Below are 115343 nucleotides of genomic sequence, written 5' to 3' on the forward strand. Positions count from 1 at the left end.
TAAAAAAACGGGCATGAAGCCCGTTTTTTAGTTCGTGGTATAGATTAGAACTTGAAGTTCACACCCACTTTCGCCACTGGCATCCACTCATAACGATCTTTATTGGCAATTTTAGCCTCTTCCGCACTTACAGCCTGTTCTAAAGTTTGGCTTCCTTCAGTAACAGCTGTACCCGCAGAAGTTAATTGAACTTTTGGATTACCAGTATAGTAAGCACCTACCTCACCAAATACTCCAAAGTTTCTGTATACAGGAGCATTTAAACCAAAACCTAAATATGGAGCAATGTCATTTTGATAGTCCATTTTACCATCAATTTTCACACCATTCGCACCAGCCAAGAAATCTTGATTGTTTACACGGAATGAACGAGTTGCGCCAACATCACGAGTCAATTTATAGTCATTATCTAGATAAGCAACACCTGCTGCGACATAAAGAGCACGAGCAAATGCATTCTGATTTGCGCCCCATGGATAAATCTCAGCATTTAAATAAGTGTTATTGTTATCCATGTCGATATCATATTTGGAACCGTTGACTTTAATGTCATCAGACCAAGAAATATCACCGCCGTTATAACCTAAAGTCACACCAACATATGGATTAACACGGTAAGAAATCGCACCACCGTAACCAGTAGTACCGACTTCAGCACGAACTGAAACTGGATTTAGGAACGAAGGGAATGCATAAACTGATTCTTTAACAATTTGCTCATCTGCAACTGCAGTACCTGCAATTGCTGTCAACACACCAGCTGCTAACATAACACGCAAAGTTTTCATTGAAGTCTCCTTAAAAATACTCTTATTAAATATAATTGTTTCTGTGATTGAATCATAAAGGATTGATCGCTAGCTTTTTATACAAAAACTGATTACTTTTTGTTATGTTTTGATACAAATATTGAGGAGTTATGTATTTTAAAATTATGAATAGAAAACAAACAGCTCCGCTCATGTTTCATTATTATGACTAAGTTTTCGCCCAATTTATTGTAACAACTTTTTTCAAAGATTCTTCATTCAAACTAGTGTAAAATCAACAAAATTTTTTTGGAAGAAGGAAGATCATGTCTCAGCTTTCTACAATCATTGAGCAAGCATTTGAAGACCGTGCCAACTATAGCGCAGCGGACTGCCCAACTGAAATTCGTCAAGCTGTTGAAGAAGCATTGACTGGATTAGATAACGGTACACTTCGTGTTGCTGAAAAAATCGATGGTGAGTGGGTTGTACACCAATGGCTTAAAAAAGCTGTATTACTTTCATTTAAACTCAATGACAACAAGCCTATTGAAGCTTGTGATCTTCGTTTCTATGACAAAGTAGATACTAAGTACTCAGGTTGGACTGAAGAGCAATTTAAAGCAGCGGGTGTACGTGTTGTCCCTCCTGCTGTTGCTCGTCGTGGTAGCTTCCAAGCGAAAAATGTCGTGTTGATGCCGTCTTATGTCAACATTGGTGCTTATGTTGACGAAGGTACCATGGTCGATACATGGGCAACTGTAGGCTCATGTGCGCAAATCGGTAAAAATGTTCACTTGTCTGGTGGCGTTGGTATCGGTGGTGTTTTAGAGCCATTACAAGCAAACCCAACCATCATTGAAGACAATTGCTTTATCGGTGCACGTTCAGAAATCGTTGAAGGTGTAATTGTTGAAGAAGGCTCTGTGATTTCAATGGGCGTTTTCATCGGTCAATCAACTAAAATCTTTGATCGTGAAACAGGCGAAGTGCATTATGGTCGTGTACCAGCAGGTTCTGTGGTTGTTGCGGGTAGCCTTCCATCAAAATGCGGTACTTACAGCTTATATGCTGCAATCATCGTGAAAAAAGTTGATGCGAAAACGCGTGCGAAAACCAGTTTGAATGATTTATTACGAGCAGACTAAGCTTTACTTTCTTGCGGAACTTTAAACGTTCCTCGTCTCTACAATCAGTCATGGTTGTAGAGATTTTGTTCTTTTATATGGTGTGGTTCTGAATATATGGCGTCCTTACGTTCTTCTGCAATTCCTGTCTCTGATCCTGCGGCTGGTTTACGCATTACCGAGATTTTTTATTCTTTGCAAGGCGAAGCGAATACTTTTGGTTTACCCACTGTTTTTATTCGTTTAACAGGCTGCCCATTACGTTGCAGTTATTGTGATACCACCTATTCTTTTGAAGGTGGTGAACGCTTATCACTTGAACATATTATCGAAACGGCTAGCCAATATAAAACACCTTATATTTGTGTGACTGGTGGTGAACCGCTAGCGCAACCGAATTGTCTGATTCTATTACAACGCCTTTGTGATCTGGGCTTTCAAGTCTCACTCGAAACCAGTGGTGCTTTAGATGTTGCTAAAGTTGATCCACGTGTTTCTAAAGTCCTTGATTTAAAGACACCGACATCCAATGAAGATCATCGTAACTTATTCAGCAATCTTGATTATTTAACTCAGCATGATCAAATTAAATTTGTGATCTGTAATCGTGCTGATTACGAATGGTCGAAACAACAACTTGAACAGTTCCAACTGCAAACGAAAGTAAGTACAGTTTGGTTCTCTCCAGCTTTTGCTGTCGAAAAAGGTGCTGCCACCTTACCTGCCTTTGCTCGTAATTTGGCGCAATGGATTTTAGATGACCACCTCCCAGTTCGCTTCCAACTACAGTTACATAAACTGTTATGGAATGATGAATCAGGTCGTTAAAATCTGTCTTTAGTCATACTTCTCGCCCTTTAAAAATGAGAAGCGTCATAAATTTATCTTTAGGTTGAATCATGGAAAATAATATGCGTTCACGTGCCATCGTATTATTATCTGGCGGCTTAGACTCAACAACGTGTCTTGCTTGGGCACAAGCTCGCTATGAATGTGTTGCTTTAAGTTTTATGTATGGGCAACGCTCTACCACAGAACTTGATGCAGCTAAAACACTTGCTCAAAGCGCTGGTGTAGAACATCGTGTGATCAATATTGATTTAGGTAATCTAGGCGGGTCTGCACTTACAGATCACAACATTGATATACCAGAACAATTACAAGAAGGTATTCCTGTAACTTATGTTCCAGCACGTAACACCATTTTCTTATCGTATGCCCTCGCAGCAGCTGAAGTTTTTGATGCTGAAGCCATCGTGATTGGGGTCAATGCTGTTGATTATTCAGGATATCCTGACTGTCGCCCAGAATTCATTGACGCTTTTGCCAATCTTGCTCGTCTTGCAACGAAAGCTGGCGTTGAAGGAAAACCCCTTAAGATTGAAACACCTTTGTTACATTTATCCAAAGCGAATATTATACGCTTAGGTATCGAACATGGCGTAGACTACAGTCAAACGGTATCCTGCTATCAAGCAGATGCTCAAGGACGCGCGTGTGGCAAATGCGACAGTTGCCGTTTACGTCATCAAGGTTTTATCGAGGCAGGTATTGCGGATCCTACGCGTTATACCGAACAGACGATATAGGCTAATAATTAGGTACATATATGAAGTTTTTAAAATCAAATCTTATTCTTTCTACCATGATGTCTGCTGCTGCTTTATTGGCGACAGCGACACATGCAAATACAAACCCACTTGAAGCTGCATATAAAAGTACCAATGTTAAAGCAGGATTGGTCAATGTATGTAAAGATCAAACTGCAAAAGGTGGCAAACTTACAGCGGCAGAAGTCAGTAAGTTCTGTGGCTGTCAGATTGATGCCCAAGGTAAAGTGACCGAATCGCAAAAATGGGAAATTCAAAGTGCAATCAATGCCAAGAAAAGCCCAAGTTCTTTAGCTTTCGTACAACAGCAAAATAAAGAATTACAAAACTGCTTAGGCGCACCGCTTGTCAGCAAGTTAGAAAAGCTGACTGAAGAAGCAATGAAAGCTGCTCAACAACAAGCACCGAAAAAATAAGCGTTTGTTGTTCGAAAAAAGCCTGCATTTTATGCAGGCTTTTTTATAGGTCTGTTAACATCTTCTTTGTCTTCAAATAAGTTGAACTACACTATGCAGGATCAGTGGAAAACCAATGCCTATAACAGCCAATGCATTGTCTCATTTAGTGGAGGTAAAGATAGCTCGCTTGCTTTGTATCATGCCATGCAAAAAGGTCAGGTCATTGGACTAATTGTGATGCTGGAAGAACAAGGTCAGCGCTCTCGCTCACATGCCATGCCACTTGATATTATTCAAGCACAAGCAGATGCAATTGGTTTACCTATATTCATGGCTTCATCGAGCTGGACCGACTATGAGAGCAAATTCATCGAACTCCTCAATCAAGCCAAACAACAAGGTGCTGAAGTACTGATTACAGGCGATTTAGATATGCCCCAACATGGTTGCTGGCATGATCGTGTTACCCAGCAAGTCGGCCTTAAATTAGGGATGCCACTGTGGCTACGCCCACATAAAGAAGTAGTTGAAGAGTTTATCAAGCTTGGCTTTCACAGTGTCATCGTGACGGTAAATCTAAATCTGGGTATGCAAGTTGAGGACTTGGGTAAAATCTTAACCCTCGAATACATCCAAGAATTAGAGCATCGCGGTATTGATCCTTGTGGTGAAGGCGGTGAGTTCCACACCACCGTTATTGATGGGCCAATTTTTAACAAAGCTATTCCTGTACGTCAGGGAAATATTGTTTATCATGAGGAATATGCTTTTCTAGCACTTGAACTAGACTCAATTTAGCTTTATTGAAGGATAAAAAATGTCTGAGAATATCCAATTACCGAATCAAACTTTTCCAACAACGCAAGGTGAAATTAATTTAGCTGAACTCAAAAACGGATGGTTGGTCTTATATTTCTATCCAAAAGATTCAACACCAGGCTGTACCACTCAAGCTGTCGGTTTCTCTTGCCTAAAAGACCAGTTTGATGCGTTGAACTGTCAAATTATCGGGGTATCTCGCGACTCAGTCAAAGCTCATCAGAACTTTACTGAAAAACAAGCACTAACCATTGATTTAATTAGTGATAAAGAAGAAGTGCTGTGTAAACACTTTGATGTGATTAAAGAAAAGAACATGTATGGCAAACAAGTCATGGGGATCGAACGTTCAACCTTCATCTTCCATAATCAGCAACTGATTAAAAGCTACCACAAAGTCAAAGCTGCTGGACATGCGGAACAAGTACTTGAAGATTTAAAAGCACTTCAGGCCTCAGAATAATATTGAACGATAATCGAGCGGGTTTCATCCCGCTTTTTTATTAGGACAACCATATTCAATGTCATGATCATGACGTATCATAAAAAGATCATAATAATTAAAGTAAAGGCCCTAACATGAATGACCTTAAGCTCTTTATTCAAATACCATTTTTGATTTCAATTACAGCATGTAGCAGCGCGAGCACCCCGAATATTTCCCAAGAACCTAAACAATCGGTCATACAAATCCAAAAAGCCAGTGCAAAAATTACATGCCAAGATTTACAAAATCCAGCTTATCAACAAGCAATAGTGACTGCGATTAATGAGATTCGAAGACAACCCCGCCAGTGTGGTCAACGACATTTTCCTACCGCCCCACCATTAATATGGAATAATCAGTTATATCAAAGTGCATTTGCTCACACCAAAGATATGACCGAGCATAACTTTTTAGGGCATGTCAGCAGCACTGGACTTGATCTAAAAGCAAGGTTAAAACTTTATCAATTTAAAGGACGTGGTGGTGGCGAAAATGTTGCTCACGGCCAGAAAGACCTAAATGAAGTGATCGCTTCATGGTTAACCAGCCCAGTACACTGTAGCAATATCATGCAGCCTAAATTTACGGATTACGCAATCGCTTGCGCTCCTGACCAATCCGCTCAACAAAGAAATTACTGGACACAACAATTTGGTGTTCGCTAATAAAAGGACTCATCATGCAAACTGGTTCAATCACCCCTATTCTTCGTATTTTTGATATTGATGTGGCCCAATCTTTTTATATGGATTATTTGGGTTTTCAAATCGATTGGCAGCACACCTTCGGAGATAACTTTCCTCTTTATTTACAGATATCTAAAGGTGATTGCATCATTCACTTATCTGAACATTTTGGCGATGCCAGCCCACATAGTGCCATCCGTATTTACTGGGAAAATATAAGTTTACTGCATGCTGAACTAGATGCTCAAAACTATAAATTTGCCAAACCACAAATTGAAAAAACGGATTGGGAAACACTTGAACTGACCATCACAGACCCATTTTCCAATCGGCTCGTTTTTTGGGAAGATGCTTAAGGTCTGTGAAAGATCAAAACATCCATATCATTTCAATTCGATAGAATGTGATAATGAAACACTTTGCTTATAATTTTCCAAACACCATTGTCATGTACAAAAGTTAAGGCATCATAAAAATATTTAGGTTCAATCGCACATTCAACATGCACAATTGCCGTTTTTTCACTAATGATATTGATCGAGATGATCTTATCCTGCCTTAACTGTTTTCTTGAAGCAGGTGAAATTCGCTGTTCGACGATTGGAAAATATTCATTCATCGTCAGTTTAAGTAAGGGCTGATCCGTAACACAAATATATACCGCATCTGGGTGAAAGACTTGCCTGAGTAAGCTTACATCGCTTGTATATAATCCATCAAAATAGCGTTGTAACTGCAATTGTATTGTCGCGATGTCCGCTTGGCATGGTTTACTTTGCTTAGACATTCATTTCTCCTCTCATCTATCTGCTACGCTGTCTCAACTGCTGAACGGACTCACCTGCCACGCCCCAATTCTCTGTGGCAACTTCATCGATCACCACAAAAGTCGTTGCAGGCTCTTTATTAAGCACCTTTACGACTAAATCAGTCGCACCGCGAATTAACTGCTGTTTCTGTTCTATAGTCACACCTTCGTCTGTGACCTGAATCAAAATATAAGGCATCATCACTTCCTCATCAAAAATATATACGGTTGAGGAATGCATAGATTCACCAACTGATGCTTATCGTATTCTTTACATCAGTGTGATTAAATAGCATACAAATCAAATCATTTTTTACATGGTGTAATGAATGACACAGCAACTCAAAAGAGTGATGTTAAGTAGCGTTGAGTTATTTTGTTTAGTGGCAGAACGAAAAAGTTTTAGTCAGGCAGCAATGGTTGCTGGCCTAACACCTGCTGCTGTCAGTCGATCCATCGCTCGACTTGAACAACGCTTAAACACGCAACTCTTTATCCGTAGCACTCGCCAAGTTCGTCTGACCGACAGTGGTGAGGTTTATTTTCAGCAATGTAGACAGGCTTTAAACCAAATTATTGATGCAGAGCAGCTATTAAAAAATCAGCACCAACAACTCAGCGGTAAAATTCGTATCAGTGTGCCTACTCCGTATGGACATTATCGAATATTGCCATTACTGCCTTTGTTTATGCAGCGTTATCCAGAGATTCAAATTGATATTCAACTGACCAATACAAATATCGACTTTATTAACCACGGATTTGATTTGGCGATTCGTGGGCGGCATCTCAAAGATTCAAATTTGATTGCTCGGACATTAGAACAAGCCGAGCTGGTTGTGGTTGCTTCACCCGAATATCTCGAATCTAAAATCCCCCCAAACACGATCCAAGCGCTTGATCAGCACGAATGTATTCAATTTATATTGCCGAGTACGGGTAAAAATGTGCCTTGGCTGTTTAAAGTTGATGATCGCATCATTGAATATGCCACGACTGGAAAAATACAATGTCTAGATGATATTTTGGGTACAGTGACACTGGCAAAACAGGGTGCGGGATTACTACAAACCTATCGTTTCATTGTTGAGCAAGAACTTCAGAATGGACAATTGGTTGAATTGCTCAGCCCATTTGCAGGAACAGCACGTCCATTTTCTTTACTCTATCCATCGCAAAAATATGCCTCTACCCACATCCGCACTTTTATTGATTTTTTGATGGCACATCTTAAAACAGATGCATCATGAATTTTTTATTCATCCAAATCTACGATATCTAAATTACTGCGATCGCCTGTTAAAAACTTCTGTTGCAAAGTCTTATAGGTCGATGTCTGTTGGAACTGTTCTAAAAATTGGATCGTTCCTTTTGGGAAAGCTTGGGTCTTGATCTCACCTCGATAATAATCCTCACGCATTGGCGTTGCAGACATTGAGGCTTTTAGGCTTTCTAACTCAACCATGCTCCATTCTGGGAATAATTTTAGATAATAAGAGGATTCATCTTTAAAATGACCGATTAAACCAACTTTTGAATTTGGTTGAATCACTTGATTCACCAACTCCTTGACTTGTTTAACCCACTTTTCATCATTATAAACATCAATGACATGTACAAAATGAATGCGTTGCTTATCTTCATCAACAAAATTTGACAATATCATGGCTTCCCTTTCATGAGCGAGAAAAGGATTCTTAATATTTCGTTCTGCTTGAGCCGAACCAAGTGCTAAAACAACATGGTGACTTTGTTGCAACGCAATCTCAATGGTCAACATATGTGCCAAATGAAACGGCTGGAAGCGTCCAATAAAAACAAGATAGTCAAATTTGTACATAAATAGAAATTCACTTTTTATGAACTCATCAGTTACACCAAATTGCAGTAAGATGCGACATAATGAACACTTAAAAATTAACAAGATGGTTTAAAGCAAGGATAGTACGATGACACTTAGCTGTATTCAACAACCTCATCCACATTTGCAAGCAAATTTAGAAGATGGCGTACTCACCTTAGCCATTAACCGCTCAGAAGCTAAAAATGCGCTTTATGGTGAACTTTATCTTTGGATTGCACAAGCATTTGACGAAGCAGATACTGATAAAAATGTTCGTGTTGTGATTTTCCGTGGTGCAGAAAATGATTTCTCTGCGGGTAATGACATGAAAGACTTCATGGGCTTTATGCAAAAACCACTTGAAGCTCCTGCTGGTGAAGGCCCTCCATTTGTATTATTAAAAGCCGCAGCACGTTTTTCTAAGCCACTGATTATCGCAGTAAAAGGTGTGGCAATCGGTATTGGTGTAACGATTTTACTCCATGCTGACCTCGTATATGCAGACAAGACTGCATTATTCCAAATTCCTTTTGTGAGCCTTGGTCTTTCACCAGAAGGTGCGGCAAGTCGTTTATTAGTACAACAAGCAGGCTACCATAAGGCAGCAGAATTATTATTCACAGCGAAAAAGTTTGATGCAGCAACTGCACAACAAGCCAATCTCATCAATGATGTAGTTGACGATGTCTATGCAACAGCGCAACAAACAGCGCAACAGCTCGCTGCTCTACCATTGGCTTCACTCAAGCAAAGTAAAGCATTGATGAAAAAGGATTTAGCTGAAATCATTAGCTGTATTGATGAAGAAGCTGAAATCTTTATGCAGCGCGTACGCTCACCTGAAATGATGGAAGCAGTACAAGCATTTATGCAAAAACGTAAACCTGATTTTTCACAGTTCAACTAAATTGACGCTAAAATCGCTGCATAAGACCACTTAGTTCATAGAACTAGGTGGTTTTTTTATTGAACGTCCCAATATGAATAATAAATACCTAGGAATGACCTTGTCTCATGTCAGATCAAACAAAAGCTGAAAAGAAACGTTATTACGAAGCTGCACCACAAGATATTGATGTTGCCAACTTTCGTAAAGTAGTTGAAAGCCGCCGTTCTGTACGTAAATTTACCGATAAACCTATTCCGAATGAAATTTTAGATGCGTGTTTGGATTTGGCATTGCTTGCGCCAAACTCATCAAATTTACAGCCGTGGACTTTCTATGTGGTACAACATCCCACCAAGAAGAAACAACTGGTCAAAGCATGTTTAAACCAACTTGCTGCGAAAACAGCGCCTGAATTGATCGTGTGTGTCGCTCGAACGGATCGTGTTGATGAAATGGCGAAACTGAATATCAGTGAGTTCCCTTTTCCAGAAGCTCCACCAACAGTACAAAAGTATTACCGCTTTATTCCATATAACTATAAAACAGGTTACTTCAATGCATTGGGGAATTTTAAGAAAGTCGCTTTCAAAGTCGCACGTACGCTAGACAAGCAACTTCCTGTCACAGCATTTAACCCTGCTGATGCAAAATTATGGGCAACCAAAACCACTGCTTTAGCGTGTGAAAACCTAGTATTGGCTTTACGTGCCTACGGTTTTGATAGTTGTATGATGGAAGGTTTTGATGAACCTTTAGTCCGTAAAATATTAAAACTCAATGACCAACAATACCCTGTCATGGTGATTAGCGCAGGTGAACGAGCAGAAGATGGTGTGTTCTTCCCTCAATATCGTTTTGACCGTGATTTATTTATTCAAAAAGTCTAGTTCTTATTGGATATCTAAAATTTGTATAAACTCAAAGGCAGGCTCTTCATAAGGATGGCTTGCCTTGAGTGCTTTTGCGACCGCACTGGCTTTTTCTTCTGCAACAATCGTTTCCACGCGCCATTCTTCGAGTTGTTCTAATGTATCTAACTGTCCTAAAAATGGATTTGCACCTTTAACGGGCTTAAATTGCCCTATCCCTTTCACTTGCCATGCACAGTGTTCATAATTTCCAATTCCACCTGCCCCAGCTTCAAAAATCGCTTGTTTGGTGGATTCAAGGTGAGATTCAGGCACGTAATAAATCAGCTTTAACATATTATGCACCTATTATCCCCTTTGTTTTTTCAATCCGTTGATCTAAGTAGTCGACTACATTTTTAATAACTACCTTTTGCATTGCAGAAATTACTGTACTCATATAGTCATAGTCAGGAGTATTATCTGGTTTAACAGGTAAAGAAATATATGTATTTTTGAGTTCAATTTTTGTTGCTTTAGAATTATAAGTATATTTTTGTAAAATTACTTTTTTAATAGAAGTCATAAAAAATTGAGCCGTCATCCGATTAAGATTCTCAGATTGTAATACGCTTGTTGCTCCATGCCCATCTTTTAAATAAAATGGTGTATCCAAATAAACTGTATTTTGATTATTTGAATGAATCAAAATAGTAGGTTTACTCAATTTATTATTTAAAACTTCCGCTTTTAAATGTCGATACTCAATAACTCCATTATAGACTGTTGCTTGACCATAAAAAGGATATTTTAACTCGTTAGAAATAGTTAATGAATCTAAATGTAAAGGATTGAGTTCAGAAATATTTTTCTGCCAAACCAATACGTCTTCCATCCTAAACTCTTTTAAAGTTACTTTCTCCAAAACATTTAAAGCATTTTTTTCATTTAAATCAAGCTCATAACTTGACATACCTGTAGCATTCATGTATAATTCGAGGGTAGCGAGGCGCTCTGTTTCGAGGGTAGAAACAAATTTTTCAATATAATCGAAAGCAATTTCTTGTTTACCATCTTTATTAACTGTTGGAAGCTGAATTCTTATTTCAGGAGCATCTGAAGCATAAAAATTTCTTGAGTAATCAAATTTCCCAGAAATTGCTTTTTCAATTAATGGTGCTATATATAAAAGTATATATTTTGAATATTTTTGCTCGCTACTTACTAAAACTGTAACATGATCATCTGCTCCATAATCAAAACTACGATAAAAAACTGAACCGAACATATCAATCGTTAAACTATTTGCTGGAAAAATTTCAATATCATTTCCAACATAACTTGATAAGCCTTGTTTTCCAACGCCCGCAGTAATAAAAGGTATTATTCCTGCAATTCTATCAAGTGATTTTAAGCGTTTTCCTCTTTTAATAACACTAAACAATTCTCCAATCTCATATTCCTGCCATTCAACGCCATAATCTTCATCCAACTGTTCCAGTTGTTTTTGCATTGAATGGCAATCTACTTTCCCAAGCCAGCATCACCTTTTAAAAGCTGGTCAACTTCCCAAGCAAGGTAATCAGCGACTGTCTTTCTAAAATCATCAAAGGTCGGTTTCGTATCAATTACTTTGTGTTGATCAAAATTCCAATCTGCGCCTGATTGACCAATAAAATCCTCTACAAAAATAGCATTTAAATCCCAACTTGCTTCAATTTTTGCTCTTGTTCCTGCTTTATAAATTTTCACAATATCATCATAGCGTTTGGTCGGCTCATCAATTTCTTGTAAAGCTCGACTTGTCCGCTTATAACCATCATTCCTAAAATCTATGAATTTAACAGTTTGCTCAAAATCATGTGCTTTATGCGCTTCAAAAACATAAATACTGGTTTGTACCCCTGCCATTGGCTGAAATAAATCCGTTGGCATTTTAATACTCGCAATTAAAGTATGCTTTTTAAGTATGGCTTGATTTGTTTTTATTGCTTTACCTGAACCTGCCGAATCTTGAATAATAATTGCACCTAAACCACCTTTCTCCATCTTATCTAAACCAAAAGCAATAAATGGCATACCATTTTCTTCATAACTAAATGGCGGATTAAGTAATAATTTGTCAGCTTTAAAAGCTGTATAGAGCTCTTCTGGTGTTCTAAATGTATTTCCTTTCTGAATATTAGAACTACCATCACCACGTAAAATCATATTGGTTGCGGCTAATGTATACATTTCTGCATTAAGTTCCACACCTAATAATTGCTGTTTTTTAATCTTATTTTCTTTATCTATAGCAGCAGATGTTTTTTTACCATGAGTATTCTCAGCATCTCGAATCATCATTTCCATAGCTGAAATCAAAAATCCCGCTGAACCTGTTGCTAAGTCCATTACTCTAGAGTTTTGATTCACATTTAAAATCGTTGCCATCATTTTAGTAATATATGGCGGTGTAAGTACAATTCCGATTTCCTTACCATCACCAAGAGCATATTTTAAAAATTCTGAATACATTTCTCCCATAATATCAAGATGACCAGCCATTGCATCGATAGATAAGAAAATATTATGGTAAATAAAAGAAAAAATCTGTTTATTAGTACTCGCTTCACCATTAATTAGCTTTGCAACTTCTTTATCGAGCACACTCTTCTCATCACGTTGTGCATCTTTTGAAATTTCAGAAAAGCTGGCTAACATCAATTTTTGTTTATCAAATGGAATATCTCTAGCATTTAAAAATTCTTTGATTTGATTAACAATTTGTATGCCATCACGTTTAGAATCAGTTTGAATACCCTTAAGATCTTCAGGTATCAAACCATCTTGAATTTTGTTTTCATTTTTATCTTCCACAGGTTGCATTGCTAACAGCATACCCGACACATAAAGTACACGCTGTGGCGCAGTAATATTTAAATTGTGCATCAGTTTATTTAAATTTTTTGCATATCGTTGTAATTGGGCTTGTGAACTAATTAAAATGTCATGCTTTTCTTGTTCAGTTAAAACTGCCTCATTATAGAACTCATCAAAAGTTTTCTCAGTTTCCAAAAAATCAAGTGTTGTTACATTTTCAAGCAATTTAAAAGAATGCTCCCCTGAACCATAAACATAATAGACTTTAATATTAATCGTTTCATCAGAGTCCCCAGAAATCCCAATTGCAATGACTTCATGGTACTGCGCTGAAGCAATCATACCTGTTGCATAATACAATGCACCATTTACAGCATAATTTGAGATCGATTTAGCATCAAATTTAATACCATCTTTTGACTCTGCCACTAGTTTTTTAAGCCCTAACTTATTCTCAATGACAACAGGAATTTGATATTTTGTTAAGCTAAAATCAGGTTTTCCAAAATTGGTTTTATTTTCAGTTTTTGCACGCCCTTTTAGAGCTTCTTTCAAATAATCGGGGATTGCAGATTCAGTATAATAATCCTGCTGATTTTTAAGTTTTAATTTACTAAATTTAACCTTAACCCAATCATTAATATGATCTTCAAGCGTATAGTTTTTTTGATTCTGTGCCATTTTTACTACCTAACAACTATACTGTCACTTATTTTACATTAAAATGAAATAAATAAAGGGTTTGTAGAATTTTATTTATAATTCTACAAACCCGTTTATGTTAATAAAATTTAGCCAATAAATTTACGGGCATTACGGAACATACGTAACCATGCACCATCTTCAGCCCAATCTTCAGGCTTCCAAGAATGCTGTAAAGCACGGAAGTTACGTTCAGGGTGCGGCATCATGACTGTTGCACGACCATCTTTAGAGGTCAAACCTGTAATCGCTTCAGGTGAGCCATTCGGGTTCAATGGATAGTGTTGCGTTGGATGACCCAAGCTATCCACATAACGCAAGATCACCTGATTCTCTGCATTTAAAGCTGCAAGTTGCTGTTCAGTCGCAACCAGACGACCTTCACCATGCGCAACAGCGATTGGTAAAATCGAACCTTGCATATCTTCAAGCAATACTGAAACCGATTTTTCTACACGAACATTTACTGCACGTGCTTCAAAAACTTCTGAAGTATTACGATGGAAACGTCCCCAATGTTCTGCACCTGGAATCAGTGGTGCAAGTTGAGAGATCATTTGACAGCCGTTACACACACCTAAGCTGAATGTATCTTCACGATGGAAGAACTGTTCAAACTGATCACGTAACTTTGCATTGAATAACACTGATTTAGCCCAGCCCCCACCTGCACCCATCACGTCACCGTATGAGAAGCCACCACACGCCACTAAGCCTTCAAAATCACTTAAGCTCACACGACCTGCAAGTAAGTCACTCATATGCACGTCGATGGTATTGAAGCCGACTTTATCAAAAGCAGCCGCCATTTCGACATGACCATTGACACCCTGCTCACGCAAAATGGCCATATTTGGACGACGTGTATTAATAAATGGCGCTTCCACAGGCTCATTTAAATCATAAGTTGCTTGTGCAATTAAACCTTTGTGGTTTTGATCTGCAATGAGTACAAACTCTTGATCTGCGGTTTCAACATTGTCACGTAAACGCTGGATCTGATGTGAAACTTCTGCCCATGCTTGTTGTAATTCAGCACGTTCCAAAGTTAAACCATTTACAAGCAATTGATCAGTTGTATTCACTTTACCAACCACAGCGATTGCATCTTTCAAACTTGATGCTGCAACTTCAACTTCTAATTGCGCCCAATCAGCAGCCGTGATTTGTAAAACTGCACCAATTTCTTCTGCAAATAAGCTTTCAGTTGATTGATTTTCTAATGCGACACCTAAACGTGATGCAAACATCATTTCAGCAATAGTCGCTAATAAACCACCATCACCGATGTCATGGTAAGCCTTGATCACGCCACGATTGTTCCAGTCTTGAATCAATGCAAAGAATGCTTTGAAGTCATCAAAACTATCCACATCTGGTGTGACTGAACCAATTGCTTTATACACTTGTGCAAGGATCGAACCACCTAAACGGAACTGACCTTTAGACAAATCAATACGAACTAATACCGAATCAGCTAAATTCTTCAATTCAGGTGTTAAGGTTTTACGAACATCTAATACAGGAGCAAATGCAGTGATCACACCTGTCATTGGCGAAGTCACCGCTTTGTCTTCACCATCATTCCAAGTGGTACGCATTGAAAGTGAATCTTTACCGACAGGAATTGCGATACCCAATGCAGGACACATTTCCATACCAATCGCTTTCACGCCTTCAAACAGTGCTTGGTCTTCACCTTTTTGCCCTGCTGCTGCCATCCAGTTTGCAGAAAGTTTGATATCACTGATTTGTTCAATGTTGGCACAGGCAATATTGCTAATCGCTTCTGCAACCGCTAAACGAGCAGATGCTGCTGGGTTTAACAATGCAACTGGTGGACGTTCGCCCATTGCCATTGCTTCACCAGTAAAGCCTTGTAAGCTTGTGGTGGTCACTGCTGCATCGGCAACAGGTACTTGCCAACGACCAACCATTTGATCACGTGCAACCATACCAGTAATCGAGCGGTCGCCAATGGTGATCAAGAATGATTTAGAAGCAACAGTTGGATTTTTTAAGACACGGAAAATCGCATCTTTCAAATCAACTTTGGTCACATCAAAGTCAGTGCCTGTACGTTCAATGCTTTCGTAAGCACGTTGCATACGTGGTGTACCACCCAACATTACTTGCATTGGGATATCGACCGCATTATTTTCAAACAATGGATCTTCAACCGTTAAATGACGTGCTTCAGTCGCTTCACCGAGTACTGCAAACGGACAACGTTCACGCGCACAAATCGCTTCGAATTGCTCTAAAGAATCTGGGCGAATAGCGAGCACATAACGTTCTTGTGCTTCATTTGACCAGATTTCCATTGGGCTCATGCCCGGCTCTAATGATGGAATCTTACGCAGGTTAAGGATTGCACCTAACTCGTGATCGTTCACAAGTTCAGGCATCGCATTGGATAAACCACCTGCCCCAACGTCATGTACAGACACGATTGGGTTGAAATCTTCTAAACGCCAGCACGTATCAATCACTTCTTGGCAACGGCGCTCCATTTCTGGGTTTTCACGTTGTACAGAAGCGAAGTCTAAACTTTCACCCATCGTGCCGCTATCTACAGAAGACGCTGCACCACCACCCAAACCGATCAACATTGCAGGGCCACCCAATACAATGAGTAAGTCACCCGGCTGGATCGCATCTTTTTCAACATGGTCAGGACGGATGTTACCGTAACCACCTGCGATCATGATTGGTTTATGGAAGCCTTTCACTTCACCGTTGACATTCTGTTCAAACGTACGGAAATAACCATTCAGTGCAGGACGACCAAACTCATTGTTAAATGCCGCGCCACCCAATGGACCTTCAATCATGATTTGTAATGGCGATGCCATACGTGAAGGTTTGCCGTAATTGTCTTCCCAAGGTTGTTCAAAACCCGGAATATTTAAGTTAGAAACCGTAAAGCCAGTTAAGCCCGCTTTTGGTTTACCACCACGACCTGTTGCACCTTCATCACGGATTTCACCGCCCGAACCTGTTGCAGCACCCGCAAATGGAGAAATTGCAGTTGGGTGGTTATGAGTTTCCACCTTCATCAAGATATGAGCGGCTTGGCTCTTATATTTATAAACGAAGTGACCATTTTCATCCGCTTTCGGATAAAAACGCATGGTGTCATAACCCACGATCACAGAAGCATTATCTTTATAAGCAGATAACACGTCTGTAGGCGACTCTTTATAAGTGTTTTTAATCATTTGGAACAAGGATAATGGCTGTTTCTCACCATCAATTGTCCATTCAGAACCAAAGATTTTATGACGACAGTGCTCAGAGTTTGCCTGTGCAAACATCATCAATTCGATGTCATTTGGATTACGACCGAGTTTGGTAAATGCTGCTACTAAATAATCAATTTCTTCATCAGAGAGCGCAAAGCCAAACTCATTGTTGGCCTTCACTAATGCTTCTTTTCCTTGACTCAAGATATCAATTGAGTTTAAAGGCTTCGGTGCTGTTTCAGAGAATAATGCTTTTGCATCATCAATTTGAGCAAAAACATTTTCTGTCATACGATCATGTAATGCCAATTTCAATTCGTTCGAAATCTCTTTTACACCTTTCAATGTAAATAAAAGACCACGCTCCAAACGGTGAATGGGCGTATTACAATTTTGGAAAATATCGGTTGCTTTAGATGACCACGGCGAGATTGTCCCGACACGCGGTGTGACTAAAATCTGGATTTCATCACTTGCAGCTTGGCGAAGTTCGAAAGATTGACCATCGTTTAAAAGTTGTAATGCCGATTGATGTTGCTGCTCGTTGAGCGCTTGATCAAACAAATAAACCCACTGGCTGTCAAAAGATTGAACAGAACTCATTGACGCTAAACGGTTTAAGAGTTGAGCTTTCTTGAAAGAAGAATGTGCTGATGCACCGGCCACGATAAACATGTTGACTTTGGCTCCACGGGTGGGTCTAACGAACCTACCACAATGTGACTTATGAAAGAGCGCATATTCTACTGTGAAAGGCTCATTTCAGCTAGCCATATCCATCTTAAAAACCAGAGTTTTCTGCTCCAAATCACCTAATTCTTTTTAGCTTTATGACTGTTACTGTATTCGTAACAATTCATTTAGTTTGTAAAACAGGCAATATCTTCTATTTCAGCGTCTTTTTTTTCAATAATTTCCAACGTAGAGAAGCACTTATCACGATAAGTCATATTTTCATTCACCGCTCCATTTATACCGCTTACTTATCTAAGACAACTTATGTCGCCCTACTCTAGTGCTTTGATATTTTTTTTGGCATGATGATCGTGAATTGATAGTGAATCATGATACATGGAACAAATGCGTTGGTTGGAATTGCTTTCAGCAATTCGTTTAGGTAGTAAGAAAAGCAGTTCAGAATTGGCTCGAAGCCCATTTCATAAAGATTATGACAGAATTATATTTTCCCAAAGCTTTCGTCAACTAAATAGAAAAACACAGGTTCATCCGCTTACCCAACACGATGGGATCCATACGCGTTTAACCCATTCTCTTGAAGTGTCTTGTATTGGACGCTCTTTAGGCATGCTTGCCGCAGAAAAAATTAAAGATGAATTACCTGTATGGATTTCACCTGCCGATGTGGGAGCAATCATTCAAGCAGCGTGTTTAGCGCATGATATCGGCAATCCACCTTTCGGTCATGCAGGCGAATATGCGATTCGTGAATGGTTTGATGATGCATCGCATCGTGACTTCTTGACCAAACTCACACCAGAAGAAGCCGCTGATGTCCGTCAATTTGAAGGCAATGCGCAAGGTCTTCGATTACTGAGTCGAATTGACTATCATCCTGACGATGGCGGTATGCGTCTCACTTGTGCCACGCTAGGGGCTTATCTCAAATATCCGTGGTTATCCAAAACCATTGAAGAACAAGGTGATATCCCCTCTCACCAAAGAGCAAAGTTTGGTTGCTATCAATCTGAAAAAGAAATCCTAAAGCAACTTGCTGAACAACTGGGCTTAATCCAACTCGGTGAATATCATTATTGTCGTCATCCGTTGACCTATTTATTAGAAGCCGCAGATGATATTTGTTATGCGCTGATTGATTTAGAAGATGGCATTATTTTAAACATGTTGCACTACGATGAAGTTGAGCCCATTTTCCTGAATTTAATCGCAGACTTTGGTCGCCCTGAAGAGTTGTATTTGCCCCATACCACATGGCAACAAAAAATTGCTGCCTTACGTGGTCGAGTCATGAAACGTTTAGTGGAAGAAGTCAGTTCAGCATTTGCCAAGCATCATTATGAAATCTTGACAGGTCAACTCAAAGGTAGCCTTTTACAATATTGCTCACCTGATATTGAAACAGGCATTCAAACTGCAAAAAATCTTGCCCGAGATCGGATCTTTGAACATCCTCAAAAATCAGGTCTGGAAATTATTGCACATCAAAGTTTACAAACCATTTTAGATGCTTTTGTTCCACTGACCATGCCACATAAAAGCTTAAGTTTTAAAGAGCAGCGGTTGCTTTCTATTTTGCAGCACTCAGGCGCAAAATTCCAAAGCAATCATTATCAAAATATCATGCAAGTTTTAGATATTATTAGTAAGTTCTCTGACCACCAAGCCTATAGTTTGGCACAAGAGCTGAAAGGCAATAAAGTTGGATTCTTTTAATGTCTCGATTTATTGATAAAGGTATAAGTAGCTTATCTCTTCTCAAACCTGAAATTTGGGTGCATTGTCCAGCATGTGAAAAGCTCGCAAAAATTATCGAAATAAAGGAACAAGAATCGGAAATAGTAAAGGTCTTTTGTACTCAATGTACATATCGCAAAGCATTACAGCATATTCGTGCCCAAAGTTATGACTACATGAGTTATTACTTTAATTTAAATCAAAATATGGCTGAATGGAGCGGTGCATGTGAAGTCGAAATAAATACGAAATGTACAATATGTAAGAAAGGGAAATACAACTATATTAGGCAATATGCCCGTAAATCACTTATTCCACGAGAGATAACTGTAAGCTGTAATTTCTGCCTACGAGAAAATAGTTTTAATGACTCTGCCTATACTTTAAGAAAAATAAGTTACTCAAAAATTGGCGTTGATTCTTATTATTCATATCCATTATTTTTAAATATAGCTGTTCGACAAGGCCAAATCTGTGTTTATAACCCAACTCATTTAGAAATATTGAAAAACTTTATTCAAGCCGATCTAAGAGAACGTAAATTTCCAAATAATAATCGCAGTTATTTTTCGCGACTACCTGCTTGGATAAAATCCACGCGAAATCGTAAAGAAATTCTAAAAGCCATTTTGCGTTTAGAACAAATGGCATCTACTATTCAACCATCAACAAATAAGTGAAAAAACTCAATGATCGGATGTTTAATTGGCGAAGTGTTTGCCTTAGAAGCCCCAACGGTACTCCTCAATGTCAATGGTGTTGGCTATGAAATAGACACCCCTCTTTCGACATTTTGCCAATTACAAAAGGGACAGAAAGTGACGTTATGGACGCATTTAGTAGTCCGTGAAGACGCACAGCAACTCTATGGTTTTATTGATCCCCATGAAAAAACCATTTTCCGCACCTTACTCAAGGTCAATGGCGTTGGTCCTAAAATGGCTCTAGGTATTCTTTCAACCTTGAGCGTGGATATGTTAATACATACCGTTGAAAATGGTGATGTCAAAACATTGGTAAAAGTCCCTGGTGTAGGTGCTAAGACTGCTGAACGCTTGATGATTGAATTACGTGATCGTTTCAAAGCATTTTCAAGCAGTACTGCTTCGAATAACTCAACATCAGCTCAAATACAATTCACTGGAAACTCTGCTGTTGCCGAAGCAGAAGCTGCTTTACAATCATTAGGCTATAAACCACTTGAAGCACAAAAACTGATTCAAGCCGTTAAAGCTGACTTTACTGAAGCGAGTGATATCATCCGTGCTGCGCTTAAATCATTGAATAAATAAAGATAGACCGAATCAATTATGCAAGACCGTTTAATCAGTGGTTCTGAAAAACCTGAAGATCATTTTGATCGTGCAATTCGCCCAACCTCATTAGCTGACTATATTGGTCAGCCGGTGGTTCGTGAGCAAATGGAAATCTTCATTGGGGCTGCACGTGGACGGGGTGAAGCCTTAGACCATACTTTGATTTTTGGCCCACCGGGTTTAGGTAAAACCACCTTAGCCAATATTATTGCGCGTGAAATGGGAGGCAATTTAAAGTCAACTTCTGGTCCAGTATTGGAACGTGCAGGTGATTTGGCAGCGATGCTGACCAACCTTGAAGAAGGTGATGTTTTATTTATTGATGAAATTCATCGTCTTTCACCCGTAATCGAAGAAATTCTCTATCCTGCCATGGAAGATTATCAACTCGATATTATGATTGGTGAAGGGCCAGCAGCCCGTTCAATTAAACTGGACTTACCACCTTTTACTTTGGTTGCTGCAACAACACGTGCAGGTCTACTCACCTCCCCTTTGCGTGATCGTTTCGGGATTGTGCAACGTTTAGAGTTTTATTCAGTTGAAGACCTCACCCATATCGTGACACGTTCAGCTAACCTCATGGATGTACCAATCACCAAAGAAGGCTCAACCGAAATTGCCCGTCGTGCGCGTGGCACACCACGTATTGCCAATCGCTTATTACGTCGTGTTCGTGACTATGCTCAAGTCAAAGGTAATGGTGAAGTAACACAAGACATGGCTCAACGTGCTTTGGATATGCTCAATGTCGATAAAGATGGTTTAGATACCTTAGATCGTCGCTATCTCAGTATGCTACTAGAGCGTTTTGAAGGACGACCAACTGGTGTTGAAGCTTTGGCTGCGGCAATGGCAGAAGACAGTGGTACGCTTGAAGATGTGATTGAACCGTATTTAATCCAGCAAGGCTATGTGATGCGAACTGCTCGTGGTCGTATTGCAACCAATATGGCGTATTTACAGTTTGGTTTGACACCGCCTGAATAAGATAAAAATCAATAAAATTCTTCTTATAATAAAGTGATTAATATAATATATAAACTATTTTAGACTTCTTTCATAAATCCTTTTTCTCTCGATGGGAGAAATATAAAAAGGGTATAAATAATAATGAAAGAAGTCTTTTAGTCACTTTATTAATTTGTTTAGGGTAAAAATGAAAAATAAACTTTTAACGATCTTCTGTGGTAGTACATTATTAATCACAGCATGTGGGGGTGGAAGTGATGGCTCAAATAACAGCGACTCATTTCAAAGTAAAGAAAAAATAGACTACACCAAATCAGAGTCTATTGAATCAATTTATGAGCCAATCATCAATTTATCTCAGGAACAAGACAATATCATAGTGATTGGCACTGAGTTTGCAGAAAGTCTCTATTATAGTATTCATGCTGGCCACAATTTTAAATGTTCCGAGGGGTCATATACAAAAAATAGCGATAAGAGTATTACATTTAATAAATGTGAGTTTCTAGATTTTGCTAACAATGGTAACAGCAGTCTAACCAGCTTAAGACTTATGACCATCTCTGGATCAGTAAATAGCAAAGAAACATTATCTACAGATTCAGGACTTTATGAGACTACACTAAGAAACTTCACAATCACTCCACCTAATGATGTAACACTTACTTACAACGGTAATATCGTTAGTAAATACAGCCCTACCTCTACTCAATATCAAATTAAAAAAATGTCGCTTAGTGTATTTGATGACGAAACGCAAAAAACACTACAGTTGATTATCAATAATTATCAACTTAATGTGAATAATCTTATTCTCACTGCATTAGGAAACATCGAAGGCAATCCAGAGAATAAAATATTCTCAGTAAATTTCAAAAGTGATCTTAGATTTGAAAGCGATAAGGATAAGGCAACTTTCCACCCTAATTTTGCTGAAATTATTATTGAAGATACGAACAACATGAAAAATTCAATTAAGATTTCAAATACAAGCAACTACAAAGCATTAGTTCATGCTTATGCGGAAGGTAACACTGTTAAAGGATATCCAAAAACGATTGAATGGGATGATTTGAATTAAGGTAACAATCATTCTTCGTTCTTTAAGAAGCCCTACTTGTTAGGGCTTTATTTTTTCCCCATTACCAATATGTTATTTATTACTATTTCCATCCCTTGCTCGAAACCCTATCATTCCACCATCGCCCGAAACATACTGAAATAGGTTAAAGGACATGGCAAATCATTTCGAATTCAATATCCGTGTATATATCGAAGACACTGACGCAGGCGGTATTGTTTACCATGCCAATCATATCCGTTTTATGGAACGTGCCCGTACCGAATGGTTACGTGCAGCAGGCGTAGATCACTACTGGCATCAACAAGACTACAACTTCGTCGTACATCAAATTCAGGTCAAATATGTACGTCCTATATTAATGGATGATTTGATTACCGTTACAGCACGTGTTATTTCGTGTAAAGCAGCATCTTTTGTGTTGCAACAAAATATTTATCGTGGTGAAATCTTGCTGGCTTCAGGTGAGGTTGTGTTGGCATGTCTCAACAAAGAGTTAATGCCACGTAGACTTCCTGATGAAATTCGTGATCTGATTCAAAAAGAATTAGCACAGGACGAAAAATAAACTTTTGGCACTGAACTTATGGCAACTAATTTAGACTCTTCAATGCATATTTCCGACCTTATTTTACAAGCAAGCCCTGTTGTACAACTGGTCATGCTGATCTTGTTATTTGCTTCTATTTATAGCTGGTATGTAATTGCTAAATTACATATGAGCTATAAAAAAACAGGACAAGCTGATGAACATTTTCAAAAGATGTTTTGGTCAGGTGCCGAGTTAAATACGCTTTATAACAATGCTCAACTCAACTCTAAACGTCATGGTTTAGAAGATATTTTTTATCAAGGTTTAGCTGAGTTTTTTAAACTAAAAAAACGCAAAGCAGAGACCACACAAACCATTGATGGAACCGAACGTATTCTTCGTGTTGGTTTAAGTCGTGAACAAGGTCACTTAGAGCAAAGTTTGGGTGTGCTTGCAAGTATCGGTTCTGTTGCGCCATATATTGGTTTATTTGGTACTGTTTGGGGCATCATGAATGCTTTTATTGGTCTAGCTGCCGTCGATCAAGTAACTTTAGCAACTGTAGCACCTGGTATTGCAGAAGCACTGATTGCAACAGCGATTGGTCTATTTGCTGCGATCCCTGCTGTACTCGCATTTAACCACTTTACGGCCAAAGGCGAAGCAATCTATACAGATCGTGCTCTATTTGCAGAAGAAATGGTTGCCTTGTTACAACGCCAATCTATTGGAACGACGCAGGAAGATGCATAATGGCAATTCAACGATCTGGACGTTTTGAGCGCATCAAAAAGCCACTCAAAAGTGAGATGAATGTCGTTCCTTATATTGATGTCATGTTAGTGCTGTTGGTTATTTTTATGGTCACAGCACCCATGATCACCAGTGGGATTAAGGTAGATTTACCTCAGGCAAACACGCCTCCTATTGAAACCCAAGAGCGGCCTCCTATTGTCACATTAGGTAGTAGTGGTAATATTTATTTAGAATTCCAAGATCATGATAAAAATAAAATTTTATCACTTCAGGAACTAGAAAGTATTTTAACCGAAGCTCAAATAAAAGCTGAGCAAGAAAATAAAATGCTTACCGTGTTAGTCAATGGTGACCAAACACGCCCTTATGGGGATGTCATTGCACTCATGGCAAGTTTACAAGATGCAGGTTTAACCCAAGTGGGCTTACTGACAGAGCCGTTAAAATAAGCTATGAAAAAATTTCAAAAGCCACCTTTTCAACAAAAACAAAATGCGATTGCACTGGGTTTTACACTCGGTGTTCATGTCGTGGCTATTGTTGGCTTATTGTATTTGGGTATGAGCAAACCACTTGAACAACCTAAAAAGTTGACGACTACTTTGGTGAAACCTGAGGACTTACCAAAACAAATCGACACTGAAACAACAGCCGAGAACCAAGCTGAGGAAATTCAAGGTCCTATTGTAGACGATACATTGCCACAAAATTTACCAGCCACACCATCACAACCGACTGAACAACTGCTTGCTGCTGAAAAGCAAAAAGTTGAGCAAGCACAACAAGCAAAGTTGGCAGAACAAAAACGTCAGGCTGATGAGGCAACTAAAGCTAAACAAGCAGAAGCAGATGCCAAGGCAAAAGCTGATGCTGATGCGAAACGTAAAGCCGATGCCGATGCGAAACGTAAGGCCGACGCAGATGCTAAACGCAAAGCTGACGCTGATGCGAAACGTAAAGCCGACACTGATGCTAAGGCAAAAGCCGATGCTGACGCGAAACGTAAAGCCGACGCTGATGCCAAACGCAAAGCTGATGCAGATGCTAAGGCAAAAGCCGATGCTGACGCGAAACGTAAGGCCGATGCAGATGCCAAACGCAAAGCCGATGCTGACGCGAAACGTAAGGCCGATGCAGATGCCAAACGCAAAGCCGATGCTGACGCGAAACGTAAGGCCGATGCCGATGCAAAACGCAAAGCTGACGCTGATGCTAAGGCAAAAGCTGATGCTGACGCGAAACGTAAAGCTGACGTTGATGCTAAGGCAAAAGCCGATGCTGACGCGAAACGTAAAGCTGACGCAGACGCTAAGGCAAAAGCCGATGCAGACGCGAAACGTAAAGCTGACGTAGATGTGAAGGCTAAAGCCGATGCTGACGCTAAAGCCGCAGCTGCAAAACAGGCTGAACAAGAAGCAGCACAGAAAAAAGCTGAATCTAGACGTATTGCTTCAACAGCTAAACGAGATTTCACAAATAAAATTGAACGTGCTTGGAACTTACCAACAGGCTCATCAGGACAAAAAGCCACAGCTCGTGTAACACTCAGCGATAGTGGTGCAGTTTTATCTGTAATTGTTAATGCCAGTGATCCTGACGTAAAAGCAAGTGTAGAAGCTGCCGTAAGAGCTGCTGCACCTTACCCAATGCCAGAAGATCCTGATGCACGTCGAGAAGCAAGAAGCTTTACCTCAAGTTTCACTGCAAAATAGTAATAAATAGTTAACGTTACATGCTTTTAATAGCACAAAGCATGTAACTATGTTAAATAGTCAACAGCCACAAAAAACACGAAAGTAAGTAATTTTAATATGGAAAAGACTCGTAAGCATCTCATCGCCATCGCAGTTTTCACTGCAATTAGTACCGCTATTCCTGTAACAGCTTTTGCACAACTTCACCTAGAAATTGCAAAAGCACCCGAAAAAGCACCTAAAATCGCAATCGTGCCATTTACAAATGATTCTGCGATCTACCCTATTGTTGAAAATGATTTAAATCGCTCTGGACGCTTTAGCAGTGCCTCAAAAAATCTGCCGGCAACAGCAAGTATGAATCAGATTCAGGCTGGCGATTGGCAAAATGCTGGCGTTCCATATGTCGTTGTTGGTCAAAGCAAAGCCATTAACGCCAATACCTTTGAAATTCACTATCAGCTCTATGACGTACAGAAACAACAATACTTACTCAATGAAGTTTTAACCGTGCCAGCGGGTCGTGTTCGCCAAGCAGGCCACATGATCAGTGATGCGATTTACCAAGCATTGACAGGTATTGCTGGAGATTTTAGTGGGCGCATTGCCTATGTGTTACGCAACCAAGCAACACCCGCACAACGCTACACTCTGCAAGTTGCAGATACCGATGGGGAGCAACCTAAAACGGTATTGGCATCACGTGATCCTATTCTCTCCCCAACATGGTCACCTGACGCTAAAAAAATTGCTTATGTTTCATTTGAAACCAAACGCCCTGCAATTTATCTTCAAGATTTAGCAACTGGTCAACGTGAAGTCTTGGCAAGTTTTAGAGGATTGAACGGAGCGCCAAGCTTCTCCCCAGATGGCCGATCTATGCTTTTCACTGCATCAATGCATGGCAACCCAGAAATTTACCAAATGAATCTGAATACACGCCAAGTACAACGCATGACCAACGATACTGCGATTGATACTGAAGCACGCTATGCACCAGATGGTAAATCATTTATTTTTACTTCTGATCGTGGTGGTTCTCCACAAATTTATCGTTATACTTTTGCTGATAACTCCGTTAAACGTTTGACGTTTAGAGGTGCCTTCAATGCGCGTGGTACGCTTAGTGCTGACGGTAAAAAAATTGCCTTAGTCCATCGTCCTAGCGGTAGTAATTATAAAGTTGCCCTTCAAGATATTAATACAGGCATCACCAATATTTTAACCCCAACCAGTTTAGATGAATCACCAAGCTTCTCACCTAATGGTCAAATGGTTGTTTATGCGACGCGTGAAGGTAATCGAGGCTTATTGTCGATCATGTCTACTGATGGTCGTTTCCGTATGAATTTACCAAGCGAACAAGGCGAAGTCCGTGAACCCGCTTGGGCACCAAAATAAATTTGATTTATTGGAGAATCACATGAATATGAAATATCTAACCCTTCCCCTCATTGCAGCAACGCTTGTATTTACTGGCTGTGCAAGTCGTAAACCAGCAACAGATATTACTGCTGGCAACACACCAACTGGTACGACTGTCAGTACTGAAGGCCTGAGCGAAGATGCAGCATTGAATGCTCAAAACTTAGCGGGTGCATCAGCAAAAGGCGTAACCGCTGCCAACAAAGCATTTCTTGCTAAGCGCGTAGTGCATTTTGATTATGACAGTAGTGATTTATCAAATGAAGACTATCAAACACTACAAGCGCATGCTCAATTCTTAATCGCCAATGCAAACTCTCGTGTTGCGCTTACAGGTCATACTGATGAACGCGGTACACGCGAATACAACATGGCGCTAGGCGAACGTCGTGCCAAAGCTGTCGAAAGCTTTTTGGTGACCAATGGTGTAAGCCCACAGCAACTTGAAGCAGTAAGCTACGGGAAAGAAGCACCTGTAAACGCTGGTCATAATGAAGCCGCATGGAAAGAAAACCGCCGTGTAGAAATTAACTATGAAGCAGTTCCACCATTATTGAAATAAGCTTGTTTCAATAAAAAATGCTCACATGATGTGAGCATTTTTTATGTCTGTGATTGAGTATCGTCTGTTGCTGTTGGCTGCATTGATTCAATCAAATCATGCTTATTAAATTCCTTATATTCAGGTTTTGCTTCGTAATCCTTCCAAGCATCCTTCACACTTTCTTTAGAAATTTTGTCTAAGCTGATTGCTTCACTTTCAGTCGGTGTAGCTTCAAAATTTTTGGTTGACATTTTAATCTCCAAACATCCTGTCTATTATCCGTCCAACATAGCATGTAATGGCATGCTTGTAATCATAAAAGCAACATAAATAAAGTAAGATAATTTTTATTTTTGAGCGTTCTCATCTAGAATAGCCACATTCTTTTTCATCTATTTTGACGCCGCTAAATCGGAGCTATTTAATATGTCAAACCTCAGCTTGACCCAATACCTAGAACAACAAAATGGGAATTTGACTCCAGAGTTGGCACAAGTCATCGAAACAATTGCAGCAACCTGTCAAACGATTGATCTAGCACTTCAAAAAGGCGCGTTAGCGGGAATTCTAGGCAGCGCTGAGAATGAAAATGTTCAAGGTGAAACACAAAAAAAACTAGATGTAATCTCCAATGATTATTTAATTGATGCCTTAAAAGTTCACCCACAAGTCGGCGGCTTAGCATCTGAAGAATTAGATGATTTCACCCCTGCGCAAGAAAACGGAAAATATCTTGTTTTGTTTGATCCATTAGATGGTTCAAGCAACATCGACATTAATATGTGTGTTGGTACGATTTTCTCGATCTTACCTGCTAAAAATGCAGTGACCCAATCCGCAGACTTTATGCAAGCAGGTACTGAGCAAGTTGCTGCAGGCTATGTACTCTATGGTCCATCAACCATGTTAGCGCTTACTGTTGGTGCTGGAGTCGTATTCTTTACTTTTGACCCAACGACTCAAACATTTTTACTCACGACCGAGCAAGTTCAAGTTTCAGCGGATACTCAAGAGTTTGCTATTAACGCATCAAACCAACGTCATTGGGAAAATCCTGTAAAACGTTATATTGATGAGCTTCTCGCTGGAAAAACCTCAGTCCGCGAAAAAGATTTCAACATGCGCTGGGTTGCATGCATGGTTGGCGATATCCACCGTATCTTATGTCGTGGCGGTATCTTCCTCTACCCTTACGATTTGAAAGATCCTAAAAAAGCGGGCCGTTTACGCTTAATGTATGAAGCAAACCCAATGAGTATGCTAATTGAACAAGCTGGTGGTGCATCAACAACAGGACGTGTCCGTATTATGGAAATTCAGCCAACAGAATTACACCAGCGTGTACCCGTTATTATTGGTTCTAAAAATGAAGTTGAACGTGTAACAAGTTACCATTAATTACTTTTAATTATCAGGACATTATAATCCATTTATAATGTCCTCTTGGATGTTTATTTTATGTCACTTATTTTTCTAGAATCAAAAGACAATGCAAAAATCAAACATTTACGTGGACTGATCGAACTCAATAGTGCTCGAAAAAAACACCAACAAACCGTTCTAGAAGGCATCCATCTTTGTCTTGCATGGTTGCAACAACAAAACAAGATCACGTCTTTATTTACCACTGAAAAAGCATTAGAACATCCTGATTTAGAAAAAATCATTGAACAATATTCAGGTCATGTCTTTGTCATCAGCGAAGCTTTATACAAAGATTTGAGTATTTTAGACACGACGCTGCCTTGTTTAGCCATTATTGATTTACCACAAAATTCACAAGATATTGACTTTAGCAAAGACACCCTCATTCTTGAAAATGTTCAAGATCCAGGCAACGTTGGAACACTCTTACGTTCAGCCGCAGCAGCCAATATCAAACAAATTATATGCACTCAAGGCTCAGCTTCACTTTGGTCACCACGTGTCTTGCGTGCAGGCATGGGGGCACACTTTAGTTTAAGCTGTTTTGAAAATATCCAACTCACTGACATTCTCTCACAATTTGAAATCCCAGTTTTTGTCACCAGCTCACATCGCTCTACCAGCCTATATAGCAAAGATTTAACACAAGCTTGTGTCTGGATTTTAGGTAATGAAGGACAAGGCGCGAGTGAATATGCTTTGGAACATGCGCAAGCCGTAACCATCCCCCAACCCGGTGGACAAGAATCCTTAAACGTTGCAATTGCAGGTTCAATTTGCTTTTTCGAAATGGTTCGTCAACGCCAGTAAAGTTTTAAATTACATTAAAGCCGATTTCTTTGTTGTTAAAATCAATTACACTACAAAAATAATTGCTTAAGTTGTCAACGCATCCACCATTTTCAACGTTATATGACTAATGAATTGAGAATAATGGTGGGTATCCATGACAGGATTTTCCATCTCTATGGATTTAGCACCGAAACAGGCTCGAACTGACAACGGTACTGATTGTAGTACGGTTGAACAACGTCTTCGTTTTTTTATGCAAGACGTGACAGGTCGTGCGTTAGTCATGATGGAAAGTGCGACACAAGGCCAACAAGGCATTGCCATGGATTTAGTCCAAGAAGCTTTTATCTCTTTACATAAATCCTATGCTGAAAAAAGCACCGAAGAATGGTATCCGCTGTTCTATACGATTTTAAATAACAAATTACAAGATTGGAGACGTAAAGAAGCACGTCGCGCAAATCCATTTTCTTTATTTAAAAGAATGAGTTTAGATGACGATGAGGAAGTTATTGACATTGTTGATGAGACCACGCCAAATCCATTCGAGTTTCTTCATCAAGCCGTTACGATGGAAGAGATTCAAAACGCAATTCATCAACTCCCAGTTCGTCAACAACAAGCATTCATGCTAAGAGCCTGGGAAGGTTTCGACACGACGACCACAGCCCAAATTATGGATTGCAGCGAAGGCAGTGTTAAAACGCATTACCACCGTGCGATTCAAGGACTCAAAGTTACTCTAGCGCATTTAAATCCGCATACAGGAGGATCATCAGATGAATAATAAAGATGAGTTCACCAAACAAATGACGTCCAAACTTGATCAGCTTGAGAAAGCGCAACATCACAACAAAATGTTAGTGATGAATCATGTTTTGGATAACGTTCAAAAGAAATCGACGTCTTACTATAGCATCTGGAAAATGGGTGGCTTTGCATTGGCCGCAGCCATTACAGGAATTGTGGTTTTACCGAACTCTTTGCAATTGACAGATAAGCCACAAAATCAAGTTGTTATCAATCCAAAACTTTCACCACAAATGGTAGAAGATATGGAAATGTTGATGGTCTTGGGTGAGGATAAGGTCAGACATGGCAGCTAAACGATTAGCACTTGTTGTGTGTACATTAAGCATTTTACAAACCAGTTTTGCTGGTTCAGAACGTTTTTGGCCATTTTCAAAGCCAGTCAAAACAACAACTGAAGAAGCATGGGATGACTTATCCCCTGAAGAACAAAAAGTTCTTATTAAACGTTATCAGACTTTAAAAGAAGTTCCAACCGATCAAAGTTCACAACTGCAACAACGGATGGAATGGTTTACTCAACTGCCTGATGATGAAAAACAAAAAATGCGTGATGTATGGCAAAAAATGAGTACACAAGAGCGCAGTACATTACGTCAACGTATGCAAAAAGCCAGCTTAGAAGAGCGTGTCAACATTAGAGAAGAATATTTAACCAAGTACTCTGAATATTAATGAAATAATCTCAATAAACAAAATATAAATGAACTATAAAAAATAGCGCCATCAATAGGCGCTATTTTTTGGCTTAATTTATTTTCTTAGACGGCGATAAGCAAGTAACCCCAACAAACCAAATAAAGAGAAGATACTTGTGCTGCCACCCCCACCATGACTGGCTTTACGCGAATCATCTGTGGTAGTCGCTGTACTGATGACTTTCACGGTTCCTATATTTGAAATCATTGGCTCTGGAAAATCATTATCATAAACTTGGTAGTTAAATGAGAAATTAAATGGGTTAAATGCATTCGCTTCTTTAATATAAATATTTCCACCATAACAGGTTTCTTGCTGATCTGGTGGTGGACATTTACCCTCACGATCTGCGGTAATGACCAAATTACTCGACACATTTGACAACCGAATCGGTAACTCTATGCCCTCAGCATTTACCCAAAAACTAGGCTTATTTGGCTTCAATTCAGGACCTAAACCGCTTTTACCTGTGTCACCATCATCATTCGCAAAGTTAAGTAAATTCAAAGTGGCTGTTTCACTTTGCTTATATTTCAATGTCACAGATGTATCTTTTACAACAGGTGCAATATTATTAAATGCTGCTTGCAATAAACCAGATGATGTAATCTCAGGATTAGCTATTAATGTGATGGTATATTTACAAAACGCTTTATCACCCGCTTGTGTAATCTGATCATCAATACGATAGATCATGATTTGCTCTAGATCAGCATTCCATTTACAAAAAAGGTTTTCATCCACTTCTACATCAGTAATAACACTGTTAATCTGCCCCACCCCTAAAGCCTCAACGTGTATATCATACAGTTCAGGATTAAAAAACTCTAAAGTGTTCGGTTTTCCAGCACCAGTAGACACTTCTCGAGGTAAAGGTAATCCATAGTTACGCAAATCCACATAAATCGCTCGATATTTAAGGGCATTTTTTCTTTTTTCAGCATCTGAAAAAACATCCAATATTTTTTTGTATTGTGCTGAGCGAAATTTATAATAGGTTAAAAAGTCTGCATTATTCGGTTTTTTGACTAAATCTTCAAACAAATCATAACTGCGTTGATTATTGTCTAACATATTATTAATCGATGTGTTATATAGGTCGAAGATATCACCTGCAGTTAAACGCATTAACTCCACAGAACCAATATCACAGGTATTCGCTGCATCTGGATCATAATGTAAGGCACCATCTGTAATTCGCGCTAAACCACGTTGATCCCATGGACTACACGATGTTACACCTGTATCGACTAGACTTTTGACTTTTTCATCAGCTTTAGGTTTAGGTTTATTATCGATTGGATAATATAAAGGCAGGAATGCGGTATAAGGCGAAGCTTCAATTCGTCCACTTAACAATGTTCGTATCGGAGTGGTACTAATATCAATATTTGTTTCTTTATCTTCATCTTCATTAAATACTTCATCAGGCAAGTCACAACGATTCTTACCTGACCGTGCAAATGCATTATAGTTTATAACTAAGTCGACGTTTTCTTCATCTTTTGCATCACCCAATAAATAACGGCAAGCATAGCTATTTGCATCGCTATTTGCATCACGATTATAAGCCAATATATTCAAATTTAGCCGTTTATGTCCAATCTTATCGTATAACAGGGTGGTGAATGCATTATTCTCAACAATCGTATTATTTTGTAAAGTTAAACGACTCAAACTACTTAATACGCTAGAACTATTATTTCCTATCGTCCCAGCTTCAGTGTCCCCTGTAAATTTAATCAGATTACCACTACTTAGATCTGCTTTATTTCCAGCAATTGTATTGGACTCTAATACAACAATTGGCTCTCCGACAAACTCAAGCATACCCTTGGAGGTCACTGAACCATTGTCAACTAGACTACTCGATTCAATCGTAATATTTCGTTTTGTATAACCCAAATCGTTCTTATCATGCATCGCAAGCACACTCCCTTTTGGAGCGTCATTCCCTTGAATTAAACTTTTTGAGATGGTTAAATTGCTCGTATTTCCTGCCAAATAAATTGCACCACCAGCCTTACCTGCCTGCGAGTCCAGTATTTGGGTGCTATTTAATGAGACATCGGCCCCTGCATAAATTGCACCTCCCAAATCTGCTGTACGACCACCTGTTAATATCACATTACTTAATATTAAATTCTTTTGCGAAAATGCTGTGTTAAAAATACGTGAATTTTCTGCTTTGATTGTTGTTTGTAATTTAATTTGAGCTGGGTATTGGTTTACCACATCGTTAAGCAAAATATTTTGTTCATCCCAATCAACAGGACTCGCACCCAAAATTGCCACATTAACTTGCGGTGTAAGCTCATTTTTTAAGGTATAAATACCAGCCTCAAGCTGAATTCTTTTTTGTGTACCCACTGAAGTATCTGTTACCTTACATCCACCATAAGAAGTACGCCGTTTGGCTGTTTCAAGTGCCTCACGAAGCGAACACGCCTTTGGGTTTTCACCATCCTCATCCAAAAAAGTGGTGACTTTAATTGGACCATCATCAGTTGCTGCAATCAACGGCATTGATGCCAATACCACTGTTGCCAAAAACGCTTTCTTATAATTCTTCATCTCATCATCCTTGATTATGACTTAAAACGGCGTAATCCCATTAAACCAAACAACATCAAAATTGCACCAAACCCGATACTACCACCACCAACATTTACTTTTTTACTTTGAAAATTATTTTTTGGCTCTTGTACAATATTCGTTGGAATTTCAATATAGCGACTAGAGGCATCATTAAAACGTGTAGTAGTAGTTATAATTCGCATTTTAAACATATCTGCACCGTGCCAATTACTATCTGGAACATAAGTTACATTTCCATCTTGATCCAAAGTCAAAGTTCCCTTTGATGGTGTCTGATTTTGCACAATTTCCAAGCACCCATAACGCCATTCTTGCTCATCTGAACGCTTACCTAATATTTTTTCACATGTTGCTGGATCAAGTAATTCACCATCAGCCAAGCTTTCAGAGATATTAAATTTTGCGATTTCTTTAAATAAAATATCCTGACCTGCAATTGGAATATTACTGCGATCGACGACTAATTCAATCGCACCTAAATCGCATAACTCATTATAGCCACTACGGTTAATTCCACGTTGATCTGATCTCTCACAGCCTGCTAAACTAAAGCTCGTACCATCACTATAAATTCGTCCTTTATTGACAATAAGTGAATCAGACAATTTACTATAAGAAGCCAATAGACGGGGTTTAAAAAAACCTAACATTTGATCCTTAGGTATCTTATATGGACACAATAATCCATCCGCTGGAGGTGAATCACAGATACCTTCATCGTTTTCACCTGCAATCAGTTTATTGTTTCCTATCATAAAGTTAGGTAGACGTTCTGCTGGATTCTGATCACATTCAACTGTGGTTAAATTACTCTGTACTACAGTCGTATCATTTGTTGTTGCCATACAATTTTTATTGCCATTTTCTACAATAATACTGTTTGAAACATAAGACTTAGGATATGGCGTTACCTTTTCTTCTGGTTCACCATCATCCTTGACCACTGTTGTAACTTTTTCTTTCAATGCTTGTAAATATAAACCTGCAGCATTTTTAATTATCGTCAGATTATTTAAAACCATTCCTTCACGAATATTGGCAACATATCCACCTTTATTGTGGAAAATTGTACTATTTCTTATCCCAGACTCCCCAGTGGCTGGAAAATTTCCAATGGTTTGATCACTTAAACCTGTTTGGATATATATTAATGCCCCAGTTTCACCTGACACTCCTTCATTGTCACGAATGATTGAATGTGAAATTAAATATCGTGGCATTTCACTATAAATCACAGCACCTTGTTCGGCTTTATTATTTTGGAATATACTATTCAAAATCAGCAATTTTCCTGCTGTTTTTTGCGTATCCGATAGAATACCAACATTATAAATTGCACCGCCCTTATTTGCATGCCCATTGATTAGACGTGAATATTCAATTCTTAAATCTTCACGATTTAGAATTAAACCACCATTATTATTAATCTGAGTTGATGTCCCTTGAAGATTAAGATCTTTCAAATTAACAATAATCAAAGCATCTTCTACACTACCATCATCAATATCAAATAAACGATGCTGTCCATTTGCACTAATCGTGGCATTATTCAAGCCCCTTTTTCTATCATTAAAATCCGTACTCGCTTGAGTCGAGATCGTCATTGCTGCTTTAATCGCAATCGGTGAGTTCAGTTTATATTCTTGGTCACGTTTTAAAATAATAGTTGAGCTAGAATCTTTATTGCCACAACCTTTATAGCCATTTTCAAATTCTTCATTGCTTCTATTGTTTAAAAAGAATACAGCTTCACGTAATGAGCAAACGCTATCATCCTTGTCTTCATCAACTAATGTTGTAACTTGAATATCTGCTGAATAAGCATGTCCAGTAATCGCAAATAAAGCACAGGCAAGCGTCCGTTTGAGCATACCGATCTCCGTCTATTTTCATTTTTCTTGATATTGCAAAATCCAAATTTCGCAACCACATCCTTTGTGCGTACTTTGTCATAGCTCTCGTAATTACTCAAGAAATTTTATGCTATTGGCGATATTCATCAATTAATGCGTAAATTTGCTTGATTGTAGTATTAGAGAGTTTGGTTTTTTCGCCTTTTAACATTTTTTCAAGCTGCGCGAGCGTTTGTAACAAGATCGAAGCTTGATGCGGCCCATTTTGCAGTAAGTAATCCACAATTTGTTGGTCAAAATGGATGCCTCGACGAGTCATCACAGATTGCAACAATGCTTGTCGATCTATAAATGAACTTCCGCTCGGCACTTTGACACTCACTGCCTGAGTCAATCTTGATTGTAGGTCAGGCAGTTCCAAGCGCAATTCTATCGGGGCTGATCTGGAAGAAAATACCAGTTGTCCATCATGATTATTCATCAAATGGAAAACAGCTTTTTGCCAATGGGGAACGCCACTGATTGCTTCAATATCATCTAATGCAACCAAATCATAGAACTCTAATGAGGTAATTGCTTCAATCGGTGCATCTAATAATTCTAACAAAGAAACTTTGATCGCTGGACGACCTAATTCTAAATAGGAATCACAAATTGCGGACAGTAGATGACTCTTTCCTGTACCTGCACCGCCATAAACATAAAAGCGATTGACTAAACCTGCATGTAACTGTCTCACTGCATCAACCACAGGTCCCCAACCTGGCCCCGAGAAATCACTAATCCGAGCATCTAATTGCGGTTCGATATCCAGTTGTAGTTGACGCATAGATTTAATTTGTTCCCCGCTTACTTGGAGTCATCATTCGAGTTTGGCGTCTCTGTATCTTGAGAGTTTTTAATTTCAATATCAAGATCTACTTGATCTGTTTCTACACTGATATGCTGTGCAGTACTTTCGACCACAACCATATGTTCAGGCAAGCCATAAAGCCGACTTTTTTCATAATTATCTCGTGCGTGTCTTAATAAAACAACAATGACTGCTGCCACAGGTAATGCAATCAGCATTCCAAGAAAACCCGCAAGTTGCGCCCCTGCCAAAACTGCGAATACAACAGCGACTGGAGATAAACCAATTTTATCACCCAATAGAAACGGTTGTAGTACGTATCCTTCCACCATTTGACCAAACAAGAATACGCCACCCACCAAAAGTAGATGCACCCAATCTAAACCAAATTGAAATAACGATGCAATTATGGCTGCAATAATACCAACAGCAAATCCTAAATAAGGAATAATACTGGCCAAACCCGCAATCATACCAATAATTAGACCAACCTCTAAACCAATCAGCTGTAATCCCACTGCATAAATAATCCCCAGTAACAACATAACCAAAAATTGCCCTTTCACAAAGGCGCCCAACACACTGTGGCATTCACGGATAATGGTTAAAGTTGATGCTTCATAAGGACGTGGAATCAGACGACGGAAGCTTTGCAGCATTCTGTTCCAATCAAGTAAAAAGTAGAAAGAAATGACTGGAATTAGGACAATAAGCCCGCCTAACTGAATAAAGTTCAAGCCAGATTGAGCGAGACGCAACGCAAATGTTTGAACACTATCAGAACTGTAATTAGTTTGAACATATTCCATAACGACTTTAGATATTTGGTCGGTATCGAGTTCCATTGGCACCAAATCAAAAGTTTCAGAAAGCCAAGGTAAAAAGGTTGCATTAATCCAATGAATTCCCGCAGGAATACTATCCCGCGCATACATCAATTGCTTCCAAACAAGTGGAACAAGAAACCATAATACGACCGTTAAAGTCACACCGATACCGATAAACACAACACTGATCGCAAGCCAACGCGGCAATTTAATCTTAACTAAAACATCAACCAACGGGCTAAATAGATATGCAATAAAAAAAGCAGCGACGAAAGGAATGACAATCGGTTTGAGTAAATAAATCACCCAAATCAACAATGCTAACCCAGCGAGGATAAAGATACGGCGGAGTACCAGATCTTGCATAAAATTTAACCTTTGTTCGTGTAATCGTTATAAATGGAAAAAATTTTTAATAAAGATAGCATTTTCGAGCATAAATAACATAAGAGTTTCGTATATTCAGGTTATAATCTGCCGCCAATGCGGAGACTTCATTATGAGCAACTCAACCTCTACCTTAAACACAAGCTTAAGCTACAAAGATGCAGGCGTCGATATTGAAGCGGGCGACGCATTGGTCGATCGTATCAAATCTGTCGCTAAACGCACCACTCGCCCTGAAGTCATGGGTGGTCTAGGTGGTTTTGGCGCGTTATGCAAAATTCCAAAAGGTTATGAAGAGCCTGTATTGGTTTCAGGAACAGATGGTGTTGGTACCAAATTACGTTTAGCACTGAATCTCAATCGTCACGATACGATTGGTCAAGATCTCGTTGCAATGTGCGTAAACGACTTACTCGTTTGTGGCGCTGAACCATTATTCTTCCTTGATTACTATGCAACGGGGCATTTGAATGTTGACGTTGCAGCAGATGTAGTGACTGGTATTGGTAAAGGTTGTGAACTGGCTGGTTGTGCACTGGTTGGTGGTGAAACTGCTGAAATGCCAGGAATGTATGAAGGCGAAGATTACGATCTCGCTGGTTTTGCAGTAGGTGTCGTTGAGCACAGCAAAATTATTGATGGTACTAAAGTCAAAGCTGGTGATGTGCTTATCGGTGTTGCATCAAGTGGTGCACATTCAAACGGCTACTCATTATTGCGTAAAATCTTAGATGTGAAAAACGTTGATTTAACCCAAATCGTTGATGGTCGTCCACTTGCAGATGTCGCAATGGAACCTACACGTATCTACGTTAAACCAGTACTTGAACTTTGCAAACAAGTTAACGTTCATGCAATGGCGCATATTACAGGCGGCGGTTTACCTGGTAACTTACCTCGCGTACTTCCAAATGGCGCTCAAGCCGTGATTAATGAGTCAAGCTGGGAATGGTCTGAGTTATTCCAACTGCTAGAACGTGAAGGCAATGTAGAACGCTTTGAAATGTATCGTACCTTTAACTGTGGCGTAGGTATGGTAATTGCAGTTGATGCGAGCGAAGCAGAAAAAACAATTGAGATCTTAAATGCTCAAGGCGAAAAAGCTTGGGAAATTGGTCATATCCAAGAAAATGCTGAATCAGTTGAAGGTGCAGACGAAAAAATTCGCGTGATCTTTGCATAATGAGAATTGCGGTACTTGTCTCCGGTAACGGTAGCAACCTACAAGCCCTGATTGATGCCCAAATTGGGCATCAATTTTCAGGAAAAATCATTGGTGTTCTGTCCAACAAAGTAGATGCTTATGCACTACAACGTGCGAAAGGCGCCAATATTGCAACTGCTGTCATTTCTCATAAAGACTTTCCAAACCGAGAAGGATTTGATGAAGCCATGCATCAACAACTACTTGCATGGCAGGTTGATTTGGTCATTCTTGCAGGCTTTATGCGCATTTTAACACCGAATTTTGTCAGCAAATGGCAAGGTAAGATGTTAAATATTCACCCATCTCTGCTTCCTTTTTATAAAGGAATTAACACACATCAACGTGTGTTAAACACGGGAGATCGCTTACATGGGTGTACAGTTCACTTTGTAACCGCGGAACTTGATGCTGGACAGAGCATTGCTCAATCCATTATTCAAGTCGGTTTAAATGATACAACAGAACGCTTAGCGCAACGTGTACATGAACTTGAGCATTTCATCTATCCTCAAGTCGTGCAATGGTTGTGTAATGGTCAGCTCTCTTGGGAAAACGGTCAGGCTTATTTCAATCAAAAACCTTTAAAACAGCCAATTCAATTTGCTCAGTTTTGGAACTAAAAAAACACATCTTCGGATGTGTTTTTTTATCTTTGCTCGATTTAACGTAGCCTCATAATTAAATCAAACTTTTAATCTTTTCTACAGTTTCCAATGGATGCTCCAATGGGAACATATGCCCACCTTCAAGCACAGAAAAAGGAATCCCTAATTTCTTTTTAGCCACTTGTGGGAATTTTTCTTTTAAGAATACGCTGTCACTGCCAACCACCAAGTGCACAGGAACAGGAGGTTTTGGCATAGGCAACCACCACATCGATGGTGTGGTTCTAAACAATGCCACTTCATCCGCTTTTGGAATCGTTAAAGTTACTCCACCCCGCTGAGGATCAGTGCTTAATGCGTGATCAATATAGGCTTGGAAGCAATCAGCATTAAAGTGTTGATAGAACCCTCTCGAACCTAACAACTCTGCCGCTTGCTCACGCGACTCCCAATGATCACGGCGACGTACAGACAAGCCCGCTGGTGTAATCCGATCCACCAATTTAGGCTTAAAGATTTTGGCAAGATGAAAAACGAAAGAAGCCTTACCAATAATTAATGGTGGATCCAGCATAATCACTTGTGAAAATAACTCTGGACGACGGTAAGCAGCCATCAAGGTCAGGACTGAACCTAAAGAATGCCCTAAACCAATCACTTTTCGACCTTGAGCCTGTTGCACAATGCTATCAATCACTTGATCAACCAAATGTGTCCAACCATGCGTGATTGGATAGCGCTTATCTGTTCCAATTTCAGCGACATAAATAATGTCGTATTGATCTTTCAATTGATCAAACAGCTTTTGATAAACTTTAGATGGAACACCATTGGCATGGGCAAAATGAATAATAGGTTTCATGTCAGTCTTTTAAGTTTAATAATCGATAAATTATCTTCCTCTCAAACCATATCGTAATACAAGAAGAAGAACTGAGGAGTAATTTTTATAAAATTTAGGGCTGTAAATCATTACAGCCCTGAATTTAAAGATGTTCTATAGATTGTTATTGTATTTTTGCGTTTTGGCTGGTTTGTAATTGATCTGCAAGTGAACTACTGATTCCCTCACCGATCTTCGCGCCCATACGTCCTAAAATAGACTCAAAAGGGTTACGCTGAACCGTGTAATCAACTTTTTGCTCTACTTTAAGATCACGCATCAGTGTGGTTAAACTACCACTACGATCTGCCACACCCAAAGTGATTGCTTGTTCGCCCGTCCAGAATAAGCCCGAGAAAATAGCAGGATCATTTGATTTCAAACGCTTACCACGCCCTTCTTTTACGGCATTGATAAAGTGTCCATGGACATTATCCAGCACAGATTGCACATGTTGTTTTTGTGCAGGATCAAGCGGCTTGGTCATACTCAGAATATCTTTATTACTACCCGAAGTTAGCGTACGGTCTTCGATTCCCAGTTTTTGGGTCAAACCACTCAAACCGTAATTTGGCATAATTACGCCAATCGAACCAACCAAACTTGATGGGTTAACAATAATTTCATCCGCAGCAGAGGCAATATAATAAGCACCTGAAGCCCCCATATCCCCAATGACCGCATAGACTTTCTTATCAGGATGTTGCTTTTTCAAGTAACGAATTTCCTGCCAAATTTCATCTGACTGTACTGGTGAACCACCTGGAGAGTTGATATTCAAAGCAACAGCTTTACTACCACTCGCCTCAAATGCACGCTTAAGCGCCTTATTGGTATCATCACTATTCACTGTAGATGAACCACTAGAGGAGTCAATCGTACCGATGATATCGACAACAGCCAAATGATCACTACTGATATTGGTGGTTGATTTTGTTGTGGAGGTGGTACAACTCTTACTCATTGCAATCAAGACAATTAGCAAATAAGCGAAGCCTAAACATTTAAAGAATATACTCCAACGGCGACTACGGCGTTGTTCTTCGACAGAGGCCAAAACAGCTTTTTCTAAAATCTGCCATTCTTTACCTGTCACATTGTTACTATTTGGAGAATTACTATTTGTAGATTCGTTTTGTGGTTTTGGTGGCCAATCGGACATAAGACTCCAATCCAATAATTTTAAAGTGACTTTATTATATACGCTGATTTACACAAAACTGTTTAATTAACTTGTTTTAACTTATAATTATTTTTACAGTGGGTCTGTTAATATATTCAAATATGCATTGCGTTATCGGCTAAAACGACTCAAACAAGGCTTGAAACGTAGGCAATGGCGATCCCCTTGTCAAGTTTCATAACAAAGTTTGGGGAGGTTTTAGCCATAACCCTTCGGGACAGGGATATTTTTTCCCGCTACAGCGTTATCTTGCGAAACAGTGTTTCTCATCATTTAGAATGACTAAATTTCGCAAAACATGCCTTGTATCGTTAAAAAATACCCTCTGTCGCAAGCATCTGTGAAACGTTAACAGCCCCTATACTTTATCTTGTAATTTTTGAATCTGTGATACATGACTCACCCCAAATCATCCCATTCTCGTTATCATTTGCTCAAGCTGATTAGTCGCCAACCGATTCAATTAGGGCGTTTTTTTGCACGCTTGGTGGCGATGTTGGTCAATACATTCCAACTCTCTAAGATCTCAAAAATCATACAACTGAACTTACAAATCGCGTTTCCTGAGCTACCAAACTCAGAAAGACAACAGCTCACCAAGCAAGCCATTCGGAATGAGATCACCTCTTACTTTGAATTTATCAGTATTTGGGGAGCATCTAATTCTAAAAATATTCAGCGTATTCACAACATACATGGTGAACATTATTTTCATGAGGCTTTGGCAGAAAAAAAAGGGCTGGTTTTAGTCATACCCCACTTTGGCACATGGGAAGTGATGAATTCTTGGTTATCAAAATACACTCAGATGACGATTTTATATAAGCCCGTCAAAAATCCTGATGCGGATCGTTTCGTGCGAGATGCACGAAGTCGTGAACAAGCCAACCTTGTGCCGACTGATGAAAGTGGCGTTCGACAAGTCTTTAAAGCATTAAAACAAGGCGGCACAACCGCCATTTTGCCTGATCACACCCCTGATCATGGGGGGGAAATGGTCGATTATTTTGGTATTCCCTTAGCCTCAAGTAGCCTGAGTGCCAAACTCATTCAGAAAACCAAAGCCAAAGCACTATTCATTTATGCGATGCGTAATGATCAAGATGGTTTTGATATGTATGTTGAACCCATCAACCCTCAAATTTATGAAGGCACTGCGAAAGACGGCACGCTGATCATTCATCAAACTTTAGAGCAATTGATTCGAAAATATCCAACACATTATCATTGGAGCTATAAGCGTTTTAGTGCCAATAAAGCCTTGAAAAAAATATACGATATTGATGAGACGGAAGCTTTAACACGAGTCGCTGAAGTTCGATTGCAGACACAGCAGCAACAAAATACTTAGGCTATTTTCTCTCCAACCATTTCAGTTGTTGGCGTTGCTGTTTGAGTTCTACATTTCCATTGTCAAAAATAAAACTGAGCGTTCCAGCATGTGCAGTATTAAGCAATGGAATATTTAAAGCTTGTAAACGCTTTTGCACCTCCTGACTCGGATGACCATAACGATTATTCAAACCTGCTGAAGCAATTACCAGTTTGGGTTGAATGGTCGCTAAAAAATCATAGGCTGAACTATGTTTACTGCCATGATGACCAAGCACCAAAACATCCACTTTTAAATCTGGATATTGTTGTAAGAGTTTATATTCAGTTTCCCAACCCGCATCCCCCATAATCAGAAAATTTTGATAAGGCTGCGCGTGAAGAAACTGCACATAGACCACACAGGAATATTCATTTTTCTGGTACTTCGCATAGACTAACTCCTCAGCATGAGGAGATAAAATCTCAATTTTCAGATTCGGATATGACCAAACCTGACCACGATGACATAAAGAAAAGTTCTCTTTAAAAGGAATCTTATCCCCTCGTTCATTCGCCTGAACCAAACCTATGGGAAAAGCCTTTTGAATTGAAGTAAATGCACCACTATGATCCTGATCAAGATGTGACAGAATCACTTGATCAAGTCGGCGTATGCCCTGTTGCCGTAAAAATGGAATAATCACGCGCTCGCCGAGACTAAATTTAGTTTCATCATAAGAACCACCCGTATCCACCATTAGAGTATGTTGCGGATGCTGTAAAACAATCGCTTGCCCCTGTCCGACATCCAATATATTCAACACCGTTGGTTGAACGCTCACCCCAAGTAATATTGGCAAGAAACATAAAAATCCCCAAACTTTTGGAATTGTTCCTCTTGGTAAAAATAATAAGAAAAGACCAAAGATCAAACTTACGATTGCCCATGGGGTATAACTGACACCATATAGCTCTGGGGAAATATGCTGCAAAGCATTCAATATCGACATAAATAGAGACAGAATCAAATCATTCAAGTGAAATAATAATTGTCCAAATATTGGAATGATCAGCCAAATACAAGCAGCGATAATATCTAAAGGCACAATAATGCCACTCAACAATGGGATGGCGATCAAATTACTCAGTGGCGCTAGCCATGACACTTGTTGAAAGAAAATTAACACCAAAGGTAATAACGCAACAAAGATTTTCCATTGTGATTCAATTAAAACTTTAGCAGCCATGCGCAATTGCTGTGCCCGAGTAAGGACTTGGTCTTTCGGGAATTGCACAATGGTTTGATAAATCCTGAGCAGAATAAAACAAGCACCATAAGACAGCCAAAACGCAGCCGATAGAATACTAAAAGGGTCATAAATCAATAATGAACTGGCACTGTAAACCAATATCGCAAAGGGTTGAATCGCTTGCCTGAGTAGAATAAAGCTACTCGCAATCGTCACTGTTAATAGTGTCCTCATGGCTGGTATTTCAAAACCAACGAAAGCCACATACAGTAAAACACTCGATACAAAGGGCAATAACAGCAACACCTGTCGAGGTTGTTTGAGGTATATCCTTGGACAATAACGCTGCACTACTTTCTGTAATAGCCAAGTCAACATCAAAGCAAAAATCAAAACATGCGGCCCTGAAATCGCCAATAAATGGGAAATTCCCAGTTGTTGAAACTGTTGTTTTAATGCATTCGACAAAAGACTTTCATCACCAGTCAATAAAGCCAAGAGCAAACCTTTGTGCTGTAAGTTCGAAGCTTGTAACATCTGCCGAAATGCTAAACGTTTCATTTCCACATTGAGTAAGAATTTAGCTCGAATACCTTGTTGTTGCTTAAGGTGTTGTTGGTAGCCTAAACCGTAAATTTCATCATTATTTAATAACAGAATGTGCTTCACTGAAAAAGCTGACATCACATTTTGTTGTAAGAACCATTTTTCTTGATCGAATGCCCCTGCAACAGCATAACTATGTGCAGGTCTAATTTCGCCATATACACGATAATAGTGCCCAAGTTTCAGCTCTGGCTCAGCGTTGGATAGATCTTTATTTTTCTTCAAATAAAATAACCAATCAACTGGCTGAGGATGTCGATTGAGTACTTCAGCAATTTGCTTCTGCCCATCATCACTTAGTTCATCAATCTTTTTAATATAAACAATCGCCTCAAATGACTGTTTTTCAAGTTCTCTAAACTTAAGTCGCTGTTCCAAAGCGGAATCAGCAAAATAGCAACCGGCACAAAATAATGCCCACGTCGCACTGATTAATACCAAAGCTTTGTACAGTGGACGATGAAAATAGAGGTGTTTTTTATAGAAAACTAGACTCAAAAAGCTAAGCGCGACAAGGCACCAAATCCACCATGTCGCAGTAATAAAAGGGAACGTTTTCCCCATGACTGCAATGCCAGCAATCCACCCCAATAAAATAATTTTTAACATCAATTTTTAATTAAGTTTTTGATTTTTCTAGAGGCAAAATTAAAGCCCTTTTTCAGGGCTTTAACAAGAGATTTAATAAAATAATTTACTGTTGCTCGATCCACAACCCATCTTGCATATGCAAAATAGAATCCGCAGATTGTGCCAATTGCTCATCATGGGTGACGATCAGCATTGCCATATTGAGTTCTTTTTTTAAGTCAGTCAGTAACTCAAAAACACTCAGGGCAGTTTTGCGATCTAAATTACCCGTAGGCTCATCTGCTAGCACCACAGCAGGTTTAGTGACAAGCGATCGTGCCAATGCCACACGTTGACGCTCACCACCCGATAACTCACCTGGTTGATGATCCATACGATGAGATAAACCCACTCGATCAAGTAAATATTCGGCCTGAGCTTTGGCTGATTTATATTGAACGTCTGAACGCAACATTAACGGCATTGCCACATTCTCTAAAGCAGAGAACTCTGGTAACAAATGATGGAACTGATAAACAAAACCTAAATATTGATTCCGTTTAAACCCACGTTCTGCTTCGCCCAAGTTATCAAAACGCTGTCCTTGTAAAAACACTTGACCCTGTGTCGGTTGTTCCAAACCACCTAACACATGTAACAGCGTACTTTTACCTGAACCACTTGAACCCACAATCGAGACGAACTCACCCGCCTTCACTTGTAACGACAAGCCTTTAATCACTTCGACTTTACTTTTACCATCATCAAAATGCTTATAAATATCGTTGGCTTCTAAGACAATCTTACTCATAACGTAACGCCTCAGCAGGTTGAACTTTAGCTGCACGCAATGCAGGATAAATCGTCGCCAAGAAACTCAAGACCAATGAAACAGCGACAATCACAGCCACATCTTGCCATCTGAGATAAGAAGGAAGGTAATGTACAAAATAAGCATCGAATAAGTTCAGACCGAGAACTGTATTCAACCAAGAAATGATGTCACTGATGGTCAATGCTAAAGTCACACCTAAAATCGTACCTGCAATCGTTCCAATCACACCAATCACAGTCCCTTGCACCATAAAAATTTTGGTAATCATGGAAGGTGAAGCACCTAATGTTCGCAAAATTGCAATATCTGATTTCTTATCCGTAACCACCATCACTAACGATGACACAATGTTAAATGCAGCCACCACAATAATCAGAAATAGTAATAAGCCAACCAGCGTTTTTTCCATTTGAATGGCATTAAATAAATTGCCATGGGTATAGGTCCAGTTCGATGCATAAAAATTGCTTGGTAAATCACTCACAATTTCATCGGCTACTTTTGGTGCTGCAAAAATATTATCTAACTTTAAGCGAACGCCCTGCGCCCCATCTGGCAAACGCAATAAAGTTGAAGCATCATTCAATGCGATATAACCGACCATTGAATCAACTTCTGCCCCAATACTAAAAATACCCACAATCTTAAATCGTTTAAAACGAGGTACAACTCCCGCAGGAGATGGCGTTGCTTCAGGTAAAACCAAGGTTACACTGTCATTTAAGCCTAGACCAAGCGCATCAGTCATGTCCTTACCCAGAACAATACCGAACTCACCTTTTTGTAAAGCGTTTAAATCCCCAGTGACCATATGATCTTGGATAATTGAAACCTTTTTCTCATATTCAGGTTCGATCCCCGTTACCATAATGCCTGCCACCTGCCCATGCGCAGTCAACATTCCCTGTAATTGGGTAAATGGTGCGACGCCTGTAACCTGCGGATGAGTCTCAACTTTTTTTACAAGCTCAGGCCAATCTGTTAAAATTTGAGTAGAAGAAACAGTGGCTTGTGGTACCATTCCAAGAACACGCGTTTTTAATTCGCGATCAAAACCATTCATCACAGACAATACTGTAATGAGGACAGCCACGCCTAGGGTTAAACCAATCATGGAAACCAAGGCAATAAAAGAAATAAAATGATTACTTCGCCGAGCGCGAGTGTATCTCAACCCTATATACAGCGAAATTGGCTTAAACATACCATTTAGTCCGAGGTGATTTATTATGGAAAATTCACAACATCATCTTATTGACGACAACGCAGAACGTCGCGTGATGTCTCGTATTGATGCTGTGTTGAGAATCAACTATCAAATCATTCCAGATGATGTTGCCTTGAATGACCCTTATGATTCTCATTTTGTACTGCCACGCTATTTTCTACTACTTGCTGAATTAGATCAATTTGATCATGCACTACGCTACGAATTAGAACAATTAAATGAAAAAGATCAACAAATTGCTCGCATATTATCCCTTTTTAATCAGAAATTAAATCTGATTACAGGATCTTTTTACGACAATATCGTGCAATCTCAACTTCCTGTACCTGAACAAGTAAACTTTTCTGAAAATGGCTTAAGCTTCTTTAGCTCACAAGATATTAATGAAGGTACTTATATTCATATCACCTTAAGTCATCCTGAAAACTTCTTTCATATCGCTGCAACCGCACAGGTTGCCTACAGTACAGCAGAAGAACAAGGTAAGTTTCGTATCGGCGCTTATTTTATTACCCTAAACCCACAAGATCGAGCCAAACTAAACGCTAGTATTCAACAAGCTCAATCGCTTGAAGTAAATCAAATTTAAAAACTAAAGTTTATATTTTTAAACGGTGATATGCACTTAGATCTCTAAAGAAATATAAGAATAAGCCAAATAGAATAATACTTGCGCCAGCAACCACTTGAACTGACAATTGTTCATGGTTGAGATATGCACCAATCAATATTGCTAACATCGGCGTCATCACCGTGGTCAACGATAAGGTCGTCGCCTTTAAGTTTTGGACCAATTTAAAATAGCAAAACATCGCAATTAACGATGCCACAATCACAGTATACGCCAGTGCCAATAACGATTTCGCTGAAGGAATATGCGTTGGTGCGTACTGCCAAATCCAAGGTAACAACAACAGTGCGCATAAAGTAGAAATCAGAATAGAGCCTGTTGCTTGGGCCATCGGTTGTACATCTGCATTGATCTTTTTCACCCAAAAAATTGACAATGAATAAGAAAAAACACTCAATAACATCAGCACAATACCGATCGGCTGCACATGTTGCTGATTGCCACTAAGACAAATCATGGCCAATCCAACAATCGAGATTGCCATTCCCAACCATTGCATCGCAGCGAGTTTCTGCTGAAAAGCAAATCGTCCAATTAAGCCCGCCATAATCGGAGCTAAACCAAACATCAGTGCAATCAATCCAGAACTTAAATAAGCCGTTGCAGCATAGGTAAAAATTTGTGAGCCAATCAGACTTAAAGAACCAGCGATATAACTTAATAGTGCAATTTGATGGGTCGGAAATTTAACTTTTAAAAACAATAAAACCGATACCGCCAAAGGCAATGCAATCAAAAATCGTAATAATAACGCCCACATCGGATGTAAATCAGAAACACTCCAAACAATTGCTAAAGGCGTGGATGCCCAAATGAATATCAACAAAGCATAAGTGAAGATTAAATTAAGACGTGAGGGCATATTCTGCTCAAGAAGCTGTTTTACGCTTTTGTTTGAAAATCGTTTGGTCTAATGAGCTAGAGAATTCTCTTTTATCTCTTTCCGAAATCGGTGGTGGCCCACCAGTCTGAACACCAGCACCACGCAAAGTGTCCATAAAATCACGCAAATGAAGGCGTGCTTTGACATTTGCCGTGGTATAAACCTCACCGCGAGGATGAATTGCAATCCCGCCTTTTTCAATCACTTGGGCAGCAAGCGGAATATCCTGTGTAATGACAATGTCATTCTCTTGCATGCGATCAACAATTTCTTGATCGGCACGATCTGCCCCACTCATCACTTGAATCGATTTAATTCGTATTGATGGTGTTATGCCCACATTTTGATTGGCAACAAAAATAACTTCTAATTGATAACGATCAGATGCGCGAAGAATCACTTCACGTAAAATTCGAGGTAAAGCATCCGCATCTACCCATAATTTAAATGGCAGCACGTTGGTACAAGCTCATATAAATAAAAAATATAGTGTAGCAGATTGCCACAGCAATAGAGCTAGCGGAAATAAACTTAAGCGAGATCAATAGGCCTTTCATAAATCCCCTTGCGGAACTTCAATCATTCCTCATTCTCCTGATGGGCAAAATACCAAGAGGCGAAATAATGATGAAAGAGGTCTATGGATATTTGAAAAATGAAGCTGTCATTTGCTATTTACCTCAAGAAAGTAAATTAAATTTATAGAATTACATATCCAGACTTGAAATATGACAGTTACCCTCGATTTAATAGAATAAGTTCAATCTTTTTGCATCGCGCTTTATGAAAAATCAAAACAGTCCAGAAACGATTACAATTCAAGATCAAAACTTCGGTAACCACGTTGAACACTGGAACTTGTTGACCGATACACCTGAAACCGATGTTCCCAAATGGTTAGGGCTGGCACTGGATGCACCTGTGATGCCAATGGGTCTCTGTGAAGATGAACAAGAGATGGACCAATCATTTTGGATGATTCAAGGACCAAGTGGTGAGGCGATTTCAATTAATCAAATTATTGCAGTCGAAGATCAAAAACCTCGTGCATTAAAAACAGCTTTTCCAAGTTTTGAAAGTCCATATAAATATGATGCAAAAATCGAGCGAATTATTAGTTGTGATTCTGCAACCCAAGCAGTATTGCGTTTAAGTTTAAATACAAATACCGTTATTTATGCCTTCGATAATTTATTCAGTGTAAATCACTGCAAATATGATAAGAACCAAACCTATCAAGTCCAATTTAATGCTTGGGCTTATGAATTAGAAATCGTTGCAGACGGTGAGAAAATCATTGTTGATGATCCTGCTTCAATTAAACACCACCGCGCATTAAATGCGATTTTGACAGAACATAATGGAATCGCACCAGAAAACTTACAAGAACTGATTAATGACTGGCAACCAAAAACCCCTGAAGATCAAGAACCTGTAACTGTCGACTTTTCTAAAATGGTTGCCTATTTATTCGGTGAGACATTAGGCCAAGAAGACGAAGCATGGTTCCAAGGAAATATCGTCGGTAAAACCACAATGCAGTTTATGCAAGATGAATATACTCTGTATGACGTGACTTTGGTTTTAGAAGATGACCTACCTGCAATCCTTATTCGTATTGCAACTAAAAATGTTTTGTATAAAAACTTTAACATTGGCCAATATATTCGTGGCAATCTATGGATTCAGGCCAATATTTATGCTAAAACTGCTTTTAAGTGACAAAAAATCACATAAATGGCATTTTTAGGCGTTCTAATGAAAATTATACCAGAACAAACGACCACCAGTCTTATTCATTCGAGTGATCAAGGTCTTAAACTTGATGTTGGTGCTTATTGCTTTTTTTTACTTGGTATGTTTTTAGCAGCACTCATTTTTCATCAAATTGGCTTGTTCTAATTTTTGACCATTATCATATTTATAAAATAAAAGCCCTCGTTGAGGGCTTTTATTTTATCTAGTACAGTTTAACCATGTCGTTTTACAAACTCATCCATAAAATTCACCAATGCTTGAACGCCTTCTAGCGGAACAGCATTATAAATACTGGCGCGCATGCCACCTACTGAACGATGACCAGCCAAGTTAAGCAAGTGATTTTGCTCTGCTTCTTTTAAGAAGATCTTTTCCAATGCTTCATCAGCCAGTGTAAATGGCACGTTCATCATTGAGCGATTTGGCAGTGCAATAGGGTTATTATAAAAATCGCTAGAATCAATATAACCATAGAGTAGATTGGCTTTCTCTTGGTTAATCTTATACATTGCGTCTACCCCGCCCTGCTCAAGTAACCATTCAAACACTAAGCCAGATAAATACCATGCATAAGTTGCTGGCGTATTTACCATTGAGCCATTCTTCGCTTGGTCTGCATATTTTAAAATGCTTGGGATTTCAGATTTCGCTTGATCAAGCAAATCATCACGAATAATCACAATCGTTAAACCTGCTGGCCCAATATTCTTTTGTGCGCCTGCATAGATTAAACCAAATTTAGTCACATCCAATGGTGCAGACAAAATACTTGAAGAATAATCACAAACCAACGGTGCATTTACCTCTGGAACACCTGCAAACTGTAAACCACCGATGGTTTCATTATCTGCATAATGCACATAAGCTGCATCATTCGAAAGGTTCCAAGTGCTTTGTTCAGTAATGGCATGTTTACCATCGATTAAAGTCCCCGCCTCAATGATATTAATATCACCATAGCGTTTAGCTTCTTTTAATGCTTTCTCAGACCAGATTCCAGTATGGATATAATCCGCCTTGTTATTTTGTCCTAACAAATTCAGTGGAATCGCTGAAAACTGTAAGGATGCGCCACCTTGTAAGAACAAGACTTTGTAGTTCTCAGGAATGTTCATGAGCTTTCGCAAGTCAGCTTCAGCCTTTTCTGCTACAGCAACATAGTCATTGCTACGATGACTCATTTCCATGATCGACAACCCTTTACCTTGCCAATCCAACATCTCTTGTTGAGCTTTTTCTAAAACGGCAGTAGGTAATGCAGCAGGACCAGCGCAGAAATTATAAGCACGCATGAATTTTCCCTTGTCAAAGTGAAACAAATTGAGATAGGAATTTAAGCACAGATTGACGCAGCTTGCAGCAGCTTATCCAGTAAATATTTCAATTTGACTCTGAAAATAAGAGTAATTTTTCAATCATGTATTTGTCATTACATTGATACTGAATAGCAATTTACTCGCTTATTTTTCAAACAAAAATCATGACATGAAAACTGATTTTATTTAGATTAAAAACTCTATTTTTTACAAATTAAATACACCAATCGGAGCGATATAACTATTTAATTAAAAACATAATATTTAAATTTTATAAAAACAATTTAGACTCACCTTAGGATAATATTGAATTGCGACATACTCGAATGTTGAAACAAAATGATCGACCAAGTTTTAAGGTCAAACGGCTGCAAAAACAACTCAGCTTGAGTCTTCACTTCATTGGCTGTGCTCTCTTTTCGACTTCTTTATTTGCCCAGACCTTGAGTTATAGTGAAGCCGAACAATATGTGGTCGAAAATGCGTATGCATCTCAAGCACAACAAGCCCTGCAACAAGCCTCACAACTAGAAATGGAAGCAGTCAAATATTTAGGTCTTCCTCGTATTGATTTAAATGCACGTGCCTACTCTTTTCATAGTGAAACCAGTGTTCCTTTAGAGTCGAGTAAACGCAGATTAGAAAACTCACTGACCCGTGGTTTTGATGACAAATTATCCCAATGGGAAAATGTACTCTCGCCAGAGGTAATTGATCAAATCAGTCAAGGTTTTGATCAGACGGTAAATGATGGTCTCAATCAAGTTCCCAATAATCTAGATGTCACCCTTAAAGATCACGATGTCCGAACCTCAATTTCAATGGTGATGCCATTGTATACGGGCGGAAAAATTAGCAGTGCCAAGCAAATTGCAAGCATTCAAGCCCAACGCTCAAATATCAGTGAAAAACAACAACAAGATTCTCAGCGCTTTGAAATGATTCAATCGTATTTTAATGTGCAATTACAGCAACAATTGTTGAATGCGACTTTATTCAATCTAAATGCAATGCAGGAACACTATAACAATGCGCTTAAATTAGAACAGCAAGGCTTTATTAATAAAGGTCAACGCATGCAATTTGAAGTGGCGCGGAATAATGCTGAACGCACCTATCAAAATGCACAATCGAATTTACGTGCCAGTCAATTTAGTCTACAAAATTTATTGCAGACCAAAGAAGGCTTAAAGCTAAGCACTCCACTCTTTGTAAATACTGCACAAAACCATTCACTGGATAAATTACTGGCCAGCTATGACCAAAGCTCTAGTTTGGTCAAAAAGCTGCAAATGGACACTCAACTTGCCAGTGAAAATGTCAAAGTTCAACAAGCAGCCAAAAGACCTAGCCTGTTTGCTTTTGGCGAATATGGTTTAGATGACAAAGAAAACTGGATCGTCGGTGTGATGGCAAAATACAATTTATTTTCTGGAATAGATAAAAATAAAAATGTACATGCAGCGGAACTGAAACACTACGCAGCTGAGCTCATGACAGAACGCACCAAGCAAGAAATCGAAAATGTCTTATACAAATCTTATAGCGAATTAAACGCGTCTCAGACCAGTCATCAACTCCTAACTCAAAATACCAAAGCAGCGCAAGAAAACCTACGTATTCAACAACTCTCATTTAAAGAAGGCATGGGTACTGCAACCCAAGTCATTGATGCTCAAAATGCCTTAAGCGGTTTAAGAAGTGAAATGGCACTTAATTCTTATAAATACATTTTATCTCTGGCTACTTTACTACAAAGCTATGGTTCGATTGATGAATTTAAGCTTTATGTGAACCAACCGCGTACTGACTATATCCGCTAATTGGAGAATATTATGAGCCAAAATCAATCACCATCCAATTCAGAACGCGATACAGATGACGTGAATAAAGCCACTGAAACACAAGCAACCGAAGCAACGACAGAACAGCAAGCAACCACTTCCGAAAAAGTTGATGAAACAACGTCAACTACGGAGACGACACAAGATCAGCCAACAGAAGCGCCTAAAAAAGGCAAAGCTAAAATTATTGGTCTGATGATTGTGCTCTTACTTCTTGGAATCATTGCGTTTGGTTTGTGGAAAGCCTATCAACCCCAAGCCGTTGAATTACAAGGTCGTGTAGAAGCAGAAACCGTTCATATCAGCACGAAAGTCCCGAGTCGTATCGAGGAGTTTTATGTGTCTGAAGGGCAAAACATTAAAAAAGGACAGCCTTTAATTCGTTTTGTTAGCCCTGAATTAGAAGCAAAAAGAGAACAAGCACAAGCTGCATTGCAAAGTGCAACAGCCTTTCACTCTACCGTCTATCGTGGCGCGCAACAAGAAAACATCGAAACACTGTATGCCAACTGGCAAGCGATGAAAACGCAAGCAGAATTAGCCGCGACCACGTATAAACGTGGCGAAACCCTATTCCAACAAGGCGTTATTTCTCGCCAACGCCGTGATGAAATGCTGGCCACACAAACCTCTGCTCGTGAAACAGCAGAAGCATCTTATCAGCAGTATGCACGTGCGAAACGAGGCAGTACTGAACAACAGAAATCGACTGCCGATGCACAGGTTGCTATGGCCCAAGCGGCGGTGAAAGAAGCCAATGCGTTGACTGAAGAAACCAAACTTTATTCACCCATTGATGGCACAGTATCCAAAACTTATGGCAAACCTACTGAATTGGTCGCAACAGGTGTACCCGTAGTCAGCATCATTGAAGATCATGCGTTATGGGTTAGTTTAAATGTCCGTGAAGACATGTATAACAGTATTTATAAGAACAAAACCTTAGAAGGCTTTGTTCCTGCCCTGAATCAGAAAATCACCTTTAAAGTGAAAAATATTGATGCTGAGGGTGACTTTGCAACTATTAAAACCACACGCCAAACAGGTGGTTATGATATCCGCAGCTTTAAATTTCATTTAGTTCCTGAACAGTTTATCCCTGACTTGAAAGTGGGTATGAGTGTCTTATTCAAAATTGAAGAGGCAAAATAACCGATGTTTGCTGTCATGCTGCGGGAGTTACGTTATTTAAAACGCCATAAAGTGGATGCTTTTATGGCGATTGTCATGCCACTACTGGTGATCATATTTTTTGCCAGCATGCTTTCAGCCGGCAAAGCTGAACATTTACCAATTGCCATTATTGATCAAGACCAAAGCCAGTTAAGCCAAAAAATTATCCATAACCTCAGTATTAACCCAAGCCTGAAGATTAAGACCATCAGTTCTAGCCAAGATGAGGTTGAACGGATGGTGAATAATACGCAGGTTTGGGGCTTTGTTTTTATTCCAGAAGGGGCCGAGCAACGACTGGTACAGGCAAAAAATGCTCAAATCAGTATGGCCTATAACCAATCCTTTTTTAGTATTGGTAATAGCATTGCTTCTGCGATGCAAACTAGCACCTTAAATGCGATTGGCGATTACTTAGGCAATAGCTATTTGACCAATAAGATTCCCTATGCTGAATTCCCTACGCCACATGTCAAAGTCTCCATGCTCTATAACCCCAGCATGAGTTATGAATTATTTTTAGAACCCTTTATCGTGCCAGCCGTACTGCATTTATTATTGTGTTGTTGCATTGCCTTTGCGATTGGACAGGAATTCAAACGACATACCTTTACAGAATGGGTTGGTTCAACCCATATCGTGTCCCGATTTTTTGCTAAGGTTCTGCTCTATGTCCTCATTTTCTGTTTCTGGACATGGTGCTGGATGTTCTGGCTTGCTCACATCAAAGGCTATTTTATTGCAGGCTCATTAAGTTTTCTGCTGCTTGCTCAATTTGTCTTTTATTTCGCTTATGCCATGATCAGTAGTAGCGTTATATTAGCCACTAAGGATCTGCCCAAAACCTTTGGTTTTATCGCACTGTATGGCGGTTCATCCATGAGCTTTGCGGGGGTCACTCTCCCCTTGAATAACGCACCAATATTCACACAATTCTGGTCAATGATTATTCCATTTACCCCATATGCCAAGTTACAAACCGAACAATGGGTCATTGGAAGTAATGTCATCGTTTCACTTGCACCATTCGCAATTCTATTGGTTTTTGCTGGACTATTCACACTACTCAGTATTCGCCTATTAAAGAAAAATGTTCAGGAGCTCAACTCATGAAATCATTTTTCTTCTATTACCAGCAAACTTTTAAAAACATTGTGAAAAACAATTCAGTGTTTACGACACTAATTGTCTCGATCCTCATGTACAGCTTTTTCTATCCAACCGCCTACAAAGCTCAGGTGGCGGAACATATTCCGATCGTCATTGTCGATGAAGAACAAAGTGCTTTAACATCTAAAATTATTAGTCAGGCTGCGAACAGTCCACATATTCATATTCAAGCAGTCACCAGTAATTTTCTCGAAGCTGAGCAAATGGTTAAAAACCAAAAAGCCGAAGCCATTCTATTACTCCCTGAAAATCTAAGCCAAAGTCTCATGCATGGCGAAATGGGCGGTATCGGACTCTATCTCAGTACCGCTTATTTTCTGCAAACCAAAGAGGCAGGTACAGGTCTTGCTACCTCTATTGAATATACTCTAAAAGAGTATATGGAAAAGTTTGGTGAGGCCTCACAGTTTGAAATAGAAATGCCGATTCATGATATTCCACTATTCAACACTTTATCGGGTTATGGCAGCTATATCTTTCCTGCGGTCGCCAGTTTAATCATTCATCAAACCATTTTGCTCGGCTTAGCAATGCTGATCGCCAGTTATCGTGAAAAAGGCTGGTCAGCACAACCTATCGAATTTTGGGCAATTTTTGCCACTATCCTTACGATTAGCGGCTTAGGAGGTCTCTATTTATATGGCTTCACCTTTTGGCTATATGAATATCCACATGGTGGAAACTTTTGGGGCATGTTACTTGCTGTGCCCATCTATGTGAGCTGTGTCATTGGTCTCGGTATGTTACTCGGCTCACTTGTTGATATGCCTGAACGTGTCGGGCATTTAATTGTAGTGACCTCTATTCCTCTCTTTTTACTGACAGGCGCAGCTTGGCCACACGCGGCTATGCCCGAATGGATGCAAGCATTCGCATGGGTGCTACCGTCTACGCATGGCGTACAAATGTTTGTACAACTCAATCAAATGGGTGTACCAACTGCGATTGTGGTTCCAAAATTAATTTATTTGGCGACACTGGGTGCAGTATTGCTAACGATTTCTTATTATCGTTTGGTGATGATGAAGCCTATGGAGAAAGTCGAAGTACAAGGCTAAACTAACTAGAATTTGATATAAAATCCTAGAAAAAATAGGATACTCGGAAACGTCATCCACAACCTGCGTGGTATAAAAAGGGAGATTTTTCTGCGATAAATTAATTCTTTGCAAGAAGTGAACAGGTTTTGTGGATGACAAATGGTTTTGCCTACTTTTCCCGAAAGAAAAGTAGGTCGAGCCTGAGCAAACCAAAGCGAATAAAGCTTTGGTCATGTGCAAGACGAAGTGGCTTATCCAGAAATAGGATGAGAACTCGGCAAGACTCCGTAATGATACTATTCAATCAAGTGATTGCATAAAAAAACCCAAAGACCGAAATCTTTGGGTTTTCTCATCAGATTGGACTGCTATTTAGTCTTCGGCAGTATCATCTTTTGGTTCAGCAACAACATCATCGGTTTTAACCGTTTCAGAAGTCGCTGTCTCAGTTAATTGGACTTCTTCTAAAACATCCAATTCTTCATCATCTTCTACTTCAACAGCTTCAATCGAAACAACACCAACTAAGGTTTCAACTTCACTTAAACGAATGAGGCGGACACCTTGTGCATTTCGACCTGTAGTAGCAACCTCTGAAGCACGAGTACGAACTAAAGTACCACCATCAGAAATCAACATCAGCTCTTTACTCTCGTCAATCGAAACAGCGCCAACTAACTCGCCATTACGTTCAGAGGTTTTGATCGCGATGACACCCTTACCACCACGTTTCTTGGTTGGGAAATCACCAACTGGAGTACGCTTACCATAACCGTTAGCACACGCACAGAGCACTTCACCTGTTTCAGGAACAACCACAAGTGACACAATGCGGCTGATGACATTTAATTCCGCTACGTCATCGCCATCATCTGATTCATCACTTTCAATGATGTCTGTCTCTTCGACTTCCAACACACTACTTGCAAAGCTGACACGCATACCACGTACACCTTTTGCAGTACGTCCCATCGCACGAACATCAGTTTCAGCAAAACGAATGGCCTTACCTTCGTTCGAGAACAACATGATTTGCTGCTTGCCGTCAGTGATTGCAACACCGATTAAGGTATCTTCTTCGTTGAGTTCAATCGCACGTAAACCATTTGAACGAACATTGCTAAACTGTACCAGCTCAACACGTTTTACCGTTCCTGATGCTGTTGCCATAAAGACATAATGGTTTTCAGGGAAATCTTTGAGTGGCAGAATTGCAGTCACTGTTTCATTTGCATCAAGTGGCAACAAATTCACAATTGGACGACCTTTCGCACCGCGTGATGCTTGAGGTACTTCAAAGACTCTTAAGCGATAAACTTTACCCACGTTGGTGAAACACAGTACGGTTGCATGGTTTGAAGCAACGATTAAATGTTGGATGATGTCATCATCTTTCATTGAGGTTGCTGACTTACCACGACCACCACGACGCTGCGCTTGATAATCAGAAAGCGGTTGAGTTTTCGCATAGCCTGTTTGAGAAACAGTAAGTACCACTTGTTCTTCTGGGATCAAGTCTTCACGGCAGAAATCAACACCAGACTCAATAATTTCTGTGCGACGTGCATCACCATACTGCTGTATGATTAAAGCAAGCTCTTCACGAATCAAATTCATCAATAGATTGAAGTCATTAAGAATTGCTGTTAATTCAGCAATTTGACCTAAGATTTCAGTATATTCTGCGTGTAGCTTATCTTGCTCTAAACCCGTTAAACGATGTAGGCGTAATTCTAGAATTGCAGAAACTTGTGTTGGTGATAAGCGATAGATGTCACCTGACAAACCAAATGGACGAGTAGGATCTTCACCTTCAATCTCATCTGGACGAACAGAAATTGCACCTGCTTTTTCCAATAAAGCAATGACGCCACCGCCTGCCCACTCACCAGTTTGTAAACGCTCGCGCGCTTCGGCTGGGTTCGCAGAAGTCTTAATGGTTTCAATGATCTTATCGATATTGGCTAAAGCAACCGTTAAACCTTCTAAGATATGTCCACGTTCACGTGCTTTACGCAGTTCGAACATGGTACGGCGAGTCACCACTTCTTGACGGTGACGAATAAATGCCGCAATAATCTCTTTTAGATTCATCAATTTTGGTTGACCATTATCTAGACAAACCATATTGATACTGAACGAGTTTTGAAGCTGGGTATGTAGAAATAAATTGTTTACAACAATTTCTGCATTTTCACCGCGTTTCAAATCAATCGCGATACGCATACCATCTTTATCTGACTCGTCACGAAGCTCAGAAATACCTTCTAATTTCTTTTCTTTCACCAACTCAGCAATACGTTCAATGGTTCTTGCTTTATTGACTTGATAAGGAATCTCAGTAAAGACAATAGTCGTTCGGCCTGATTTTTGATCTTCTTCGAAGTGATATTTACCACGAATATGTAAACGACCTTTACCTGTACGATAAGCATCAACAATGCCTGATTTACCGTAAATAATACCGCCTGTAGGAAAATCTGGACCCGTAATATGCTCCATCAATCCTTCTACAGAAATATTTGGATTATTTGCATAAGCCAAACAAGCATTTACCACTTCAGTCATGTTGTGAGGCGCCATATTGGTCGCCATACCCACTGCAATACCCGTGGTTCCATTAATCAAAAGATTTGGAATACGTGTTGGCATGACTTGAGGAATACGCTCAGAACCGTCGTAGTTATCTTCCCAATCGACCGTATCTTTTTCTAAATCTGCCAAAATTTCATGGGTCAACTTCTGCATACGAACTTCGGTATAACGCATTGCTGCCGCGCTATCCCCATCGACAGAACCGAAGTTACCTTGACCATCAACCAACATGTAACGCAAGCTAAAGTTCTGCGCCATACGAACAATTGTTTCGTATACTGCACTGTCACCGTGAGGGTGATATTTACCGATCACGTCCCCGACAACACGAGCAGACTTTTTGTATGCTTTGTTATAATCATTGCCCAATTCATGCATTGCAAACAACACACGACGATGAACAGGTTTAAGACCGTCTCTTACATCTGGTAACGCACGAGATACAATTACGCTCATCGCGTAATCTAGATATGAATGCTTGAGTTCGTCCTCAATGGCAATCGGTCTGATTTCCGATACGCTCATGCATACTCCTTTCTACGAGAAAAATCTCGCACTTATATGTCTCAAAACTCGCTAAAAAATCGACTCAGAAAAACCAAATCGACATCAAAAATTCAGTTGATCAGTATAACATATTAGAGACTAAATTTGTGTGTCACTTACGATCTATAACCATGATTATTTGGATTTATTTCAACCAATTCCACAAACTTCTTACATACTGATTACATAAAAAAACCTCTTAAAAAATAAGAGGTGTTTTGAGGTATTAAAGCTCGTTATGCCATCAAGTAATTCAACCGTTTAAACAAGCGTTTTCAAAGCAAATAAACCGAATAACATGCTAATAAAGTACTTGATTAACCTAATTGATTTTCTATTTCACTGGATTGATTCGCATGCTTATCCGCATACATCAAAGGGAACGTCACCAAAAATAAGCCAAAAATCACAAGAAATTCATACAACTCTTCGACCAAGTCTTGATAGCGTACATCGTGTAAAAATACACTCGCAATGATGCGATGATGTTCAACTGCATCAGAAACAATGAGACCAAATGCAGCAAGCAAGAAGCCCCAAATTGGGATAGATGCATATCGAAACTTAGCCAAGATCTCTTGCCACAATGTCTTTGAAAAGAGCATGAAAGTCACAGATCCAATCAATAACACAGATATCGCACGAAAATATGGTTTTGGCACATCTGGAAAATAGTCACGTCCCCAACTGGTGCTTCGTCCGAACAGTAGCACCCACCACAATATCGCCCATACCCAAAAAATCTTTTTACCATGCGAAAGGGTCAAAGGACGCATATAGAAATAACTAAAGATAGCAAAAAACAGCAAGAACATTGCCTGCACATTTTCAACTTGTCGAACAAAATGCTCTTGAAATATAGGCACATGAAAATCTGCCAAAAGCGGTATAAAACAAGATAGAACAAAGAGGATAACAACAGGCCACGTAAGACGAGTATCTAGCTGCAAAAACTCAACTCCAAACCAAAAATATGGGTAGTACCAAAAAGCGGCATATCATAGCACAATACAGATTTTGTATCAGTTTCTTTATCCGCTGCTTATCCATATTTTCAATGGCCCTATTTCAATCAAAATTTTGCTGAAATTTAAGGTCAAAAAAAAACGCCCCTGAGCAGAGCAGTAAAGCATCGCTTTAACTGCCTGCGCAAGAGCGCTTTTTTAGACTTTAATTCAAAAGAATTAAAGCTTAGATACCAATTCTGGTACAACAGTGTTCAAGTCACCCACTAACCAGTAGTCAGCAACGCTGTTGATTGGCGCTTCTTCGTCTTTGTTGATTGCAACAATAACTTTAGAATCTTTCATACCAGCTAAATGCTGAATCGCACCAGAGATACCGATTGCCATATAAAGATCAGGCGCAACGATTTTACCAGTTTGACCAACTTGGAAGTCATTTGGTACGAAACCAGCATCAACCGCAGCACGTGATGCACCTTGAGCAGCACCAAGCTTATCAGCCAATGGGTCAAGTACTTTGTGGTAGTTCTCACCAGAACCAACACCACGACCACCAGAAACAACGATACGTGCAGCTGTTAATTCTGGACGATCAAGTTTCACGATTTCTTCGTTTACGAACTTAGAAATACCCGCATCTTTTGCATCACTTACCGCTTCAACCGCAGCAGAACCACCTTCAGCAGCAACTGCATCAAATGCTGTACCACGAACCGTACCAACGATGATTGCTTCGTCAGATTGAACAGTTGCGATTGCATTACCTGCATAGATTGGACGCTTGAATGTATTAGCAGAATCAACAGCAATGATGTCTGTAATCATGCTTACATCAAGAAGTGCAGCAACACGTGGAAGCAAGTTCTTACCAGTCGTTGTAGAAGCAGCAAGTACGTATTTGTAACCACCTTTCGCGATGTCAGCCACTAAGCCAGCAACGTTTTCAGCCAATTGGTTTGCATACGCAGCATTGTCAGCAAGCAATACTTTGCTCACGCCAGCAACTTTAGCAGCAGCATCAGCAGCTGCTTGAGCGCCTGAACCTGCTACTAATACAGTAATATCACCACCGATTTTTTGAGCTGCCGCAACAACGTTTAAAGTTGCACCGTTAAGTGTCTGGTTGTTGTGATCAGCGATAACTAAAATACTCATGATTTTATCCTTCTGTATTAGATCACTTTCGCTTCATTTTTCAATTTTTCAACAAGCTCGTCTACAGACTTCACTTGCACGCCAGCTTTACGTTCAGCAGGTGCTTCAACTTTAATTGTTTTAAGTTTAGTGCCTGTTGCAACGCCATAGTCAGCAGGTGATTTAACATCAAGTGGCTTCTTACGAGCTTTCATAATGTTTGGAAGAGCAGCATAACGTGGCTCATTCAAACGCAAGTCAGTCGTGATGATTGCAGGAAGACCAAGCTCAACAGTTTGTAAACCACCGTCGATTTCACGCGTTACTTGAACCGTTCCACCATCAACTTTAACTTCAGATGCGAAAGTACCTTGACCTGCACCGAGTAAAGCGCCAAGCATTTGACCTACTTGGTTAGAGTCGTCATCAATGGCTTGTTTACCTAGAAGAATAAGTTCTGGTTTTTCAGCATCAACAACGCCTTTTAGAATTTTAGCAACTTCTAAAGCGCCGACTTCGTCAGCAGTTTCAACTAAAATACCGCGGTCAGCACCTAAAGCCATTGCAGAACGAATTTGTTCTTGCGCGTCTTTAGAACCCACTGAAACAACAACGATTTCTGAAACCGTTCCTTTTTCTTTTAAGCGAACCGCTTCTTCCACTGCGATTTCACAGAATGGGTTAATTGACATCTTAACGTTGGTAAGGTCAACCCCACTATTGTCCGGTTTAACACGAACTTTAACGTTGGCATCAACCACACGTTTTACAGCAACAAGAGCCTTCATGTAATCCTCGGCTGTTCTAAACAAGTAAATGTAGTAAAGAGCATTCTAACTCTTCGATCGAAACTTTTTAGGTGCCCTATCTTGCAATGTATTTGGCATTTTGGTCAAGTCACAATTTCCGCTACGACTAGAAAAAAGATGAAATGCTCAGTTCACTAATTTAAAATTCTGATTCAGCACAGACATTGGATCATTAATCAACATCAACATTAAACTTTGATTTTTCTAATAATTTAAAGAATTCAACAACCTAAAACACATGTTTTCTACCGAACAAGCATGATCTGTAAGCGATCATTACCAGTGAGTTTGACTCTCACAGCCATTTTACAAAAACTTGGCAATAAAGTAAGAACACCAATTAAACAAACTTTCACGACAAAGTTGAAAATGGTCGGTTATTAAACACTCAATTTTGCAACAGAATATATCAATATTTAGCTTTTTTGCGCTCTTGGGTGGGCTTGGTCATAAACTTTTGCCAGTTGATCAAAATCCACATGCGTATAAATTTGGGTCGTTGAAAGATTACTATGTCCTAACATCTCTTGCACAGAACGTAAATCTCCACTGGCAGAGAGCATATGGCTGGCAAAACAATGTCTTAATAAATGCGGATGCAAATCAACATCGACTCCCGCTCTTTGTGCTTGCTGCTTCACCCTATTTTCGATTTGTCGTGGCTTTAAGACATGTCCTCGCTGGGTGATAAATACCGCCGAATCTGCTGTGAATTCACCTGCCCAAATCCGATAGATTTTAAACCATTCAATCAAGCTTTCTTTGGCTTTACAGCCAAAAGGCACAATACGTGTTTTATTACCTTTACCTGTGATACGTAATAACTGTCGATTGAAATCAATATCTTTGATGGTTAAACCTTGCAATTCAGCCAAACGCAAACCACTAGAATAGAGCAATTCCAAAATCGCTTTGTCTCGCAACCATAGCTGTTGATCAATCGGTTTTTCAGGCGCGGTTTGGTCTAATATTTGATTGACAGTTTCAATATCAATCAAACCGGGTAAAGGTCGAGCTTGACGTTTTAACTTAAAATCTTCTGATGGATTTTGTGCTAAGTATTGCCCCTGTTCCGCCCATTTCATAAATTGGCGGATTGAAGTCAGATGTCGTTGCAGACTACTTGAACCAAGTTGATCGCGTTCCACTCGCTCAGCCAAATACTGTCTTAGGTCAGATGCCTCAACGTCTTGTAGTTGTAGTTGTTTGTGTTCACAAAATTGGAAAAAGTCGGTTAAATCACGCCGATAAGCCGTAATGGTATGTTCAGACTGATTTTGGATCATTCGTTCTTTTAACCACATGGAAAGCAGTTTTGCATGGGTTTCCAAATTGCTCTCCGTCTTATTTCATTTATCATGCCTACAGTCTAACAATTTTTTTCTGTATCGTATTAGACAAATCTCCAAGATTATGGCTGCTTGTAATACAATAAATTTCAAGTTTTAGATCGTGCCTTATCATGATGACAACAATTCTAATTCCATATCTGATCGCAATTACATTACTCACCATTACCCCAGGTCTAGATACCACGCTGATTATTCGTACCGCAACGCTGGAAGGTAAAGCCAAAGCCTTTCAAGCCGCTTTAGGAATTAATTTAGGTTGTATTGCTTGGGGCATAATCGTCGCTTGTGGCTTAGGTGCTTTGTTAATGACTTCTGATCTAGCCTTTCATGTTTTGAAATGGATCGGGGCTGTTTATCTTGCATGGCTGGGACTCAATATGATCTTAAAACCCAGAACACAACTAGCAAGTACACCACGTTCTGGATCGAACCAAAACTGGTTTATCAAAGGCTTTTTCGGAAATTTGCTTAATCCTAAAGTTGGTATTTTTTATCTTTCATTCCTCCCTCAATTTACTCCACACTCTGCCTCACCAGTTGCTTGGACCATGGGACTGGTGATGATTCATGTAATCATTGGGTTTATTTGGTCAGTTTTTCTCATCTCTGCCATGCAATCCGTTTCGCATTATTTAAAGCAACCGAAATTTATTCGCTATATGGATCGCATTACAGGCAGTATTTTTGTTTTATTTGCACTAAAACTCGCATTGAGTAAACGTTAAAACCTATAAGATTCTGTTCAAATAATGGTTGATATGCACAGCAACGATCTGTGCATACGTATGGGCGAACTGGTGATCACCACCATGAATAATATGCAATTCAGCATGCGGAAAGCGCTGGCTTAAATACTCGCCGACAGCAGGTGTACTGAAAGGATCGTGGTCTCCCCACAACAACAATACTTCATTTTTAATTGAATCTAACTCAGCTTCAAAATTTATATTGGCTGTCACAAACCAGTCTGGATATTGAGAATAATGCTGGTGATAACCTTCTCGCCAATCTTGTACTTGAAAAGGTTCTAGTGGAATACCACCCGATGTTGCAACCAGCACCAAGCCTTTTATCAGTTCAGGTTTCTGCAATGCCGCAGCTACCGCAAAAATACCACCCATCGATTGAGCAACAATGACACATTCTTGTTGTATTTTCCCAACGACATAATCAATCAAATCATCAAAGCTTGTTAAATCATGGTTCGCTTCAACACTGCCAAATCCCGGATAAGCGATCATTTCTTTAGAATAGATAGCTGGCAACAAGTCACTGACGGGCTGCCAAAATCTAAGATCGCCAGAAGCACCAGGTAAAAAGATAATTTTATTCATAAACAACTTTTTGTTTTAGCTGAAAAAGAAAGAGCACCATCTGGTGCTCTGATTCAATTAACCTTGAAAATATCTTAAATCCAAACGTGCATCATAGACATGCGTGGTTGGGCCTGTCATCCAAACCACATCACCTTCACGCCAAGCAATATGTAACTTACCACCAGCAAGTTGAACCTCAACTTCATTGGCAAGTAAACCACGGCGCATCCCACTCACTGCGGCAGCACAAGCTCCCGTTCCACACGCTAGAGTTTCACCCACCCCACGTTCAAACACACGTAAGCGCACATGTTTTTCATCCAAGATTTGCATAAATCCTGCATTGACACGTTGAGGAAAACGAACATGCGATTCGACTTGCGGTCCAATCCCTGCAACATCAGCAGTAATGACATCTGCAACAATGGTAACGGCATGCGGATTACCCATATTGACCACATCAATATTGATACTTTTGTCACTGGCTAAACCAAGTGCATAAAGACCTTCTGCATCTTCATGTTCATCCGTTAAAAATGGAATCTCTTGCGGCAAAAATTTTGGATAGCCCATATTCACACGAACCAAACCATTTGCACCCAGCTCAGGCTCGACAATACCTGCTTTGGTTTGCACACGGATTTTGGTTTTGGTGGTCAATTGACGCTCATGTACAAAACGTGCAAAACAACGTACCCCATTACCACACTGTTCTACTTCAGAACCATCCGCATTGAAAATACGATATTTAAAATCCACATCTGGAAAATCAGGTGGTTCAACAATTAAAAGTTGATCAAAACCCACACCAAAATGGCGATCAGCCAACCGCTGAATCGTCACAGTATCTAAATAAGCGCGCTGGGTAATCAAGTCAACAACCATAAAGTCATTGCCCAGACCATGCATTTTGGTAAATTCTAAATACATCCCGATTTACTCCTCAGGCAACAAATGCTCTTTTTCCCAGAGTGATTCTATTGTTTCACGTTCACGAATTAAATAGGCTTGATCGCCATTGACCATAACTTCAGCAGCACGACCACGGGTATTGTAATTTGAGCTCATGACAAAACCGTATGCACCTGCACCCAATACTGCCAATACATCGTTTTCCTGCAACGCTAAATCGCGCTCTTTGCCTAGAAAATCGCCTGTCTCGCAAATCGCACCGACTAGATCCCAAGTTTTCACGTCAACATCCGCATTTGGATTGACGGATTGAATATCCATCCACGCCTCATACAACGCTGGACGAATCAGATCATTCATTGCCGCATCAATGATGGCAAAATTACGATGATTGGTTGGTTTAAGTAAATCAACCTTGGTCAATAGTGCACCCGCGTTAGCAGAAATACTACGCCCCGGCTCCATATACACTTTCAAACCTAACTGTTCTAAAGCAGGTCGAAGTGCATTGGCATATTCCGCAACACTTGGTGGCACTTCATCTTTATAACAAACACCTAAACCGCCACCAATATCAATATGTTTGAGCGTGATACCTAAGTTTTTCAACTGCTCTATCATCAGCATCACACGATCAAGCGCATCGACAAAAGGCTTGGTCTCGGTCAATTGAGAACCAATATGACAGTCAATCCCCACAATCTCTAAGTTTGCTAATGACGCAGCGTATTGATAGGTTTCATTGACTGTATCACTTGGAATACCAAACTTGTTCTCTTTCAAACCCGTTGAAATATAGGGATGAGTTTTGGCATCGACATCAGGATTGACACGTAAAGAAATCGGTGCTTTTTTCTCTAACTTGGCTGCAACTTTTTGAATACGATCAAGCTCTGCATACGATTCAACATTGAAACAAGCAATACCGACATTTAACGCTTTTTCAATATCAGCTTCAGATTTACCTAAACCAGAGAATACAATCTTTGATGGCTCACCACCTGCTGCAAGCACACGCGCCAACTCACCACCTGTCACAATATCAAAACCAGCGCCGAGTTTTGCCAAAACATTTAAAACAGCGATATTTGAGTTTGACTTCACCGCAAAACAGATTTGATGATCAATAAAATCAAAAGCACGGTGCATATCCAAATAATGCTTCTCCAAAGTTGCTTTTGAATAAACATATAAAGGCGTGCCAAATTGCTGTGCGAGCTGATCTAATGAACATTGCTCAGCATGCAATACTCCATTAATGCGCGTGAAACTCATGAAAATGTCCTTGTGTACAAACTTAAGGTGACGTTGGTTGTGATTCAGTCGTTGATAATGTTGCTTGGCTTTCCGCTTTCGCTTCATCTGCATTTACCTCAGATGATGCTTTGACAGTAGACGCCTCATTTTTATAAAGCAGGTATTTTGCACGCTTATCATGATTTGGATCAGAAGGAAGTTGCAATGCACCCGACTGACCGCATGCAGTTAATACCACACAACTCAGCAACACACTGATAGAACAAATGACTGGACGCATCTGAGCACCTAACTTTTACAATTCGCAGCAGTATAGCGTGATCAATCGATAGGCTAAAGTCTAAACATAAAAAAACGCCAACTTCTGCTGGCGTTTCTTCTCTTGATCCTTCAGTTTATTTATTTTTTTGCGAATAAATAGCCAATCGCTAAAATCACAAACCAAATTGGACTCACTTTCAACGCCTCTAAAGTTGTTTCATCCAAAGCAAGGAAATAAATGGTTGCGATAAAAAATAGAATAACCACCCAACACGTTACGACACCGCCAGGAAGCTTAAATGTTGACTGTTCATGTAATTCAGGTGATTTTTTACGATAGTTAATATAACTCCACAAAATAATCATCCACACACAAATAAAGAGAATAGTCGATAAGGTTGTGGCCAAAGTAAACGCAGTTACTTCATCATTGGTTCCTGTCTGCAACTTATAAACAAACTGAACAAAAGCACCAATAAAGATACAGACTGAAGAAAAGATTAAGGCTTTGGCTGGAACCGCAGATTTGGACAATTTTCCAAATAGTTTCGGAGCTTGCTTATCTGTTGATAATCCAAACAACATACGGCTGGTCGAAAAGACCCCACTATTCATTGATGACATCACTGAAGATAACACCACCAAGTTCATAATGATCGCAGCGGAAGCAATGCCTGCTTGTGAGAAGATATCAACAAAGGGGCTGACTTTCGGGTTAATTTGATCCCAAGGTGTCACGCACATCACCACAAACAACGCCAACACATAGAAAATAATGATACGCACTGGAATTGAATTAATCGCTCTAGGCAAATTACGTTCAGGGTCCTTGGTTTCAGCAGCCGTGGTACCCACTAATTCCACACCAACAAAGGCAAAAATTGCGATTTGGAATCCAGCCAAAAAGCCACTCAGACCTGTTGGAAATAGCCCACCATGCATCCACAAATTGGCTACGCTGGCAACCGTACCTGTTTCACTGGTAAATCCTGTAAAAATCATCCATAAACCAACCGCAATTAATACAATAATTGCTGTAATTTTTACCATTGCAAACCAGAATTCTATTTCTCCAAATAACCTGACCGTCACCAAGTTCAAACCAAGAACAAATAAAATAGCCAATACACTAATCAACAAACCTTCAAGTGGACTAAAGGACTGACCTGCATTGAAAAATTCAAGGTAATAAATGATGGCTGATAAATCTGCAATTCCAATCGTGACCCAACAGAGCCAGTATGTCCAACCGACAAAATATCCAGCCCAAGGACCGATTAAATCAGTGGATAAATCAATAAAGGATTTATAGTTTAGATTTGATAGAAGTAATTCACCAAGGGCACGCATGACGAAAAAAACCATCAGACCAATGGTCATATAAATGAATAAAATAGAGGGTCCTGCCAAACTAATGGTTTTGCCTGAACCCATGAACAATCCTGTCCCAATCGCGCCACCAATTGCAATAAGTTGAAGATGACGATTGGACAGACTACGGTGAAGCCCGGCCTGTTCTATAGATTCACTTAGATTTTGATTCGACATTTTTACAAAAACACTCCAGTATTTTGGTTCGTCAACTAAAATCAAGTCAAAAAATATTTCGCACCATTTTCAGGCATCTTTTATCAATATGCATTTTTGAGGATGCTTTCAGCCGACCAATTTTACCACCTTAATTAGTAAATATTTCAAGTGAAATAAAATGGATTGGATGATACGCACTAGAATAGGACAATACAATCTACTTATAAAAACAAAGCATGACTGATCAGATTTCTAAAAAAAAGAAGCGACGATAATCGCCGCTTCTTTTTTGGATAAATATTGATTTATATTTAAACCATGAAATGATTACTTTTGTTTATTTTTAATTCTCTCTTCCCAAAATGTCGCATTACGAATCCCAAGTTTCAGTGGATCAAAGGTAAACTCAGTCACACCAGCTTTTTGCTGTTGCTCATAATCATTAAGTGCCTTGATCGTTGGTTTCCAAATAAAATAAGTAATAATAATACCAATGATATTAATCCATGCCATTAAACCAACACCAATATCACCAATTCCCCAAATATAACCTGTCGCACTAAGCACACCATAAGACACTGAAATCATAATAAAGCACTTCGTCAGAAACAACAAAGAAGGCGTTCTTGTGATGTAACTCAAATAGGTAATGTTTGTTTCAGCAATATAGTAGTAAGCAACAATCGTGGTAAATGCGAAAAAGAACACTGCAAGTGCGACAAAGATCTGACCAAAACCACCAAAGACAGTACTAACAGCCATTTGGGTAAATGCTGGTGAGCCGATTTCTGCTGTTGCAGCAACATTTTGTACAATAAATTGACCTGCTTCTAAAGTCCCTTGTACGTTATACATACCTGTGATCAGAATCATAAATGCTGTTGCAGAACACACAAATAAGGTATCAATATAAATTGAAAATGATTGTACAAGACCTTGTTGAGCGGGATGTTGTACTTCTGCCGCGGCAGCTGCATGAGGACCTGTCCCTTGACCGGCTTCATTTGAGTAAACACCACGTTTTACCCCCCAACCAATCGCAGCACCAATACCCGCCATAGGTGAAAATGCATCTGCAAAAATCATTTTGATCACACCAGGCAATTCTTGAATATTGATACATACAATCACAACTGCCATGAGGATGTAGCCAAGCGCCATAAATGGGACAACAACCTCAGCAAAACGCGCAATACGTTTAATACCACCGAAAATAATGATCGACAATAAGCTAACAATTACAACCAGAGCCAGCAGCTTATAAGCACCAACATTTCCAAAAACAATGGCACCTTCACCTGTAATTTGCGTAAAGGCATTGCCTACCGCATTCGCTTGAATACCCGGTAAGAACAGACCACAGGAAATAATCGCTGCAATCGCAAATAGAATACCCAACCAGCGTTGCCCTAAACCTTTATCAAAATAAAAAGCGGGACCACCACGATACTGACCTTGATATTCAACTTTATAGATTTGACCTAAGGTTGATTCGACATAAGCGGTACTTGCACCTAGAAATGCAACCACCCACATCCAAAACACAGCACCTGGACCACCAAAACCAATCGCTGCGGCTACCCCAGCAATATTACCCACACCGACACGGCCTGAAAGTGAAACAGAAAGCGCCTGAAACGATGAAATACCTTGCGCTGATGAACCACCTTTGAATAAAAGCCTGATCATTTCTTTTATTTGTCGGACTTGAACAAAACGCGTCAGAATCGAGAAAAACAAACCAGCACCTAAACATAAATAGATGAGAGCTGGACTCCAAATAATACTATTTACCCAATCAACAATTTCTGCTGCACTCATAAACATCAACCTTTTTTATATATGTTGAAAATATAACAACCGTTATATTTCCATTTGTTTGAGCAAAGCAATATCTATGCCACTCAATTGTATTATCACAACGAGAATTGAACAAATGCTCAAATACCTTCCATGGAAAAAGTGAATTGAACAAATATCTTGACTCAAAAACACACTGTATCTTACTTGTAAAAGTCTTATATCATGTTATTTTTCTGAGCACATCCCTTTGGCCAGTGAGTTACGAAAACGCCCTTTTCCCTTTATTCTGATCCAGAAAAATGGACTCGACGAATCATTTTCGTAATTACTTTACTTTTTAACTAATTTACAGAAAATTTTCAATTTTTAATATGGCAAAAATTAAAACGGTTTACCGTTGCGAACAATGTGGTGCAGATCATCCAAAATGGGCTGGGCAATGTACCGAATGCGGTGAGTGGAATAGTCTAACCGAAGTCCGTATCGAACCGAGTGTCACTCATCGTAGTCAACCTAAAATGGGAGGTGGATATGCAGGTCAAGCAGCGAGTATTACCACTTTAAACCAAGTTTCCGTCTCCAATGAAACACGCTTAGCCACTGGTGTGAGTGAGTTTGATCGTGTTTTGGGCGGTGGTCTAGTCACTGGTTCAGTGGTATTGATTGGTGGCGATCCGGGGATTGGTAAATCCACAATCTTGCTGCAAACAGCAACACACATGGCAAGTAAAAAAAGTTCTGCCCTCTATGTCACTGGTGAAGAGTCACTTTCTCAGGTTGCATTGCGAGCACAACGTTTAGACTTGCCTACAGATCAACTGAAAGTCATGGCTGAAACCTGTGTAGAACGTATATGTGAGGTTTTAGCTCAAGTACGCCCTGCCGTTGCCATTTTGGACTCCATTCAAACCCTTTATACCGAAACCTTACAATCCGCACCTGGTGGTGTCTCACAAATTCGAGAGTCAGCAGCATTACTCACCCGTTACGCCAAAAATAGCGGCACTGCTTTGTTTCTGGTCGGTCATGTCACAAAAGAAGGTGCGCTGGCTGGTCCTCGTGTTTTAGAACACATGGTCGATTGTGTACTCTATTTTGAAGGTCAATCTGACTCACGTTATCGCATGATTCGGGCCGTAAAGAACCGTTTTGGTGCAGTCAACGAACTTGGGGTATTTGCAATGACCGATAAAGGTCTACGTGAGGTCGCCAATCCATCCGCAATTTTCCTAAGTCGTTACGATGAAGCCATTCCCGGTTCAATTGTGATGATCAGCCGTGAAGGAACCCGCCCACTACTGGTTGAAGTTCAAGCCTTAGTCGATGATGCCCATGGTCAACCTCGTCGAGTAGCGCTTGGTTTGGAACAAAACCGTTTAAATATGCTACTTGCAGTCATGCATCGACACGGTGGGGTGCAAACTGCTGGTCAAGATGTCTATATCAATGTGGTCGGTGGTTTAAAAATCACGGAGACTGGTTCTGATCTTGCAGTTCTACTTGCCTGTGCCTCCAGCTTACGTGGTAAAGCGCTGCCTCAACAATTGGCTGTTTTTGGGGAAGTTGGGCTATCTGGAGAAATCCGCCCTGTACCCAATGGTCAGGAACGTTTAAAAGAAGCCGCAAAGCATGGTTTTAAATATGTGATTTTGCCTCGCGGCAACACACCACAGAAACCAATCGAAGGCGTTCAAATCATTGCTGTGGCACGATTACATGAAGCATTAACAGAAGCGATGCAGCTCAGTGATGAATTAGGGGCTTGATGAACATTCATCAATGAATTGCGTTGTAGGCTAAAATTTTAGCAGACGAGGCAGGAAACATAGGAAATGGCTATTCCCTTTCCAAGTTTCATAACGAAGTATGTTTAAATTTTAGACGCAACCCTGCGGGACAGGCATATTTTTTGATACCACAGCGTTATGTCTGATTCATTTAGAATAGCTAAATTTCACTAGCCATGCCTTGTGTGATCTAAAAAATATGCTCTGTCGCAATCATAAATGAACGCTCAGCAAGCCCTTAATAAAAAAAATGCTTTTCTAGTTGAAATTCACTATGAATGCCTGCATAAATACACTTACTAATTGGAACTAAATAGGGATTTTCGATGCAAGTACACCAGCGTGGCTTGATGGCAGCTTTATTAATGGCAACTTTAGTTGCTGCACCGCTTGCAGAAGCGAAGCGTGCAGGTGGCGGAAAGAGTCATGGTATGAGCAGATCTAACTCATCTAGTCAGTCTTATCAGCAACCTCGCCAAGCGACTCCACCAGCACAACAACAAGCCGCTCCAACTGCCGCACCTCAAAAAGCAGGTCCAGGTGTTGGCGGCATGGTTGCAGCGGGTGTTGCGGGTGCAGCAATTGGTGCTGTCGCTGCAAATGCATTAGCCGATGACAATACCTCCACCGATCCAGCTCAAACAGAACAACAAGCCGTTGCAGCGCAAGAGGAGAAACAGGGTGTTAACTGGATTTGGGTTCTACTTGCAGCAGCAGCCGCCTTCTTTGTGTTCCGCAGATTAGGCGCAAAAAAAAAATTAGCAGCAAGTAATCCATACGCTCCAAATCATGGCGGTCAAAATAATTTTAGCCGCCAAACAACACCTCAACCAACTGCTCGCCAAACAGGTGACAACACCAATATCTTTGGTCAATCAGTTGGTGGTGGTGCTGCAACTCAAGCACCTTTCGGCAATGCTCCAACTCAAGCACCATTTGGTAGTGCATCTATGAGTAATGGCAATCAACTGCCAGATGGTACTGAACCTGCTGCATTTTTGCGTACTGCACGTCAACGTTTTAACCATATTCAGTCGGTAAACAACGCAAGCAATATCGAAGAAATTCGTCGTTATTTGTCACCTGAGCTTTACAACTCAATGTATAGCGACATTATGGCGAACCAAGACCAAGATGTTGCTGAATTTAGCAACCTCAATGCAATGGTCGTTGAAAGTTCAACTGAGAATGGTCAATACGTTGTCAGCGTTCGTTTTACGGGTACTGTGAGTGAAGATTTAAACAGCTTGCCACAGCCATTTACTGAGATTTGGCATTTTGTTAAACCTGCTGGCTCACAACAAGATTGGGTTGTTGCAGGCATTCAACAGGCTTAAAACCTAATAAATAAAAAAATGGCTACTTTAGAGTAGCCATTTTTTTGCTCGTTTCAATCCCACAAATGATGAAAATACTTGGCAAATAGCACCCGACCTTGTTGTCGTTTTTGTATGTCTACCTGCTCCCATTGGTGCTGGCGTTCGTTATAAGCCTCTATATCTTGTTCTGTCACACCTGCTTTGGGAAGCGTGATCATCTTTATTGGGATACAATCATCAGAAGCGTTTTGCTGACCCACATCCTCAATCATTTTTAAATCATAAATACGGGGTTCAATTTCGTCATAATCCTGTTGTGGTGAAAATGCATAGATCATTTGATCTAATGTTTCTTCCCATGCCTGTATTGTTGCTTCTGTTGTGTGCCCAGTGGATGTTCTGCTGAGCTTTCTGTCAAAAAGGGAGATGGGGTGCCATGTCGTTTTGACTGTTTAAACTGTACTAAGCCTACATAAATGATTTTTGCTAAATGTGTATCTAAGTCCCAAAGCTCTTTTTGGGAAAATCTGATTTTTCCTTTTTGTATAAACATTTGTTGTTATCTCAATCGTTTTGAAATTGGCTTAAAATGATCATTTTCTACATGGTAATACACGGTTTCACAAATTTCCTGATTGCCATAACGACTCCCCACTGCCACGACCAAACGGCTGTCTTTTTGAAATAAAATATCGTTTTGGGTAAAGCCTTTCTGTTCACTATAACAATCAGCAAAAGTATCAGGCAAAATCAAGCTCTGCCCTGTTTTGGCATTATAAGCCAAAGCAAAGCTACACCCTCCACCACAGCCAACCGTTTCCATGACATAGTGCCCTGCAAAGTTTGGTTTTTGTTGGGACATTTCTTTAAATAAAGTGCGGTATTTCTGGCTTTGTGGATTGAGTTTTAAGGGTTGATTTTTCCCTGTATAGTTTTTTGCAGGATAATCCAGAAATGTTGGAGTTTTGGCATAGAGTGAAGATGAGCCCAAAACCAATAGGATGATATAAAAACTAATGCTCAATTTAGCCTGTATGCTAGATAAAAAATACATTTTCAATCTCCTTATATGGCATGTGCTTGCCGATCTGCAATCACTTGACGACATTGTTTTATCTTAGCATTAGACTTCTCTTATAAATCGCCTTGCGGAACTTCAATCGTTCCTCATTCGCCCGATGGGAGAAATACAAAGAAGGTGTCAATATCAATAATGATGCAAGAAGTCTAAGATGCTCGCAATAACAAATTTGTGCAACACAACCATTTAAAAATAAAAAAAAGCCTTGCCGAAGCAAAGCCTTTAACATCAAACATTGAATCGTTAAATCAAGAAACAAACTGTAAGAATAACCAATACAAGCCGCCAGATAAACAAATCGTGGCTGGTAAAGTAAATACCCATGCAGACAGAATCGTTCTCACCGTGGCAAAGTTTAAGCCTGACTTATTCGCAACCATCGTACCTGCAACCGCACTGTTTAAAACATGCGTTGTTGAAACAGGCATACCAAAACCATCAGCCGCCGCGATCGTACTCATGGCAACAAGTTCAGCAGACATCCCTTGACCATAGGTCATGTGATTCTTACCAATCCGTTCACCGACAGTAATGACAATACGTTTCCAGCCGACCATAGTCCCTAGACCCAGTGCTAGCGCAACTGCAACTTTTACCCACGTTGGAATGTATTGTAAGAATGAATCCATATTGCTGCGATAGTCTTTCACAACTTTTTTCTGTTCGTCTGTCATCACTGGTAATGCTTCAGCTTTGTCTAAACGTTTAAAAGCAGTCGTACTCAAATACATGTCATTACGTAACTCTGCTACACCCGCTTCAGGAATGCTCTTGAGATCACCGTAAGCTGCAACTTTCTCGCCTAAATGGTTGGTCATACTTGCCAATGCAGGTATAACTTCAGGCGTTTGTTCTTTGGTTTGAATATATGTGGTCAGCACTTCACGCGCTTTTTCATCAGAATAATCTTGCTGCTGAACATTTAAAACCAAAGCAGTTTGAGATGACAATTGTTCAAATGACTGTAGATGTTTTTCATCCAAGTTTTTATTTAATGAATATGCCAGTGGAACCAAGCCAATCAAGATCAACATGATTAAGCCCATTCCCTTTTGACCATCATTTGAACCATGAGCAAAACTCACCCCAGTACAAGTGAAAATCAAGATACCGCGAATTAACGGCGGTGGTGGCTTATTGCCAACAGGCGGTTGGAACAGCTCCATTTGGTTTTTAAATATTTTCTTAACCAATAAGAATAAAACCGCAGCAAAAGCGAAACCAATCATTGGCGAAAAGAGTAACGCCTTACCCACTTTCAGCACTTGATCCATATCAATGCCACTGGTCGCGCCAGTTGATGCATTGAGTAAGTGGTTCATAATCCCCACACCCAAAATTGAACCGATCAATGTGTGAGAACTAGAGGCTGGAATACCGAGGAACCATGTTCCAAGATTCCACATAATCGCTGCAATTAACAATGCAAAGACCATTGCAAAGCCAGCACCGCTGCCCACATTCATAATCATTTCAACAGGAAGCAGTGCAATAATGCCGTAAGCAACTGCCCCACTTGCAACCATAACCCCTAAGAAGTTACAGAAACCTGCCCACATCACTGCAACAGGTGCAGGAAGTGCATTGGTATAAATGACCGTCGCTACAGCATTCGCAGTGTCATGGAAACCATTGACAAACTCGAAAGCCAAAGCAATAAAAAGTGCCGTTGATAATAAAATGACAGAATATAAACTTAAAGCAGGTACATGCGCTAAGTCAGCACTGACCTGAAAACCGATATAAATAAGTGTTGCAACAATAATCGTCAAAAACACCGGCATAAAAAATTTCGGTGTTGGTACATGTACATTCGTTGATTTTGCCGTAGAACTGGCAAGCGGTGAATCCGAAGCAGGGGGAAGATTAGAATTCATGTAGACGGACAGAGGATAATGAAATCCCCCGTATTGTTTAATTAAATTATGACAATTATATGACAAAGAAGTGCCATATGAAGCCAAAATTTCATATTTTCACACCAATTCTTCATGTTTTCTGACGATAAATTCACCTAAAATTTAATCTTAATTAAATAAAAACAATGAATTACAAAACAACAGCCATGTTCAAAACTGTTTGTCTGATTTTGCAACAAATGCTACGAAATAAGATAACTTATTGTCATATTTCAAAGGATTTGTCTTATTTTTAAGCATTATTCCGTTTAATTATTGCAGTTTAATGAAACTTTTATGACATTTTTAATCTGAACCGACAGATCATCACTCTACAATGCTGAAAATACACGTATCGGCACGGCTTCTGTTACAATGCGTCTGTTTTTTATCTTCATCCTATTCTGGGGTTCCTTATGTCCACACTTGCCACCCTAAAATCACTTCTCGCCCAGCGTATCCTGATTATTGATGGTGCAATGGGAACTATGATTCAACGCCATAAATTAGAAGAAGAAGATTATCGTGGTGAACGTTTTGCGGACTGGGCATCAGACCTTAAAGGTAATAACGATTTACTGGTTTTAACACAGCCACACATTATCCAAGGCATCCACGAAGCTTATTTGGATGCTGGTGCAGACATCATCGAAACCAACAGCTTTAACGGCACACGTGTTTCAATGTCTGACTATCATATGGAAGACCTCGTTCCAGAGATCAACCGTGAAGCAGCACGTTTAGCGAAAGCAGCGTGCGAGAAATACTCTACCCCTGACAAACCTCGTTTTGTGGCAGGTGTACTAGGTCCAACATCGCGTACCTGTTCTATTTCACCAAATGTAAATGATCCTGCGTTCCGTAATATTACTTTTGATGAACTCAAAGATAACTATATAGAGGCAACCCATGCCCTGATCGAAGGTGGTGCAGACATCATCTTGATCGAAACCGTGTTTGACACCTTGAACTGTAAAGCAGCAATCTTTGCGGTTAAAGAAGTGTTTAAGCAAATCGGTCATGAACTGCCATTGATGATTTCAGGGACGATTACTGATGCTTCTGGTCGTACCTTAACAGGTCAAACTGCCGAAGCATTTTGGAACTCAGTTCGTCACGGCGACCTGCTGTCTATCGGCTTTAACTGTGCTTTGGGTGCAGACGCCATGCGCCCCCATGTTAAAACCATTGCCGATATTGCTGATACCTTTGTTTCAGCGCATCCCAATGCAGGCTTACCCAATGCGTTTGGTGAATATGATGAAACCCCTGAACAAACGGCTGAATTCATAAAAGAATTTGCTGAAAGTGGCTTGATCAATATTACTGGTGGTTGTTGTGGTACAACACCTGATCATATTCGTGCCATTTATAATGCTGTAAAAGATATTCAACCACGTCAAATTCCTGAAACAGTACCTGCCTGTCGTTTAAGTGGTCTCGAACCATTTAACATTTATGATGATTCACTTTTTGTGAATGTCGGTGAACGGACCAACGTCACAGGTTCAAAAAAATTCTTACGCTTGATTCGTGAAGAAAACTTTTCCGAAGCATTAGAAGTTGCGCAACAACAAGTTGTGGCAGGCGCTCAGATCATCGACATTAACATGGATGAAGGGATGCTCGATTCGCAAAATGCGATGGTGCATTTCCTGAATCTCGTTGCATCTGAACCAGATATTTCTCGTGTACCGATCATGATTGACTCATCAAAATGGGAAATCATTGAAGCAGGGTTAAAATGCGTTCAAGGTAAACCTGTCGTGAACTCGATTTCCTTAAAAGAAGGTTATGACGAGTTTGTCGAAAAAGCACGCTTATGCCGCCAATACGGTGCTGCTGTCATTGTCATGGCCTTTGATGAAGCTGGACAAGCAGATACCGCAGCACGTAAACGTGAGATCTGTAAACGCTCTTATGACATTTTGGTCAATGAAGTCGGCTACCCTGCTGAAGATATTATTTTTGACCCGAACGTGTTTGCTATTGCAACGGGTATTGAAGAACATAACAACTATGCTGTGGACTTTATTGAAGCAACAGGCTGGATCAAACAGAACCTACCACATGCGATGATTTCAGGTGGTGTATCCAACGTATCATTCTCGTTCCGTGGCAATGAACCTGTCCGTGAAGCCATTCACTCGGTGTTCCTCTACTATGCCATCAAACAAGGCATGACCATGGGGATCGTCAATGCGGGGCAAATGGCAATTTATGATGATATTGACCCAGACCTTAAAGCCGCAGTTGAAGATGTTGTTCTGAATCAAAATCAAAGTGAGTCAGGTCAGGTTGCCACAGAAAAGTTACTTGAAGTTGCGGAAAAATATCGCGGTCAAGGTGGTGCTCAACGTGAAGCGGAAAACCTTGAGTGGCGTAATCAATCTGTAGAAAAACGTCTTGAATATGCGCTCGTCAAAGGCATCACTACGTATATTGACCAAGATACCGAAGAAGCCCGCTTAAAAGCAAAACGTCCACTTGATGTGATTGAAGGCGCATTGATGGATGGTATGAACGTGGTCGGTGATTTATTTGGTTCAGGTAAAATGTTCCTACCACAAGTGGTCAAATCTGCGCGCGTGATGAAGCAAGCTGTGGCATGGTTGAACCCATACATTGAGGCCGCAAAAACAAACAGCCAGCCGAAAGGTAAAGTACTAATGGCAACCGTCAAAGGCGACGTTCATGATATTGGTAAAAATATTGTAGGTGTAGTCCTTGGCTGTAATGGTTATGACATCGTTGACCTTGGTGTGATGGTGCCTTGTGAAAAGATCCTACAAACTGCAATTGATGAAAAATGTGACATCATTGGTCTGTCTGGTTTGATTACCCCTTCACTTGATGAAATGGTCTTTGTTGCCAAAGAAATGCAACGTAAAGGTTTCACCATTCCTTTGTTGATTGGTGGTGCAACCACATCAAAAGCACATACCGCAGTAAAAATTGACCCTCAATATTCAAATGATGCGGTGATTTACGTTGCCGATGCCTCTCGTGCAGTGGGTGTAGCAACCACCTTACTCTCACCTGAAATGCGAGGTAACTTTATCGCGGAACATCGCGCTGAATATGCCAAGATTCGTGAGCGTTTAGCCAACAAACAACCCAAAGCGGCAAAACTCAGCTACCCAGAATCCATTAAAAATGGCTTTAAGGTCGATGAAAACTATGTGCCGCCTATTCCAAATACCTTAGGTACACACGTTTTCACCAACTATCCCCTTGCAACACTGGTGGAATATTTTGACTGGACACCATTCTTTATTTCTTGGAGTTTGGCAGGGAAATTCCCGAAAATTTTACAAGATGAAGTGGTGGGTGAAGCAGCAACAGATTTATATAACCAAGCTCAAGCCATGTTAAAAGACGTGATCGACAATAAGCTGTTTGATGCACGTGCCGTGTTTGGTTTATACCCTGCGCAACGTACTGGTGCAGATACAGTCAGTGTATTTGACGAAACGGCTCAGCAGCTCACGCATACCTTTGAGCATGTGCGTCAGCAATCTGACAAAGTCACAGGTAAACCAAATCTGTCTTTAGCTGACTTTATTAAACAGTCTGAACAACCCGAAGATTATCTTGGTGGTTTTACCGTATCGATCTTCGGTGCGGAAGAATTGGCAAATGAATATAAAGCCAAAGGTGATGACTATTCTGCGATTTTAATTCAGTCTTTAGCAGATCGTTTTGCGGAAGCCTTTGCAGAACATTTACATGAGCGTATCCGTAAAGAGTTCTGGGGCTATAAAGCCGATGAGACTTTGGGCAATGAAGAATTGATCAAAGAGAAGTATGTCGGTATTCGTCCTGCACCGGGTTACCCTGCTTGTCCTGAGCATTCTGAAAAAGCGGTATTATTCGATTGGTTAGGTTCTGAAGCCAAGATTGGTACGAAGTTGACTGAACACTTTGCGATGATGCCACCGTCTTCTGTCAGTGGTTTCTATTATTCGCACCCTGAAAGTGAATACTTTAATGTGGGCAAGATTTCTCAAGATCAACTCGAGGATTATGCAAAACGTAAAGGTTGGACACTGGATGAAGCGAAGCGTTGGTTAGCACCGAATTTAGATGATTCGATTGGGTAAGTTAGCATTTTAATCTCCCTTGCGAAGCAAGGCTTCTTACCTCCTTTAAAAAAAGAGATGTCATGTGATTTAAATGAATTACGTGACAACTCTTTCCTGTTTCAAAGGGAGGTTGGGAGGGATTTATAAAACTTCAAAAGATTTACTTTATATATTGAGGTAGACTAACTTCCAAAAAAAATTAATAATAATGTATAATTTATATTCGTGCACATCTTGTTAAACAATTAAAATTGAAATGAAAATTGGCTTTCAACTAAACAATCAACAAAAAATAAATCTAGCACAAATTATAGCTTTAACATTAACTACAATCATAATTTTTACAATTACGCTAGGTATCTATAAACTATTAAATCCTCAGAGAATAGTTAAGGTAATTCCACACCTACATCTTAAAACTAATGAATCTATGATTTATGAGTTTAGTATTAAAAGATTCAATAAAGCTGACACAATATTTATCACTCAAAATAAAAACCGTTTTTTTCTCATTAGTTGTTCAAGCTACTCTGAAACCATTTGTAGTAAGCAACAAGTAGAAGAACAGAACTATATAATACAAGAAATGGATATTGTAAGATTGGGAGACAAATTTTTTATCAAAAATATCAGTTGGATTAATTCTTTAACACAAGAGAAAACTCAAAACACTTTGAATAACCAGCAACTTATTGATTTTTATAAAGTCAAAAATAAAACCCCTAAATTAACCATTGCTATTTTCCTATTGTTTACATGTGGAAGTTTTTTTATCATCATTTTTAATTACATTTATAAAATATTTTAAAAATTAACCATTACAATCCTCCTTTAAAAAGGAGGGAGTAACGCGAATTTAACGTCACCATTAAATTCGCATATAGTCCTTCTTTACAAAGGGGGGATTTAGAGGGATTGCACTCTCTGTTTCGCAACAAAATAAACACTTGATATAGAATAAAATTTAAAATAAATCATTTAAATGACAACTTTTTCTTTCTGTAATATCACTTATAGAATCAACTAAGAGCATATTCTTATTTCCATCACCTCTATAAGCTCCAACAACCTCAGCATATATAGGTTTTATCATATCTTTTTCCTTAGATAAAAAATTTGATACCGCTTTTTCATCACTCCATTCAGCATCTTTTAATATGTATATATTTGAACCACCATCGCAGCGATTTAAAATAACTTTTTTATCATCAACTTCTAGTGTCCCAATAAAAATATCTATTACTTGATCTGACTCAACAGTCTCAGCAAATACAATCGAAGGATTAAATAGTACATACATAACGAAAGAAAATATAAGATAAGTTTTTTTCATTGAAACGTTCCTAGCGTATGACATCGAAGAATATATTCGTCTGATGATTCAGTCAGTTTTATTCATTAAGTTTAGTATGCTTTGTACTAAACTACTTTCATAAATTTAAGGATATAAATAATTATAATCCTCCCCAACCCCCCTTTAAAAAGAGAGAGTACCTCGAATCTAACACAATCATTAAATTCGCATATAGTCCCTCTTTACAAAGTTGTAATTTAGGGGGGATTCCAATCTCTGTCTAGCAACACAATAAATCCGTTCTACCACAGCATCAGTTTCAACCAAAATCTGATTATTGCTAAATCTTAATGCTATAAGCCCAATTCATATTGAGAGATTTAAACAAACTATTTAACTTTCGTATTTGGTAAAAACGCCGTTGCAAAACCAAGTAAGGGTAAAAGTGAACATAGACCAAATACCCATTCGATTCCCTTCACATCAGCCAAATACCCCAGCCCTGCTGCTGCAATACCACTTACACCAAACATCAAACCAAACATTAACCCTGAAATCATGCCAACACGTCCTGGGACAGCTTCCTGAGCATAAACCACCATTGCAGCAAAAGCAGATGACAGAACTAATCCCGTAATCACAGATAAAACCGTCGTCCAAAACAAATTGGCATACGGCATCATTAAAGCAAATGGTGCCATTCCCACAAATGAAACCCAAATCACAGTTTTACGCCCAATTCGATCACCAACAGGCCCACCCGCAAAAGTACCAAGTGCAACAGCAGCCAAAAACACAAACAAATGCAATTGAGCTGTTTGCAAACTAATATGAAACTTATGGATCAAATAAAAAGTAAAATAGTTACTGATACTGGCAATATAAGTAAATTTTGCAAACATCAATACGCAAATTGTCGTTAACGCAATAATTAACTGACGACCATGCAATTTAGTATGTGCTTGAGTAATTCCTGTCGCCAACTGCTTTTTAGCATGGCTAATCGTCCAGCGACTTACACCAAACAATACCCAAATCGCTAACAATGAAAACACCACCAACCATGCAACCGCATGTTGCCCAAAAGGCACAATAATTAATGCAGCCAATAATGGTCCAATTGCTGTACCCGTATTTCCTCCAACCTGAAAGGTCGATTGCGCTGTACCAAAACGTCCGCCAGATGCCATTCTCGCCACACGTGAAGCTTCAGGGTGGAAGGTTGCTGAACCCACGCCAATCAATGCAGATGCAATCAACAATATTGTAAAACTTGGAGAAAATGCTAACAGTAAAATACCGCAGAATGTGACCATCATACCTAATGGTAAAAGATAAGGCTTAGGATGTTTATCAGTATAAAGTCCAATCCAAGGCTGAAGTAGTGAGCCTGTAATCTGATAGACAAAGGAAATGAGACCCACTTGAGCGAAACTAAGAGAAAAGTTTGCTTTGAGCATTGGATAGATGGCTGGCAAGACTGCTTGAATCAAATCATTCAACAAATGTACAAAAGCAACTGCACCAACAACCTTAATAATCATACCTTGAGGTTGATCATTTGTTGCAGTATCAGCAACGCCATCTCTCAACGGTATTGAAGACGTCATATCTGAAAAACTCCAATATTCTAGATAAGGCGCTTATTGTAAATTGTCGTTTATAAAGTTATCTTCCAATAATCATCGCATAAATGACAAAATTTAGGATCGCTTATGTCAGATTCACTTATTCAGTCCGATCAATCTGAACTGGTGATTGGACTGTCTTCTGAACATACATATCGTGAAATCACACCGACGCATACTCACACTAGAGCACAATTTTTATATGCCTCAACAGGTAATATTCAGGTTTTTACTCCTAACAATGTTTGGCTCGTACCACCCATGTGTGCTTTATGGATTCCAGCGAATGTTGAACATAGTGTCCTTTCACTGAGTCATGTAAAACTCAATACTGCCCTAGTCGAAGTGAATGCTGCTGCATTAATGGGACAAGATTGTTTTATTATTCGAGTAAGTAATTTACTGCATGAATTATTGATTCGATTCAACCAAATTACCCATGTAGATGCTCCAAATATTGTTTCATCTCAGAAAATTTCAGAAGCTTTACAAATTTTAATTTTTGAGGAAATACATAGGGCAAATCTATTAACAATTCAGATTCCTTGGCCCAAAGACAAACGCTTATTAAAAATTTGCCAAGAACTCCTACATTCACCGAACCATTGCAAAGATTTGACCACTTGGGCAGATGATATTGGCACAAGTTCAAGAACATTAATGAGAATGTTTCAAAAGGAAACTGGGTTGTCTTATCGGGCATGGGTTCAACAGATGCATATCGCACATGCATTGAGTAAAATTTCAAATGGAGAATCAATTGCTCAAATATCTGCAGCACTTGGTTATACCAACCCAAGCGCGTTTAGTGCCATGTTTAAACGACATTTAGGCAAAACACCACAGCAATTTAAATATCAGAACTAAGTTTTAAAGCCAAATTAGTCTAGGCTGATAGCTTTTCCACAAACAATACGCCATCCAAATGATCAACTTCATGCTGAACGATACGCGCAGGAAAACCCTCATAAGTGGTTTCAACCACTTCACCCTGTAAAGTGTAATAACGCACTTTGATCGCTTGTGCTCGCTCAACTACACCTCGTTGATCAGGAACACTTAAACAACCCTCTTCACCTAAACATGTCGCTTGGGAAAACACTAAAATCTCAGGATTGACCATCACCACCGCATCCATTTCAGGCGCATCGGGATAACGTATATTTGGACGAGAAGCGACAATAATAATTCGTTTTGAAATGTAGACCTGTGGTGCTGCAATCCCAACACCATTACGCTCAAGCATGGTCGCGTGCATCGCTGAAGCAAGTTGCATCAGCCACTCACTATTAAACTCTCCATCCCCAACAGTTGCAGCTTTAAGCGTTAAAACATCTTCACCACGTTGTGCTACAGCTAAAACCACGCTCATAACAATGACCTTATTTTTGATCAAATAGTGAATAATATAGTATTGGATATTTCACATGGCTTCTATCATTTTCACGCTAAAATAAAAAAACTCTCCGTATTGATTGATACGGAGAGTTTTTTTAATCTCACTTAAATTAAAGATTTTTCTTTAATTCATCAGCAACAATTTCAATTTCAAGCTGGCTAAATTTACGAATTTCGCCTTCAGCATGTCTTTCTAGCATACCGCCAATCAAAGGCACTTTGACTTTTACCGTCCAAGTCAAAGAAATATTTACTTTCTCACTGTCCCCAGTAACACTACGCTCACCCTTTGCTTCTAAAGGTAAATTTGCACCCAACTCTACCGTTGAAGTTAAATTTTTCAAATGGGTAATATCAGAACGTTTTAAGCGGAATGCATTTTTTAATAATTTTTTCGCAACATCTGGAATATTAACATCAAGATTATATTCACGGCGTAGCGTATAAATATCACCATGAATTGCAGATTCAATAATTTCTAGGTTTTCACCTGGGATACGTTTACATACTGCTTCATGCAATGATGTATCCGCGACTAATCTTGAAAAGTCTTCAATTGAAACACCATGAATCGTTTCATTAACCGTAAATTGATGTGCCATTTTTAAATTTCCATTTCGTTTTATTTAGGATTTCATCACCGCGAAGTATAGCATTCTCATTTAAATCGCAAAGTCTGAAGCAGCAAAAATTGGTGACTGCTCGGATTAGTTATTTTTATTGAGATTTTCTCGAATGGCTAATTTTACAGCAATCGATGTTGTGCGACTGATTGATAAATAATGATGACCATATTCAATCACCGCATAGAACTGTTCTGCACCATCGTCTAAGCCTGTTGCTGACCATGTTGTACCTTGGGGAAATTCGTCTAACCAGACTGCCTTATAAAAATCTGAAACTGAATCAAAACATAAATATGTTTCAGGATCAGCCATTATTTTACTCGCCATCTGATCGAATTTTTGCTGTTTAAAAGCATCAAAGCTGAGTAACACAAAGGCTCCTATTTTTATTTGCTTGAGGTGGCTCAAGTATGTTATCAACATAGTAACGATGACAACGATAAATTATAAGGAGTAACTATGTCTTATCAAAATATTTTAGTTCCTGTGGACGACTCTCCAATTTCTTATGCGGCGGTTGAACATGCACTTTCTTTAGCCAAATTATCAGGCGCAAAAGTAACAGTGCTGAGTGTCGTCGCAGTTGATCCTTATGTAGGAGTAGACTTTTACCAAGTTGCACCTGCGATCACTGAACATTTTATGCAAGCTGAAGCGCATGCAAAAACGCAGTTACAAGATATAGCTCAGTCATTTAGTCAAAATGATATCAATGTCGCCACTAAAATTTATCATGGCTCGGCCAGTGAGGGCATCCTTTTTGTTGCCGATGAAATTGGGGCTGATTTGATTGTTATGGGTTCGCATGGTCGTACTGGGGTAAAACGTTTATTACTCGGTAGTGTTGCTCGTACAGTTCTAACAGAATCACATATTCCAGTCCTAATCATAAAGCAATAACTTAATCTTTCTGAAGCAAAAACCTTGTGCCGAATCACAAGGTTTTTTTAGCATTATTTTTATTCTCGAAAAGTTTCCCATCTCTCAAAAACATGCTGCTTATACAGTTTTAACTCTGAAAATTGCGGGATAATTGCCTCACTTTGAGTTGGTCTTAAAAACACAAAATCATCCACTTGAATATCACAATCTTTCGGGACATTGATCAGCTCTTGATTGCTACTGCGTCCATATAAAACATGTGGATGCGCTTGTTTTGGATAGACATAATTGGCAAGCCAATAGCCCCCATAAATAAACAGTGCTTTAGATTTATGCGGCAATTTATCCAATAAAGACATGGCTGGTAATTGGGTATAAGGCAAAACTTTTAATACGGGTGCAGCAATCCATAAAGCAGGCTTTAAAACAACTGAAAACTGACTATCAAAATCACTGGGTTTAAGCAGCATAGAACCAAAAGATAAATCATTGCAGACACTATTTTCAGTATGAAAACTAAAAGTTGGACTTCCCCCGCCATTAAAACAAAGTTCATCATGCCATAGCGTTGGGAACTGCTGCTGAATCAAGTGTTGGTAATTGGCATAAACCTGTTGTGATTCTTGATAGGTTTGTGTTGGCTTTTTAATGATGGCTGGAATTTTGGTGACGTGCGCATCGTAACCCATTAAACCTGATAATTTTAAATACTGTGGATATTGCTGAATTAGCGCTAAAATTTCAGTCAATTGCTGAGCAGTGTGTACCCCACCACGATGTAAGCCAACATCTATTTCAATATTCACTTTTAAGCAGATTGAATACGCCTGAGCAACCTCTAAATACTGTTGTAGACGTTGTTTAGTATCAATCAACCACTGAATCTTTGCATCTGACCATTCTGAATGTAGTTCAAAGAAATGACCTGCGGCTTGGGCTGGCATCGGTTTCCCTAACAAAATATCGGCTTCAGCAAAGTTTTCTAATATCGAAATAATATGTGGCTGATGAAATACCATAAATCGTTGAGTATTGATCTGTTCAGATAACAATTTGAGTAAGTCTAAACAAGCGAGCGATTTCACCACCAAACGCGCTTTTAAATGTGCTGCGTGAGACAACTTCACTTGAACATATTGGATATTTTGTTTTAAGGCAGCGTCATCTACGATAAGTTGCGGGGTCGCAATCCCCTGTTTTTTTAGATCGAGATTGAGTTGTTTAAAATAATGATCCAACATGGCTATACCTTTTTCAATCAAAGAAAATTTACATACAGTTTGATACGCTTCTCAGGGCGAAACCAAAGTAAGTCTAGCTGAAAGCTTAACCCTTAATTGGATGAGAACTCGATATGACTCCGTTAAGCACTTTCAACTCATAAAAAATTCGATTTAACCCCAAAACAACTTTTCCAGATAGGGATTTAAAAACTTAGCTTGTGGGTCAAGTCGCTGACGCAAAGCCATAAAATCATCCCACTTTGGATATAAAGCGCGAAGCTGCGTCGTGGTGATATTATGCATTTTGCCCCAATGTGGCCGTCCCTTATATTTCTGCAAAATTGGTTCAACCACATCAAAAATCAAACGCGGGTCTTGTTTATGATATTGATGAACCGAAATTGAAATCGAATCTTGCTGATAAAAAGGACTCAGCCAAATATCATCGCCTTTGACAAAACGAAACTCGAGTGGAAAAAAGGTCGCGACGTTATAGTTTCTTAATGTATGTAACACCTCATCCAAACATGCAAGTCCTTGATCAACAGGAATCTGATATTCCATTTCATTGAACTTGGTATTGCGCGGTGTTGGAAATATTTTACTCGACCAATCCACATAAGTTGTAGGCTTGACCAACACGCCTAAAAGCTTCTGTAAATACGGATTGATCGGTGGAAGAAATCGGGTGAGTTCAGAGCACATGGTTAGCAAAGTATCATCCGATGGGAAGTTTTCTTGACGTGGCGCGATATCCTCATCGGTTTCATCCAAGGTTTTTAACATCAACTGCTTTTCATAGGAAAAAACAAAACACTCAATATGCCGATGCTGATGCTTCCATTGCTGAATGTGTTGCATCATATCTTCTACAGGGCAAAGTTCGATGTGCTCTTTCAGCTTATAGCGTGGACGATTTTGCATGGTGATTTTGGTCAAAATCCCTAAACTGCCTAAAGAAACACGTCCTGCGGCAAAGATCTCAGGGTGCTCTGTTTGACTGCATTTTAGGATTTCACCCGAAGCTGTCAGCAATTCAAAGGCTTCAACATAAGCCGAAATACAGTGCAAATCTGCACCTGTTCCATGTGTCCCAGTCGAAATAGCACCTGCCAAACTCTGCTGATCAATATCGCCCTGATTCATCAACGCTTGATTCATCGGATGTAGATGTTGGTCTAAATTATATAATCGTGTACCTGCATAGATCGTACTCTGACAACGGTCAATATCTGAGGACTCTACGCCAGCAATACGATCTAAAGATAATAATAAAGCATCTGTACAGACCAAAGGCGTAAATGAATGCCCTGCACCGACCACGCGTATTTTGGGATAATCTTGCACAATGCGCTGTAACTCCAAAATATTAGTCGGTTGTAAAATCTGCTCAGGATAGGCTTTTTGAAAACCTGACCAATTCGACCAAGTTGCTTGGGTTAAATCACTCATACCGCCTCTCCTTGGCGAACGGCAGTTTTTAAATTGCCATGATTGCTTCGTTTTGCTAGTTCTTGTTCTGGAATGGGTTCTGGTCGTGTGGTTTGATCATCGCTACGTTGATTTTTATCCAACAATAATTGTTTAGCTAACAACTTAAATTTGCTTTGGCATGCAGCCAGCGTCCATTGTCCAAATAAGGTATGCCCGCCTTCATAGGCTTGCTCTTGGTATTCCTCATACGTCGTGACATACCCCATATAATCATTGCAATAGGAACTTAACCACACTCGCTCTATCGCAGATTGATCTGCCAAAACTTGTTTGACTGTTTCAATAACACGTTGTCCTGCAATGGTGGTGAATTCTCCCGGACAGCATACGATGACGAACAAACCTAATCGAACGATCTGTAATGGCACCACACTGGGCACCAATGGACTTTGCTGAATCGCGCCTGCTTTGACTTGTCGATTCATCTCTGCAATGAGAGGATCAAGAATACTCGGTGGAAAACCGATAGGCTGACCTAAAATCTTTTTAGAACCTGCTTCCAATAAAATCTGTTTAGGTCCTTGAGAAGCGTAGAGCTGTTGATAAAATACATAGTCAGGTGCTAAAGGATGCTTGGTTTTTTGTTTTTTAAATTGATTTGCTAAAAACTGCATGCCTTTAATTAAAGGTTTTGGTGCTCCCAATCCATCCACAGGTGTCCCTGCAAAAAAAGCCGTACCATGACACGGCTGACTGGTTTTTGCGCCTTGCTGCCCGTTGGAAAATTCAGATGGAATTTCAACATTGCTCAAATCGACATAAGAAAATACTGCATCAACTCCACCCTTAACCTCCTGTAAGGATTGCTGAAAAGCAGCCAAAGCCAATTCACTTTGATAACGCCCATTTTGTTGTGCGTATTGATACTCCTGTTCGCCCTTAATTTTATTGCGAATCTTGAGCTGATCTTTACCATGAAAATGTGGTGAAACATCCCCTGCGGTGGCTTGAGCAAAAATGGTGACAGGATTTTGAATGCCTTGCTCAATTAAGGTCTGTTCGGAAAACGCAGCGGCATACCCTTTGTTATCACCATCATGTGCTTTTAACTTATTTCCAAGACAAGTGGCATGTACACCAAATAAAGAAATAAATGCCTGTAACTTTTGTTCCCGATAAAAACCAATCAATTGCATTTCACGGTTTAAAGCCAGATGTGTTTCACCCGCGAAATGGGATGTTACCTCTGGATTACGGTTATAGGCTTTAATCGAACGATTCCAAGCCACAGGAATATCGTCAGCAAAATTCTGTGTGGTAAGGAAAATTTCTGTCTCTTGTTCCTGCTTAATAGCAGTCTGAATACTTAGAAGAATTGCATCAACTATCGCGCTTAAATGCTCAGGCACAAAACCCGGGGTCGGCATGTTGTACAAGGCTTCATACGCGCAGCCCCCTGGACCTGAATGGGTATGTGTTGCCATTAACACCAGTTGATTTTCATCAAATTGCTGACCCAATATTGCTTGTAACTGCGCCACGCTTTGACTCCGCATGGCATGAGTAATACAACCTAAATCCAGACAACAGAAAATCAATCTATTCTGCTGATCATCTACAATACTAAAGCTACGCGCATATAAAGCGGTACGTTTTTCATAAGCTCGATGTGACCATTGCCCATAGCCAAACATGGCATAGCCTTTCGGTACAATCTTAATTTCCTGTTTATCCCAACCCACTAAATACATGGCAATCTATCCCTAGTTCAAATTCTTTTTATCAAGGTATTGGCACTGATTGAATATCAATATATTGCAATTCAGCAATTTCATAACATATATAAAATATGTGATGGCCAAAAGGGTTAAACGAATTTATTTTTTGAAAAAAGATTTAAGTCTAAAAGAATAAAGAATTTGCCCAATGTGCAACAGTTTATCAGTCTGATTTAGTCACGCATAAAAAAAGCTCAGGATTTCACCCAAGCTTTTTAAAACATCAACAAAGAGAATTTAACTTGCCACTTGATAAAATGGCACATCACCATTAATCGTGGCACGATGCATAATTCGATGCGCATCACCATAATCAAACAAAGCCTTATGCTGCGTACAACGATTATCCCAAATAGCGACATCACCCGCTTGCCATTGCCAACGCAAATGGAACTGCGCGTTAGTTGAATGCTCAAATAAGAATTTCAAAAGTTCTGAGCTTTCAGTCTCATCCAGTTCATTAATGCGTGTGGTAAAACCTTCACTGACAAACAAAATCGGTTGCCCCGTAACAGGATGGGTTCTCACTACAGGATGCGTTACAGGCGGATTGCGCTTAAATGTTTCTTCCAGTTTTTGACGCTCAACATCATTATGCGAAAAACGTTCAATCGGGAAAGACTGACGAATATCATGGGTAGCGGTTAAACCTTTTAATTTTTCTTGCAAACCTTGATCAAGTGCTGCAAAAGCAGCCGCACCACTCGACCACAAGGTATCGCCCCCTACAGGTGGGATCTTGATCGCTTGCAACACACAGCCCAGCGGAGGATTCTTGCTAAAGGTTACATCGGTATGCCATAACTCATTATCACGTAAATCCTGTTTCCAACTGTCTAACACAATGATCTCAGGTATATTTTCTACCGTTGGGAAAATCGGGTGAATATGCAAAGACCCAAAACCACGTGCTAACTCTGCTTGCGCTTGTGGCGCAAGTTGCTGGTTGCGAAAGAAAATCACATGATGATCAAGCAATGCTTGTTGAATTTGTTGTGTGGTATTTTCATCAGCCGTATTTAAATCAACATCATGAATAATTGCACCGATACTTGGTTTAATAATTTCAATATTTAACGTCATTTCTAACTCTCTCATCGCTACAATTCGCACTTACAACTGTTGACCGTACCAAGGAGATAATTGCTTCTGTAACCAACGCAAAAACAATTCAAAACCCACTGCGACAATCGCAATCACAATAATGCCTAACACCACAGTATCCGTAATCAGGAACTGCGCTGCGGACTGCACCATAAAGCCGATACCTCGATCCGCTGCGACCAATTCCGAAGCAACCAAAGTTGACCAGCCCACACCAAGCCCAATACGGATACCTGTCAAAATATTGGGCAATGCAGTCGGTAAAATCACATGCCAAAATACCTGTGACTGACTCGCGCCCAGTGATAATGCTGCGCGCTCACGATTCAGTTGGTGGCTGAGTACACCATGGGTACTGCTAATAATCACAGGCGCCAGAATAGAGAAGAAAATCAAAAGTACTTTGGTGGTTTCACCAATCCCAAACCAAATCACCAATAAAGGCAAATACGCCAATGGCGGAATTGGGCGCAATAACTCCACCAATGGATCGAGAATTGCACGCACCCATTTATTAAGCCCCATCCACAGACCTAAAGGTACACCAATCGCAATCGCCGCCACTAAAGCCAACAAGACACGAGAAATACTTGCTGCCAAGTGCTGCCACAAAGTCGCTTTCATAAAGCCTTGCTGGCTGACTTCCAAGAATTTCTGCCAGACAGCTTGTGGACTTGGTAAAAACAGGCTGGGTACGATTTTTAATGCAGTGATCAAATACCAAATAATCAATACACCGAGGACACTAGAGAAACTCAAAGCCAAGCTGCGATGGCGTACTACAAAAGCCCAAAATATATTCAAAACTGAATTCGATTGCTCATGGTTAGCTTCTTGAGGTTCAGTGGTCTTGGTGACGTCATATGCTGTATTTTTCGCTTGACCTGTCATACAGTAACCTCATGCTCTGCTTGTTTCTGTACCCGTAAACGCTCAAAAAGTTGCTCACGTAATTGAATAAACCGTTGATCTGATTTAATCGAACGAATCGACTCACCTTGTTTATAACGATCTGCAAAATCAAGCTTGAGGGTTTCAACAATTCTTCCCGGACGAGCGGTCATCAACACCAGTTGATTACTCAGCAATAAAGCTTCTTCAATATCATGTGTAATCAGAAAAAATGACTTATTTTGTTCAATCCATAAGTCTAGAACCAACTGCTGCATGGTTTCACGGGTAAAAGCATCTAAAGCTGCAAAGGGTTCATCCAGTAAAATAAACGCTGCATGGCTCACCAACGCACGTGCAATACCGACACGCTGTTTCATACCGCCAGATAATTCCCAAATATTCGCTTTGGCAACATGACTCAAGCCCACAATTTTAAGAATCGCATCGACTTGTTGCTGAATCTCTTGTTGCTTTAAGCCTTTAAGTTGTAAAGCAAAACCAATATTTTCAGATACATTTAACCAAGGGAGTAAGGCATGATCCTGAAACACCACAGCACGTCTTGCATCGGGTGCAGTCACAACCTCATGATCCAGTTTAATCTGACCTGAGCTTGGCTTTTGGAAACCTGCCAAAATGTTTAGTAATGTTGTTTTACCACAGCCTGACTCCCCCAAGATCACAGTCAACGTGCCTTCTTCTATCTGTAAATTGATATCTTGAAGTACTGGCACCGTCTGCTTTGGAAAAGTTAAATGAAGATGCTCCGCAGCTAATACGCTCATTTAGATCTCCTATGGCTGTAAGAAACTCGTAGTCACATTGCCTTGATAATCAGGTTTCACTTGATCGACCTTGCCCTGACTCTTTAAAAATGATGCGGTATCAAAAATATTCTTGGCAAACTCACCAGCTAAGGTTACTTGTTGTTGCTGACGATCAAGATAAGTATTCCCAGAAAGCAGTAATGGAATGTCTTTGGCATCTGAACCCGTCAATTGAGCAATTTTTTCGATGTGATCTGTATTTTGTTCAAATGCTTTTGGATCTTGATTATAAGTTTCGATCTGTTTCAAGCTGGTTTGAACAAAGGCTTTTAAGAATTCAGGATTTTTTTCAGCAAAATCTTTACGTACTACCCATAAATCATAGGTTGGAGCGCCCCATTCGCCGACTTGTTTTGAATCCGTTAATACCGTTCCACTTGCTTTCACTTTGCTTAAAGCGGGTTCCCACACATAGGTTGCATCAATATCCCCACGTTCCCATGCCGCTGTAATTTCAGGTGGACGTAAGTTAATGATTCTGACTTGATGATCTGCAATATCCCACTGTTTTAAAGCTGAAAGTAAACTGTAATGCGTTGTTGAAACAAAAGGCACAGCAATGGTTTTACCAATCAAATCTTGAGGGCTTTTAATGCCTGATTTGTGACTAACGACCAACGCTTCCGAACCACCAAGTTTCGCTGTCACGAGAAACACTTCAATGGCTAAATCACGACTTGCAGCAGCAGCCAAAGGACTTGAACCAATGTTGCCAATCACCACATCACCAGAAGCCAGTGCGTTCACCACATCTGATCCCGCATCAAACTTACGCCATTGAATTGCTTGATGACTATCACGTTCATACTCACCATTTGCCTGTGCAACCTTGGTCGGATCAACACCAGTTTGGTAGGCAATCACCACAGCTTTGCTATTTTTTGAATAAACAGGTTCGGCATTTTTTTGGTTTTGATAGACAATAAAAGCAACAATCGCCACAAGGACGATTACGGTAACAATGAGTGGCTTGGTGTTCTTAATGCCCATAATTAGATGATCTTTCAACAATATAGGCTTATGTTATGCGCCACGCTTTATTATTAAAAATAAGAAAAAATGAGTTGCTTATTCTTTTATTGGATAAGATAGAACTGAATCAATTTTATATTTTTTTAATCTACTTAACCCTTTTTAAGGTGATCTCATTATTTTCTCCGATACCCTACTTTCTGAATATTTACACCCTATTTCCATTAAAAAATGAAATATTTAATCCAGATAAACTCATCTTTAAATTAAATAAGAATAAGCCCCCATCATTTTTATTGTTAAAACTATATTCACAATCATCTGATAAAACCTCATTATTTATCAAAAATAGATATATAAATAAATTTTGATTATTTTCCTGAATATAAAAACAGTCATAAGATATAAAAATCATCCCGCTGATGTATGGAAGGTTATAAAAATGAATGCTCAATTTGATTCTACTCAAGCAGCAGAATCTACTGTTACTGCTCACGGTTCATCTACACATTTACAAGACATCTTACAGCGTGCCCAACAATATGCTGAAGAAAATGAACTAGATTTTACGGGTAGTATTCCCCCAACAGAAGCTTGGTACTTAGTTGAACAGGATCTTGCGGTTTTAGTCGATGTACGTACCAATGAAGAACGTAAATTTGTCGGCTATGTGCCTGAAAGTGTCCATGTGGCATGGGCGACAGGGACTTCATTTAACCGTAATCCACGCTTCGTTAAAGAACTCGATTCCAAAGTAGGTAAAGATAAAATCATCCTATTGCTCTGCCGTAGTGGCAAGCGTTCTGCTTTAGCAGCCACTGCTGCTTTTAGTGCTGGTTTTGCACAAGTTTACAATGTGCTTGAGGGATTTGAAGGTGATTTAAACGAACAACAACAACGTAATCAAAGTAATGGATGGCGTACGCATCAGTTGCCTTGGTTACAAGATTGATGCTGCTTTTTCATTCAGTTATTTTACGATTAATTTAAGACCTCGTTATGCAAGGAACTCGCGTGAGCCAATGGAAAATCCAGCCTGTCGTAGACGGCTTACAACAAGCACGACATGAATGGCGTGAACGTCAACACCGCATCAAGGAATTCGGTGGGCGCGAACTCCCCTCTAAAGAATCACTCAAATCAATTTTAGATGATTTGTGCGGCATCTTATTTCCTATGCGACTGGGACCGAGCGACCTGCGTCAAGAAACCGAAGATTATTATATTGCCTATACGCTGGATCGTGTACTGAATGAACTGTTTTCACAGGTCAAACTGGCATTAAATTATCAAGCAAAAAGCCATGTAAAACAGATTCCTGTCTCAAATAATGAGCGTTTATTGCATGATCAACAAATTGCTTTGGCGCAGACCATTGTGCAGGATTTTGCCAATACGCTACCTGATATTCGTCGTCTACTCGATGCCGATGTTTGCGCGGCATTTGAGGGTGATCCCGCTGCACATAGTGTAGATGAGGTTTTACTCTGCTATCCGGGTATCTTGGCGATTATCCACCATCGTGTCGCGCATCAGCTCTATCACAGCGTTCCACTACTCTCGCGAATTATTTCCGAGTTGGCTCATTCTGCGACAGGCATTGATATTCACCCAGGCGCGCAAATTGGCAAAGGTTTCTTTATTGATCATGGCACAGGTGTAGTGATTGGAGAAACCTCTGTGATTGGTGAATATGTACGTATTTATCAAGCCGTAACCTTAGGTGCCAAACGATTTGAACTCAATGATGATGGTGCATTGAAAAAAGATTATGCCCGCCATCCGATTGTTGAGGATCATGTGGTGATTTATGCAGGGGCCACGATTTTGGGTCGTATCACCATTGGTCAAGGTTCAATCATTGGTGGAAATGTCTGGCTGACTCACGGTGTTCCTGCTGGCAGTCAAATTCTTCAATCACCAAACGAATCTTTAGGGTCTGTTGGCTCTTTATAAAAGGACACTATAAATTCAAATACCATCAAAAACCCAGTAAATGTAAAGTTTGATTTAATGAAAGACTAAATCAAACACATAAAAACCTATGAAAAATAAATAGCGTATATTCACTACTTATATTTATTTTTCATAAATATATTCTTATGAGTGATAAGGCATAAATTCATCATTATTTATCTCATAATAATATTTTTAAAAATACTCATTAAGCTCTAGTCTAATTCAAGAAATTATTAAATACGCTTAAAAACACAAACTCTTTTATTTTTATTAACAAAGCCAAAGTTATACAGGAAAATTTATTCATGGCAAAAACCACAGATAAAGTCCAACACGCACTTGGAGATCATGCAGCTAGACAGCTTGCCAATGCCACCAAGACTGTTCCACAACTTTCGACCATTACCCCACGCTGGCTCACACACTTATTACAATGGATTCCTGTTGAAGCTGGTATTTATCGCGTCAACCGCGTCAGCAATACCGACGATATTCAAGTCGCCTGTACTCAACGTGATGAAGCAACATTGCCTCAAACCTTTGTAGACTATGATGCTCAACCGCGTGAATATTTTTTAAATGGTGTTTCGACTGTCCTCGATATTCATACACGTGTTGCAGATCTATACAGCAGCCCACACGATCAGATTAAAGAACAATTACGTCTCACCATTGAAACCATTAAAGAGCGTCAGGAAAGTGAGCTGATCAATAACCCAGAATATGGTTTATTGGCCAGCGTAGCCGATGAGCAACGTATTTCAACACTGAGCGGCCCACCGACTCCAGATGATTTTGATGATTTATTGCGCAAGGTATGGAAAGAACCGGGCTTCTTCCTTGCGCATCCAGATGCCATTGCCGCATTTGGTCGTGAATGTACTCGTCGCGGCGTGCCACCTCCAACCGTCAGCCTATTTGGTTCGCAGTTCATTACTTGGCGTGGTGTTCCATTGATTCCATCCAATAAAATTCCAGTTGAAGATGGTAAAACCAAAATCCTGTTATTGCGTGTTGGTGAAAAGCGTCAAGGTGTGGTTGGTCTGTTCCAACCAGGTTTAGCCGGTGAACAATCCCCTGGTCTTTCTGTACGTTTCATGGGCATCAACCGTAGTGCGATTTCGTCTTATCTGATTTCACTGTATTGCTCATTGGCGGTATTGACTGAAGATGCTTTGGCTGTGCTCGAAGATGTGGAGGTGGACAAGTATCATGACTACCCAGTTAACTACAAGTAATTTACACGGTAGTCCAACGGGTTCTGAAGTGGCCGGTGTTAGTCCACCGTCCAACTTCCCAGATGAAGCAACACTTTCACGGCTTGCCTCTGAATTTTTTGCGGCACTACCAAGCTCCAGTAGTGGCCCCTCTGGTCTGAATTTGGACTTACCCAATGTTGGAGCACCACCGCATCAACATCAGCCCGCTGAACCTTTGGCGGCATTGAGTGGTCGTGCACCCAATATTGCTTATGAAAAAAGTTTAAATCCTGAGTATCCTGAGCATATTCCAAACTATCCTGATTATCCTGAACGTCGGGCAATTGCTTCTGCGCCTGTCGTGGGTGGGGCAAATCTACCACGTCCACCGATTGAACCGAATTTTCCGCAAGCCATTCATAGTGTGCCAAATGTTCCTTTGGTTGAACCTTCTCGCCCATCAGCGAATGATGCTTCACCCTTTTATTTTTTAAATGATTTTGCAGCGCCAACCAATTCAAGTTCTGAATTTGATGCAGCCAGTTTTGCCACTGCACAATCATTTCAACTGCCACAAGGTGATCTGCTCAATCGTTTATTGCCTGATGAGCAAAAGGTTCATCCACAAAGCAATACCACCTCTACAGGATTTTACTTTTTAGATCTTCCGCAAAACAATGCGAGTTATGGAAACTATCAACCCTCGCAACCGCAGTTTATTGCAAATGCAGCACAACCATTGGATGTACACGCCGTTCGTCGTGACTTTCCAATTTTGCAAGAACGTGTCAATGGTCGTCCTTTGGTTTGGTTTGATAATGCAGCGACCACCCAAAAACCACAAAGTGTGATTGATCGAATTGCTTATTTTTACCAGCATGAGAACTCCAATATCCATCGTGCAGCACATGAATTGGCAGCCAGAGCAACGGATGCTTATGAGCATGCTCGCAATGTGGTTGCTCGTTTTATTGGAGCAAAATCCTCTCAAGAGATCATTTTTGTTCGTGGCACAACGGAAGGCATTAACCTGATCGCGAAAACTTGGGGTGAGCAAAATATTGGTGAGGGTGATGAAATTATTGTTTCTCATCTGGAACACCATGCCAATATCGTGCCTTGGTTCCAATTGACGAAGAAGGTCGGTGCAAAACTTCGTGTGATTCCTGTGGACGACACAGGGCAAATCATTTTGGAAGAATTGCCAAAATTGATTAATGAACGTACCAAGCTGATCTCGATTACGCAGGTTTCCAATGCGTTGGGTACGGTTACGCCCGTTGCTGAAGTGATTAAAATCGCCCATGCTAAAGGCGTTCGAGTCCTCGTTGATGGTGCGCAATCTGTTTCACATATGCCAACCGATGTCCAAGCCATTGATGCTGACTTCTTTGTCTTCTCTGGGCATAAGGTCTTTGGTCCAACAGGGATTGGTGCCGTGTATGCAAAACCTGAACTTCTGGAAACCATGCCAGTTTGGGAAGGTGGCGGTAACATGATTCAGGACGTGACCTTCGAACAAGTGATTTACCAACCAGCACCAAATAAGTTTGAAGCAGGCACAGGTAATATTGCTGATGCTGTTGGTTTAGGTGCTGCGCTGGAATATGTAGAACGCCTTGGCATTCATAATATTGCACGTTATGAACATGATTTGCTGGAATATGGTCAACACGCCTTGAGTAGTGTTGCTGGTTTAAGACCAATTGGAACAGCAAAAAATAAAGCCAGCGTGATGTCATTTGTACTTGAGGGTTATTCGACTGAACAAGTCGGTAAGGCACTCAATCAACATGGTATTGCGGTTCGTTCAGGGCATCATTGTGCTCAGCCAATCTTGCGTCGTTTTGGTGTGGAGCAAACGGTTCGCCCCTCTTTGGCATTTTATAATACTACTGAAGAAATTGATCTGTTGGTGTCGGTATTGCATCAACTTTCAAGAAACAAGCGTACCGCTTAAATTTCATATCCTCAAACAATCGAGCCTAAGTGAGAACATCTCACTTAGGCTCTTTACTTTTTATGCGCCCCATTAAATTTTTTGACGTAACCACCAACCAAACCATGCACCGATCAGACAGAATACCGTAAAGACCCAACCCGAAACTGCACCCGCCATGATACCTGAGAGCAATACGCCAACGGTACAGCCTAAAGACAACATTGCTCCCCAACCCATCAATATACCACCAAGGAAAATACGCACATTGGCTTTTAAAGTATTGGTCTGTAGTCGAAATTGTCCCGCAACTAATGCCGCAATCAAGCTGCCAATGATCAGGCTAATAACAAATATACCGTTGTTGGATAATAAGGTTTCTTTGACCACCGTCATACAGCCTGTCAGGCGATCCAGCCCTTCAAGCCGTGTTACTGACCAGAAATGATTTAATGTGGTCCGAGACAGACTACCAATTTCCGCAGTCACGCCAATGGCCCCAACCCGAAAGTAAGCCACAAACCCAATCACACCCACGAAAATACCGCCAATCCATGTCGGCCAACGTTGCTGAAAAATACCTTGCCATATCGAATAGGATTGAATTTGCTGTTGAGTATTGCCTTTATTTTTATGGATAACATACAGTCCAAGCAGAATCAGGCCACCAATCACAAGAACCTGTATCAATAGCGAAGCTGCATAACCCACAATATTCGGTAGCCATAGTGGTTCCGCGCTTTGCATAAAGTTGAGATAGAGCGCATTCCAACTGATAAAACCGAATGCAAAACCTAAAAACACACCAAGCAATGCCACAGGTGCAGTCAGTAAGCCTTCACCCAAACGGTAGAATTGTGCACTGATACAGGAACCAGACAACGCCATCCCAAAACCAAAGCTAAATGCACTGAATGGAAGTACCCAACTTACAATCCCAATATGCGCATCAGGTGGCAATTGCCGCCCATCAAGAATAGGTAAGAACGCGCCAAATACGGCATGATAGCCTAGGGTACCCACCAGTAATGCAAGCAATACGCCAACAATACCGCGTGGATCTCGATTCTCAAAAAAATCGGTAAAGATACAATAAAAACAAAATCTGGAACGCTGTAACGTGATTCCAAATAACGCCCCGATGATACTAATAAATCCAAAACTATATTGAATATACTGCTGTGATAACCAGTAGCTCCAGATTAAAAATAGCAATAATATAATCAGCGCAATCACATAACGGATTTGGAAATTAGAATTTTTAGGTAAATCTAATTGCTGATCAAAAATATTCTTTTGAGGTGTAGACATAGAAAATTCATCACCATAATCATATCTTTCACATATTAGAGTGATCTATTGACTTCTTTCATAATGATTGACACCCACCTTGTATTTCTCCCATAGGGTGAATGAGGAACGATTAAAGTTCCGCAAGGAGATTTATTAAAAAAGTCTTATCAACCTCTGAATATGAAGAATAAAATAATACAAAGAAAATGAGTGCTCTTAGCCAATAAATAGATAAGAACACTCATATATAGACAAGGTTTATGATACTGAAATAGGATCTATTGATATTTCAACAGCCCCGACTATATGGCCCCCCATACCGTACCTGCATTATTCTTAATTGGTAAACCGACCGTATTACCATATTCTGTCCATGAACCATCATAGTTCTTGACCTTATAACCCAAGATTTTACTCAGTGCGAACCAAGTATGGCTTGAACGCTCACCGATACGGCAATAGGTGATAACCGGTTGACTACCATCAATGCCGACATTGGCATAAAGCTTGCGCAACTCTTCTTTCGACTTAAAGGTTCCATCAGCCGCAACAGCCTGACTCCAAGCCACATTCACCGCACCAGGTATATGCCCTGCACGAACAGAAAGTTCCTGACTTCCCTGTGGAGCAAAAATCTTGCCGTTGAATTCATCAGGAGAACGGATATCGAGTAGTTTTGCCGTATTTTTATTACTTGCCTGAATCACATCAACCAAACGAGCACGTAAATTATTATTGGCTGCTTTTACACTAATATTCCCAGCAGTATAGGTTGTGGCACGTGTAGACAGTGGCAGTTTATCTGCCTCCCACTTGAGTCGACCACCATCCAATAATTTGACATTCTGTACGCCATAGACATCAAAGACCCACGCACCCCATGCCGCAAACCAGTTATTATTATCGCCATACAAGACCACCGTGGTGTCTTTGCTTACACCTGCTTGACGTAGCTTTGCCTGAAAATTATTTGGTGTCACAATATCACGGCGAACCGTATCAACAAGATCGGTATGCCATTTAAAATTCACAGCCCCAGGAATATGTCCGCGCTCGAATTGACCCGGATTTACACTCACTTCAATAATACGGACTTTGGGATTATTTAAGTTTTCCTGTAACCATTTCGTATCCACTAAAAAATCAGAAGCCTGAACTGCACCGATAGGTAAAATAAAGAGTGCAGTGAGTTTAAATAGCAATTTTGAACTTTTCCCAACCAAAGACTGAGGTAATTTTGATGTTGTCATTTTGGATCCCCTTTAGATTAAAATTACCTTAAAAATTAGCTTATTTTTTGTTATTTTAGAAATTAGTAAATGATATATACATTGCACCGATCAAGATAAAAAATTATTTTAAATCTAAATTAAATTTAAATAAAATAAAACAACCAATTAAACTAACAATCTAGAAACTTAAATTACTGCCCACTGATTAAAATCAGTCGCTACATCACGTTTAAAATCAGAATTATCGCTAAGAATATATTTTTTATTTATAAAGAAAACCACTATTTTTAAAATCCCATTTATTCCCATTATAAGTTTTATGTTGTCCAAATCTTTGTTATGCACAAAATCAGATATTTTTTTCAGCATAAGTTATTTTTCTTCATTTTGCATAATCGCTAATCTAACAACCAAGTTGTTATAACAAGTTTAAGTTCAATGAACCAACCGATTGTAAATAAAGTCAATGGCGAACGCCCTTTGTATGATCAAGTGTATCAGGCACTGTTGCAGCAAATCGTCGATGGTACTTATCAGATCCATCAACAATTGCCGTCTGAAAAAGAACTGAGTGAATTATTTAATGTTAGCCGCATCACCATTCGCCAAGCATTAAATCAGTTACAGCTTGAACACTTGGTTTACAAGATTCAGGGCAAAGGAACGTTTGTGAATGCACCAAAGACATTCCAGAACATTTCCCAATTACAAGGCTTTGCCGAAGCCATGACCAATATGGGACATGAGGTGTTTAACGTGGTGAAAGAATTTCGTTTTATTCCAGCCACACCACAGATTGCATCGAAATTAAAACTTTCGGTGAATAGTACGGTGGTGGAAATTAAACGGATTCGATTACTCAATCGTAAACCTGTTTCATTTGAACTGACCTATTTACCCGAAGCGATTGGGATCGCTTTACAAGAGATCAACCTGTCAACGCGTGATGTGTTTCTAGCCATTGAAGAAGATTTATCGATTGCATTGGGACATGCCGATTTAAGCATTGATGCCACCCTTGCCGATGAAGAACTCAGTGAACTTTTACAAGTTGAAATGAATGCACCATTACTACGAGTCGAACGACTCACTCACAATCATGAGGGACATCCCATTGATTTTGAATATCTATATTTCTCAGGAGAGACCTTCCAATACCGATTAAGGGTGGACAGAAAGAAAACCCAATAACGACCATAAACACAGCTTAGGGCTTATTCAATAAGCCCCTACAGAGGCAAAACATGAATACGATTACACTGGACTATGACATAGTCGTCATCGGTGGGGGGACGGCTGGCCCAATGGCAGCCATCAAAGCCAAAACAGCCAACCCCAACCTGAAAGTTTTATTGATTGAAAAAGCCAACGTCAAACGCAGTGGCGCCATTTCAATGGGGATGGATGGTCTCAATAATGCCGTGATTCCAGGCTATGCCACGCCTGAGCAATATACCAAGGAAATTACCATTGCCAATGATGGCATTGTCAATCAAGCCACGGTGTATGCCTACGCCAAACATAGTTTCACCACGATTCAGCAACTGGATCAATGGGGCGTGAAATTTGAGAAAGATGAAACAGGTGAATATGCGGTCAAAAAAGTCCATCACATGGGCGCTTATGTGCTGCCGATGCCTGAAGGTCATGACATCAAAAAGGTACTCTATCGTCAATTAAAGCGTGCTCAAGTCAAGATCAATAACCGCATCGTCACCACTCGCCTGCTTAAAAATGCGGAAGGTGCGATTAATGGTGTGCTGGGTTTTGATTGCCGAACTGGTGACTTCTATGTGATCAAAACCAAAGCAGCGATTTTATGTTGTGGTGCGGCTGGTCGCTTGGGTCTGCCCGCCTCTGGTTATCTAATGGGAACATACGAGAACCCAACCAATGCAGGAGATGGTTATGCCATGGCATACCATGTAGGTGCAGAACTGTCCAATCTGGAATGTTTTCAGATCAATCCACTGATTAAAGACTATAACGGCCCTGCCTGTGCCTATGTCACTGGGCCTTTGGGTGGCTATACCGCCAACAGTAAAGGCGAACGCTTTATTGAGTGTGACTATTGGTCAGGCCAAATGATGTGGGAGTTCTATCAAGAACTACAAAGCGGCAATGGCCCTGTGTTTCTGAAAATGGATCATTTAGCCGAAGAAACCATTCAAACCATTGAAGAAATTTTACATACCAATGAACGCCCAAGCCGCGGACGTTTCCATGAGGGTCGTGGTACGGATTATCGTCAAGACATGGTGGAAATGCAGATTTCAGAGATTGGGTTCTGTAGTGGTCACAGTGCTTCTGGAGTGTGGGTCAATGAAAAAGCCGAAACCTCGGTTAAAGGCTTATATAGCGCTGGCGATATGGCAGCCGTACCACACAACTATATGCTTGGTGCGTTTACTTATGGTTGGTTTGCTGGCGTTAATGCAGCGGAATACGTGGCCGATATTGCCGAATCAGAACTGAATGCAGCGGAAATTGAAGTAGAGAAAACACGTATTTTCGCCCCATTACAGCGTCCCGAAGGGCTTTCATCAGAACAGGTGGAATACAAACTTCGTCGCATGGTCAATGATTATTTACAACCACCCAAAACCCGACAAAAAATTGAAATCGCACTCAAGCGTTTTGAAGAAATTAAAGTCGATATTGAGCAAATCAATGCCAGCCATCCACATGAACTGATGCGTGTTGCCGAAGTTTCTTTCATCCGTGACTGTGCCGAAATGGCAGCACATGCCTCATTGTTCCGTGAAGAAAGCCGTTGGGGACTCTATCACTACCGCGCAGACCGTCCTGAAAAAAATGATCGTGACTGGTTCTGTCATGCTCATCTGAAAAAGGATGAACACGGCAATATGGTCAGCTTCAAAAAAGCAGTTGAGCCTTATCTGATCCCCATTGATGAAGATGAAGCCAACTCGTACAACCTGCTGCGGATTAACAAGAAATTAGTGGCTGAAGAAGTCGAATAAGGAAAACAATATGGCTTTTATTTTTAAAGAAATTTCACACCGTACTGCTGCACCCGTATTGGTCGATGAAGATAAATGTATTGCCGACAAAGGCTGTACCGTCTGTGTGGATGTCTGTCCAATGGATTTATTGGCAATTCACCCAGATACCAACAAAGCCTATATGCAATTTGATGAATGTTGGTATTGCATGCCGTGCGAGAAAGACTGCCCGACTGATGCCATTCAAGTCAACATTCCATATTTACTTAAATAAGGGGGAACACCATGAAACTGAATAACTTAACCAAAAGCTTAATTCTGGGCAGCGCCTTATGCTCTGTCTTTAGCTCAGTTCACGCAAACAATATCCGTGTTGCCATTGGTACACAAGACACCACCATTAACTGTGCTACCGGTGGTTTACTGATTCGTGAATTAAATTTGCTGCCTAAACATTTACCGAAAACAGGTAAATACCAAAATGCGAAATACGATATTGTCTGGAAAAACTTTACTTCAGGTGCACCACTCACCAGTGAAATGGTGGCTGGTCGTCTGGATATTGGCGCAATGGCAGATTTTCCAGCGGTCAATAATAATGTCGCTTTTAAGAAAACAGGCAAAGAAAGTATTTTCTTGACGGTACTCTCAGGCAGTACCACAGGCAGCGGTAATGGCATCGTGGTTCCACTTGGTTCAAAAGTGAGTTCAATTCAGGAATTAAAAGGTAAAACTATTTCTGTGCCATTTGCTTCAACCGCACATGGCTTGCTGTTACGTGCAGTTGCGGCACAGGGTTGGGACCCAAAAAAAGATGTCAAAATTATTGCCCAAGCGCCTGAAGTGGCAGGTCCTGCACTGAAAAGTAATAAAATTGATGCCCATGCCGATTTTGTACCGTTCTCTGAATTATTTTCCTATCAAGGCTTTGCCCGCAAAATCTATGATGGTGCACAAGCCAAAACACCCACCTTTCATGGTGCTTTGGCCAACAAATCTTACGCTCAACAATATCCTGAGATTATCCAAGCCTATTTACGAGCAACTATTGAAGCTGATCAACTGATTCGTAAAGAACCTGAAAAATATAGTGAACTGATTGCAGCCAAAACAGGGATTCCTGCCGAAGTGGTGTATTTATTTCATGGTCCTTTAGGCTTACAAACGCGTGATCTCACGTGGAAACCTGAATATAGGCAAGCCACTCAAACTGCGGTTGATACGCTGAAATATCTAGGTCGTGACGATGTGGATATTAATGTCAATCAATTTATTGATGATCAATACATCAAAAAAGCCTTTCAAAGTGCAGGTTTAAATTACGCACAACAACTACAGAGTTACGCACAATCACCACTGTCAGCCAATGATGCTTTAACGCAAAAACCAATCCAGAACTTTGAACGTGTCACTCAAATCTGGGTCAAAGGTGAAACCAAAGTCCGTAGTTATGCTACCCCTGAAAATGCCTTTACCGATTTAAAGAATCTGCAAAAGAGTGGCAAAACTATTCGTGTGGTCTACAACCAAGACCGTAATTTAAAAATCAAATTACTTGCGAACTTGGCTTGGTATGCCACTGATAAAACAGGTCAGATCAATGCGTTCTTACTACGTGGTGATGCCAACAACTGGGCAAAAGCAAATGGCGGCAAAGTCTATGACTTTAATAATGTACAAAAACTGGTGAAATGATCTTTTATCTCTCCCTTGCAGAGCTTTAGTCGCTCTTCATCCCTCCTACAAGGAGGGAGACTTCCACAAATCCAATGACTTATAGGATTCCTTGCGGAACGTTGTTCCTCATTCCTCTCCTTTAGGAGAGGGCGAGGGAGAGGTTGAACCAAGAGAGATTTCCAGATTCAGGAGATAAATATGAATAGTTTAGCGGACACCCAATCGATTCAGTCTAAGGCACTCCGCCCTTTTATTACATTTTCAAAAGCTCGTGTGCTTTCTTATTTGCTCAGTGTTGTGTCAATTATTTCCAGCATTGCTTTTTGGCAACTGGCTTCACAATATCAGCTCAATTTCGGTTTAGTGAATTTTGCCAACGTACCCTCACCACTTGAAGTGGTTCATTCTTTCGTTGCTTTTGCCGAGCTGGATACAGCACTTGCCCACGTCAAAGCCAGTATTGGTCGGGTATTGATTGGCTTCTTTTTAGCTTCGGTTGTCGGTGTGATTTTAGGTTTATTGATTGGTTATTCAAAAACCATTGCCGCGATTTTTATGCCACCTTTAGAAATTTTGCGCCCGATTCCAGCCGTAGCGTGGATTCCATTGGCCATTTTAATGTTTCCCTCATCCGAAGCCTCCATGATCTACATTACCTTTTTAGGTGCACTATTCCCGATTTTACTGAATACCATTCATGGCGTAGAAGCGGTAGATCAACGTTTAATTGCATCTGCAAAAAGCCTCGGTGCGGGTCAATTTGCCATTTTACGTGAAGTGATTATTCCGGGTTCATTGCCCAGTATTACCACAGGTTTAGCGATTGGTATGGGTACCTGCTGGTTCTGTCTGGTCACTGCTGAAATGATCTCTGGTCAACTCGGTATCGGCTATTTCACATGGGAGTCATTCACCTTGCAAAACTATGCTGACATTATCGTGGGCATGTTATTGATCGGTGCATTGGGCATGTTGAGTAGCGCCTTACTGCGTTATCTCGGTAAGAAACTCACCCCTTGGTATCAATTAAGGAAAGCATGATATGAGTAGACTCTCGCAAAATAGTGCATTTGGACATATCCATTTAAACAACATTAATCTGCATCTTGGTCAGGAAAAACAACGCTTTCAGGCTTTAGATCATGTTTCTTTTGATATTCAAGCAGGTGAATTTGTCTGTTTACTTGGCCCTTCGGGATGCGGCAAATCAACCTTACTTGGCGCATTGGCAGGCCATTTACCCATTAGCTCAGGCACGATGTTGCTTGATCAAAAAGCCATTGAAAAACCATCTTCTGATCGTGGTCTGGTCTTTCAGCAACACACCTTATTTCCGTGGAAAAGTGTACTGGAAAATGTCTGCTTTGGTTTGAAAATGAAAGGTGTGAGCAAAGCTGAACGTTTAGCCCAAGCAGAAAAAATGATTGAGCTGGTGGGCTTAAAGGGTTTTGAACACAAATACCCTGCTGAACTGTCAGGTGGGATGCAGCAACGTGTTGAAATTGCACGAGTATTGATCAATCAACCACGGGTCTTGTTGATGGATGAGCCTTTTGGTGCACTGGATGCGCAGACTCGTTTAAAGATGCAGGAACTATTGCTGGAAATTTGGCAAAGCATTCAAACCTCGGTGCTATTCATTACCCATGATATTGATGAAGCCTTATTTTTAGCAGATCGCGTTTTGATGATGAGTCATCGACCCGGACGAATTATTGAGGAAATCCAACTCGATTTTGCTCGTCCTCGCCATGTTGACTTGGTCACTTCACCTGAATTTACCCAGATTAAAAAACACTGTATTCAAGTATTAAAACAAGCCACTCAAGCTGAACTCAGCCGACTCAACCCATTGGGATTGAATCAGAAAGTCGCCGTTTAGGAAAATTTAAAATGACTATAAATTACCCGACATTCGCTGATCTTGATGAAGATTATGCCGACTATGTATTGCAACTGAATCAGGAAGATGAAAATATTCGCTTTGTCGCCATTATGAATATTGCCGATGAAGAACAAGCCGAATTATTGGCTTGGTTACATCATGCATTACTGCATGATCCTGCATCCAAAGTCAGAGAGCTGGCTGCAACACGCCTAGAAGGCTGGGAAGATGCGATCACGCTCAATACTTTGGCACAGGCATTAACCGATCAACATGAGAATGTGCGTTTGGCTGCTGCACAAAGTTTAAGTGAAATTAAACATGCCGAATCAGCCCATCATTTAGCCCCTTATTTACAACATCAAAATGATTTTGTCATTGCTTCGATCTTACGTGCCATTAAAGAGTTACGTGCTGAAAGTTTATTCGATGATATTGTGCATCATGTTCAACACGCCAATGCCTTGGTACGTAAAGAAGCGGTCAGTACCTTAAGCTGGTTGCAAAAACAGCAAGGCTTAAGCACTTTGGCAAAGATTGCCCAATATGATAGCGATGCTGAAATCCGTCGGATTGCGACAGGTGGCCTAGGTGCAAGCCAAAGTTTAAACCCTGAAATATTATCAGCTTTAGAAAGCTCACTCCTTGCTAAAGAATGGCAACTCCGTGTTGAAGCGGCCTTAACCATTGGCAAGCTTAAAGCGGTTGAATTAGAACAAACGCTTTTACAACAACTGGATGATGTGTATTGGCAAGTACGAATTGCCGTTGCACGCAGTTTAGGTCTGCTTAAATCGAAAGCTGCCGTCAATAAACTTACAGAAAATTTCCAGCATGACATCAGTAATCTACGCAAAGAAGTGGCGATTGCCTTAGGTGAAATTGGTGGAGAACAAGCACAAGCCATTTTATTGCAACATGCTGAAGACCCTGATCCAGAAGTACGTAAATCGATTCGTATTGGATTGGCATTAATTCAGGAGAAACTCAATGCAGCTTGAACCGATTGAAATCAAAGTGGATGTTGAACAGCAACGTTTGTTACTAAATTGGCAAGATGGTCAGCACAAGGACTTTAGCCATGCTCAGTTAAGAGCACATTGTCCTTGTGGTTTTTGTCGCTCTAGCCGTTTACGTCAAAGAGAAATTCAATATCCAAGTGATATTGCAATCTCAGCCATTTATTCTCAAGGTTATGGTATTCAAATCTGCTTTAGTGATGGGCATGACAAAGGCATATTTCCTTGGGCTTTTTTGAAGGAACTAACGATTTGAAAAAATTCAAAGTGATGAAATACCTGTCTAAATCTGAGTATTTCATCATTTTGAATTATTAAATCACTACACTATCTAAATTAAATAGCCCATTTACTGATCATTATCGCTATAACAATAAAAACTTTCCGAGAATCCTACATGCAACAAACTGATGCATCATCCCCACATCAAACGATTCCATTCTGGCAAGCGTTTCGATTCTGGTTAAAATTGGGATTTATTAGTTTTGGTGGTCCAGCAGGTCAAATTGCGGTCATGTATCAGGAATTGGTGGAAAATAAACGCTGGATCTCTGAAAAGAGATTCTTACATGCTTTGAACTATTGCATGTTATTACCTGGACCTGAAGCACAGCAATTAGCCACCTATATTGGTTGGCTGATGCATCGGACTATTGGTGGTTTAGTTGCGGGGATTTTATTTATCCTACCCTCTTTATTTATCTTGATTGCACTTTCATGGATTTATGTGCAGTTTGGTGATGTGCCAATCATTGCTGGCTTATTCTATGGCATCAAACCTGCCGTGACTGCAATTGTATTCCATGCAACCTATAAAATAGGGAGCCGAACGCTCAAGAATTATTTCTTATGGATGATTGCCGTAACTGCTTTTATTGCTTTATTTTTCTTTAATGTTTCATTTCCATTGATTATTTTCAGTGCAGCAATACTTGGATATTTTTGGAGTAAAAAGCAGCCCCATTTATTTACACATCATCCTGCACCACAGAGTAATCATAAGAATGGTGGTGTGACATTGATTGATGATGAAACGCCACCACCCGCACATGCAGTTTTTCGTTGGACACATCTAACCAAGATTTTAATCATTGCAGGGCTATTATGGTGTATTCCCATCATCGCATTGACACTTAGTTTGGGATGGCAACACACTTACACCCAAATGGCTTGGTTCTTTACCAAAGCGGCTTTACTCACCTTTGGTGGCGCGTATGCCGTTTTACCTTATGTCTATCAAGGCGCGATTGATCACTATGCATGGCTCAGTCCAACCCAAATGATTGATGGATTAGCCTTGGGAGAGAGTACCCCTGGTCCGCTGATCATGGTGGTGGCTTTTGTCGGATTTCTGGGTGGATTTAACCATGCCTTATTCGGCACAGATCATCTATTTTTGGCAGGTGCCATTGGTGCTGTGATTGTCACATGGTTTACCTTTCTGTTTTCATTTGTGTTTATTCTCGCAGGTGCGCCAATAATAGAATCCACACACAATGAACTTAAATTCACTGCGCCGCTGACCGCAATTACCGCAGCAGTGGTTGGGGTGATTTTAAATCTGGCACTGTTCTTTGGCTATCATGTGCTTTGGCCCAATGGCTTTGATCAGCCCTTTAATTATGAAACGGCCTTGATGACGATTGCAGCCTTGATTGCCTTATTTAAATTTCAGGTGAATGTGCTGTATGTGATTTTCACCTCTGCATTGTGTGGCTTGATTTTATATATCGGCATCTAGCTCACAAATACCACAATACATCTGTCAACTGCTCTATTTCAGCTTTATCATGGCTGACATAGAGTATCGGTATTTTTACATCCTGTTTTACTTTTTGAAAAAAAGGAATGATCTCGGCTTTATGCGCTGCATCTAAAGCCGATAATGGCTCATCTAACAATAATAAATTCGGTGAATACAATAACGCTCGTCCCAGCGCAACACGTTGTTTTTCACCACCTGAAAGCTTAGCGGGCATCCGCTCAATTAGATGACCAAGTTTCAGTAATTCAACAATATAGTCCAACTCGAATTGACGCTCTTCAGCACGAATATGATTAAAACCAAACAATAAATTCTGTTTTACCGTTTTATGTGGGAAAAGCTGTGCATCCTGAAAAACCAAGCCTATACGACGTTGTTGCGTACTCAGATTTATTTTCTGAGTTGAGTCAAACCATGTTTGATCTTGGATTTTAATCCACCCCGATTGAGGCGTAATTAAGCCTGCAATACTATGTAAGATTGTGGTTTTTCCTGAACCCGAAGCACCAAATAAACCAATCACAGCCTGATCTGATTGAAAACCTTGATCAAGACAAAATTGCCCTTGTTGCACCCGAATATGACAATCAATCATTAACGTCCTCGTTGATTTTTTTGATAACGATTGAACCATTGCGCAAACCACAAGGCAAAGAAAGCAACGGTCAGTGATAGAATAATCAGCCGCCAAACGGCTGCCTCTGTATCTGGCTGTTGCATCAAGCTATACATAGCGAGCGGTAAAGTTCGAGTTTCACTGGCAACATTACCAACAAAAGTAATCGTGGCACCAAACTCACCTAAACTACGACAAAAACATAAAATACTACCGACCAGAATACCACTACTGGCAAGTGGCAAAGTCACATGCAGAAAAGCACCAAATGAAGAAGCCCCCAAAGTTTTCGCTGCCATTTCTAGACGTTGATCGACCAGTTCAATCGCCAACCGAATGGACTGTACCAATAATGGAAAACCCATGACTGCGGAAGCAAGCACAGCACCTTTCCAGTTAAAGGCGAACTCAATTCCAAGGGGAGCAAGGTACTGTCCCAATACACCGCGATTACCAAAGAGCTGTAACAGTAAATAACCCGGAACAACGGGCGGTAAAACTAAAGGTAAAAATACTAAAGTCTCAAACAGGGATTTACCCCAAAACTCTTTTCTCGCCAAAATCCATGCGATAAAAATTGCGGGGATCAAACTAAAAATGAGACAGGTCGCTGCCACTTTGCATGACAGCTTGAGTACCTCTAATTCTTCAGGGCTAAGTATCATCATTGATTAAAGTAAATGCTCATATTTTCCAACAGAAATATCTGCATTGGAAAATAGGCCACACCCTAAAATTGAACATACAATATGTGTTGTTTTCATCTTTGATTGCATTCTTTAACTCCCAAACTCCGATATGTTTTATAAAATATATCGGATGAAAAAGATACATCAAAAATAAAAACTAGCTAGTCTTGTACATATTATGTTTATCTTGGTTTATATGGCATTGCTTCTAGAATGCCTTTCATTACATCTGGATCCACGACATTCTCATACATATTTTGATATGTGAGCTTGCTATCTTCTGTTTGTTGTACATCTACGAGTGCTTTGAGTCTTTGCTGGTATTCACTATGTCCAGCTTGATACATTGCTGCATAACTTCCCCAAAGAGCATATTGCGCATTTGGTTCATCTTTATTTAGCATTTCATACTGTGCTTGATATAATTTAGCCGCATTCTCATAACAGTTTTGAATTTGACTTAATGGCTTTTGAGTTTTACGGAGGATGAGACATTGCGTTTCTTTGATACTCGCTGAATTATCCACTTCAAGTATTTTTGTGGACAGTATATAAGCATCATCCAAATAACCTAACTGCAGCAATATCTTTAATTCAAGTTTTTGAACTTGGATGCTAGCATTATTATCATCTGGAAATTTACTTAGTAATACTTCTAATTTTTTTTGTGTTGCAGCTATATCATCCTCTGTCTGAAGCTTAAGCATTATTGCATTAAATTCCGTTACTAATGGCTTTAAAACCTCACTATGTGATTCTTTCTGCGTGTTTTTACTTTGTGTAATGCCTATGCCATTATTCTGATTATTACAAGCGATCAGCACTAAA

110 protein-coding genes (1 of these 110 only partly in view) are annotated in these 115343 nt (G+C 40.0%); 57 read left to right on the forward strand and 53 right to left on the reverse strand.

What is annotated here, in order from left to right; translation table 11 throughout:
• Positions 1–44 precede the first annotated feature (44 nt).
• Positions 45–788 (reverse strand): ornithine uptake porin CarO, encoded by a 744-nt coding sequence (gene carO, locus MMP72_RS05660; protein WP_241315363.1) that lies wholly within the window; start codon positions 786–788, stop codon positions 45–47.
• 287 nt (positions 789–1075) lie between these two features.
• On the opposite strand from carO, the gene dapD reads away from it, so the two are divergent.
• From dapD to MMP72_RS05700, 8 genes are all read left to right on the forward strand, one after another.
• Positions 1076–1897, forward strand: coding sequence for a 2,3,4,5-tetrahydropyridine-2,6-dicarboxylate N-succinyltransferase (gene dapD, locus MMP72_RS05665; RefSeq protein ID WP_200045218.1), 822 nt, complete (start codon positions 1076–1078; stop codon positions 1895–1897).
• A gap of 96 nt (positions 1898–1993) precedes the next feature.
• Entirely contained in the window at positions 1994–2704 is a 711-nt protein-coding gene (gene queE, locus MMP72_RS05670; RefSeq protein ID WP_241315365.1) for a 7-carboxy-7-deazaguanine synthase QueE, read from the forward strand.
• Between the two features lie 83 nt (positions 2705–2787).
• Positions 2788–3465: a 7-cyano-7-deazaguanine synthase QueC gene (gene queC, locus MMP72_RS05675; protein WP_241315635.1), complete on the forward strand. Its 678-nt coding sequence runs from the start codon at positions 2788–2790 to the stop codon at positions 3463–3465.
• Between the two features lie 20 nt (positions 3466–3485).
• Positions 3486–3902 (forward strand): hypothetical protein, encoded by a 417-nt coding sequence (locus MMP72_RS05680; protein WP_241315367.1) that lies wholly within the window; start codon positions 3486–3488, stop codon positions 3900–3902.
• A 93-nt stretch (positions 3903–3995) separates the two neighbouring features.
• The gene (locus MMP72_RS05685) at positions 3996–4682 is read left to right on the forward strand and encodes a diphthine--ammonia ligase (RefSeq protein ID WP_241315369.1); all 687 of its coding nucleotides are present in this window, start codon (positions 3996–3998) and stop codon (positions 4680–4682) included.
• 19 nt (positions 4683–4701) lie between these two features.
• Positions 4702–5166, forward strand: a complete 465-nt coding sequence (locus MMP72_RS05690) for a peroxiredoxin (RefSeq protein ID WP_241315371.1) — start codon at positions 4702–4704, stop codon at positions 5164–5166.
• Positions 5167–5282: 116 nt separating this feature from the next.
• A complete protein-coding gene (locus MMP72_RS05695; RefSeq protein WP_241315373.1) occupies positions 5283–5855 on the forward strand; it encodes a CAP domain-containing protein in 573 nt (190 codons plus the stop codon).
• A gap of 14 nt (positions 5856–5869) precedes the next feature.
• A complete protein-coding gene (locus MMP72_RS05700; protein ID WP_241315375.1) occupies positions 5870–6232 on the forward strand; it encodes a glyoxalase superfamily protein in 363 nt (120 codons plus the stop codon).
• Between the two features lie 32 nt (positions 6233–6264).
• Here the strand turns inward: MMP72_RS05700 and MMP72_RS05705 are convergent, their stop codons facing one another.
• Together MMP72_RS05705 and MMP72_RS05710 are read right to left on the reverse strand one after the other, a co-directional pair.
• Positions 6265–6663, reverse strand: a complete 399-nt coding sequence (locus MMP72_RS05705; protein ID WP_241315377.1) for a nuclear transport factor 2 family protein — start codon at positions 6661–6663, stop codon at positions 6265–6267.
• A 16-nt stretch (positions 6664–6679) separates the two neighbouring features.
• Positions 6680–6883: a 4-oxalocrotonate tautomerase family protein gene (locus tag MMP72_RS05710; RefSeq protein WP_241315638.1), complete on the reverse strand. Its 204-nt coding sequence runs from the start codon at positions 6881–6883 to the stop codon at positions 6680–6682.
• 130 nt (positions 6884–7013) lie between these two features.
• Here MMP72_RS05710 and MMP72_RS05715 point away from each other — a divergent pair, with 130 nt between their 5' ends.
• A complete protein-coding gene (locus MMP72_RS05715) occupies positions 7014–7934 on the forward strand; it encodes a LysR family transcriptional regulator (protein WP_241315379.1) in 921 nt (306 codons plus the stop codon).
• Between the two features lie 5 nt (positions 7935–7939).
• Here MMP72_RS05715 and MMP72_RS05720 read toward each other — a convergent pair whose 3' ends face one another.
• Entirely contained in the window at positions 7940–8524 is a 585-nt protein-coding gene (locus tag MMP72_RS05720) for a nicotinate-nicotinamide nucleotide adenylyltransferase (protein ID WP_241315381.1), read from the reverse strand.
• Between the two features lie 109 nt (positions 8525–8633).
• Between MMP72_RS05720 and MMP72_RS05725 the strand changes: the two genes are divergently transcribed.
• Together MMP72_RS05725 and MMP72_RS05730 are read left to right on the forward strand one after the other, a co-directional pair.
• Entirely contained in the window at positions 8634–9434 is an 801-nt protein-coding gene (locus MMP72_RS05725; protein WP_241315383.1) for an enoyl-CoA hydratase-related protein, read from the forward strand.
• 107 nt (positions 9435–9541) lie between these two features.
• Positions 9542–10303, forward strand: coding sequence for a nitroreductase family protein (locus MMP72_RS05730; RefSeq protein ID WP_241315385.1), 762 nt, complete (start codon positions 9542–9544; stop codon positions 10301–10303).
• Between the two features lie 3 nt (positions 10304–10306).
• Here the strand turns inward: MMP72_RS05730 and MMP72_RS05735 are convergent, their stop codons facing one another.
• From MMP72_RS05735 to purL, 4 genes are all read right to left on the reverse strand, one after another.
• Positions 10307–10621 (reverse strand): NGG1p interacting factor NIF3, encoded by a 315-nt coding sequence (locus tag MMP72_RS05735; RefSeq protein WP_241315387.1) that lies wholly within the window; start codon positions 10619–10621, stop codon positions 10307–10309.
• Position 10622: 1 nt separating this feature from the next.
• Positions 10623–11777 (reverse strand): restriction endonuclease subunit S, encoded by a 1155-nt coding sequence (locus MMP72_RS05740; RefSeq protein WP_241315390.1) that lies wholly within the window; start codon positions 11775–11777, stop codon positions 10623–10625.
• An 11-nt stretch (positions 11778–11788) separates the two neighbouring features.
• A complete protein-coding gene (locus tag MMP72_RS05745) occupies positions 11789–13807 on the reverse strand; it encodes an N-6 DNA methylase (RefSeq protein ID WP_241315392.1) in 2019 nt (672 codons plus the stop codon).
• 110 nt (positions 13808–13917) lie between these two features.
• Positions 13918–17748 (reverse strand): phosphoribosylformylglycinamidine synthase, encoded by a 3831-nt coding sequence (purL, locus tag MMP72_RS05750; RefSeq protein ID WP_241315394.1) that lies wholly within the window; start codon positions 17746–17748, stop codon positions 13918–13920.
• A gap of 396 nt (positions 17749–18144) precedes the next feature.
• Between purL and MMP72_RS05755 the strand changes: the two genes are divergently transcribed.
• The 11 genes from MMP72_RS05755 (at position 18145) to pal (ending at position 27844) form a co-directional block, all read left to right on the forward strand.
• Positions 18145–19485: a deoxyguanosinetriphosphate triphosphohydrolase gene (locus tag MMP72_RS05755; RefSeq protein WP_241315396.1), complete on the forward strand. Its 1341-nt coding sequence runs from the start codon at positions 18145–18147 to the stop codon at positions 19483–19485.
• The gene (locus MMP72_RS05760) at positions 19485–20186 is read left to right on the forward strand and encodes a hypothetical protein (protein WP_241315397.1); all 702 of its coding nucleotides are present in this window, start codon (positions 19485–19487) and stop codon (positions 20184–20186) included. Before MMP72_RS05755 ends, MMP72_RS05760 begins: the two co-directional genes overlap by 1 nt.
• Before the next feature lie 9 nt (positions 20187–20195).
• Entirely contained in the window at positions 20196–20798 is a 603-nt protein-coding gene (ruvA, locus tag MMP72_RS05765; protein ID WP_241315399.1) for a Holliday junction branch migration protein RuvA, read from the forward strand.
• An 18-nt stretch (positions 20799–20816) separates the two neighbouring features.
• On the forward strand, positions 20817–21812 hold the full coding sequence (ruvB, locus tag MMP72_RS05770) for a Holliday junction branch migration DNA helicase RuvB (RefSeq protein ID WP_241315401.1): 996 nt from the start codon (positions 20817–20819) through the stop codon (positions 21810–21812).
• A 169-nt stretch (positions 21813–21981) separates the two neighbouring features.
• Positions 21982–22875, forward strand: a complete 894-nt coding sequence (locus MMP72_RS05775) for a hypothetical protein (RefSeq protein WP_241315402.1) — start codon at positions 21982–21984, stop codon at positions 22873–22875.
• 154 nt (positions 22876–23029) lie between these two features.
• Positions 23030–23443 (forward strand): tol-pal system-associated acyl-CoA thioesterase, encoded by a 414-nt coding sequence (gene ybgC / locus MMP72_RS05780; protein WP_004668915.1) that lies wholly within the window; start codon positions 23030–23032, stop codon positions 23441–23443.
• Between the two features lie 18 nt (positions 23444–23461).
• Entirely contained in the window at positions 23462–24160 is a 699-nt protein-coding gene (gene tolQ / locus MMP72_RS05785; RefSeq protein ID WP_241315403.1) for a protein TolQ, read from the forward strand.
• Complete coding sequence (tolR, locus tag MMP72_RS05790) at positions 24160–24612, forward strand: protein TolR (RefSeq protein ID WP_241315404.1); 453 nt, start codon at positions 24160–24162, stop codon at positions 24610–24612. The genes tolQ and tolR overlap by 1 nt, the downstream gene beginning before the upstream one ends.
• 3 nt (positions 24613–24615) lie before the next feature.
• Positions 24616–25875 (forward strand): cell envelope integrity protein TolA, encoded by a 1260-nt coding sequence (tolA, locus tag MMP72_RS05795; protein WP_241315405.1) that lies wholly within the window; start codon positions 24616–24618, stop codon positions 25873–25875.
• A gap of 99 nt (positions 25876–25974) precedes the next feature.
• Complete coding sequence (gene tolB / locus MMP72_RS05800) at positions 25975–27258, forward strand: Tol-Pal system beta propeller repeat protein TolB (RefSeq protein WP_241315406.1); 1284 nt, start codon at positions 25975–25977, stop codon at positions 27256–27258.
• A 22-nt stretch (positions 27259–27280) separates the two neighbouring features.
• Positions 27281–27844: a peptidoglycan-associated lipoprotein Pal gene (gene pal, locus MMP72_RS05805; protein ID WP_241315407.1), complete on the forward strand. Its 564-nt coding sequence runs from the start codon at positions 27281–27283 to the stop codon at positions 27842–27844.
• 41 nt (positions 27845–27885) lie between these two features.
• Here the strand turns inward: pal and MMP72_RS05810 are convergent, their stop codons facing one another.
• Positions 27886–28077: an NF038105 family protein gene (locus MMP72_RS05810; protein WP_241315408.1), complete on the reverse strand. Its 192-nt coding sequence runs from the start codon at positions 28075–28077 to the stop codon at positions 27886–27888.
• A gap of 175 nt (positions 28078–28252) precedes the next feature.
• Between MMP72_RS05810 and MMP72_RS05815 the strand changes: the two genes are divergently transcribed.
• The 5 genes from MMP72_RS05815 (at position 28253) to MMP72_RS05835 (ending at position 31528) form a co-directional block, all read left to right on the forward strand.
• Positions 28253–29224 carry a class 1 fructose-bisphosphatase gene (locus MMP72_RS05815; protein ID WP_241315409.1) on the forward strand — a complete coding sequence of 324 codons (972 nt, stop codon included), beginning with the start codon at positions 28253–28255 and terminating at the stop codon, positions 29222–29224.
• 60 nt (positions 29225–29284) lie between these two features.
• A complete protein-coding gene (locus MMP72_RS05820) occupies positions 29285–30061 on the forward strand; it encodes an RNA methyltransferase (RefSeq protein ID WP_241315410.1) in 777 nt (258 codons plus the stop codon).
• A gap of 157 nt (positions 30062–30218) precedes the next feature.
• On the forward strand, positions 30219–30830 hold the full coding sequence (locus tag MMP72_RS05825) for an RNA polymerase sigma factor (RefSeq protein WP_241315640.1): 612 nt from the start codon (positions 30219–30221) through the stop codon (positions 30828–30830).
• Positions 30823–31149, forward strand: coding sequence for a hypothetical protein (locus MMP72_RS05830; RefSeq protein WP_241315413.1), 327 nt, complete (start codon positions 30823–30825; stop codon positions 31147–31149). The genes MMP72_RS05825 and MMP72_RS05830 overlap by 8 nt, the downstream gene beginning before the upstream one ends.
• Positions 31139–31528: a DUF3106 domain-containing protein gene (locus MMP72_RS05835; RefSeq protein WP_241315415.1), complete on the forward strand. Its 390-nt coding sequence runs from the start codon at positions 31139–31141 to the stop codon at positions 31526–31528. The genes MMP72_RS05830 and MMP72_RS05835 overlap by 11 nt, the downstream gene beginning before the upstream one ends.
• Positions 31529–31606: 78 nt before the next feature.
• Here MMP72_RS05835 and MMP72_RS05840 read toward each other — a convergent pair whose 3' ends face one another.
• The 4 genes from MMP72_RS05840 to cxpE form a co-directional block, all read right to left on the reverse strand.
• Complete coding sequence (locus MMP72_RS05840; RefSeq protein WP_241315417.1) at positions 31607–34126, reverse strand: CSLREA domain-containing protein; 2520 nt, start codon at positions 34124–34126, stop codon at positions 31607–31609.
• 14 nt (positions 34127–34140) lie between these two features.
• Positions 34141–36021, reverse strand: a complete 1881-nt coding sequence (gene rbtA / locus MMP72_RS05845; RefSeq protein WP_241315419.1) for a rhombotarget A — start codon at positions 36019–36021, stop codon at positions 34141–34143.
• A 112-nt stretch (positions 36022–36133) separates the two neighbouring features.
• Entirely contained in the window at positions 36134–36832 is a 699-nt protein-coding gene (gene hda / locus MMP72_RS05850) for a DnaA regulatory inactivator Hda (RefSeq protein ID WP_241315421.1), read from the reverse strand.
• A gap of 20 nt (positions 36833–36852) precedes the next feature.
• Positions 36853–38049 (reverse strand): chloramphenicol efflux transporter CxpE, encoded by a 1197-nt coding sequence (cxpE, locus tag MMP72_RS05855; RefSeq protein WP_241315423.1) that lies wholly within the window; start codon positions 38047–38049, stop codon positions 36853–36855.
• Positions 38050–38182: 133 nt separating this feature from the next.
• Here cxpE and purM point away from each other — a divergent pair, with 133 nt between their 5' ends.
• Entirely contained in the window at positions 38183–39253 is a 1071-nt protein-coding gene (purM, locus tag MMP72_RS05860) for a phosphoribosylformylglycinamidine cyclo-ligase (RefSeq protein ID WP_241315425.1), read from the forward strand.
• Positions 39250–39897: a phosphoribosylglycinamide formyltransferase gene (gene purN, locus MMP72_RS05865; protein ID WP_241315642.1), complete on the forward strand. Its 648-nt coding sequence runs from the start codon at positions 39250–39252 to the stop codon at positions 39895–39897. Before purM ends, purN begins: the two co-directional genes overlap by 4 nt.
• A 58-nt stretch (positions 39898–39955) precedes the next feature.
• Here the strand turns inward: purN and MMP72_RS05870 are convergent, their stop codons facing one another.
• Positions 39956–40744, reverse strand: coding sequence for an alpha/beta hydrolase (locus MMP72_RS05870; protein WP_241315427.1), 789 nt, complete (start codon positions 40742–40744; stop codon positions 39956–39958).
• A 145-nt stretch (positions 40745–40889) separates the two neighbouring features.
• Positions 40890–41927, reverse strand: coding sequence for a signal peptide peptidase SppA (sppA, locus tag MMP72_RS05875; protein ID WP_241315429.1), 1038 nt, complete (start codon positions 41925–41927; stop codon positions 40890–40892).
• A gap of 415 nt (positions 41928–42342) precedes the next feature.
• Here sppA and MMP72_RS05880 point away from each other — a divergent pair, with 415 nt between their 5' ends.
• A complete protein-coding gene (locus tag MMP72_RS05880; protein ID WP_241315431.1) occupies positions 42343–43299 on the forward strand; it encodes a lysophospholipid acyltransferase family protein in 957 nt (318 codons plus the stop codon).
• A 1-nt stretch (position 43300) separates the two neighbouring features.
• On the opposite strand, the gene MMP72_RS05885 is transcribed toward MMP72_RS05880, so the two are convergent.
• From MMP72_RS05885 to MMP72_RS05895, 3 genes are all read right to left on the reverse strand, one after another.
• Positions 43301–45727 carry a DNA internalization-related competence protein ComEC/Rec2 gene (locus MMP72_RS05885; protein WP_241315433.1) on the reverse strand — a complete coding sequence of 809 codons (2427 nt, stop codon included), beginning with the start codon at positions 45725–45727 and terminating at the stop codon, positions 43301–43303.
• An 85-nt stretch (positions 45728–45812) separates the two neighbouring features.
• The gene (gene lolD, locus MMP72_RS05890; protein WP_121928488.1) at positions 45813–46499 is read right to left on the reverse strand and encodes a lipoprotein-releasing ABC transporter ATP-binding protein LolD; all 687 of its coding nucleotides are present in this window, start codon (positions 46497–46499) and stop codon (positions 45813–45815) included.
• A complete protein-coding gene (locus tag MMP72_RS05895; protein WP_121928489.1) occupies positions 46492–47727 on the reverse strand; it encodes a lipoprotein-releasing ABC transporter permease subunit in 1236 nt (411 codons plus the stop codon). The genes lolD and MMP72_RS05895 overlap by 8 nt, the downstream gene beginning before the upstream one ends.
• A gap of 25 nt (positions 47728–47752) precedes the next feature.
• On the opposite strand from MMP72_RS05895, the gene MMP72_RS05900 reads away from it, so the two are divergent.
• Positions 47753–48340 carry a PilZ domain-containing protein gene (locus MMP72_RS05900; RefSeq protein ID WP_121928490.1) on the forward strand — a complete coding sequence of 196 codons (588 nt, stop codon included), beginning with the start codon at positions 47753–47755 and terminating at the stop codon, positions 48338–48340.
• A gap of 10 nt (positions 48341–48350) precedes the next feature.
• On the opposite strand, the gene MMP72_RS05905 is transcribed toward MMP72_RS05900, so the two are convergent.
• Together MMP72_RS05905 and MMP72_RS05910 are read right to left on the reverse strand one after the other, a co-directional pair.
• Complete coding sequence (locus MMP72_RS05905) at positions 48351–49244, reverse strand: EamA family transporter (RefSeq protein WP_241315435.1); 894 nt, start codon at positions 49242–49244, stop codon at positions 48351–48353.
• A gap of 7 nt (positions 49245–49251) precedes the next feature.
• Positions 49252–49722 (reverse strand): YaiI/YqxD family protein, encoded by a 471-nt coding sequence (locus MMP72_RS05910; protein WP_121928492.1) that lies wholly within the window; start codon positions 49720–49722, stop codon positions 49252–49254.
• A gap of 326 nt (positions 49723–50048) precedes the next feature.
• On the opposite strand from MMP72_RS05910, the gene MMP72_RS05915 reads away from it, so the two are divergent.
• Both MMP72_RS05915 and MMP72_RS05920 read left to right on the forward strand, forming a co-directional pair.
• Positions 50049–50987, forward strand: a complete 939-nt coding sequence (locus MMP72_RS05915) for a hypothetical protein (protein WP_241315437.1) — start codon at positions 50049–50051, stop codon at positions 50985–50987.
• Positions 50988–51023: 36 nt separating this feature from the next.
• On the forward strand, positions 51024–51167 hold the full coding sequence (locus tag MMP72_RS05920; RefSeq protein ID WP_004668950.1) for a hypothetical protein: 144 nt from the start codon (positions 51024–51026) through the stop codon (positions 51165–51167).
• Positions 51168–51235: 68 nt separating this feature from the next.
• Here the strand turns inward: MMP72_RS05920 and serC are convergent, their stop codons facing one another.
• Positions 51236–52315 (reverse strand): 3-phosphoserine/phosphohydroxythreonine transaminase, encoded by a 1080-nt coding sequence (gene serC / locus MMP72_RS05925; RefSeq protein ID WP_241315439.1) that lies wholly within the window; start codon positions 52313–52315, stop codon positions 51236–51238.
• Between the two features lie 350 nt (positions 52316–52665).
• Here serC and MMP72_RS05930 point away from each other — a divergent pair, with 350 nt between their 5' ends.
• The 4 genes from MMP72_RS05930 to MMP72_RS05945 are packed head-to-tail and all read left to right on the forward strand — an operon-like array spanning position 52666 to position 57584.
• Positions 52666–54162 (forward strand): TolC family protein, encoded by a 1497-nt coding sequence (locus tag MMP72_RS05930; RefSeq protein ID WP_241315441.1) that lies wholly within the window; start codon positions 52666–52668, stop codon positions 54160–54162.
• A gap of 12 nt (positions 54163–54174) precedes the next feature.
• The gene (locus tag MMP72_RS05935) at positions 54175–55335 is read left to right on the forward strand and encodes an efflux RND transporter periplasmic adaptor subunit (RefSeq protein ID WP_241315443.1); all 1161 of its coding nucleotides are present in this window, start codon (positions 54175–54177) and stop codon (positions 55333–55335) included.
• A 3-nt stretch (positions 55336–55338) separates the two neighbouring features.
• Positions 55339–56469 (forward strand): ABC transporter permease, encoded by a 1131-nt coding sequence (locus tag MMP72_RS05940; protein WP_241315445.1) that lies wholly within the window; start codon positions 55339–55341, stop codon positions 56467–56469.
• The gene (locus tag MMP72_RS05945) at positions 56466–57584 is read left to right on the forward strand and encodes an ABC transporter permease (protein WP_241315447.1); all 1119 of its coding nucleotides are present in this window, start codon (positions 56466–56468) and stop codon (positions 57582–57584) included. Before MMP72_RS05940 ends, MMP72_RS05945 begins: the two co-directional genes overlap by 4 nt.
• A 354-nt stretch (positions 57585–57938) precedes the next feature.
• On the opposite strand, the gene gyrA is transcribed toward MMP72_RS05945, so the two are convergent.
• The 5 genes from gyrA to xerA form a co-directional block, all read right to left on the reverse strand.
• Positions 57939–60686, reverse strand: coding sequence for a DNA gyrase subunit A (gene gyrA / locus MMP72_RS05950; RefSeq protein ID WP_241315449.1), 2748 nt, complete (start codon positions 60684–60686; stop codon positions 57939–57941).
• 338 nt (positions 60687–61024) lie between these two features.
• The gene (locus tag MMP72_RS05955) at positions 61025–61573 is read right to left on the reverse strand and encodes a hypothetical protein (RefSeq protein WP_241315451.1); all 549 of its coding nucleotides are present in this window, start codon (positions 61571–61573) and stop codon (positions 61025–61027) included.
• 318 nt (positions 61574–61891) lie between these two features.
• Positions 61892–62827: an FAD-binding protein gene (locus tag MMP72_RS05960; protein WP_121928501.1), complete on the reverse strand. Its 936-nt coding sequence runs from the start codon at positions 62825–62827 to the stop codon at positions 61892–61894.
• A gap of 17 nt (positions 62828–62844) precedes the next feature.
• Positions 62845–63594 (reverse strand): electron transfer flavoprotein subunit beta/FixA family protein, encoded by a 750-nt coding sequence (locus MMP72_RS05965; protein WP_241315453.1) that lies wholly within the window; start codon positions 63592–63594, stop codon positions 62845–62847.
• 437 nt (positions 63595–64031) lie between these two features.
• Positions 64032–64919: a site-specific tyrosine recombinase/integron integrase gene (xerA, locus tag MMP72_RS05970; RefSeq protein ID WP_241315644.1), complete on the reverse strand. Its 888-nt coding sequence runs from the start codon at positions 64917–64919 to the stop codon at positions 64032–64034.
• Between the two features lie 161 nt (positions 64920–65080).
• On the opposite strand from xerA, the gene MMP72_RS05975 reads away from it, so the two are divergent.
• Positions 65081–65692: a LysE family translocator gene (locus MMP72_RS05975; protein WP_241315646.1), complete on the forward strand. Its 612-nt coding sequence runs from the start codon at positions 65081–65083 to the stop codon at positions 65690–65692.
• A 3-nt stretch (positions 65693–65695) separates the two neighbouring features.
• On the opposite strand, the gene MMP72_RS05980 is transcribed toward MMP72_RS05975, so the two are convergent.
• The 6 genes from MMP72_RS05980 to MMP72_RS06005 form a co-directional block, all read right to left on the reverse strand.
• The gene (locus MMP72_RS05980; protein ID WP_241315455.1) at positions 65696–66301 is read right to left on the reverse strand and encodes an alpha/beta hydrolase; all 606 of its coding nucleotides are present in this window, start codon (positions 66299–66301) and stop codon (positions 65696–65698) included.
• A gap of 57 nt (positions 66302–66358) precedes the next feature.
• Complete coding sequence (gene dapF, locus MMP72_RS05985) at positions 66359–67213, reverse strand: diaminopimelate epimerase (RefSeq protein ID WP_241315457.1); 855 nt, start codon at positions 67211–67213, stop codon at positions 66359–66361.
• A 6-nt stretch (positions 67214–67219) separates the two neighbouring features.
• Positions 67220–68470, reverse strand: a complete 1251-nt coding sequence (lysA, locus tag MMP72_RS05990) for a diaminopimelate decarboxylase (protein ID WP_241315459.1) — start codon at positions 68468–68470, stop codon at positions 67220–67222.
• A gap of 22 nt (positions 68471–68492) precedes the next feature.
• Entirely contained in the window at positions 68493–68732 is a 240-nt protein-coding gene (locus MMP72_RS05995) for a lipoprotein (protein WP_241315460.1), read from the reverse strand.
• Positions 68733–68851: 119 nt separating this feature from the next.
• Entirely contained in the window at positions 68852–70261 is a 1410-nt protein-coding gene (locus tag MMP72_RS06000; protein ID WP_241315461.1) for an amino acid permease, read from the reverse strand.
• A gap of 309 nt (positions 70262–70570) precedes the next feature.
• A complete protein-coding gene (locus tag MMP72_RS06005) occupies positions 70571–72064 on the reverse strand; it encodes an alanine/glycine:cation symporter family protein (protein WP_241315462.1) in 1494 nt (497 codons plus the stop codon).
• Between the two features lie 353 nt (positions 72065–72417).
• Here MMP72_RS06005 and radA point away from each other — a divergent pair, with 353 nt between their 5' ends.
• Positions 72418–73812, forward strand: coding sequence for a DNA repair protein RadA (gene radA, locus MMP72_RS06010; protein WP_241315466.1), 1395 nt, complete (start codon positions 72418–72420; stop codon positions 73810–73812).
• 347 nt (positions 73813–74159) lie between these two features.
• Positions 74160–75170 carry a Tim44-like domain-containing protein gene (locus MMP72_RS06015; RefSeq protein ID WP_241315467.1) on the forward strand — a complete coding sequence of 337 codons (1011 nt, stop codon included), beginning with the start codon at positions 74160–74162 and terminating at the stop codon, positions 75168–75170.
• A 53-nt stretch (positions 75171–75223) separates the two neighbouring features.
• Here the strand turns inward: MMP72_RS06015 and MMP72_RS06020 are convergent, their stop codons facing one another.
• The 3 genes from MMP72_RS06020 to MMP72_RS06030 form a co-directional block, all read right to left on the reverse strand.
• Positions 75224–75490, reverse strand: coding sequence for a hypothetical protein (locus tag MMP72_RS06020; protein ID WP_241315469.1), 267 nt, complete (start codon positions 75488–75490; stop codon positions 75224–75226).
• Between the two features lie 221 nt (positions 75491–75711).
• Positions 75712–76206: a hypothetical protein gene (locus MMP72_RS06025; protein ID WP_241315471.1), complete on the reverse strand. Its 495-nt coding sequence runs from the start codon at positions 76204–76206 to the stop codon at positions 75712–75714.
• A 275-nt stretch (positions 76207–76481) separates the two neighbouring features.
• Positions 76482–78110 (reverse strand): inorganic phosphate transporter, encoded by a 1629-nt coding sequence (locus MMP72_RS06030; RefSeq protein ID WP_241315473.1) that lies wholly within the window; start codon positions 78108–78110, stop codon positions 76482–76484.
• 437 nt (positions 78111–78547) lie between these two features.
• Between MMP72_RS06030 and metH the strand changes: the two genes are divergently transcribed.
• Entirely contained in the window at positions 78548–82234 is a 3687-nt protein-coding gene (gene metH, locus MMP72_RS06035; protein ID WP_241315474.1) for a methionine synthase, read from the forward strand.
• Between the two features lie 238 nt (positions 82235–82472).
• The gene (locus MMP72_RS06040) at positions 82473–83024 is read left to right on the forward strand and encodes a hypothetical protein (RefSeq protein ID WP_241315475.1); all 552 of its coding nucleotides are present in this window, start codon (positions 82473–82475) and stop codon (positions 83022–83024) included.
• A gap of 156 nt (positions 83025–83180) precedes the next feature.
• Here MMP72_RS06040 and MMP72_RS06045 read toward each other — a convergent pair whose 3' ends face one another.
• Together MMP72_RS06045 and MMP72_RS06050 are read right to left on the reverse strand one after the other, a co-directional pair.
• Positions 83181–83549, reverse strand: coding sequence for a hypothetical protein (locus MMP72_RS06045; RefSeq protein ID WP_241315476.1), 369 nt, complete (start codon positions 83547–83549; stop codon positions 83181–83183).
• Between the two features lie 350 nt (positions 83550–83899).
• Entirely contained in the window at positions 83900–85120 is a 1221-nt protein-coding gene (locus tag MMP72_RS06050) for an MFS transporter (RefSeq protein WP_241315477.1), read from the reverse strand.
• A 105-nt stretch (positions 85121–85225) separates the two neighbouring features.
• Between MMP72_RS06050 and MMP72_RS06055 the strand changes: the two genes are divergently transcribed.
• A complete protein-coding gene (locus MMP72_RS06055; RefSeq protein WP_241315479.1) occupies positions 85226–86005 on the forward strand; it encodes a helix-turn-helix transcriptional regulator in 780 nt (259 codons plus the stop codon).
• A 19-nt stretch (positions 86006–86024) separates the two neighbouring features.
• Here MMP72_RS06055 and def read toward each other — a convergent pair whose 3' ends face one another.
• The 3 genes from def to MMP72_RS06070 form a co-directional block, all read right to left on the reverse strand.
• Complete coding sequence (gene def / locus MMP72_RS06060; RefSeq protein ID WP_241315481.1) at positions 86025–86510, reverse strand: peptide deformylase; 486 nt, start codon at positions 86508–86510, stop codon at positions 86025–86027.
• Positions 86511–86646: 136 nt separating this feature from the next.
• On the reverse strand, positions 86647–87138 hold the full coding sequence (locus MMP72_RS06065) for a DUF2505 family protein (protein WP_241315483.1): 492 nt from the start codon (positions 87136–87138) through the stop codon (positions 86647–86649).
• 105 nt (positions 87139–87243) lie between these two features.
• On the reverse strand, positions 87244–87534 hold the full coding sequence (locus MMP72_RS06070; RefSeq protein ID WP_241315485.1) for a hypothetical protein: 291 nt from the start codon (positions 87532–87534) through the stop codon (positions 87244–87246).
• 87 nt (positions 87535–87621) lie between these two features.
• Here MMP72_RS06070 and MMP72_RS06075 point away from each other — a divergent pair, with 87 nt between their 5' ends.
• Positions 87622–88062 (forward strand): universal stress protein, encoded by a 441-nt coding sequence (locus tag MMP72_RS06075; RefSeq protein WP_241315487.1) that lies wholly within the window; start codon positions 87622–87624, stop codon positions 88060–88062.
• Between the two features lie 59 nt (positions 88063–88121).
• Here MMP72_RS06075 and MMP72_RS06080 read toward each other — a convergent pair whose 3' ends face one another.
• The 7 genes from MMP72_RS06080 to tauA all read right to left on the reverse strand — a co-directional run bounded on the left by MMP72_RS06080 (position 88122) and on the right by tauA (position 96312).
• The gene (locus MMP72_RS06080) at positions 88122–89285 is read right to left on the reverse strand and encodes an alanine racemase (RefSeq protein ID WP_241315489.1); all 1164 of its coding nucleotides are present in this window, start codon (positions 89283–89285) and stop codon (positions 88122–88124) included.
• A gap of 153 nt (positions 89286–89438) precedes the next feature.
• Positions 89439–90719: a D-arabinono-1,4-lactone oxidase gene (locus MMP72_RS06085; protein ID WP_241315491.1), complete on the reverse strand. Its 1281-nt coding sequence runs from the start codon at positions 90717–90719 to the stop codon at positions 89439–89441.
• A complete protein-coding gene (locus tag MMP72_RS06090) occupies positions 90716–92452 on the reverse strand; it encodes a neutral/alkaline non-lysosomal ceramidase N-terminal domain-containing protein (RefSeq protein ID WP_241315493.1) in 1737 nt (578 codons plus the stop codon). The genes MMP72_RS06085 and MMP72_RS06090 overlap by 4 nt, the downstream gene beginning before the upstream one ends.
• A 264-nt stretch (positions 92453–92716) precedes the next feature.
• On the reverse strand, positions 92717–93562 hold the full coding sequence (gene tauD / locus MMP72_RS06095) for a taurine dioxygenase (RefSeq protein ID WP_241315495.1): 846 nt from the start codon (positions 93560–93562) through the stop codon (positions 92717–92719).
• 30 nt (positions 93563–93592) lie between these two features.
• Entirely contained in the window at positions 93593–94474 is an 882-nt protein-coding gene (gene tauC, locus MMP72_RS06100; protein WP_241315497.1) for a taurine ABC transporter permease TauC, read from the reverse strand.
• Complete coding sequence (locus MMP72_RS06105; RefSeq protein WP_241315499.1) at positions 94471–95262, reverse strand: ATP-binding cassette domain-containing protein; 792 nt, start codon at positions 95260–95262, stop codon at positions 94471–94473. Before MMP72_RS06105 ends, tauC begins: the two co-directional genes overlap by 4 nt.
• A gap of 9 nt (positions 95263–95271) precedes the next feature.
• Positions 95272–96312 (reverse strand): taurine ABC transporter substrate-binding protein, encoded by a 1041-nt coding sequence (gene tauA / locus MMP72_RS06110; RefSeq protein WP_241315501.1) that lies wholly within the window; start codon positions 96310–96312, stop codon positions 95272–95274.
• 406 nt (positions 96313–96718) lie between these two features.
• On the opposite strand from tauA, the gene MMP72_RS06115 reads away from it, so the two are divergent.
• The 4 genes from MMP72_RS06115 (at position 96719) to MMP72_RS06130 (ending at position 101394) form a co-directional block, all read left to right on the forward strand.
• On the forward strand, positions 96719–97228 hold the full coding sequence (locus MMP72_RS06115; RefSeq protein ID WP_241315503.1) for a rhodanese-like domain-containing protein: 510 nt from the start codon (positions 96719–96721) through the stop codon (positions 97226–97228).
• A gap of 47 nt (positions 97229–97275) precedes the next feature.
• Positions 97276–98232, forward strand: coding sequence for a serine O-acetyltransferase EpsC (epsC, locus tag MMP72_RS06120; RefSeq protein WP_241315505.1), 957 nt, complete (start codon positions 97276–97278; stop codon positions 98230–98232).
• A 308-nt stretch (positions 98233–98540) separates the two neighbouring features.
• Complete coding sequence (locus tag MMP72_RS06125; RefSeq protein WP_241315507.1) at positions 98541–99473, forward strand: family 2A encapsulin nanocompartment shell protein; 933 nt, start codon at positions 98541–98543, stop codon at positions 99471–99473.
• Complete coding sequence (locus MMP72_RS06130) at positions 99448–101394, forward strand: family 2A encapsulin nanocompartment cargo protein cysteine desulfurase (protein ID WP_241315509.1); 1947 nt, start codon at positions 99448–99450, stop codon at positions 101392–101394. Before MMP72_RS06125 ends, MMP72_RS06130 begins: the two co-directional genes overlap by 26 nt.
• A gap of 72 nt (positions 101395–101466) precedes the next feature.
• Here the strand turns inward: MMP72_RS06130 and MMP72_RS06135 are convergent, their stop codons facing one another.
• From MMP72_RS06135 to MMP72_RS06145, 3 genes are all read right to left on the reverse strand, one after another.
• Positions 101467–102684 (reverse strand): YeeE/YedE family protein, encoded by a 1218-nt coding sequence (locus MMP72_RS06135; RefSeq protein WP_241315511.1) that lies wholly within the window; start codon positions 102682–102684, stop codon positions 101467–101469.
• Positions 102685–102968: 284 nt separating this feature from the next.
• A complete protein-coding gene (locus tag MMP72_RS06140) occupies positions 102969–103916 on the reverse strand; it encodes a sulfurtransferase (protein WP_241315513.1) in 948 nt (315 codons plus the stop codon).
• Between the two features lie 168 nt (positions 103917–104084).
• Positions 104085–104267: a hypothetical protein gene (locus MMP72_RS06145; RefSeq protein WP_241315516.1), complete on the reverse strand. Its 183-nt coding sequence runs from the start codon at positions 104265–104267 to the stop codon at positions 104085–104087.
• Between the two features lie 69 nt (positions 104268–104336).
• On the opposite strand from MMP72_RS06145, the gene MMP72_RS06150 reads away from it, so the two are divergent.
• From MMP72_RS06150 to chrA, 9 genes are all read left to right on the forward strand, one after another.
• Positions 104337–105089: a GntR family transcriptional regulator gene (locus MMP72_RS06150; protein WP_241315518.1), complete on the forward strand. Its 753-nt coding sequence runs from the start codon at positions 104337–104339 to the stop codon at positions 105087–105089.
• A 53-nt stretch (positions 105090–105142) separates the two neighbouring features.
• Positions 105143–106882, forward strand: coding sequence for a fumarate reductase/succinate dehydrogenase flavoprotein subunit (locus MMP72_RS06155; RefSeq protein ID WP_241315520.1), 1740 nt, complete (start codon positions 105143–105145; stop codon positions 106880–106882).
• 10 nt (positions 106883–106892) lie between these two features.
• Complete coding sequence (locus tag MMP72_RS06160; RefSeq protein ID WP_241315522.1) at positions 106893–107138, forward strand: ferredoxin family protein; 246 nt, start codon at positions 106893–106895, stop codon at positions 107136–107138.
• 11 nt (positions 107139–107149) lie between these two features.
• Positions 107150–108559 carry an ABC transporter substrate-binding protein gene (locus MMP72_RS06165; RefSeq protein ID WP_241315524.1) on the forward strand — a complete coding sequence of 470 codons (1410 nt, stop codon included), beginning with the start codon at positions 107150–107152 and terminating at the stop codon, positions 108557–108559.
• 180 nt (positions 108560–108739) lie between these two features.
• Positions 108740–109582 carry an ABC transporter permease gene (locus MMP72_RS06170; protein ID WP_241315526.1) on the forward strand — a complete coding sequence of 281 codons (843 nt, stop codon included), beginning with the start codon at positions 108740–108742 and terminating at the stop codon, positions 109580–109582.
• A gap of 1 nt (position 109583) precedes the next feature.
• Complete coding sequence (locus MMP72_RS06175; protein WP_241315528.1) at positions 109584–110423, forward strand: ABC transporter ATP-binding protein; 840 nt, start codon at positions 109584–109586, stop codon at positions 110421–110423.
• Positions 110424–110434: 11 nt separating this feature from the next.
• A complete protein-coding gene (locus MMP72_RS06180; RefSeq protein WP_241315530.1) occupies positions 110435–111427 on the forward strand; it encodes a HEAT repeat domain-containing protein in 993 nt (330 codons plus the stop codon).
• Positions 111417–111701 carry a gamma-butyrobetaine hydroxylase-like domain-containing protein gene (locus MMP72_RS06185; RefSeq protein ID WP_241315532.1) on the forward strand — a complete coding sequence of 95 codons (285 nt, stop codon included), beginning with the start codon at positions 111417–111419 and terminating at the stop codon, positions 111699–111701. Before MMP72_RS06180 ends, MMP72_RS06185 begins: the two co-directional genes overlap by 11 nt.
• 141 nt (positions 111702–111842) lie before the next feature.
• Positions 111843–113186, forward strand: coding sequence for a chromate efflux transporter (gene chrA, locus MMP72_RS06190; RefSeq protein WP_241315534.1), 1344 nt, complete (start codon positions 111843–111845; stop codon positions 113184–113186).
• A 1-nt stretch (position 113187) separates the two neighbouring features.
• On the opposite strand, the gene MMP72_RS06195 is transcribed toward chrA, so the two are convergent.
• The 3 genes from MMP72_RS06195 to MMP72_RS06205 form a co-directional block, all read right to left on the reverse strand.
• Positions 113188–113805, reverse strand: a complete 618-nt coding sequence (locus MMP72_RS06195; RefSeq protein ID WP_241315536.1) for an ATP-binding cassette domain-containing protein — start codon at positions 113803–113805, stop codon at positions 113188–113190.
• Positions 113805–114494 carry a molybdate ABC transporter permease subunit gene (modB, locus tag MMP72_RS06200; RefSeq protein WP_241315537.1) on the reverse strand — a complete coding sequence of 230 codons (690 nt, stop codon included), beginning with the start codon at positions 114492–114494 and terminating at the stop codon, positions 113805–113807. The genes MMP72_RS06195 and modB overlap by 1 nt, the downstream gene beginning before the upstream one ends.
• A gap of 203 nt (positions 114495–114697) precedes the next feature.
• Positions 114698–115343, reverse strand: partial view of a hypothetical protein gene (locus MMP72_RS06205; protein ID WP_241315538.1) — the 3' portion only. 32 nt of this gene lie beyond the right edge of the window; 646 of the gene's 678 nt are visible here — the last part of the coding sequence; its start codon lies off the right edge, out of view — the gene reads right to left on this strand; it ends in the stop codon at positions 114698–114700.

The sequence above is a fragment of the Acinetobacter sp. NIPH 2699 genome, from assembly GCF_022549355.1.
In the GTDB taxonomy this organism is placed as follows: domain Bacteria; phylum Pseudomonadota; class Gammaproteobacteria; order Pseudomonadales; family Moraxellaceae; genus Acinetobacter.

Bases quoted from the DNA above. Each gene is read 5' to 3' on its own strand.
- MMP72_RS05710 (WP_241315638.1), bottom strand. From the start codon at position 6,883: ATGCCTTATATTTTGATTCAGGTCACAGACGAAGGTGTGACTATAGAA.
- MMP72_RS06130 (WP_241315509.1), top strand. From the start codon at position 99,448: ATGACTACCCAGTTAACTACAAGTAATTTACACGGTAGTCCAACGGGT.
- MMP72_RS05840 (WP_241315417.1), bottom strand. From the start codon at position 34,126: ATGAAGAATTATAAGAAAGCGTTTTTGGCAACAGTGGTATTGGCATCA.
- MMP72_RS05725 (WP_241315383.1), top strand. From the start codon at position 8,634: ATGACACTTAGCTGTATTCAACAACCTCATCCACATTTGCAAGCAAAT.
- MMP72_RS05755 (WP_241315396.1), top strand. From the start codon at position 18,145: ATGGAACAAATGCGTTGGTTGGAATTGCTTTCAGCAATTCGTTTAGGT.
- MMP72_RS06065 (WP_241315483.1), bottom strand. From the start codon at position 87,138: ATGGCACATCAATTTACGGTTAATGAAACGATTCATGGTGTTTCAATT.
- MMP72_RS06195 (WP_241315536.1), bottom strand. From the start codon at position 113,805: ATGATTGATTGTCATATTCGGGTGCAACAAGGGCAATTTTGTCTTGAT.
- MMP72_RS05880 (WP_241315431.1), top strand. From the start codon at position 42,343: ATGACTCACCCCAAATCATCCCATTCTCGTTATCATTTGCTCAAGCTG.
- serC (WP_241315439.1), bottom strand. From the start codon at position 52,315: ATGCGTGCTTATAATTTCTGCGCTGGTCCTGCTGCATTACCTACTGCC.
- ruvA (WP_241315399.1), top strand. From the start codon at position 20,196: ATGATCGGATGTTTAATTGGCGAAGTGTTTGCCTTAGAAGCCCCAACG.
- MMP72_RS05700 (WP_241315375.1), top strand. From the start codon at position 5,870: ATGCAAACTGGTTCAATCACCCCTATTCTTCGTATTTTTGATATTGAT.
- MMP72_RS06075 (WP_241315487.1), top strand. From the start codon at position 87,622: ATGTCTTATCAAAATATTTTAGTTCCTGTGGACGACTCTCCAATTTCT.
- MMP72_RS05940 (WP_241315445.1), top strand. From the start codon at position 55,339: ATGTTTGCTGTCATGCTGCGGGAGTTACGTTATTTAAAACGCCATAAA.
- MMP72_RS05810 (WP_241315408.1), bottom strand. From the start codon at position 28,077: ATGTCAACCAAAAATTTTGAAGCTACACCGACTGAAAGTGAAGCAATC.
- chrA (WP_241315534.1), top strand. From the start codon at position 111,843: ATGCAACAAACTGATGCATCATCCCCACATCAAACGATTCCATTCTGG.
- pal (WP_241315407.1), top strand. From the start codon at position 27,281: ATGAATATGAAATATCTAACCCTTCCCCTCATTGCAGCAACGCTTGTA.
- MMP72_RS06165 (WP_241315524.1), top strand. From the start codon at position 107,150: ATGAAACTGAATAACTTAACCAAAAGCTTAATTCTGGGCAGCGCCTTA.
- MMP72_RS06020 (WP_241315469.1), bottom strand. From the start codon at position 75,490: ATGATCTATGCATTTTCACCACAACAGGATTATGACGAAATTGAACCC.
- MMP72_RS05680 (WP_241315367.1), top strand. From the start codon at position 3,486: ATGAAGTTTTTAAAATCAAATCTTATTCTTTCTACCATGATGTCTGCT.
- tolR (WP_241315404.1), top strand. From the start codon at position 24,160: ATGGCAATTCAACGATCTGGACGTTTTGAGCGCATCAAAAAGCCACTC.
- MMP72_RS06125 (WP_241315507.1), top strand. From the start codon at position 98,541: ATGGCAAAAACCACAGATAAAGTCCAACACGCACTTGGAGATCATGCA.
- MMP72_RS05900 (WP_121928490.1), top strand. From the start codon at position 47,753: ATGGAAAATTCACAACATCATCTTATTGACGACAACGCAGAACGTCGC.
- MMP72_RS05815 (WP_241315409.1), top strand. From the start codon at position 28,253: ATGTCAAACCTCAGCTTGACCCAATACCTAGAACAACAAAATGGGAAT.
- MMP72_RS05760 (WP_241315397.1), top strand. From the start codon at position 19,485: ATGTCTCGATTTATTGATAAAGGTATAAGTAGCTTATCTCTTCTCAAA.
- MMP72_RS06160 (WP_241315522.1), top strand. From the start codon at position 106,893: ATGGCTTTTATTTTTAAAGAAATTTCACACCGTACTGCTGCACCCGTA.
- MMP72_RS05920 (WP_004668950.1), top strand. From the start codon at position 51,024: ATGAAAATTATACCAGAACAAACGACCACCAGTCTTATTCATTCGAGT.
- MMP72_RS05885 (WP_241315433.1), bottom strand. From the start codon at position 45,727: ATGTTAAAAATTATTTTATTGGGGTGGATTGCTGGCATTGCAGTCATG.
- MMP72_RS06030 (WP_241315473.1), bottom strand. From the start codon at position 78,110: ATGAATTCTAATCTTCCCCCTGCTTCGGATTCACCGCTTGCCAGTTCT.
- lysA (WP_241315459.1), bottom strand. From the start codon at position 68,470: ATGAGTTTCACGCGCATTAATGGAGTATTGCATGCTGAGCAATGTTCA.
- radA (WP_241315466.1), top strand. From the start codon at position 72,418: ATGGCAAAAATTAAAACGGTTTACCGTTGCGAACAATGTGGTGCAGAT.
- queE (WP_241315365.1), top strand. From the start codon at position 1,994: ATGGCGTCCTTACGTTCTTCTGCAATTCCTGTCTCTGATCCTGCGGCT.
- MMP72_RS05975 (WP_241315646.1), top strand. From the start codon at position 65,081: ATGACAACAATTCTAATTCCATATCTGATCGCAATTACATTACTCACC.
- tauC (WP_241315497.1), bottom strand. From the start codon at position 94,474: ATGACAGGTCAAGCGAAAAATACAGCATATGACGTCACCAAGACCACT.
- MMP72_RS05705 (WP_241315377.1), bottom strand. From the start codon at position 6,663: ATGTCTAAGCAAAGTAAACCATGCCAAGCGGACATCGCGACAATACAA.
- MMP72_RS06045 (WP_241315476.1), bottom strand. From the start codon at position 83,549: ATGAAAAAAACTTATCTTATATTTTCTTTCGTTATGTATGTACTATTT.
- MMP72_RS06050 (WP_241315477.1), bottom strand. From the start codon at position 85,120: ATGACGTCTTCAATACCGTTGAGAGATGGCGTTGCTGATACTGCAACA.
- MMP72_RS06150 (WP_241315518.1), top strand. From the start codon at position 104,337: ATGAACCAACCGATTGTAAATAAAGTCAATGGCGAACGCCCTTTGTAT.
- MMP72_RS05695 (WP_241315373.1), top strand. From the start codon at position 5,283: ATGAATGACCTTAAGCTCTTTATTCAAATACCATTTTTGATTTCAATT.
- MMP72_RS06155 (WP_241315520.1), top strand. From the start codon at position 105,143: ATGAATACGATTACACTGGACTATGACATAGTCGTCATCGGTGGGGGG.
- dapF (WP_241315457.1), bottom strand. From the start codon at position 67,213: ATGTATTTAGAATTTACCAAAATGCATGGTCTGGGCAATGACTTTATG.
- MMP72_RS06040 (WP_241315475.1), top strand. From the start codon at position 82,473: ATGAAAATTGGCTTTCAACTAAACAATCAACAAAAAATAAATCTAGCA.
- rbtA (WP_241315419.1), bottom strand. From the start codon at position 36,021: ATGCTCAAACGGACGCTTGCCTGTGCTTTATTTGCGATTACTGGACAT.
- MMP72_RS05960 (WP_121928501.1), bottom strand. From the start codon at position 62,827: ATGAGTATTTTAGTTATCGCTGATCACAACAACCAGACACTTAACGGT.
- MMP72_RS06005 (WP_241315462.1), bottom strand. From the start codon at position 72,064: ATGAGTGCAGCAGAAATTGTTGATTGGGTAAATAGTATTATTTGGAGT.
- MMP72_RS06015 (WP_241315467.1), top strand. From the start codon at position 74,160: ATGCAAGTACACCAGCGTGGCTTGATGGCAGCTTTATTAATGGCAACT.
- MMP72_RS06180 (WP_241315530.1), top strand. From the start codon at position 110,435: ATGACTATAAATTACCCGACATTCGCTGATCTTGATGAAGATTATGCC.
- queC (WP_241315635.1), top strand. From the start codon at position 2,788: ATGCGTTCACGTGCCATCGTATTATTATCTGGCGGCTTAGACTCAACA.
- tolB (WP_241315406.1), top strand. From the start codon at position 25,975: ATGGAAAAGACTCGTAAGCATCTCATCGCCATCGCAGTTTTCACTGCA.
- MMP72_RS06080 (WP_241315489.1), bottom strand. From the start codon at position 89,285: ATGTTGGATCATTATTTTAAACAACTCAATCTCGATCTAAAAAAACAG.
- MMP72_RS06140 (WP_241315513.1), bottom strand. From the start codon at position 103,916: ATGACAACATCAAAATTACCTCAGTCTTTGGTTGGGAAAAGTTCAAAA.
- MMP72_RS05870 (WP_241315427.1), bottom strand. From the start codon at position 40,744: ATGAAACCTATTATTCATTTTGCCCATGCCAATGGTGTTCCATCTAAA.
- def (WP_241315481.1), bottom strand. From the start codon at position 86,510: ATGAGCGTGGTTTTAGCTGTAGCACAACGTGGTGAAGATGTTTTAACG.
- MMP72_RS05730 (WP_241315385.1), top strand. From the start codon at position 9,542: ATGTCAGATCAAACAAAAGCTGAAAAGAAACGTTATTACGAAGCTGCA.
- sppA (WP_241315429.1), bottom strand. From the start codon at position 41,927: ATGTCCGATTGGCCACCAAAACCACAAAACGAATCTACAAATAGTAAT.
- MMP72_RS05830 (WP_241315413.1), top strand. From the start codon at position 30,823: ATGAATAATAAAGATGAGTTCACCAAACAAATGACGTCCAAACTTGAT.
- MMP72_RS06105 (WP_241315499.1), bottom strand. From the start codon at position 95,262: ATGAGCGTATTAGCTGCGGAGCATCTTCATTTAACTTTTCCAAAGCAG.
- purL (WP_241315394.1), bottom strand. From the start codon at position 17,748: ATGTTTATCGTGGCCGGTGCATCAGCACATTCTTCTTTCAAGAAAGCT.
- MMP72_RS05775 (WP_241315402.1), top strand. From the start codon at position 21,982: ATGAAAAATAAACTTTTAACGATCTTCTGTGGTAGTACATTATTAATC.
- MMP72_RS05995 (WP_241315460.1), bottom strand. From the start codon at position 68,732: ATGCGTCCAGTCATTTGTTCTATCAGTGTGTTGCTGAGTTGTGTGGTA.
- MMP72_RS05980 (WP_241315455.1), bottom strand. From the start codon at position 66,301: ATGAATAAAATTATCTTTTTACCTGGTGCTTCTGGCGATCTTAGATTT.
- MMP72_RS06000 (WP_241315461.1), bottom strand. From the start codon at position 70,261: ATGTCGAATCAAAATCTAAGTGAATCTATAGAACAGGCCGGGCTTCAC.
- MMP72_RS06135 (WP_241315511.1), bottom strand. From the start codon at position 102,684: ATGTCTACACCTCAAAAGAATATTTTTGATCAGCAATTAGATTTACCT.
- MMP72_RS05945 (WP_241315447.1), top strand. From the start codon at position 56,466: ATGAAATCATTTTTCTTCTATTACCAGCAAACTTTTAAAAACATTGTG.
- dapD (WP_200045218.1), top strand. From the start codon at position 1,076: ATGTCTCAGCTTTCTACAATCATTGAGCAAGCATTTGAAGACCGTGCC.
- MMP72_RS05935 (WP_241315443.1), top strand. From the start codon at position 54,175: ATGAGCCAAAATCAATCACCATCCAATTCAGAACGCGATACAGATGAC.
- MMP72_RS06090 (WP_241315493.1), bottom strand. From the start codon at position 92,452: ATGTATTTAGTGGGTTGGGATAAACAGGAAATTAAGATTGTACCGAAA.
- MMP72_RS06055 (WP_241315479.1), top strand. From the start codon at position 85,226: ATGTCAGATTCACTTATTCAGTCCGATCAATCTGAACTGGTGATTGGA.
- MMP72_RS06085 (WP_241315491.1), bottom strand. From the start codon at position 90,719: ATGAGTGATTTAACCCAAGCAACTTGGTCGAATTGGTCAGGTTTTCAA.
- MMP72_RS05820 (WP_241315410.1), top strand. From the start codon at position 29,285: ATGTCACTTATTTTTCTAGAATCAAAAGACAATGCAAAAATCAAACAT.
- MMP72_RS05895 (WP_121928489.1), bottom strand. From the start codon at position 47,727: ATGTTTAAGCCAATTTCGCTGTATATAGGGTTGAGATACACTCGCGCT.
- MMP72_RS05825 (WP_241315640.1), top strand. From the start codon at position 30,219: ATGGATTTAGCACCGAAACAGGCTCGAACTGACAACGGTACTGATTGT.
- ybgC (WP_004668915.1), top strand. From the start codon at position 23,030: ATGGCAAATCATTTCGAATTCAATATCCGTGTATATATCGAAGACACT.
- MMP72_RS06025 (WP_241315471.1), bottom strand. From the start codon at position 76,206: ATGTATTTTTTATCTAGCATACAGGCTAAATTGAGCATTAGTTTTTAT.
- epsC (WP_241315505.1), top strand. From the start codon at position 97,276: ATGCAAGGAACTCGCGTGAGCCAATGGAAAATCCAGCCTGTCGTAGAC.
- MMP72_RS05715 (WP_241315379.1), top strand. From the start codon at position 7,014: ATGACACAGCAACTCAAAAGAGTGATGTTAAGTAGCGTTGAGTTATTT.
- MMP72_RS05965 (WP_241315453.1), bottom strand. From the start codon at position 63,594: ATGAAGGCTCTTGTTGCTGTAAAACGTGTGGTTGATGCCAACGTTAAA.
- hda (WP_241315421.1), bottom strand. From the start codon at position 36,832: ATGCGTCAACTACAACTGGATATCGAACCGCAATTAGATGCTCGGATT.
- gyrA (WP_241315449.1), bottom strand. From the start codon at position 60,686: ATGAGCGTATCGGAAATCAGACCGATTGCCATTGAGGACGAACTCAAG.
- MMP72_RS06145 (WP_241315516.1), bottom strand. From the start codon at position 104,267: ATGCTGAAAAAAATATCTGATTTTGTGCATAACAAAGATTTGGACAAC.
- MMP72_RS05735 (WP_241315387.1), bottom strand. From the start codon at position 10,621: ATGTTAAAGCTGATTTATTACGTGCCTGAATCTCACCTTGAATCCACC.
- MMP72_RS05720 (WP_241315381.1), bottom strand. From the start codon at position 8,524: ATGTACAAATTTGACTATCTTGTTTTTATTGGACGCTTCCAGCCGTTT.
- lolD (WP_121928488.1), bottom strand. From the start codon at position 46,499: ATGAGTAAGATTGTCTTAGAAGCCAACGATATTTATAAGCATTTTGAT.
- MMP72_RS05745 (WP_241315392.1), bottom strand. From the start codon at position 13,807: ATGGCACAGAATCAAAAAAACTATACGCTTGAAGATCATATTAATGAT.
- tolQ (WP_241315403.1), top strand. From the start codon at position 23,462: ATGGCAACTAATTTAGACTCTTCAATGCATATTTCCGACCTTATTTTA.
- carO (WP_241315363.1), bottom strand. From the start codon at position 788: ATGAAAACTTTGCGTGTTATGTTAGCAGCTGGTGTGTTGACAGCAATT.
- xerA (WP_241315644.1), bottom strand. From the start codon at position 64,919: ATGTGGTTAAAAGAACGAATGATCCAAAATCAGTCTGAACATACCATT.
- MMP72_RS06115 (WP_241315503.1), top strand. From the start codon at position 96,719: ATGAATGCTCAATTTGATTCTACTCAAGCAGCAGAATCTACTGTTACT.
- MMP72_RS05915 (WP_241315437.1), top strand. From the start codon at position 50,049: ATGAAAAATCAAAACAGTCCAGAAACGATTACAATTCAAGATCAAAAC.
- MMP72_RS05905 (WP_241315435.1), bottom strand. From the start codon at position 49,244: ATGCCCTCACGTCTTAATTTAATCTTCACTTATGCTTTGTTGATATTC.
- tauD (WP_241315495.1), bottom strand. From the start codon at position 93,562: ATGACGTTAAATATTGAAATTATTAAACCAAGTATCGGTGCAATTATT.
- purM (WP_241315425.1), top strand. From the start codon at position 38,183: ATGAGCAACTCAACCTCTACCTTAAACACAAGCTTAAGCTACAAAGAT.
- MMP72_RS06185 (WP_241315532.1), top strand. From the start codon at position 111,417: ATGCAGCTTGAACCGATTGAAATCAAAGTGGATGTTGAACAGCAACGT.
- MMP72_RS05835 (WP_241315415.1), top strand. From the start codon at position 31,139: ATGGCAGCTAAACGATTAGCACTTGTTGTGTGTACATTAAGCATTTTA.
- modB (WP_241315537.1), bottom strand. From the start codon at position 114,494: ATGATGATACTTAGCCCTGAAGAATTAGAGGTACTCAAGCTGTCATGC.
- MMP72_RS05740 (WP_241315390.1), bottom strand. From the start codon at position 11,777: ATGCAAAAACAACTGGAACAGTTGGATGAAGATTATGGCGTTGAATGG.
- MMP72_RS05685 (WP_241315369.1), top strand. From the start codon at position 3,996: ATGCAGGATCAGTGGAAAACCAATGCCTATAACAGCCAATGCATTGTC.
- MMP72_RS06170 (WP_241315526.1), top strand. From the start codon at position 108,740: ATGAATAGTTTAGCGGACACCCAATCGATTCAGTCTAAGGCACTCCGC.
- ruvB (WP_241315401.1), top strand. From the start codon at position 20,817: ATGCAAGACCGTTTAATCAGTGGTTCTGAAAAACCTGAAGATCATTTT.
- MMP72_RS06175 (WP_241315528.1), top strand. From the start codon at position 109,584: ATGAGTAGACTCTCGCAAAATAGTGCATTTGGACATATCCATTTAAAC.
- MMP72_RS05690 (WP_241315371.1), top strand. From the start codon at position 4,702: ATGTCTGAGAATATCCAATTACCGAATCAAACTTTTCCAACAACGCAA.
- MMP72_RS05930 (WP_241315441.1), top strand. From the start codon at position 52,666: ATGTTGAAACAAAATGATCGACCAAGTTTTAAGGTCAAACGGCTGCAA.
- tolA (WP_241315405.1), top strand. From the start codon at position 24,616: ATGAAAAAATTTCAAAAGCCACCTTTTCAACAAAAACAAAATGCGATT.
- cxpE (WP_241315423.1), bottom strand. From the start codon at position 38,049: ATGCAAGATCTGGTACTCCGCCGTATCTTTATCCTCGCTGGGTTAGCA.
- metH (WP_241315474.1), top strand. From the start codon at position 78,548: ATGTCCACACTTGCCACCCTAAAATCACTTCTCGCCCAGCGTATCCTG.